This is a genomic window from Peteryoungia algae, assembly GCF_030369675.1.
Taxonomy (GTDB): domain Bacteria; phylum Pseudomonadota; class Alphaproteobacteria; order Rhizobiales; family Rhizobiaceae; genus Allorhizobium; species Allorhizobium algae.
Map to the genome: position 1 here is coordinate 667,998 of NZ_CP128477.1, position 112,921 is coordinate 780,918.

At 61.6% G+C, this 112,921-nt stretch carries 110 protein-coding genes, 3 tRNA genes and 2 riboswitches (2 of these 115 only partly in view); of the genes, 76 read left to right on the forward strand and 37 right to left on the reverse strand.

The window, feature by feature from the left end; all coding sequences use genetic code 11:
- A protein-coding gene (locus tag QTL56_RS03425) for a bifunctional 2',3'-cyclic-nucleotide 2'-phosphodiesterase/3'-nucleotidase (protein ID WP_245137016.1) crosses the window boundary here: on the reverse strand, positions 1-1,486 show its 5' portion. The gene continues 503 nt to the left of window position 1, outside the view; only the first 1,486 of its 1,989 coding nucleotides appear in the window; it begins with the start codon at positions 1,484-1,486; its stop codon lies off the left edge, out of view.
- 200 nt (positions 1,487-1,686) lie between these two features.
- On the opposite strand from QTL56_RS03425, the gene QTL56_RS03430 reads away from it, so the two are divergent.
- A complete protein-coding gene (locus tag QTL56_RS03430; RefSeq protein WP_245137015.1) occupies positions 1,687-2,484 on the forward strand; it encodes a hypothetical protein in 798 nt (265 codons plus the stop codon).
- A gap of 14 nt (positions 2,485-2,498) precedes the next feature.
- Here QTL56_RS03430 and QTL56_RS03435 read toward each other — a convergent pair whose 3' ends face one another.
- The 3 genes from QTL56_RS03435 to QTL56_RS03445 all read right to left on the reverse strand — a co-directional run bounded on the left by QTL56_RS03435 (position 2,499) and on the right by QTL56_RS03445 (position 3,887).
- Positions 2,499-2,828: a PilZ domain-containing protein gene (locus tag QTL56_RS03435; RefSeq protein WP_245137014.1), complete on the reverse strand. Its 330-nt coding sequence runs from the start codon at positions 2,826-2,828 to the stop codon at positions 2,499-2,501.
- Positions 2,829-2,998: 170 nt separating this feature from the next.
- Positions 2,999-3,334: a PilZ domain-containing protein gene (locus tag QTL56_RS03440; RefSeq protein WP_229576404.1), complete on the reverse strand. Its 336-nt coding sequence runs from the start codon at positions 3,332-3,334 to the stop codon at positions 2,999-3,001.
- A 91-nt stretch (positions 3,335-3,425) separates the two neighbouring features.
- Positions 3,426-3,887 (reverse strand): Lrp/AsnC family transcriptional regulator, encoded by a 462-nt coding sequence (locus tag QTL56_RS03445; protein ID WP_229576403.1) that lies wholly within the window; start codon positions 3,885-3,887, stop codon positions 3,426-3,428.
- 159 nt (positions 3,888-4,046) lie between these two features.
- On the opposite strand from QTL56_RS03445, the gene ald reads away from it, so the two are divergent.
- On the forward strand, positions 4,047-5,165 hold the full coding sequence (gene ald / locus QTL56_RS03450; protein ID WP_229576402.1) for an alanine dehydrogenase: 1,119 nt from the start codon (positions 4,047-4,049) through the stop codon (positions 5,163-5,165).
- 118 nt (positions 5,166-5,283) lie between these two features.
- Here the strand turns inward: ald and QTL56_RS03455 are convergent, their stop codons facing one another.
- Together QTL56_RS03455 and QTL56_RS03460 are read right to left on the reverse strand one after the other, a co-directional pair.
- Positions 5,284-6,222, reverse strand: coding sequence for a DMT family transporter (locus QTL56_RS03455; RefSeq protein ID WP_245137013.1), 939 nt, complete (start codon positions 6,220-6,222; stop codon positions 5,284-5,286).
- Positions 6,219-6,725: a DUF1203 domain-containing protein gene (locus QTL56_RS03460; RefSeq protein ID WP_245137012.1), complete on the reverse strand. Its 507-nt coding sequence runs from the start codon at positions 6,723-6,725 to the stop codon at positions 6,219-6,221. Before QTL56_RS03460 ends, QTL56_RS03455 begins: the two co-directional genes overlap by 4 nt.
- Positions 6,726-6,886: 161 nt before the next feature.
- Between QTL56_RS03460 and QTL56_RS03465 the strand changes: the two genes are divergently transcribed.
- Positions 6,887-7,795, forward strand: coding sequence for a DUF4344 domain-containing metallopeptidase (locus QTL56_RS03465; RefSeq protein ID WP_245137011.1), 909 nt, complete (start codon positions 6,887-6,889; stop codon positions 7,793-7,795).
- 9 nt (positions 7,796-7,804) lie between these two features.
- Here QTL56_RS03465 and sseA read toward each other — a convergent pair whose 3' ends face one another.
- From sseA to QTL56_RS03480, 3 genes are read right to left on the reverse strand one after another with little or no spacing between them, the layout of a single operon-like run.
- Positions 7,805-9,229, reverse strand: coding sequence for a 3-mercaptopyruvate sulfurtransferase (gene sseA / locus QTL56_RS03470; RefSeq protein WP_245137010.1), 1,425 nt, complete (start codon positions 9,227-9,229; stop codon positions 7,805-7,807).
- Positions 9,230-9,256: 27 nt separating this feature from the next.
- A complete protein-coding gene (locus tag QTL56_RS03475; RefSeq protein WP_245137009.1) occupies positions 9,257-9,988 on the reverse strand; it encodes an alanyl-tRNA editing protein in 732 nt (243 codons plus the stop codon).
- A gap of 27 nt (positions 9,989-10,015) precedes the next feature.
- Complete coding sequence (locus QTL56_RS03480) at positions 10,016-11,053, reverse strand: cysteine synthase A (protein WP_245137008.1); 1,038 nt, start codon at positions 11,051-11,053, stop codon at positions 10,016-10,018.
- 458 nt (positions 11,054-11,511) lie between these two features.
- Between QTL56_RS03480 and QTL56_RS03485 the strand changes: the two genes are divergently transcribed.
- Positions 11,512-12,726 (forward strand): hypothetical protein, encoded by a 1,215-nt coding sequence (locus tag QTL56_RS03485; RefSeq protein WP_245137007.1) that lies wholly within the window; start codon positions 11,512-11,514, stop codon positions 12,724-12,726.
- Between the two features lie 103 nt (positions 12,727-12,829).
- Here QTL56_RS03485 and QTL56_RS03490 read toward each other — a convergent pair whose 3' ends face one another.
- The 3 genes from QTL56_RS03490 to QTL56_RS03500 form a co-directional block, all read right to left on the reverse strand.
- Positions 12,830-14,278: a cryptochrome/photolyase family protein gene (locus tag QTL56_RS03490; protein ID WP_245137006.1), complete on the reverse strand. Its 1,449-nt coding sequence runs from the start codon at positions 14,276-14,278 to the stop codon at positions 12,830-12,832.
- Between the two features lie 101 nt (positions 14,279-14,379).
- Positions 14,380-14,607: a hypothetical protein gene (locus tag QTL56_RS03495; RefSeq protein ID WP_229576392.1), complete on the reverse strand. Its 228-nt coding sequence runs from the start codon at positions 14,605-14,607 to the stop codon at positions 14,380-14,382.
- Between the two features lie 192 nt (positions 14,608-14,799).
- A tRNA-Asn gene (locus QTL56_RS03500) sits at positions 14,800-14,874 on the reverse strand.
- Positions 14,875-15,038: 164 nt separating this feature from the next.
- Between QTL56_RS03500 and QTL56_RS03505 the strand changes: the two genes are divergently transcribed.
- The 9 genes from QTL56_RS03505 to exoR all read left to right on the forward strand — a co-directional run bounded on the left by QTL56_RS03505 (position 15,039) and on the right by exoR (position 24,010).
- Positions 15,039-15,320 carry a hypothetical protein gene (locus tag QTL56_RS03505; protein ID WP_229576391.1) on the forward strand — a complete coding sequence of 94 codons (282 nt, stop codon included), beginning with the start codon at positions 15,039-15,041 and terminating at the stop codon, positions 15,318-15,320.
- 151 nt (positions 15,321-15,471) lie between these two features.
- On the forward strand, positions 15,472-15,726 hold the full coding sequence (locus QTL56_RS03510; RefSeq protein WP_245137005.1) for a hypothetical protein: 255 nt from the start codon (positions 15,472-15,474) through the stop codon (positions 15,724-15,726).
- Positions 15,727-15,848: 122 nt separating this feature from the next.
- A tRNA-Cys gene (locus QTL56_RS03515) sits at positions 15,849-15,922 on the forward strand.
- Positions 15,923-16,150: 228 nt separating this feature from the next.
- Positions 16,151-16,822 carry a protein-L-isoaspartate O-methyltransferase family protein gene (locus QTL56_RS03520; protein ID WP_229576389.1) on the forward strand — a complete coding sequence of 224 codons (672 nt, stop codon included), beginning with the start codon at positions 16,151-16,153 and terminating at the stop codon, positions 16,820-16,822.
- 195 nt (positions 16,823-17,017) lie between these two features.
- The gene (locus QTL56_RS03525; protein WP_245137004.1) at positions 17,018-17,971 is read left to right on the forward strand and encodes a DUF2497 domain-containing protein; all 954 of its coding nucleotides are present in this window, start codon (positions 17,018-17,020) and stop codon (positions 17,969-17,971) included.
- A gap of 114 nt (positions 17,972-18,085) precedes the next feature.
- On the forward strand, positions 18,086-21,016 hold the full coding sequence (locus QTL56_RS03530; RefSeq protein WP_245137003.1) for a valine--tRNA ligase: 2,931 nt from the start codon (positions 18,086-18,088) through the stop codon (positions 21,014-21,016).
- 435 nt (positions 21,017-21,451) lie between these two features.
- On the forward strand, positions 21,452-22,672 hold the full coding sequence (locus QTL56_RS03535) for an OmpP1/FadL family transporter (RefSeq protein ID WP_370660320.1): 1,221 nt from the start codon (positions 21,452-21,454) through the stop codon (positions 22,670-22,672).
- Between the two features lie 232 nt (positions 22,673-22,904).
- Positions 22,905-23,186, forward strand: coding sequence for a hypothetical protein (locus QTL56_RS03540; protein ID WP_229576386.1), 282 nt, complete (start codon positions 22,905-22,907; stop codon positions 23,184-23,186).
- Between the two features lie 32 nt (positions 23,187-23,218).
- Positions 23,219-24,010 carry an exopolysaccharide production regulator ExoR gene (exoR, locus tag QTL56_RS03545; protein ID WP_280640731.1) on the forward strand — a complete coding sequence of 264 codons (792 nt, stop codon included), beginning with the start codon at positions 23,219-23,221 and terminating at the stop codon, positions 24,008-24,010.
- An 87-nt stretch (positions 24,011-24,097) separates the two neighbouring features.
- On the opposite strand, the gene xth is transcribed toward exoR, so the two are convergent.
- Together xth and erpA are read right to left on the reverse strand one after the other, a co-directional pair.
- The gene (xth, locus tag QTL56_RS03550; RefSeq protein ID WP_229576385.1) at positions 24,098-24,883 is read right to left on the reverse strand and encodes an exodeoxyribonuclease III; all 786 of its coding nucleotides are present in this window, start codon (positions 24,881-24,883) and stop codon (positions 24,098-24,100) included.
- A gap of 7 nt (positions 24,884-24,890) precedes the next feature.
- Entirely contained in the window at positions 24,891-25,223 is a 333-nt protein-coding gene (gene erpA / locus QTL56_RS03555; protein ID WP_229576384.1) for an iron-sulfur cluster insertion protein ErpA, read from the reverse strand.
- Between the two features lie 197 nt (positions 25,224-25,420).
- Here erpA and QTL56_RS03560 point away from each other — a divergent pair, with 197 nt between their 5' ends.
- The 14 genes from QTL56_RS03560 (at position 25,421) to QTL56_RS03625 (ending at position 42,010) form a co-directional block, all read left to right on the forward strand.
- Entirely contained in the window at positions 25,421-26,638 is a 1,218-nt protein-coding gene (locus tag QTL56_RS03560; protein WP_229576383.1) for a deoxyguanosinetriphosphate triphosphohydrolase, read from the forward strand.
- Positions 26,639-26,697: 59 nt separating this feature from the next.
- Positions 26,698-28,458: an arginine--tRNA ligase gene (gene argS, locus QTL56_RS03565; protein WP_245137002.1), complete on the forward strand. Its 1,761-nt coding sequence runs from the start codon at positions 26,698-26,700 to the stop codon at positions 28,456-28,458.
- 65 nt (positions 28,459-28,523) lie between these two features.
- Positions 28,524-31,556: an SPOR domain-containing protein gene (locus QTL56_RS03570; protein ID WP_245137001.1), complete on the forward strand. Its 3,033-nt coding sequence runs from the start codon at positions 28,524-28,526 to the stop codon at positions 31,554-31,556.
- A 128-nt stretch (positions 31,557-31,684) separates the two neighbouring features.
- Entirely contained in the window at positions 31,685-32,713 is a 1,029-nt protein-coding gene (gene nagZ / locus QTL56_RS03575) for a beta-N-acetylhexosaminidase (protein ID WP_245137000.1), read from the forward strand.
- 71 nt (positions 32,714-32,784) lie between these two features.
- Positions 32,785-33,582 (forward strand): segregation and condensation protein A, encoded by a 798-nt coding sequence (locus tag QTL56_RS03580; protein WP_229576476.1) that lies wholly within the window; start codon positions 32,785-32,787, stop codon positions 33,580-33,582.
- Positions 33,583-33,589: 7 nt separating this feature from the next.
- Complete coding sequence (scpB, locus tag QTL56_RS03585) at positions 33,590-34,324, forward strand: SMC-Scp complex subunit ScpB (protein ID WP_245136999.1); 735 nt, start codon at positions 33,590-33,592, stop codon at positions 34,322-34,324.
- A 90-nt stretch (positions 34,325-34,414) separates the two neighbouring features.
- Positions 34,415-35,542, forward strand: coding sequence for an ABC transporter ATP-binding protein (locus tag QTL56_RS03590; RefSeq protein ID WP_245136998.1), 1,128 nt, complete (start codon positions 34,415-34,417; stop codon positions 35,540-35,542).
- A 12-nt stretch (positions 35,543-35,554) separates the two neighbouring features.
- The gene (locus QTL56_RS03595) at positions 35,555-35,782 is read left to right on the forward strand and encodes a twin-arginine translocase TatA/TatE family subunit (RefSeq protein ID WP_245136997.1); all 228 of its coding nucleotides are present in this window, start codon (positions 35,555-35,557) and stop codon (positions 35,780-35,782) included.
- A 113-nt stretch (positions 35,783-35,895) separates the two neighbouring features.
- Positions 35,896-36,639 carry a Sec-independent protein translocase protein TatB gene (gene tatB, locus QTL56_RS03600; protein WP_245136996.1) on the forward strand — a complete coding sequence of 248 codons (744 nt, stop codon included), beginning with the start codon at positions 35,896-35,898 and terminating at the stop codon, positions 36,637-36,639.
- Entirely contained in the window at positions 36,636-37,457 is an 822-nt protein-coding gene (gene tatC, locus QTL56_RS03605) for a twin-arginine translocase subunit TatC (protein ID WP_229576375.1), read from the forward strand. Before tatB ends, tatC begins: the two co-directional genes overlap by 4 nt.
- A 107-nt stretch (positions 37,458-37,564) precedes the next feature.
- Positions 37,565-38,848: a serine--tRNA ligase gene (serS, locus tag QTL56_RS03610; RefSeq protein WP_229576374.1), complete on the forward strand. Its 1,284-nt coding sequence runs from the start codon at positions 37,565-37,567 to the stop codon at positions 38,846-38,848.
- 22 nt (positions 38,849-38,870) lie between these two features.
- Positions 38,871-39,641 (forward strand): 5'/3'-nucleotidase SurE, encoded by a 771-nt coding sequence (surE, locus tag QTL56_RS03615; protein ID WP_245136995.1) that lies wholly within the window; start codon positions 38,871-38,873, stop codon positions 39,639-39,641.
- Positions 39,638-40,291, forward strand: coding sequence for a protein-L-isoaspartate(D-aspartate) O-methyltransferase (locus tag QTL56_RS03620; RefSeq protein ID WP_229576372.1), 654 nt, complete (start codon positions 39,638-39,640; stop codon positions 40,289-40,291). The genes surE and QTL56_RS03620 overlap by 4 nt, the downstream gene beginning before the upstream one ends.
- 177 nt (positions 40,292-40,468) lie before the next feature.
- Positions 40,469-42,010, forward strand: a complete 1,542-nt coding sequence (locus QTL56_RS03625; protein WP_245136994.1) for a peptidoglycan DD-metalloendopeptidase family protein — start codon at positions 40,469-40,471, stop codon at positions 42,008-42,010.
- Between the two features lie 74 nt (positions 42,011-42,084).
- Here the strand turns inward: QTL56_RS03625 and QTL56_RS03630 are convergent, their stop codons facing one another.
- Positions 42,085-42,957, reverse strand: a complete 873-nt coding sequence (locus QTL56_RS03630; RefSeq protein WP_245136993.1) for an ATP-binding protein — start codon at positions 42,955-42,957, stop codon at positions 42,085-42,087.
- Positions 42,958-43,164: 207 nt separating this feature from the next.
- On the opposite strand from QTL56_RS03630, the gene yajC reads away from it, so the two are divergent.
- From yajC to QTL56_RS03655, 5 genes are all read left to right on the forward strand, one after another.
- The gene (yajC, locus tag QTL56_RS03635) at positions 43,165-43,512 is read left to right on the forward strand and encodes a preprotein translocase subunit YajC (RefSeq protein WP_245136992.1); all 348 of its coding nucleotides are present in this window, start codon (positions 43,165-43,167) and stop codon (positions 43,510-43,512) included.
- A 62-nt stretch (positions 43,513-43,574) separates the two neighbouring features.
- The gene (gene secDF, locus QTL56_RS03640; RefSeq protein WP_229576368.1) at positions 43,575-46,127 is read left to right on the forward strand and encodes a protein translocase subunit SecDF; all 2,553 of its coding nucleotides are present in this window, start codon (positions 43,575-43,577) and stop codon (positions 46,125-46,127) included.
- Between the two features lie 4 nt (positions 46,128-46,131).
- Positions 46,132-46,530, forward strand: coding sequence for an Mth938-like domain-containing protein (locus tag QTL56_RS03645; RefSeq protein ID WP_245136991.1), 399 nt, complete (start codon positions 46,132-46,134; stop codon positions 46,528-46,530).
- A gap of 23 nt (positions 46,531-46,553) precedes the next feature.
- A complete protein-coding gene (locus QTL56_RS03650) occupies positions 46,554-47,408 on the forward strand; it encodes a phytoene/squalene synthase family protein (protein WP_245136990.1) in 855 nt (284 codons plus the stop codon).
- A 91-nt stretch (positions 47,409-47,499) separates the two neighbouring features.
- Positions 47,500-47,949, forward strand: coding sequence for a hypothetical protein (locus QTL56_RS03655; RefSeq protein ID WP_229576365.1), 450 nt, complete (start codon positions 47,500-47,502; stop codon positions 47,947-47,949).
- An 11-nt stretch (positions 47,950-47,960) separates the two neighbouring features.
- Here the strand turns inward: QTL56_RS03655 and trmFO are convergent, their stop codons facing one another.
- The 3 genes from trmFO to tyrS form a co-directional block, all read right to left on the reverse strand.
- Entirely contained in the window at positions 47,961-49,370 is a 1,410-nt protein-coding gene (gene trmFO, locus QTL56_RS03660; protein ID WP_245136989.1) for a methylenetetrahydrofolate--tRNA-(uracil(54)-C(5))-methyltransferase (FADH(2)-oxidizing) TrmFO, read from the reverse strand.
- 142 nt (positions 49,371-49,512) lie between these two features.
- Positions 49,513-49,656, reverse strand: a complete 144-nt coding sequence (locus QTL56_RS03665) for a DUF1127 domain-containing protein (protein WP_112247840.1) — start codon at positions 49,654-49,656, stop codon at positions 49,513-49,515.
- 261 nt (positions 49,657-49,917) lie between these two features.
- Entirely contained in the window at positions 49,918-51,174 is a 1,257-nt protein-coding gene (gene tyrS, locus QTL56_RS03670; RefSeq protein WP_245136988.1) for a tyrosine--tRNA ligase, read from the reverse strand.
- Between the two features lie 138 nt (positions 51,175-51,312).
- Here tyrS and QTL56_RS03675 point away from each other — a divergent pair, with 138 nt between their 5' ends.
- Entirely contained in the window at positions 51,313-52,449 is a 1,137-nt protein-coding gene (locus QTL56_RS03675; RefSeq protein WP_245136987.1) for an anhydro-N-acetylmuramic acid kinase, read from the forward strand.
- A gap of 3 nt (positions 52,450-52,452) precedes the next feature.
- Here the strand turns inward: QTL56_RS03675 and QTL56_RS03680 are convergent, their stop codons facing one another.
- A complete protein-coding gene (locus QTL56_RS03680; RefSeq protein ID WP_245136986.1) occupies positions 52,453-53,319 on the reverse strand; it encodes a patatin-like phospholipase family protein in 867 nt (288 codons plus the stop codon).
- A 122-nt stretch (positions 53,320-53,441) separates the two neighbouring features.
- The gene (locus QTL56_RS03685) at positions 53,442-54,119 is read right to left on the reverse strand and encodes an alpha/beta hydrolase (RefSeq protein ID WP_229576360.1); all 678 of its coding nucleotides are present in this window, start codon (positions 54,117-54,119) and stop codon (positions 53,442-53,444) included.
- A 205-nt stretch (positions 54,120-54,324) separates the two neighbouring features.
- On the opposite strand from QTL56_RS03685, the gene QTL56_RS03690 reads away from it, so the two are divergent.
- The 13 genes from QTL56_RS03690 (at position 54,325) to QTL56_RS03750 (ending at position 64,928) form a co-directional block, all read left to right on the forward strand.
- The gene (locus tag QTL56_RS03690; protein WP_245136985.1) at positions 54,325-55,491 is read left to right on the forward strand and encodes a cysteine desulfurase family protein; all 1,167 of its coding nucleotides are present in this window, start codon (positions 54,325-54,327) and stop codon (positions 55,489-55,491) included.
- 141 nt (positions 55,492-55,632) lie between these two features.
- On the forward strand, positions 55,633-57,102 hold the full coding sequence (sufB, locus tag QTL56_RS03695) for a Fe-S cluster assembly protein SufB (protein WP_229576358.1): 1,470 nt from the start codon (positions 55,633-55,635) through the stop codon (positions 57,100-57,102).
- Positions 57,103-57,171: 69 nt separating this feature from the next.
- A complete protein-coding gene (sufC, locus tag QTL56_RS03700; RefSeq protein ID WP_245136984.1) occupies positions 57,172-57,927 on the forward strand; it encodes a Fe-S cluster assembly ATPase SufC in 756 nt (251 codons plus the stop codon).
- 30 nt (positions 57,928-57,957) lie between these two features.
- Positions 57,958-59,235 (forward strand): Fe-S cluster assembly protein SufD, encoded by a 1,278-nt coding sequence (gene sufD / locus QTL56_RS03705; protein WP_245136983.1) that lies wholly within the window; start codon positions 57,958-57,960, stop codon positions 59,233-59,235.
- Complete coding sequence (locus QTL56_RS03710; protein WP_229576355.1) at positions 59,228-60,472, forward strand: cysteine desulfurase; 1,245 nt, start codon at positions 59,228-59,230, stop codon at positions 60,470-60,472. Before sufD ends, QTL56_RS03710 begins: the two co-directional genes overlap by 8 nt.
- Before the next feature lie 11 nt (positions 60,473-60,483).
- On the forward strand, positions 60,484-60,858 hold the full coding sequence (locus QTL56_RS03715) for an SUF system Fe-S cluster assembly protein (RefSeq protein ID WP_229576354.1): 375 nt from the start codon (positions 60,484-60,486) through the stop codon (positions 60,856-60,858).
- Positions 60,859-61,085: 227 nt separating this feature from the next.
- Positions 61,086-61,472 (forward strand): Fe-S cluster assembly scaffold SufA, encoded by a 387-nt coding sequence (sufA, locus tag QTL56_RS03720; RefSeq protein WP_229576353.1) that lies wholly within the window; start codon positions 61,086-61,088, stop codon positions 61,470-61,472.
- 134 nt (positions 61,473-61,606) lie between these two features.
- Positions 61,607-62,056 carry an Lrp/AsnC family transcriptional regulator gene (locus QTL56_RS03725; protein WP_229576352.1) on the forward strand — a complete coding sequence of 150 codons (450 nt, stop codon included), beginning with the start codon at positions 61,607-61,609 and terminating at the stop codon, positions 62,054-62,056.
- A gap of 1 nt (position 62,057) precedes the next feature.
- On the forward strand, positions 62,058-62,681 hold the full coding sequence (locus QTL56_RS03730) for a LysE family translocator (protein ID WP_245136982.1): 624 nt from the start codon (positions 62,058-62,060) through the stop codon (positions 62,679-62,681).
- Between the two features lie 141 nt (positions 62,682-62,822).
- Entirely contained in the window at positions 62,823-63,563 is a 741-nt protein-coding gene (locus QTL56_RS03735) for a helix-turn-helix transcriptional regulator (protein WP_229576350.1), read from the forward strand.
- A gap of 74 nt (positions 63,564-63,637) precedes the next feature.
- Positions 63,638-64,339, forward strand: coding sequence for an acyl-homoserine-lactone synthase (locus QTL56_RS03740; RefSeq protein WP_245136981.1), 702 nt, complete (start codon positions 63,638-63,640; stop codon positions 64,337-64,339).
- Between the two features lies 1 nt (position 64,340).
- Entirely contained in the window at positions 64,341-64,643 is a 303-nt protein-coding gene (locus QTL56_RS03745) for a hypothetical protein (protein WP_245136980.1), read from the forward strand.
- A gap of 27 nt (positions 64,644-64,670) precedes the next feature.
- On the forward strand, positions 64,671-64,928 hold the full coding sequence (locus QTL56_RS03750; RefSeq protein WP_245136979.1) for a hypothetical protein: 258 nt from the start codon (positions 64,671-64,673) through the stop codon (positions 64,926-64,928).
- Positions 64,929-65,105: 177 nt separating this feature from the next.
- On the opposite strand, the gene QTL56_RS03755 is transcribed toward QTL56_RS03750, so the two are convergent.
- The 6 genes from QTL56_RS03755 to gcvT form a co-directional block, all read right to left on the reverse strand.
- Positions 65,106-65,483 carry a tudor domain-containing protein gene (locus tag QTL56_RS03755; protein WP_229576346.1) on the reverse strand — a complete coding sequence of 126 codons (378 nt, stop codon included), beginning with the start codon at positions 65,481-65,483 and terminating at the stop codon, positions 65,106-65,108.
- Between the two features lie 157 nt (positions 65,484-65,640).
- Positions 65,641-65,967: a flagellar basal body rod C-terminal domain-containing protein gene (locus QTL56_RS03760; RefSeq protein WP_245136978.1), complete on the reverse strand. Its 327-nt coding sequence runs from the start codon at positions 65,965-65,967 to the stop codon at positions 65,641-65,643.
- 193 nt (positions 65,968-66,160) lie between these two features.
- On the reverse strand, positions 66,161-66,487 hold the full coding sequence (locus QTL56_RS03765; protein WP_229576344.1) for a DUF1236 domain-containing protein: 327 nt from the start codon (positions 66,485-66,487) through the stop codon (positions 66,161-66,163).
- A 134-nt stretch (positions 66,488-66,621) separates the two neighbouring features.
- Positions 66,622-69,480, reverse strand: coding sequence for an aminomethyl-transferring glycine dehydrogenase (gcvP, locus tag QTL56_RS03770; RefSeq protein ID WP_245136977.1), 2,859 nt, complete (start codon positions 69,478-69,480; stop codon positions 66,622-66,624).
- Entirely contained in the window at positions 69,480-69,842 is a 363-nt protein-coding gene (gene gcvH, locus QTL56_RS03775) for a glycine cleavage system protein GcvH (protein WP_229576342.1), read from the reverse strand. Before gcvH ends, gcvP begins: the two co-directional genes overlap by 1 nt.
- Positions 69,843-69,863: 21 nt before the next feature.
- Positions 69,864-71,003: a glycine cleavage system aminomethyltransferase GcvT gene (gcvT, locus tag QTL56_RS03780; RefSeq protein ID WP_245136976.1), complete on the reverse strand. Its 1,140-nt coding sequence runs from the start codon at positions 71,001-71,003 to the stop codon at positions 69,864-69,866.
- Between the two features lie 150 nt (positions 71,004-71,153).
- A riboswitch (glycine riboswitch) is annotated at positions 71,154-71,241 on the reverse strand.
- A 186-nt stretch (positions 71,242-71,427) separates the two neighbouring features.
- Between gcvT and QTL56_RS03785 the strand changes: the two genes are divergently transcribed.
- Together QTL56_RS03785 and QTL56_RS03790 are read left to right on the forward strand one after the other, a co-directional pair.
- A complete protein-coding gene (locus tag QTL56_RS03785; RefSeq protein WP_245136975.1) occupies positions 71,428-71,799 on the forward strand; it encodes a hypothetical protein in 372 nt (123 codons plus the stop codon).
- A gap of 71 nt (positions 71,800-71,870) precedes the next feature.
- Positions 71,871-72,926 carry a copper chaperone PCu(A)C domain-containing protein gene (locus tag QTL56_RS03790; RefSeq protein WP_245136974.1) on the forward strand — a complete coding sequence of 352 codons (1,056 nt, stop codon included), beginning with the start codon at positions 71,871-71,873 and terminating at the stop codon, positions 72,924-72,926.
- A gap of 81 nt (positions 72,927-73,007) precedes the next feature.
- Here the strand turns inward: QTL56_RS03790 and QTL56_RS03795 are convergent, their stop codons facing one another.
- Positions 73,008-73,283: a hypothetical protein gene (locus QTL56_RS03795; protein ID WP_245136973.1), complete on the reverse strand. Its 276-nt coding sequence runs from the start codon at positions 73,281-73,283 to the stop codon at positions 73,008-73,010.
- 195 nt (positions 73,284-73,478) lie between these two features.
- On the opposite strand from QTL56_RS03795, the gene QTL56_RS03800 reads away from it, so the two are divergent.
- From QTL56_RS03800 to cobO, 12 genes are all read left to right on the forward strand, one after another.
- A complete protein-coding gene (locus QTL56_RS03800; RefSeq protein WP_245136972.1) occupies positions 73,479-74,015 on the forward strand; it encodes a flavodoxin domain-containing protein in 537 nt (178 codons plus the stop codon).
- 60 nt (positions 74,016-74,075) lie between these two features.
- The gene (gene crcB / locus QTL56_RS03805; protein WP_245136971.1) at positions 74,076-74,453 is read left to right on the forward strand and encodes a fluoride efflux transporter CrcB; all 378 of its coding nucleotides are present in this window, start codon (positions 74,076-74,078) and stop codon (positions 74,451-74,453) included.
- Between the two features lie 96 nt (positions 74,454-74,549).
- Positions 74,550-75,539 (forward strand): RluA family pseudouridine synthase, encoded by a 990-nt coding sequence (locus tag QTL56_RS03810; protein WP_229576335.1) that lies wholly within the window; start codon positions 74,550-74,552, stop codon positions 75,537-75,539.
- Entirely contained in the window at positions 75,536-76,189 is a 654-nt protein-coding gene (locus tag QTL56_RS03815) for an HAD-IA family hydrolase (RefSeq protein ID WP_245136970.1), read from the forward strand. The genes QTL56_RS03810 and QTL56_RS03815 overlap by 4 nt, the downstream gene beginning before the upstream one ends.
- Positions 76,190-76,198: 9 nt before the next feature.
- On the forward strand, positions 76,199-77,005 hold the full coding sequence (locus QTL56_RS03820) for an ATP12 family chaperone protein (protein ID WP_245136969.1): 807 nt from the start codon (positions 76,199-76,201) through the stop codon (positions 77,003-77,005).
- A 63-nt stretch (positions 77,006-77,068) separates the two neighbouring features.
- Positions 77,069-77,890: a hypothetical protein gene (locus QTL56_RS03825; protein ID WP_245136968.1), complete on the forward strand. Its 822-nt coding sequence runs from the start codon at positions 77,069-77,071 to the stop codon at positions 77,888-77,890.
- A gap of 66 nt (positions 77,891-77,956) precedes the next feature.
- Positions 77,957-78,328, forward strand: a riboswitch (cobalamin riboswitch).
- Positions 78,329-78,513: 185 nt separating this feature from the next.
- Complete coding sequence (gene cobU, locus QTL56_RS03830) at positions 78,514-79,044, forward strand: bifunctional adenosylcobinamide kinase/adenosylcobinamide-phosphate guanylyltransferase (RefSeq protein ID WP_245136967.1); 531 nt, start codon at positions 78,514-78,516, stop codon at positions 79,042-79,044.
- A gap of 3 nt (positions 79,045-79,047) precedes the next feature.
- Entirely contained in the window at positions 79,048-80,124 is a 1,077-nt protein-coding gene (cobW, locus tag QTL56_RS03835; protein ID WP_229576330.1) for a cobalamin biosynthesis protein CobW, read from the forward strand.
- A 3-nt stretch (positions 80,125-80,127) separates the two neighbouring features.
- Positions 80,128-83,889 carry a cobaltochelatase subunit CobN gene (gene cobN / locus QTL56_RS03840; RefSeq protein WP_245136966.1) on the forward strand — a complete coding sequence of 1,254 codons (3,762 nt, stop codon included), beginning with the start codon at positions 80,128-80,130 and terminating at the stop codon, positions 83,887-83,889.
- A complete protein-coding gene (locus QTL56_RS03845) occupies positions 83,882-84,301 on the forward strand; it encodes a GFA family protein (protein WP_245136965.1) in 420 nt (139 codons plus the stop codon). Before cobN ends, QTL56_RS03845 begins: the two co-directional genes overlap by 8 nt.
- 89 nt (positions 84,302-84,390) lie before the next feature.
- Positions 84,391-84,744 carry a GNAT family N-acetyltransferase gene (locus tag QTL56_RS03850; RefSeq protein WP_245136964.1) on the forward strand — a complete coding sequence of 118 codons (354 nt, stop codon included), beginning with the start codon at positions 84,391-84,393 and terminating at the stop codon, positions 84,742-84,744.
- Entirely contained in the window at positions 84,741-85,373 is a 633-nt protein-coding gene (gene cobO, locus QTL56_RS03855; RefSeq protein ID WP_229576326.1) for a cob(I)yrinic acid a,c-diamide adenosyltransferase, read from the forward strand. The genes QTL56_RS03850 and cobO overlap by 4 nt, the downstream gene beginning before the upstream one ends.
- Before the next feature lie 38 nt (positions 85,374-85,411).
- Here cobO and QTL56_RS03860 read toward each other — a convergent pair whose 3' ends face one another.
- From QTL56_RS03860 to QTL56_RS03870, 3 genes are all read right to left on the reverse strand, one after another.
- Positions 85,412-86,230 carry a helix-turn-helix domain-containing protein gene (locus tag QTL56_RS03860; protein WP_245136963.1) on the reverse strand — a complete coding sequence of 273 codons (819 nt, stop codon included), beginning with the start codon at positions 86,228-86,230 and terminating at the stop codon, positions 85,412-85,414.
- The gene (locus tag QTL56_RS03865) at positions 86,227-86,592 is read right to left on the reverse strand and encodes a nuclear transport factor 2 family protein (protein ID WP_245136962.1); all 366 of its coding nucleotides are present in this window, start codon (positions 86,590-86,592) and stop codon (positions 86,227-86,229) included. The genes QTL56_RS03860 and QTL56_RS03865 overlap by 4 nt, the downstream gene beginning before the upstream one ends.
- 103 nt (positions 86,593-86,695) lie before the next feature.
- Positions 86,696-87,481: a TSUP family transporter gene (locus QTL56_RS03870; RefSeq protein ID WP_245136961.1), complete on the reverse strand. Its 786-nt coding sequence runs from the start codon at positions 87,479-87,481 to the stop codon at positions 86,696-86,698.
- A 347-nt stretch (positions 87,482-87,828) separates the two neighbouring features.
- Here QTL56_RS03870 and QTL56_RS03875 point away from each other — a divergent pair, with 347 nt between their 5' ends.
- The 8 genes from QTL56_RS03875 to QTL56_RS03910 all read left to right on the forward strand — a co-directional run bounded on the left by QTL56_RS03875 (position 87,829) and on the right by QTL56_RS03910 (position 96,836).
- Positions 87,829-89,163: a sirohydrochlorin chelatase gene (locus tag QTL56_RS03875; protein WP_245136960.1), complete on the forward strand. Its 1,335-nt coding sequence runs from the start codon at positions 87,829-87,831 to the stop codon at positions 89,161-89,163.
- Between the two features lie 926 nt (positions 89,164-90,089).
- Entirely contained in the window at positions 90,090-90,731 is a 642-nt protein-coding gene (locus QTL56_RS03880; RefSeq protein ID WP_245137195.1) for a precorrin-8X methylmutase, read from the forward strand.
- Positions 90,724-91,965 (forward strand): precorrin-6y C5,15-methyltransferase (decarboxylating) subunit CbiE, encoded by a 1,242-nt coding sequence (gene cbiE / locus QTL56_RS03885; RefSeq protein WP_245136959.1) that lies wholly within the window; start codon positions 90,724-90,726, stop codon positions 91,963-91,965. Before QTL56_RS03880 ends, cbiE begins: the two co-directional genes overlap by 8 nt.
- Positions 91,962-92,699 (forward strand): precorrin-2 C(20)-methyltransferase, encoded by a 738-nt coding sequence (gene cobI, locus QTL56_RS03890; RefSeq protein ID WP_245136958.1) that lies wholly within the window; start codon positions 91,962-91,964, stop codon positions 92,697-92,699. The genes cbiE and cobI overlap by 4 nt, the downstream gene beginning before the upstream one ends.
- Entirely contained in the window at positions 92,699-94,537 is a 1,839-nt protein-coding gene (gene cobJ / locus QTL56_RS03895; protein WP_245136957.1) for a precorrin-3B C(17)-methyltransferase, read from the forward strand. Before cobI ends, cobJ begins: the two co-directional genes overlap by 1 nt.
- Positions 94,534-95,319 carry a precorrin-4 C(11)-methyltransferase gene (gene cobM / locus QTL56_RS03900; RefSeq protein WP_229576318.1) on the forward strand — a complete coding sequence of 262 codons (786 nt, stop codon included), beginning with the start codon at positions 94,534-94,536 and terminating at the stop codon, positions 95,317-95,319. Before cobJ ends, cobM begins: the two co-directional genes overlap by 4 nt.
- Before the next feature lie 34 nt (positions 95,320-95,353).
- Positions 95,354-95,806: a GFA family protein gene (locus QTL56_RS03905; protein ID WP_245136956.1), complete on the forward strand. Its 453-nt coding sequence runs from the start codon at positions 95,354-95,356 to the stop codon at positions 95,804-95,806.
- 64 nt (positions 95,807-95,870) lie between these two features.
- A complete protein-coding gene (locus QTL56_RS03910) occupies positions 95,871-96,836 on the forward strand; it encodes a nucleoside hydrolase (protein WP_229576316.1) in 966 nt (321 codons plus the stop codon).
- 88 nt (positions 96,837-96,924) lie between these two features.
- Here QTL56_RS03910 and QTL56_RS03915 read toward each other — a convergent pair whose 3' ends face one another.
- The gene (locus QTL56_RS03915; RefSeq protein WP_229576315.1) at positions 96,925-97,071 is read right to left on the reverse strand and encodes a DUF1127 domain-containing protein; all 147 of its coding nucleotides are present in this window, start codon (positions 97,069-97,071) and stop codon (positions 96,925-96,927) included.
- A 571-nt stretch (positions 97,072-97,642) separates the two neighbouring features.
- On the opposite strand from QTL56_RS03915, the gene QTL56_RS03920 reads away from it, so the two are divergent.
- The 4 genes from QTL56_RS03920 (at position 97,643) to tig (ending at position 101,219) form a co-directional block, all read left to right on the forward strand.
- Positions 97,643-98,752 carry a DUF2157 domain-containing protein gene (locus QTL56_RS03920; protein WP_245136955.1) on the forward strand — a complete coding sequence of 370 codons (1,110 nt, stop codon included), beginning with the start codon at positions 97,643-97,645 and terminating at the stop codon, positions 98,750-98,752.
- Entirely contained in the window at positions 98,749-99,324 is a 576-nt protein-coding gene (locus QTL56_RS03925) for a GDYXXLXY domain-containing protein (protein ID WP_245136954.1), read from the forward strand. The genes QTL56_RS03920 and QTL56_RS03925 overlap by 4 nt, the downstream gene beginning before the upstream one ends.
- 147 nt (positions 99,325-99,471) lie before the next feature.
- Positions 99,472-99,556, forward strand: a tRNA-Leu gene (locus QTL56_RS03930).
- 184 nt (positions 99,557-99,740) lie between these two features.
- Positions 99,741-101,219: a trigger factor gene (tig, locus tag QTL56_RS03935; protein WP_229576312.1), complete on the forward strand. Its 1,479-nt coding sequence runs from the start codon at positions 99,741-99,743 to the stop codon at positions 101,217-101,219.
- 221 nt (positions 101,220-101,440) lie between these two features.
- Here the strand turns inward: tig and QTL56_RS03940 are convergent, their stop codons facing one another.
- Together QTL56_RS03940 and sthA are read right to left on the reverse strand one after the other, a co-directional pair.
- Complete coding sequence (locus QTL56_RS03940) at positions 101,441-102,652, reverse strand: MFS transporter (protein ID WP_245136953.1); 1,212 nt, start codon at positions 102,650-102,652, stop codon at positions 101,441-101,443.
- Between the two features lie 94 nt (positions 102,653-102,746).
- The gene (sthA, locus tag QTL56_RS03945) at positions 102,747-104,171 is read right to left on the reverse strand and encodes a Si-specific NAD(P)(+) transhydrogenase (protein ID WP_245136952.1); all 1,425 of its coding nucleotides are present in this window, start codon (positions 104,169-104,171) and stop codon (positions 102,747-102,749) included.
- Positions 104,172-104,561: 390 nt separating this feature from the next.
- On the opposite strand from sthA, the gene QTL56_RS03950 reads away from it, so the two are divergent.
- Positions 104,562-105,629 (forward strand): acyltransferase family protein, encoded by a 1,068-nt coding sequence (locus QTL56_RS03950; RefSeq protein WP_245137194.1) that lies wholly within the window; start codon positions 104,562-104,564, stop codon positions 105,627-105,629.
- A gap of 51 nt (positions 105,630-105,680) precedes the next feature.
- Here QTL56_RS03950 and radC read toward each other — a convergent pair whose 3' ends face one another.
- The 4 genes from radC to QTL56_RS03970 form a co-directional block, all read right to left on the reverse strand.
- A complete protein-coding gene (radC, locus tag QTL56_RS03955) occupies positions 105,681-106,454 on the reverse strand; it encodes a RadC family protein (RefSeq protein ID WP_229576474.1) in 774 nt (257 codons plus the stop codon).
- 209 nt (positions 106,455-106,663) lie between these two features.
- The gene (map, locus tag QTL56_RS03960) at positions 106,664-107,488 is read right to left on the reverse strand and encodes a type I methionyl aminopeptidase (RefSeq protein ID WP_229576308.1); all 825 of its coding nucleotides are present in this window, start codon (positions 107,486-107,488) and stop codon (positions 106,664-106,666) included.
- Positions 107,489-107,528: 40 nt separating this feature from the next.
- On the reverse strand, positions 107,529-108,248 hold the full coding sequence (gene sfsA, locus QTL56_RS03965; protein ID WP_245136950.1) for a DNA/RNA nuclease SfsA: 720 nt from the start codon (positions 108,246-108,248) through the stop codon (positions 107,529-107,531).
- Positions 108,249-108,268: 20 nt separating this feature from the next.
- Complete coding sequence (locus tag QTL56_RS03970) at positions 108,269-110,101, reverse strand: PHA/PHB synthase family protein (RefSeq protein ID WP_245136949.1); 1,833 nt, start codon at positions 110,099-110,101, stop codon at positions 108,269-108,271.
- 160 nt (positions 110,102-110,261) lie between these two features.
- Here QTL56_RS03970 and QTL56_RS03975 point away from each other — a divergent pair, with 160 nt between their 5' ends.
- The 3 genes from QTL56_RS03975 to QTL56_RS03985 all read left to right on the forward strand — a co-directional run.
- Complete coding sequence (locus QTL56_RS03975; protein ID WP_229576305.1) at positions 110,262-110,672, forward strand: SHOCT domain-containing protein; 411 nt, start codon at positions 110,262-110,264, stop codon at positions 110,670-110,672.
- Positions 110,673-110,901: 229 nt separating this feature from the next.
- Positions 110,902-112,119, forward strand: a complete 1,218-nt coding sequence (locus QTL56_RS03980) for an LL-diaminopimelate aminotransferase (protein ID WP_229576304.1) — start codon at positions 110,902-110,904, stop codon at positions 112,117-112,119.
- A gap of 60 nt (positions 112,120-112,179) precedes the next feature.
- A protein-coding gene (locus QTL56_RS03985) for a homoserine dehydrogenase (protein ID WP_245136948.1) crosses the window boundary here: on the forward strand, positions 112,180-112,921 show its 5' portion. It continues 578 nt past the right edge of the window; only the first 742 of its 1,320 coding nucleotides appear in the window; it begins with the start codon at positions 112,180-112,182; its stop codon lies off the right edge, out of view.

Genomic DNA, 112,921 nt, shown 5'->3' on the forward strand with positions numbered 1-112,921 from the left:
CGATCTGGTTGAAGATGCCGGCCGACATTTCGAGCCAGTTCTTCACCTGTTCGCCAGTGATTGCGACCGCTTGGATCGTGTTCGGATAGAGATAGAGATCGGCGACATTCTTGATCGCGATGTCGCCGGCCGGCACGTCGGTGAAGTAATCCGCACCGCCGCGACCGCCCGCCTTGAACGGGGCGGCAGCCGACAGGACGGGAAGGTCCTTGTGCGGGCCGTCCTTCAGCATGGTCTTGATGTACCAGGACTGTGCGATCGAGACGATCTGGATCGAGGGATCGTCTGCGACCAGCGCGAAATAGGAATAGAGTGGCGCGGAGGTCTTGCCGACCGGCGTGCGGACATAGTCGAGCGTTGCCTGATGTTCGGCCGCGACCGAGGCGATCACTTCGGGCTTGTCCTTGGTATCGGCGACGACCTTGCGGTTCTCGTCGCGGTGGTAGATCGGCCGTGCTTCGCAGGTGAAGTCGACGATCTTCCAGCTCGCGCCGTCCTTTTCCAAGAGCAGATCGATCAGGCCCATATGCGAGCCCCAGAAGCCCGCCATGACGGCCGGCTTGCCCAGCAGCGTGCCCTTGACCGCATCGGCCCCCGGAACCTCTTCGAAATCCTTCGGTCCGGGGAAAACGAGATGCTGGTGGCCGGTGAAGATCGCATCGATGCCTTCGACGCCGGCGAGATAGAGCGAGGCATTTTCCATGCCCTCGCTCTCGCCATGGCCATCGATGCCCGAATGGGAGAGCGCGATGACGATGTCGGCGCCTTCCTCACGCATTTGCGGCACCCAGGCGCGTGCCGCCTGCAGGATGTCGCGCGTCTGCGCGCTGCCTTCGAGGTTCTTCGCATCCCACAGCATGATCTGCGGCGGCACGAAGCCGATGAAGCCCACCTTGATCGGGCTCGTGGCGCCCGAGCCGTCGCGGATCTGTTTCTCGAGGATCACGTAAGGCTTGAAGTAGAGCGCATCCTGCTTCGGATCGGCAGAGAGCTCGCCCTTGGTCAGGTTGGCGCAGACAAAGGGAAACTGCGCGCCGGCCAGCGTGTTGAACATGAAGTCCAGGCCATAGTTGAACTCGTGGTTGCCGAGCGTGCCACAGTCATAGCCCAGTACGTTCATCGCCTTGATCACCGGATGCACGTCCCCAGGCTTCATGCCCTTCTGATAGGCCATGTAATCGCCCATCGGATTGCCCTGCAGGAAGTCGCCATTGTCAATCAGCATGGAGTTGCCGGCTTCCGCGCGGATGGAATCAATCAGGCTTGCGGTGCGCGCCAGTCCCATCGTGTCGTTCGGCTTGTCGGCGTAATAGTCATAAGGCATCACGTTGACATGGATGTCGGTTGTTTCCATCAGCCGCAGATGCGCCTGATTGGCGGAAGCGCGCGCGGCAAACGGATGAAGCGTGACGAGGGCTGCCGAGGCGGCGATGCCGCTGAGGAAAGAGCGGCGGGAAATCGGGTGGAGATCGAGGATAGACGACATGGGGGCCTCACGAAGAACTGGTTCTGAAAGCGAAGGAGGTTAAGTCGCTTTCCAGAGGCTTGCACCTGGAAAATGACAGGGGTGAGACATGGACGGATCCAATGCAACCCATGCTAGATGGTGGTTGAATAGTAGCGCAAAGATTGATTTTGCCCGGCCTGCGAGGTATTATTCTCTTGTCATCGATGGGGGATCGACTCATGCCATGGCTCAACACGGCATTTTTTGCAGGTGCAATCGGCGGAATGTCGCCTGAACTGGCGCGGATCCTGGTTCGTGCCCAGGGAGGGCAGATCGCGGACTGGTTTGAGAAACTTGCGCAAGAGCCCTGGCTCTCGATCCTGGCACCGATAGCCGGTTCGATCGCCATCCTGGTTTTGTTGGGCCTCATCGGCGGGATCGTGGCCCATTACGGCAATGAGCCGAACATCAGCAAGGCATTCGTGCTCGGCGTTGGCGCGCCCGCCTTTCTGCTTTCGACTGCCGGTGCGATTGCCCCGGTCAAGGACGTTGTCAAAGACACCGAGGTCAAGGCCGTCAGCGTGGAGATCGATCCAAAGCCAACGGAGCTCTTGAACTACCTGGGCGAAATACTGGTCACGACGGGGCATGCTCAGGATCTCCCGTCAGAGGCTGCCCTCGCACCTCAGCTGATCTTCGACACGAAGGCGATTGCCGGAGCTTGCCCGGCATGCCGCGTGGAATTCCAGGATTCGTCCGGCAGCGTATTGTCGTCCGAAACGGTTGGAGGCGACAAGGCAACTGTCGTGACGGTACCCGATACCGCAACCTCGGCCATCCTCTCCGGCGTGCCCGATTCCAACAGCGCAAAGTTTTCACTGGAGTCTTTGGCGCCGCCCAGTGCGCAAGAAGGCGATCGCCCGATCTCGGTGGAGGTCACCAAAAGCCGAAACTATCTCAATGACGTCCTGTATATCCTGGGCAACAGCGCAATCGAACCGTTCGATCTCGAATTGAAGGCTGCCGAGGCCGAATGACGGGCGCCCACCTGTCAGGTGTGGCCCAGGGATTGATGGAAGTTCCGGAAATAGGCCGTGATCTGAGCGACCGCATTGGTGCTCTGATCGAATTCCAGCCCCATCTTTCCTGCCCTGTACCAGCGCACGGTGCAGTCGATCCGACCGAGTTCGGCACACCGCACGCAGACCATCGCGCCGCGCTTGGCCTCTATCCACCCTTCGAGTTGCAGCGCCATGCCGCTATGTGAAATGTCGAGAATACGCACGTCCAGCCTCTGGCCGATACATTCCAGCGTGCCTCTGATATGACAGCGTAGGCGTTGGCTTCGACGACCGTCCGGATTGAGTTTGCCAGCAAGCATCTGACTGCGCTCCATCAAAACTGATTGGAAGAAACGCAGGAAATCTCGGTCAGGCGCCTTAACGGCATCTGGCCGAGGTCATTAGAATGCGAGCAGTCACCCTGGCAGATTTAGGGTATTTGACCTGTATTTGCGGGTGTTTACCGTTAATTGCGCTATGGAGGCAGACCTTAGCGCGTGAGAACCGGGCGAACTTCCTGGTGGAAGTTGCGGAAATAGGCGGCGACCTTGGCAATCGAATTGCTGTTGGGCCTGAACATGATGCCGATCCGCCCGCCATAATTCCAGCGAACCACACCTTCGAGCAGGCCGATATCGGCGTTCTCGATGATGACGGGGCTCCCGGCGGCAGCCGGGAACTTGGACGAGAGTTCAAGCGCCAGGCCATTGCGCGAGATGTTGACTACGCGTCCATCGGCTTCCTGCTTGAAGTAACGAACCTTGCTGTCGATCCTGCAGCGACTGCGAGGAGATTTGCGAACATCCATTCCGAGATTATTGCTCATGATGCCGTCCTGATGAGAAGAATGGCGGGAGCTTACGAACAATCCGTAAGAACGGTCTAAATCGGATCATTAGGATTTTCAGGACCTCTGCTCAAAGCCCCACATTGGGACGCTCGATGACCTCGCGCAGCGCAAAGCTCGAATTGATCTTCACCACATGCGGGAGCGCGGACAGCCAGTCGCGGTGGATGCGCTCGTAGTCTTCGAGATCCTTGGCGGCCACTCTGAGTATGTAATCATACTCCCCCGACATCAGGTAGCAGACCAGCACGTTCGGACAGCGTCTCACGGCCGCCTCGAACTCGGTCAGTGTCTTGGCGAACTGGCCCGACAGCGAGATATGCACGATAACCATCATCTTGTAGTCGATCGCCTTGTGCGACAGCCGCGCATGATAGCCGCTGATGACGCCAGACTTTTCCAGCATGTCGTGCCGCCGCGAGCAGGCGGAGGGTGACAAGCCCACCGTCTCGGCGAGCTCGGCATTGGTCATCCGACCATTCTCCTGAAGCGCCTTCAGAATGGCACGATCGATGGCATCCAGTTCCGCCATTCGTAGAATTCCCCGTTATTGGCATGCGTCACGCAAGAAGCTGCGAATTCTGTCGCGCTCCATGCCTCATTTTGCAAGGACATTTTACGGGATCGATGGTTGAATTTTAGCATCTGAAACAAAGCGGCTTCGGCTGCAGATAAAAGAGAGGAACGCTTCATGCGTGTCGGTTGCCCGAAGGAAATCAAAAACCATGAATACCGTGTCGGCCTGACCCCGGGTGCCGTCAGAGAATATGTGGCGCATGGCCATGAGGTCCTGATGGAAACGGGTGCGGGCGCCGGGATCGGTGCCGATGACCACGCCTACATCGCCGCTGGCGCGAAGATCGCAGCCTCGGCCAAGGACGTGTTCGAAAAGTCCGACATGATCGTCAAGGTCAAGGAACCGCAGCCCTCGGAATGGGTGCAGCTGCGTGACGGTCAGATCCTTTACACTTATCTCCATCTCGCGCCGGATCCGGATCAGACCAAGGGTCTGCTCGACTCTGGCGTGACCGCCATTGCCTACGAGACCGTGACCGATGAACGCGGCGGCCTGCCGCTGCTGGCTCCGATGTCGGAGGTCGCCGGGCGTCTCGCGATTCAGGCCGGTGCCACGGCGCTGCAGAAGGCCTATGGCGGCCGCGGCATCCTGCTCGGCGGCGTTCCGGGCGTTCTGCCGGCCAAGGTTACCGTCATCGGTGGCGGCGTCGTTGGTCTGCATGCAGCCAAGATGGCGGTGGGCCTCGGCGCCGACGTGACCATTCTCGACCGTTCGCTGCCCCGCCTGCGTCAGCTCGATGATATCTTCGGTGGCCGCGTGCACACGGTCTATTCGACGATCGATGCACTGGAGCAGGAATGCTTCTCGGCCGACCTCGTCATCGGCGCCGTCCTCATTCCCGGAGCAGCTGCCCCGAAGCTGGTCACCCGCGAAATGCTCTCGGGCATGAAGAAGGGCTCTGTCGTCGTGGATGTCGCCATCGACCAGGGCGGCTGTTTCGAGACATCCCATGCCACGACCCATTCCGACCCGACCTATGTCGTCGACGGCATCGTGCATTACTGCGTTGCCAACATGCCGGGTGCTGTGCCGATTACCTCTGCCCATGCGCTGAACAATGCGACCCTGGTGCATGGCCTGGCGCTTGCCGATCGCGGTTTGCGCGCCATTGCCGAGGATCGGCACCTGCGCAATGGTTTGAACGTGCACAAGGGGCGCATTACCAACAAGCCGGTTGCCGAAGCCCTGGGTTATCCGGCCCATGCGCCGGAAGCCGTGCTGAACGTCGCGTAAGGGCTGCCTCTCCGGTCGCCTGACGTTGCGTCACGTCCGCGCATGTCTCGCGTAAACGCGGCCATCTGGGCCGGCCATCCCATGGCCGGCCCATTTTTATTGGGGGGTGATGCCAGATTCAGTTCGACAGCGTATCGCGGCCTCGCGGACCGAACAGCCGCCGCGGCAGTCGACCGTCGATCAGGGCGAGGCCGGCCACGATCGTCGCCATGCCGATGAAGTGCTGCGGCGCGAGTACCTCGTCCAGGAAGAGCCAGCCAAGCAGGATCGCGCTCACCGGAATGAGGAAAGTCACCAGCATGAGGTTGGTCGCGCCGGCCGAGGCGAGGATGCGGAAGAAGAGAATATAGGCAAGCGCCGTCGAGATCAGCGCGATCGCGACGAGAGCAGCCATCGTCGGCAGTCCCGGTGCCGCGAGGGTCCAGGGCTGTTCGATGACGAGCGCGAGCGGGATCATCAGCATGGCAGACGCGGAGATCTGACCGGTGGCGGTGACGATCGGGTTAATGCCCATTGCCTTGAATCGTCGGCCATAGACGCCGGCGAAGGCGTAGGAGAGTGCGGCTCCGAGAATGGCAAGTTCCGCCATGAAATGCGAGCCGATGCCGGACAGTGCAGACGGCCCGATCATCAGGGCCACGCCGGCAAAGCCGACGATCGTTCCGGCGAGGCGCCCGCCGGTCATCTTCTCGTCGCGCGTCAGCAGATGGGCGACCACGACCCCGAACAGGGGCGTCGTCGCATTGAGGATCGAGGCAAGGCCGCTGGCGATAGTTCCCTGACCCCACACGATCAGCGAGAAGGGGATCATGTTGTTCAGCAGACCCATGCCGAAGAAGGCAAGCCAGATCTTCGGCGCACGCGGCATCGAGATCCCGGCGAGCCTGAGACCGAGGAGAAGTGCCAGAGCGGCAAGGCCGACCCGCGCCGCAACGATGGTGAAGGGCGGCAGTTCCTTGACGGCGACCCCGGTGAAGAAGAAGGACCCGCCCCAGATCACCGAGAGCAGCAGCAGGAGGCTCCATTCTGTCGGGTTCATGCTTCTGTGCTGTGTCATCTGGATGTTCCGGATTGGGCTGGCGGAGCGGGCGGCGCGAGCCGCTCGATTCGACATTGATAGCAGTTGTTGCGGGCCGAGCGGACATGAACATAGGCGATGTCGGGATCGCCGAAGAGTGCCTCCGCCCGCACCATGATCGCCTCGGTCGGCACAACGCTGCCACTGCCATAGACGATGCGATCGTCCGGGCCATATCCGCGCATGATGTAGTCGGGGCTCGCAAGCGCTGGCGGCAGAACCTCCGTCGTCTCGTAGCGCGGACAGGCCACTGCATGCAGAAAGATCGGTCCGGTCTCGGCATAGGGCTGCAGCTTGGGGAAGGGGCGATAGGCCAGCGTCAGATAGGCTTCGCCGGCAGCGATCTCGGCGAGGCAATGGCGGCAGGGATAGCCTCCAGGCGAAATGCGGCGTTCGGGCGCAAGACCGTAGGCGTCGACTGCCCCGGCCCGGTAGGAAGCGGCCTCGGTGGAGGACATTGAAACAAAGCGGACAGCGGTCATGAAAGCCTCTCGGATGGTTTGAAGGCCGCATTCTCACCCCGGCAGCACCTGCGCCGCCACCCGATTCCTGCGCAGATTGTTCATGTCAAAAATGGCGTTTTTCTCTCGCTTAACCTCTGCGCTACATAGTGCGGTGATCCAATTTCGGGTGAGGGGCTCCCATGATTTCCTATCAGTCCGCCGCGGCGGCCGTGCTGGCGCTGTCTGCCGCATGTCTCTTCCAGCCATCCTCGAATCTTCGGGCAGCCGAATTGACCGAGGAACAGGTGCAGGAAGGCCAGAGATTCGTCGTCAACAACGCGATCTTCATCCTGTTTCACGAGGCGGGCCACATGCTGGTTTCGGAGCTTGGCCTGCCGGTGCTCGGGCGCGAGGAGGATGCCGTCGACGCGCTCTCTTCCGTGCTGCTGCTCGGCGCCGAGGACGAGGAGCTCTACACCACCATGCAGGACAGCGCCGATGGCTGGTTCCTGCTGGACGAGGCGAATGAAGGCGGTCCGCAGGAGGACGACTTCATGGGGACCCACGGTCTCGACCGGCAGCGGGCCTATGCAATCGTCTGCATGATGACCGGGGCGAACGGCGAGTTCTTCAAGGAATTTGCTGATTCGCTCGAATTTCCTGCAGAGCGACGGGAAGAATGCGTGCTCGAATACCAGAAGGCGCGCGACAGCTGGATGGGCCTGCTCGCCGCCAACATGAAGGATGGCGTGAAGACGAAATTCGAGGTCTCTTACGAGCCGGCCGGCAATGAGGACCTGCAGGGCTTTGCCGATCTCTTGAAGAGCGCCGGTGCGCTGGAGGCCGTCGCCACGGTTTTCGAAGATGGCTACGCCCTGAAGGACGGGATCAAGATCACCGGCAAGACCTGTGGCACCGAAAACGCCTTCTGGTATGCAGGCGATCGCGAGATCACCTATTGCTACGAAATGGCGTCTTTCCACGCCGGTCTGATCGCCAACTGGTTCGAGAACCAGGAGGTGGACGAGACCACCGGCGATGGCGTTGCCGAAGACGAGAGCGCCACGCAGGTCGACCTTGGCACCGTGAAGCTGAAGAAGAAGGAATGAGCGACGGCGTCACCCGTCGCGCTTGATCAGCGCAAGCAGCTCCTGATCGGTCATCGGATCGACCAGTGCGTCATAGGTCCCGACCGGCGAGAAACCGAACTGCTGATAGAGCTGCAGCGCACGGGGATGGTCGAGCGTGTTGGTGGTAACAGTCACCTTCTTCGGGTCGGTTGCCCAGGCCGCATAGAGACATTGCAGCAGGAACCACTTGCCGATGCCAAGGCCGAGCGCGTGTTCGAAGAGGCCGAAATAGGAGAGTTCGACGAGATCGTCGTTTTCCTGCGACAATTCGTAGAAGCCGGCCGGGGCGCCATTCACGTAGAGAACCGAGATCGAAACCTTCGGCTGGTGGATGATCGCCTTCAGCTGGTCGTCGGGCATGCGCAGCCGCTCGTACCAGTGCCAGCGGGCGCCGACCTGGCGATGCAGGAAGCGGTAGAAGGACAGCGGAATTTCATGCGTGCGCATGATCGCCGTCTGGATGTTGACCGGCACCGGCAGGCTGGACTTCGGCGGTGCCGTCATCTCGAGCTGCGTCACATGCGCCGTCAGCGGGCCTGACGTCTTCGAGCCAAGCGGCTCCGCCTTGCCGGTTGCAACAGGCGTATCGGTCTTCGAGCCCCATTCCGACCAGGAGCCGTCATAGAGCGAATTGTCGGTATGCCCGAGGCTTTCGAGCGCGAGTGTCACGACCGCAGCCGTGATCCCCGAGCCGCAGCTCGTGACGACGGGATTGTTGAGGTCGATACCGGCATCGGTGAAGATCGAGCGCAGTGTGGCGAGATCCTTGAGGCGGCCATTCTCGGAGAGCGAGGCTGCAGGCACGCTGCGGGCTCCCGGCATATGGCCGGAGCGCATGCCCTCGCGGGGTTCGGGTTCCTCGCCCGTGAAACGACCGGCGGGGCGGGCATCGGCGATCTGTTTGTCGCCCTCGTCGGCAATCCCGGACATCTGGTCAAAGGAGGTGAGCTTCGCGCGGTCGAAATGCGCCTCGAAGGTAACCGGTGCCGGTTCGGGCAGGTCAGTCTCGAGCCTGCGCCCTTCCGCCTTCCAGCCGTCGATGCCGCCTTCGAGCACGTAGACGCGGCGTGCACCCATGACACGGAACATCCACCAGACGCGCGGAGCCGAGAAGAAGCCGGGGCCGTCATAGACGACGATCGTGTCTTCGGCCGAAATGCCGAGCTGGCCGACGGCTTGAGCAAAGAAGGACGGCGAGGGCAGGGAATGGGGAAGGTCGGTCGTGGTATCGGCAATCACGTCCTGATCGAAGAAGACGGCACCCGGAATGTGGCCGGAGGCATATTCGACGGCGCCGTTACGCCCTTGTGCGGGCAGATACCAGGAGGCATCGACGAGTTTGAATCCGGGGGCTCCGAGGTTCTTTTCGACCCAATCCGCCGAAACGACGAAACGGCTTCTTTCACCGGACATGCACTTCTCCCGTAACGTTCCTAGAGCTCAGGCGTCCGGGGCTCCGAAGCGAATGCGGAACCGGCGGTTCTCCTTGCCCTTCTTTTCAATCTTGGCGATATGAATCGCACCGACCTCCTGGGTCTCGGAAACATGTGTGCCCCCGCAGGGCTGACTGTCAACGCCGGAGTTCTCGCCGATGCAAACGAGGGAGACACGGCCGAGGCCGACAGGTGGGCGGACATTCTTCGACTTGACGATGCCGGGATTGGTGGCCAGCTCGTCGTCGGTGATCCACTGAAGAGTGATCGGATGGTTTTCCCCGACGAGTTTCATCAGATCCGCCGTCACCTGATCCTTGTCGATCGTTTCGCCCATGTCGAAATCCACCCGGCTTTCCTCTTCGCCGACGGCAGCTCCGGTGATCGGATAGGGGCAGACGACGGAGAGCAGGTGGCAGGCTGTGTGCATGCGCATCAGCTTGTAACGGCGCGTCCAGTCGACATGCAGCACAAGTTTCTCGCCAACCGAGGGCAGCGGCTCGCCTTCCAGAGGGCGGTGCAGGATGACATGCTTGGTGGTGCCGTGGCGGGTCTCTGACAGCTGGATGCGGCTGCCGTCTGCGCGCTCAACGAAGCCGGTATCGCCGGGCTGGCCGCCGGATGCGGCATAGAAGCAGGTCTGGTCGAGTTCGACGGCGCCGTCTTCATGCACTGCGGTCACCACCGCCTCCGCCGTCGAGAGATAGAAATCGTCGCGGTAGAGGGCGATGGTGGTCATGATGATGCTTTCGGATGGATGCGGAGATCAGACGGTCTCGAAGGGCAGGTCGAAATCGGCGCGCTTTTCGAGCCAGGCCGGGATCGGCAGGTTCTTCGAGCGCAGGAAATCCGGGTTGAACAGTTTGGACTGGTAGCGGTTGCCGTAGTCGCAGAGGATCGTCACGATCGTGTGGCCGGGGCCGAGTTCCCTCGCAAGCCGGATGGCACCCGCAATGTTGATGCCCGAGGAGCCGCCGAGGCAGAGGCCCTCGTTTTCGACGAGATCGAAGACGATGTCGAGCGCTTCGGCATCGGGGATCTGATAGGCGAAATCGGGCTTGAAGCCTTCAAGGTTTGCCGTGATGCGGCCCTGGCCGATGCCCTCGGTGATCGAGGAGCCCGAGGACTTCAATTCACCATTCTTGTAATATTCGAAGAGGGCGGCGCCTTCCGGATCGGCAATGCCGATCTTGACGCCGGGCTTCCGGTTGCGAAGTCCGGTCCCGGTGCCGGCAAGCGTGCCGCCCGAGCCGACGGCGCAGATGAAGCCATCGACGGCGCCGCCGGTCTGCTCGAAGATTTCCTTCGCCGTCGTTTCGATATGCGCGTCACGATTTACCGTATTGTCGAACTGGTTCGCCCAGATCGCGCCGTTCGGCTCAGTCTTGGCGAGCTGGGCCGCCAGACGGCCGGAGATCTTCACATAATTGTTCGGGTTCTTGTAAGGCACTGCCGGGACTTCGACGAGTTCGGCACCGAGCAGTTTGAGCGCGTCCTTCTTCTCCTGGCTCTGGGTTTCCGGGATGACGATCACGGTGCGATAGCCGAGCGCCTTGGCGACCAGCGTCAGTCCGATGCCGGTATTGCCGGCCGTGCCCTCGACGATCACGCCGCCGGGGCGCAGAAGCCCGCGCCGCTCGGCGTCACGGATGATGAAGAGGGCGGCGCGATCCTTGACCGACTGGCCCGGATTGAGGAATTCGGCCTTGCCGAGAATGGTGCAGCCGGTCGCCTGGGAGGCGCCTTTCAGCCGGATGAGCGGCGTATTGCCGATCGCCTCGAGCACGGAGGGATGAAATGCCATGATGTCTGCCTTTTTTGTCTGACGCGGACACTAGAACCAAATGCGCGGAGAAGAAAACCTCCCCCGTGAGAGATTTTGTCCTTCTGGACAAGATTGTGCGGGCGGCGGTCCGCGCGGGAATGAACCGGTCTTTTCGGCTTGGAGCCAGCAATTGGCAAGGAATGGCTTTTCGCGGTGGGCCGAGGGGAGGGAAAATGCGTTCGGGGAGGGGGATAGCCTTCAGGAAGCTCGCCCGGAGCTCTAGCGATGAATGGTAGCTTGATGAGGTTTCAATAAGTGGAGGTTGTCGCAACTTCATCAAGATACAAGTGCTTATGAGTATTGGGCGCTGGTGCTGTACTTGCTAAATAAGTAGAAAACACTAATATTTTAAGAGGATTTCAGCCCCCATTTATTGAATTGCTGATGTTTGCGCTTTATGGTTGTCTTGTTTGTAAAGGTGTTGACGGGAGAGTTTTGTGCATGCGCTTTATCATTGCTGGGAGTTAGGGCAGAAAAGCTGGGCAAGTTTTCAGCGAATGCTGCTGGTTGCGGACCAAGTCACTGTTTGGAGCCCAAGTCACGATCAGATAGCCGAGGCTTGTCAGAATCGGGGGCTGGCATACACGCCAGAAGAATTCTTGGAGCTAGTTGATCTGGGGGTTGTGAATGTCGCGACCCGAGAGACTTGGCTAAGTGGGCCGGAGTATCGGAACGATTTAACCCAGCGCGGCTTCAAAATGGCAGGGTGGAATGACAGCTTTGATGGCCGCTTGAGTAAAGCTAGTCGAGATTTGATAAGTGTATTACCAAAGCCTGATGTGTCTGAGTGGGTTGAAGAGCAGTGCCGAATCCGAAGTAAGCAATTCATAGCCGCTGAGGATTTAGTAAAAAAAAGCAAGCTTGACCCCGAATGGCTTCGGGTAGCATCTATCAAAAACAAGCTGATGAACGACGATGCGGTAATACGGCAGGCACTAGATACTGCAAGACACCATTTTCTAGCGATGTCTCAATTAAATTGTACTACGGGCGTGGAATCGTGGGCAGCTCCATCGTTTTTTGATACGGTTGGTCGTAAAGAGGACGAACCAATACCAGCCGGTCTCAATTCGGTAGCGCCACCTCCGGCCACTCTGGACTTGTTGATCTTCGAAATGAACCGGGCTCGCTATTTAGGTGGTGACCGAAGGGACTTTAACAAGCACATAGACACTCTGATTCGTTTTAAGGAACTGGGGTATCATAAGCTGCTTCAATCCGACGCACCTGAACTACCAACTGAGGCAAAGCTCTTAAAGGATCTAAAGAAAAAAATTCAGATTTCGCTCAATAAACATGACTCTCGTTTCGGGATGGCTGAGTACACCAAGGCAGCAGTTCCCGTACTGGCCACGGGAGCGGCCACAGTCATTGCGTTGGCGGACACAGCCGCAAGAATGCCCTCGATAAACCGACGGAATTTCATAACATTGTTGGCGTCAGCTATTGTTACCACAGCGACTGGGTATCACACGGTTACTGGTGCCATCGAGGCGTCTAACTCGCTAGAGCCATCTATTGATTTGGCGCCAATTGAGCAGGCATTATATCTTATGGTAAATGGAGAGCACACTAGTTCCTTACAGGTGGATCTCGCTGAATTGCTTGTTTCAGAAGTTGAAGCTTTTTCGAAGTTGTATAACGCAACTTGAGTGTCAGTACGGTGCTCGTTATCGCGCTGGTGGCAACCTCAAGGGGCGTATTGGCGCCAGACGTAATTTGTTTCCAAGTGTAGCATGGACAACGTAAAACTCCTTATTCCCCCCTCAACCCCTGAAACGCCGCCATCGCCGTATCCCGGGCCTTGCCGTGATCGACGATCGGCTTGGGATAGGTCTTGCCGAGGCTGACGCCCGCGTCCCTCAGCACCGTCAGCGGCGCCTCGGATGGTTTGTGGATGAACTTGTCCGGCATGGCCTTCAGCTCCGGCACGAAGCGGCGGACATATGTGCCTTCGGGGTCGAATTTCTCGCCCTGGGTGATCGGGTTGAAGATGCGGAAGAAGGGGGCGGCATCGGCACCGGAGCCGGCGACCCATTGCCAGCTGGCGGCATTCGATGCCGGGTCGGCATCCACAAGCGTGTCGCGGAACCAGCGCTCGCCTTCGCGCCAATCGATGAGCAGATCCTTGATCAGGAAGGAAGCGGTGATCATGCGCACGCGGTTGTGCATGAAACCGGTCTGCCAGAGCTGGCGCATGCCGGCATCGACGATCGGATAGCCCGTCTGGCCCTTCTGCCATTTTTCGAGAAGCTCCGGCGCGTCGCGCCAGGGAAAGGCGTCAAACTTGTCGTTCCAGTTCTTCACCGCCAGATCGGGGAAATGGAAGAGCAGATGGTAGGAGAAGTCGCGCCAGACGACCTCCTTGCGGAAATGGATGTAATCTTCGCTGGAATAGTCATCGCCAAGCCCGCGCGTTGCGTGCCAGACGGATGCAGGCGAGATTTCGCCGAGCGCCAAGTGCGGCGACAGCATCGAGACATGCGCCTCGCCGGGAAAGTCGCGGCGGGTGCGATAGCCCTTAAGCCCTGTCTCGACGAAGTCCGCGAGGCGTTCCTGTGCGCCGGCTTCGCCCGGCTGCCATTCGGATTCGAAGCCTTTGGCCCAGTTCGGTTTCGTTGGCAGCAGGCTCCAATCCTCAAGCGAGTCGCTTGTCGGCCAGTGCTCGGGCGCGGGCAGGGACTTGGGGGATGGGATCGGCTCGGCTGGTTCGCCGGAGCCGTCCAGCGCCTTCCAGAACGGCGTGTAGACGCGGAAATGGCCGCCGGCCCCGGTCTTCAGCTTGGTTGGCTCGTGCAGGATCTGGCCGGCAAAGGTGCGCACCTCGATGCCGTTATCGATCAGCTTTGCCTTCAGGGCCTTGTCGATGGCGATGCCGGGCGGATCGTAGCGCCGGTTCCAGAAGACGGCGGAGGCATCTGTCTCGGAAATCAGGTCGGTCAGCACACGCTCGGCCGGACCGCTGCGCAGGATGAGGCGCGATCCGAGCGCGTCGATCGCCTGGCCAAGCGCCGTCAGCGAATGGTGCAGCCACCAGCCTTGTGCTGCGCCGAGCGGCCCGGTTCCAGCCTCCTCGGGCTCGCGGATATAGAGAGGAAGGACGCGGAAACCTTCATCCGCGGCCGTCGCTAGGGCTGCATGATCAGAAAGCCTGAGATCCTTGCGGAACCAGAGAATGAGCGTCTTGGCGGAAGTATGGGGCATGCAATGTCTTCTTTGTTGGCTTTGTCTGCCATACGAAGACCAGCGGCGAAGGGATCATGCCGCAATCACGAATCTGTTGTGAATTCGGGTGAGCGCTCGCGTCAGGCGGCAGGGCGCCCGGCGGCCGTGCGGCGTGCCTGTTCTGCCCGGATCATGGCGAGGATCTGCTGGGCATTCTCGCGGACATAGAGACGATGCAGCTTTTCGGCGACCGGGGCGGTTGTCAGCAGGCATGTGTAGCCTTCCCGCTCGTACCAGCGGAAATCCACCACATTGTCCATGTTGACGTGGAAGGGAAAGCCGTCCCCGTCGTGAAGCTCGAGCCACATCGGCCGTCCTCCTTGCATGCCATTTCGATAGGGCAGGCAAATAGCAGCCAAAGGTGAAGAGGAAGTTTCCCCGGTGTTGAACAATTCAGGGTGGTGAGATCAGGCCCGCGAAATGACGGGCGCCAATGCCGGGCTTCTGGCCAGAAAGCAAAAGGCCCGCCGCCTTGTTGAGGCGCGGGCCTTTGAAAGAAATGGCTCCCCGGGCCGGATTCGAACCGGCGACCTGTCGATTAACAGTCGAATGCTCTACCGCTGAGCTACCAGGGAACAGCCGCTTGGCGCGGTGTGAGCGGGGTAATACTGATGCTCGCCTCGTTTGCCAAGCGGTTTTTCAAAAAAAATGTCATGCGCTTGTTTTTATTTGTGGGTTCACCATCTCTTTAAGGGTCGAAACAGGGCCGGAAAGCCCGAAAAACCGGGAGTTTCAACCTTTGCCGCAAAGACGCTATCGTCTCGACCAGGCGCGGGGCCGGCTTGTCCTTGGCCGTTTGGAGATCCCCGTGCCACGCTCCCGGGGCGGCAGGATCGCGACCGGAACGGCGCTCGTGGGCGGCGGTTTCCTCGGTTTTTTGCCGATCCTCGGTTTCTGGATGGTGCCGGTCGGCCTCGTGGTCCTGTCGCATGACCTGTCTTTCGTGCGACGCAGGCGCAGGCGTGTGGCCATCTGGTGGCATCGGCGCAACAAGGGGTCGCGCAGCGATCTTGACGCCTGACGTCACAGGCCGGTCCGGCTTTTACCCCTGGGCACATGTCTTAGTGAAATGACCCCGCATCTTGCGTCCGCCTATTATGGGCGGACTGAGCCGGGAGACCGAACTGCGATTGCCGTGGTCGGTTCCGGCGCTGAGCCAAGGACTGGTCGAGATGTGTAACCCACCCGAACGCATGATGATCCTGACGCCCGCGGATTTCCACATCATCGAGGGCGCGATGCGGGCGATGGCTCCGAAGCCGGATCGAATCATGATCGACGACGGTCACCGTGAGGCCGTCGGCCGGGCGGTCATCCGTCTCTACACCGCCGGTGTGACCGATCCGGTGCGTCTTGCAGATGCGGCGACCGTCATGGCGGCGACACGGCTTCTCGATCGTCGCCGGTGGTCGACGCAGGACGCCTGAAGCCTTCATGAGGTGGGCAAGGGCGGTCCGCCGGGAGGCATCAAAATTCGCAGAAATTCCCCTTGCGCTCTTTCTCGATCCGTTCTAAATGCCGCCCACCACACGCACTTTTATACCCGGATGGCCTCGTGGCGGAGTGGTGACGCAGAGGACTGCAAATCCTTGTACCCCGGTTCAATTCCGGGCGAGGCCTCCATCCGAACCTTCAACATCTTTCAGGTTTTCCGGCATTTCAGGCGGTCGCGCGCTGTGGCGCCTTCGCGCATGCACCTGCGTTTCGCTCTCAAGGTGAGGGCGCGCAACATGCTGCAACCGCGATATTCTCGTGTGCGAGGGGAAGAGCGGCTTGAAAGCGTCCCGGCCTGCAATTAAAGACACGGGGGCAAGTAGCCGCTATGGCCGGTCGACACGGGGCGCGAATAAGATGATGGATTACGCAGCAGCACGCACCAAGATGGTGGACAATCAGATCAGGACCACGGATGTCACATCCCATTCCGTCCTGAACGCCTTCCTCACGGTGCCGCGCGAAGCCTTCGTTCCGGCCGAGCTGAAGCCGCTCGCTTATATCGATGAGGACACGCAGGTCTGTCCGGCCCGGGATGGCAGCCCGGCCCGCTACATCATGGAGGCGTCGCCGCTCGCCAAGCTCCTGCAACTCGCCGCCATCACCAAAGATGACCTTGTGCTGGAGATCGGTTGTGGTGCGGGTTATGCCGCTGCCATCCTGTCGCTTCTGGCTGGCTCGGTCGTTGCGACCGAAAGCGACGAGGCGCTGGTCACCAAGGCGACCGAAAAGCTCTCCGAACTCGGCTACGACAATATCGCCGTCGTTTCGGGCAGGCTCGAAGACGGTTATGCCGCAGAAGCCCCATACGATGTGATCTTCGTCAACGGTGCCGTTGAGGAACTGCCGGAAGCGATCCTGTCGCAGTTGCGTGAAGGCGGCCGTCTGGTTGCCGTCGTTGGCTATGGCAATGCGGCCCGCGCCCGCCTCTATGTCAAGAATGGCGGCATGACCTCCTACACCGAATATTTCAATGCCGCCGTGAAGCCGCTGCCCGGCTTCCGCAAGGCTGCCGAATTCGTCTTCTGAGACGTGATCCGGACGACCCTATTCAAAGGCCCGCCGCGTGCGGGCCTTTTCGTGATGGCCAAACAAAACTGTGCATCACGACAATTCCTGCAGCAGGCGTGATTTTTTTCGGCAAGTGCGTATCCTAGGGTGAGCGCGAATCGGCTCGGCAGCAATCTGCCCGGTCGACAGTTTCTGAGGACAACGGGGATTAGTATGGCTCAGCCAAGCGTAGCGCGTGAACCGTCCATGGAAGAGATCCTGGCATCCATCCGCCGGATTATCGAAAGCAATGATCCGGTGAATGGCGGAAGCCTGTCGCAGGATGCGTCTGATCTCACAGACGAGGACGGTGCCGACGACGCCGACATGGGTTATGATGGCGGCGAATTCGTTGCGGCCAATGATGCCGGTCCGTCTTTTTCGATGTTTGACCGGGAAATCCCGCGTGTCGAAGTCGAGCCACGCCGTGAAGCGCCGCAGGCCGAAGGCGACGACATGCCCAAGAGCGTGTCGCTTGCCGATCTCGCGGCCCGTGTGCGCTCGGCCTCCGAACGCATTGAGCGGCCCGTTCAGGCCCCGAGCCGTTCGGAAATGCCTGGCATGCCGGAAGCCTTGCGTCGTGAGCCGGCTGCAGAAGCCCGTGATGCCCGTCCTGTCGAGACACCTTCGATGACGGCGCGGCTCGCCGAAATCCGTCAGCCCGATCTGCGCGCATCTTTCGCCGCCGAGCCTGTGGCGCCTGCCGCGCAGCGCGCGCTGCCAGAGGGGGAACACACGTCTTTTGCAGCGCCGGAAGCGTCGATGGCCCGCATTGCATCGGTCGAGGTGCGCGTCGAGCGTGCTGCACCTGCCGCGGAGCAGCCGGTGTCCGAAGCACAGGAGGAGATGTCGATGGATGCGCCGGAACTTGAGCCCCGCGCCGAACCCGAAAGCGAAGCCCGCGACCTGACTGCGCTGGTTTCGGCCGCAACGGTCGAGCAGGTCTCACGTTCCTTCTCTGAACTGGCTGCTGCCTTCGACGGCACCGAGCGTCGCTCGCTCGATGAAATGGCGGAAGAAATGCTGCGTCCCATGCTGAAGGACTGGCTGGACGACAACCTGCCGACGCTGGTGGAGCGCCTCGTGCGCGAAGAGATCGAACGCGTCGCCCGCGGCCCGCGACGCTGACCGTAGCCCCTTCAGGGATCATGGGCCGCTCGCAAGAGCGGCCTTTTTTATTGACTTGGTTTTGCCAGTCCTGTTTACCAACCCACATCCAGAACTCGAATATCCGGTCGGAAAATGCTCGAAAAGACCTATGATTCAGCCGCCGTCGAACCGAAGATCGCGAAAGCCTGGGAGGAGGCGGACGCCTTCCGTGCCGGCGCCAACGCGAAGCCGGGCGAGGACACCTTCACCATCGTGATCCCGCCGCCGAACGTGACCGGTTCGCTGCACATGGGGCATGCGCTGAACAACACGCTGCAGGACATCATGGTCCGCTTCGAGCGCATGCGCGGCAAGGACGTTCTGTGGCAGCCGGGCATGGACCATGCCGGCATCGCGACCCAGATGGTGGTCGAGCGCAAGCTTGCTGAAAACGGCCAGAACCTCTCGCGCCGTGACATGGGGCGCGACGCCTTCATCGAGAAGGTCTGGGAGTGGAAGGAAGAATCGGGCGGCCTGATCTTCAACCAGCTGAAACGTCTTGGCGCCTCCTGCGACTGGTCGCGCGAACGCTTCACCATGGATGAGGGCCTCTCGGCCGCCGTGCTCGAGGTTTTTGTCACGCTCTACAAGGAAGGGCTGATCTATCGCGGCAAACGGCTGGTCAACTGGGATCCCAAGTTCGAAACCGCGATTTCCGATCTCGAGGTCGAGAACAAGGAAGTTGAAGGCCATATGTGGCACTTCAAGTACCCGCTCGCCGGTGGTGAAACCTATACCTATGTTGAGAAGGACGAGGACGGCAACGTCACCTTCCAGGAGGAGCGCAACTATATCGCGATCGCGACCACGCGCCCCGAAACCATGCTTGGGGACGGCGCGGTGGCTGTCCACCCCTCGGACGAGCGTTATGCCGATATCGTCGGCAAGCTCTGCGAGATCCCCGTGGGCCCGAAGGAACATCGCCGCCTGATCCCGATCATCACCGACGAATATCCGGATCCGAAGTTCGGCTCGGGCGCCGTCAAGATCACCGGCGCACACGACTTCAACGACTATCAGGTCGCGCGCCGCAACAAGATCCCGCTCTATCGCCTGATGGATACCCAGGCGAAGATGCGTGAAGACGGCGAGAACTACGCCGACTACGCCGCTCGTGCCCTGGAGATCGCAAGGTCCGGCCTGCTGCCGAACGAGGCTGAGGTCGATGACATCAATCTGGTGCCGGAGGAATATCGCGGTCTCGACCGCTACGAGGCCCGCAAGCGCATCGTCGATGCGATCAATGCAGAAGGTCTCGCCGTCACCGTCAAGGACGGGGAGGGCAATGATATTCCCTTCGTCGAGAGCAAGAAGATCATGCAGCCCTTCGGCGACCGCTCCGGCGTCGTCATCGAGCCGATGCTGACCGACCAGTGGTTTGCCGACGCAAAGACGCTCGCCGAGCCGGCAATCGCTTCCGTTCGCGAGGGCCGCACCAACTTTGTCCCGAAGAACTGGGAAAAGACCTATTTCGAGTGGATGGAAAACATCGAGCCCTGGTGCATTTCGCGCCAGCTCTGGTGGGGCCACCAGATTCCGGCTTGGTACGGTCCGGATGGTCAGGTCTTCGTCGAGAAGACCGAGGAAGAGGCGCTGCATTCGGCGATCCAGCACTACATCGCCCATGAGGGTCCGTGGAAGGCCTGGGTTGAGGAGAAGCTCGAGAATTTCCAGCCCGGCGAGATCCTGACCCGCGACGAGGATGTGCTCGACACCTGGTTCTCATCGGCGCTCTGGCCCTTCTCGACGCTCGGCTGGCCCGAGAACACGCCGGCACTGGCGAAATATTACCAGACCGACGTGCTGGTCACGGGCTTCGACATCATCTTCTTCTGGGTTGCCCGAATGATGATGATGGGCCTGCACTTCATGAAGGACGAGGACGGCAATCCGGTCGAGCCCTTCCACACGGTCTATGTCCACGCGCTCGTCCGCGACAAGGCCGGCCAGAAGATGTCGAAGTCGAAGGGCAATGTCATCGACCCGCTCGACCTGATCGATGAATATGGTGCGGACGCCCTGCGTTTCACGCTGGCGATCATGGCCGCCCAGGGCCGCGACGTGAAGCTCGACCCGGCCCGCATCGCCGGCTACCGAAACTTCGGCACAAAGCTGTGGAATGCCACCCGCTTCGCCGAGATGAACGGTGTGAAGGCCGATCCGACCTTCCTGCCGGAAACGACATCGCTGGCGATCAACCGCTGGATCCTGACGGAACTGGCGCGCACCGAGAGCGAAGTGACGGAAGCAATCGAAAGCTACCGCTTCAACGATGCGGCCAGCAGCCTCTACCGCTTTGTCTGGAACCAGTTCTGCGACTGGTATCTGGAACTGCTGAAACCCATCTTCATGGGCGAGGACGAGACGGCGAAGAAGGAAGCGCAGGCTTGCGCTGCCTATGTGCTGGAACAGATCTACAAGCTCCTGCATCCCTTCATGCCTTTCATGACCGAAGAACTCTGGGCGCATACGGCAGGCGAAGGCGCATCTCGTGACCTGCTGCTTTGCCATGCTGACTGGCCGGCGCCGGAATTTTCCGACGAGAATTCGGCAGCCGACATCAACTGGCTGATCGACCTCGTGACCGGCATTCGCTCGGCGCGCTCCGAGATGAACGTGCCCCCGGGTGCGACAGCACCGCTCGTCGTGGTCGGCGCCAATGGCGTCACCCAGGAGCGGCTGCTCCGGCACGAGGCATCGATCAAGCGTCTCGCCCGCGTCGAGGCGATCACCGTGGCTGATCTTGCCCCGAAGGGGGCCGCCCAGATCGTTGTCGGCGAGGCGACCGCCTGCCTGCCGCTCGGCGCGCTGATCGATCTCGGCGCGGAAAAGGCCCGCATCGAAAAGGCGATTGCCAAGGTCGACCAGGAAATGGCCCGTATCGCCGGCAAGCTGAACAATGAAAAGTTCGTCGCCAATGCCAATCCCGATGTCGTCGCCGCGGAGCGCGAGCGTCACCAGGAGCTGGAGGTGCAAAAGGCAAGCCTGGAGACGGCCCTGAAGCGGGTTGTCGAGGCCGGGTAAGCCGCTACGCATCGGGAATGAAATTCTAAAGGCCGGGTCTGCGATCCGGCCTTTAGCTTTTGCAGACGAAGGGCGAGTTCGGGCAGAAGAATGCTGCACTGCATAACGATTCTGGCCGATATCAGGGTCATCTGGGGACCGCTTCAGATTATTGCGAATGCAACTGCCTGAAATTTGCGCTTTGCGATCATCGGCCAGCCTGTTGCGTTCCGGCAACGCCACTGCGCTTGCTTGGAATAATGTTCTTTCCAAGATCAAATTTTCCCGGCCTGACGAAAAAAATATCCAAGCGGTGGCATGTTTTACGTGCGCGTCAAAAACGTTACGTAAAAATTTCGATGATGGAACAATGGTGTGACGGCGATCACCGGATTGTCATTCTGTCGCACATGTCTACTATCGCAAATCACAGTTTTGCCGGAATTGGGGAGAGACATGGCGAACCACTTGATGAAGACAACCGCCCTCGGGCTGATCGCAGCATGCGCATTCGTGGGAGGCGCGCAGGCAGGCGGTCTTGAACGTGGCGGCTACAACATCGATCTTCTGTTCGATCCTGGCCAGTACACGTTCGAAAGCGGCGTGGTCTATGTTGCGCCAGATAGAACTCTGAAGAACGTAAGAGACACGGATGCAACCTCTCAACCCGGTGGCCTTAGCTTAAACGCTCGACCAAACTCCGTCGATGAAACTGAGAGCTATTTCGTTCCTCGCGTTGGTCTGAAGGCCACTCTTACTGAGGGCGTGGAGTGCTTGGCGGACTACTCGCAACCCTGGGGAGCGCACACGAAGCCCGGTTCAAATTGGGCTGGCGCTAACCAAAACATTGAGACTAAGGTTAATAGTCACAATTATGGGTTGACCTGTTCCTACAGATTCGATCTCGGACCTGGTCAGGTGCGCATAATTGGCGGCGGATTTTATCAGCAGGTCGATGGCTTTAAAGAGCGGCTGGTGATCGATCCGGTTGCCGCCGGTTTGGGTAGTCTAACGGGTGTTGGCCGACTGGACCTTGAGGGCGATGGTTACGGTTTTCGGGTGGGTGCGGCCTACGAGATTCCGGAATACGCACTGCGCGCAAGTCTCGTTTACAATAGCCAAGTTAAGCTGGATGACATAACTGGTACACTTGACCTGCGCCAAGTTGGCCAGACGGTCGAGAATGTGTATGGCTCTGCCGAGATGCCAGATTCGCTTGAGCTGAAACTACAGTCTGGTATCGCTCCGGACTGGCTCGCATTTGGTTCCGTGAAGTGGACAGACTGGAGCCAGTTGCAGAAGGTGCGTTTCTACCGTGTTGGCACTACGACGGAGCGCACGTCACTCGATCTCGGCTATCGCGACGGCTGGACGGTCAGCGGTGGTATCGGTCACAAGCTGAATGACCAGTGGAGTGTCGCGGGCTCGGTAACTTGGGATCGTGGCACCTCTCAGGGCTTCGGCGCTCAGAGCGACACATGGACCTTCGGCACCGGCGTATCGTACACGCCGACCGATAACGTAGAGTTCCGCTTGGCCGGTGCATTAAGTATTCTGACGTCTGGCAGCTCTGGAGCCGTTACCATCGATGGCGAATCCTATGGAAGCGACGTGTCCTACGACTACGGCACGGACTTGGCGGCCGCAGTTTCCACCTCCCTCAAGGTCCGCTTCTGAGCATCGCTGAGGAAAATGTGTCAGAAGCCCGGCTCGTCCGGGCTTCTTTCGTTTCAAGCCGTCGACCGCTATTTCAGCTTTCCGGAATGTGATGATTCTGCAACAGCGCATCTATCCTTCTTCGGCTGCCGCGCTCGTGCCGAATTTGTCCATTTCCCGCCACAAACAAAGAGCACCGGTGTTGCGAGAGACGGCGGGGGCTGTTTCCGGTGGGTGGCGTTAAGAGTTCAACATGAGCCTCTGGGGCAAAAATTCGGTGCTGATAGCAATGACTTCGACTGTTCTTGGGGAGCGGTCGGCCTGTCTGGAAAAGGAAATGGAGGGGGCGTTTGCGATCGCCCCGGTCTTGCCGGAAATCCGGTCTAGTCTCCAGACCATGCAGAAGAGAATAATATTGAGCCTGGGCGGCAAGGCCATCGACAAGGTCGGGCATGAACCGTCTGTTCATCGCTGTGGTGCAATCTCGAAGTCCGGCGCAGTTGAACCGGCCGCAAATGCGGGGCGGTGTATCTGATGTCCATTATGTCTTGGAAATTGTGCGGACCCATGCGGCTACGTGACTGGAAATCTTCGGTAGTGCTTGTGACGGCAGCTTTGTTGCTGTCCAGCGGGCCCTCTGCGCTTGCCTTCGATATGAACGCCGGTGTCAGCAAGGAATCCGGCCCGTTCGACCTCTTCAAGTTCGGCTTCAACGCCTACAAGAAGGGCCAGAAGGAAGAAGCGGTCGAGGCTTATCGCTATGCCGCCGAAAAGGGCCATACCGGCTCGCGCTGGGCGCTCGCCAACATGTATGAGGCCGGCGACGGTGTCGTCGAAAACGACTTCGAAGCCTTCAAGATTTATGCCGAGATCGCAAACCAGGGCGTCGAGCCCGGTTCTGCGGACACCGGCTTCTTCGTCAATGCGCTTCTGTCGCTTGCCCGGTATTATCGCCAGGGTATTCCCGACAGCCCCGTGAGGGCGGACCTCGCCCAGGCGCGGCAGATCTATTTCCAGGTCGCATCCACCTTTGGAGTGCCGGAAGCCCAGTTCCAGCTGGCCCGCATGATCCTGGCCGGCGAGGGCGGTCGTGTGAACGTGCAGCAGGCGAAGAAGTGGCTGAACATGGCACGCAAGGGCGGCCATGCCGGCGCCATGTCGATCTTCGGCAACGTCTTGTTCGAAGAAGGTCAGACAGTGCGCGGTCTCGCATTCCTGACGGCCGCACTGGAGCGCTGCAGCCAGAAGGATTGTCCATGGATGCAGGATCTGCAGGAACGGGCTTTTTCGCTCGCGACCGAAGACGACCGCCGGGTGGCCGTGGCGCTGGCGCCTGAGGTCTTCACGCAGGGCGACTGAGCGCAGGTCTCGCGACGACATTAGCAGGAACTTCAAAAATGGGCGCCTCAGCGCCCATTTTCTTGTCTGCGATTGGATTTTCTGAGGTCAGAAAGCGAAGTGACCGACAACAGGCACATGGTCCGAGGGTTTCTCCCAGGCCCGGACATGTTTTTCGATCGCCGTCGAGCGAAGCCGGTCGGAGGCCTCAGGCGACAGCATCAGGTGGTCGATGCGGATGCCGTTGTTTTTCTGCCAGGCACCGGCCTGATAGTCCCAGAATGAGAAGAGCGGCGTCTCGTCGGTGGTTGCGCGCACCGCATCGACGAAGCCGAGATTCTCCAGCCGCCGGAAAGCCGCCCGCGTTTGGGGCAGGAAGAGCGCGTCGGTCACCCACTGGCTGGCATCCTTCGCATCATGCGGCTCGGCAATGACATTGTAGTCGCCGGCAAGGATGAGTGGTTCCTCAAGCGCCATGCGGTCACGCGCGAAGGCCTCGAGTCTCGCCATCCAGGCGAGCTTGTAGGGGTATTTGACCGGATCGTCCGACGGATTGCCGTTCGGCAGATAGAGCGAGCAGACACGCAGGACGCCGCCGTCGACCGAAAACACGCCCTCGATGAAGCGCGCCTGTTCGTCGGTGTCGTCACCCGGCAGGCCGCGATTGACTTCGTCCGGCTTGATCTTGGAGAGCAGGGCAACGCCGTTGAAACCCTTCTGGCCGTGCGTCTCGACGTGATAGCCGAGCGCCTCGATCTCGCCGCGGGGAAAACCTTCATCGACCGACTTGATCTCCTGCAGGCAGGCAATGTCGGGATCGCTGTCCTTCAGCCACTGGCACAGATTCTCGATGCGTGCCTTGACGCCGTTGATGTTCCAGGTGGCAATTTTCATCATGCACTCACACGGAGAAACTGGTGCCGCAGCCGCAGCTCGCCACGGCATTGGGATTCTTGATCTGGAACGACTGGCCGAGCAGGTTGTCGACGAAGTCGATCTCGGAGCCGGCCATGTAGATCAGAGACATCGGATCGATCAGGACAGTGGCGCCGTCGCGGCTGATCACGATGTCGTCGCCTGCCGGTTGGCCGTCGAGGTCGAATTTGTAGGAGAAGCCGGAACAGCCGCCGCCTTCGACAGACACGCGCAGCGCCTGTTTCTCGGCATCGGCAGCGACGATCGCCGCGATTCGCTTCGCTGCGGCTTCGGAAAGGGTAACTGTTTCGGTGCTCATTCTGCCTCCTGCCGGGTTCAAGGCCCGGTGAAAACGGTTCACTTCGGTGCAAATCACCGCATTGTCACGCAAATGCGCGATTTTTGATAAGGCGGCGCGGGCTGAAGGCGCTTCAGAACCCGCATCGCCTTGCGGCTTTGTCCGCTATAGGTATGAAGGCACAAGAGTTGCGTCAATGGGGAGCAAGCGGCACAGGCATGACGATTGATCAATCAGCACTGGGTTTCGGCACGGGCGAACGGGCGATTTACGCCACCAATCCGCTGCAAAGCCGTGGCCGGCTCTTTGCCGAGGGCGGCAGCCTCACCCGGTCCGATTTCCAGCGCGACCGCGACCGCATCGTCCACACGACCGCTTTTCGCCGCCTCAAGCACAAGACGCAGGTCTTCATTGGGCCGGACGGCGATCATTATCGCACCCGTCTGACGCACACGATCGAAGTTGCCCAGATTGCCCGAGCATTGGCTCGTGCGCTGAAGCTCGATGAAGATCTGGCAGAAGGCGTGGCGCTCGTGCACGATTTTGGCCACACACCCTTCGGCCACACCGGCGAGGATGCCTTGCACGAGGTGCTGGAACCCTATGGCGGCTTCGACCACAATGCGCAGTCGCTGCGCATCGTTACCAAGCTGGAGCGGCGTTATGCCGATTTTGACGGGCTCAATCTCACCTGGGAAGCGCTCGAAGGCCTGGTCAAGCACAATGGGCCATTGAAGACCAAGGACGGGCAGGGGACGCGCGGACCTGTACCCCAGCCGATCCTGGACTATTGCGAAATCCATGATCTGGAACTGGAAAGCTTTGCCGGGCTCGAAGCCCAGGTTGCGGCCATCGCCGACGACATTGCTTACAACACCCATGATATCGATGACGGTCTGCGCTCCGGTTACCTCACATTCGACATGCTGGAGGACGTGCCCTTTCTCGCCGGTCTGATGAAGGAGGTGCGCGACCGCTATCCGCATCTCGACCCTGACAGGTTTACCCACGAGATCATGCGCCGGCAGATCACGCGAATGGTCGAGGATGTGATCGGAGTGGCGCAGGAGCGGCTGAAGCTGGTGGCGCCCCAGAATGTCGAGGATGTCAGGGCGGCCTCGATGACGATCGCCACATTCTCCGACCAGATGGCCGAGACCGACAAGGCGATCAAGAAGCTCCTGTTCAGCCGCATCTATCGTCACCCCGACATCATGCGCATTCGGGCCGCCGCCGCCGAGATCGTCACCGATCTCTTCAACGCCTACATGGCCGACCCGACGCTGATGAAGAGCCACTTCTGGGTGAACCATATTTCCGGCCTCAATGACGGGCAGAAGGCCCGGCATGTCGGCGACTATCTGGCCGGCATGACGGATACCTATGCGGTGCGCACGCATCGGGAGTTGTTTGACCGGACTCCCGAATTGCGATAGGCACCCGACGAAATTCTAAGGAAACGCCGGTGCGAAGCGCCGGCGCGCAGGGACACGTCATGAATCTTTTCGCCGATTTCGAAATCCGGATCAAAGCAGCGCTCGACGAGATCGAGGCGGTGCGCGAGAAGCGGGACAGCCTCGACTTCAGCCGCATCGTCGTCGAGCCGCCGCGCGATCCGAGCCATGGCGATGCCGCGACCAATGCCGCGATGGTGCTCGCCAAGGGCATGGGCATGAACCCGCGCGCGCTGGCCGACCTGATCGGCGAAAAGCTGAAGCAGGATCCGGATATCGCCGAAGTCGGCGTCGCTGGCCCCGGTTTCATCAATATCCGGCTCTCGGTTGCCTATTGGCAGCGGCTGCTGGCGGTCATGATCCGTGAGGGCACGGATTTCGGTCGTGCCTCCGTCGGTGCCGGCCACAAGGTCAATGTCGAATATGTCTCGGCCAATCCGACGGGCCCGATGCATGTCGGCCATTGCCGTGGCGCCGTTGTCGGCGACACGCTGGCCAACCTGCTCGGTTTTGCGGGTTACGAGGTCACCAAGGAATACTACATCAACGATGCCGGCGCTCAGATCGAGGTCCTCGCCCGTTCCGCCTTCCTGCGCTATCGGGAGGCTCTGGGCGAGACCATCGGCGAGATCCCCGCAGGTCTCTACCCGGGTGACTATCTGGTTCCGGTTGGCAAGGTCCTGGCCGACGAGTATGGCACCAAGCTCCTCACCATGCCGGAAGAGGAGATGCTCGATATCGTCAAGGACAAGGCCATCGCTGCAATGATGGTCATGATCCGCGAGGATCTTGCCACGCTCAACGTGCATCACGACGTCTTCTTCTCCGAGCGCACCCTGCACGCCGGCAACGGCGGCCGCATCCTCTCGGCCATCAATGACCTGACCTTCAAGGGCCATGTCTACAAGGGCAAGCTGCCGCCGCCGAAGGGGCAGTTGCCGGAAGATTGGGAAGACCGCGAGCAGACGCTGTTCCGCTCGACCGAAGTCGGTGACGACATCGACCGCCCGCTGATGAAGTCGGATGGTAGCTTTACCTATTTCGCTGCCGACGTTGCCTATTTCAAGGACAAGTTCGATCGCGGCTTCACCGAGATGATCTATGTGCTGGGTGCCGACCATGGCGGCTATGTGAAGCGGCTGGAGGCGGTCAACCGCGCCGTGTCGGAAGGCAAGTCGAAGCTCACCGTCCTGCTTTGCCAGCTGGTCAAGCTTTACCGCGACGGCGAGCCGGTGAAGATGTCGAAGCGTTCAGGCGATTTCGTCACGCTGCGCGAAGTGGTCGAGGAAGTTGGCCGCGATTCGGTGCGTTTCATGATGCTCTACCGGAAGAATTCCGAGCCGCTCGACTTCGACTTTGCCAAGGTGACGGAGCAGTCGAAGGACAATCCGGTCTTCTATGTGCAGTATGCCCATGCGCGTTGCATGTCGATCATGCGCCAGGCAAAGGAAGCCTTGCCCGATCTCGATATCGAGAAACTCGACCTTGCCAGTGCCGTAATGGGACAGATCCAGGACCCAACGGAACTGTCACTGGTTGCAAAGCTTGCCGAATATCCGAGAATCATCGAGGCAGCAGCATTGTCCCAGGAGCCGCATCGACTTGCATTTTACCTGCATGATCTGGCAAGCTCGCTCCATGCTCACTGGAACAAGGGCAAGGATTCGCCCGAATTACGCTTTGTTAACGATAAACATAGAGAATTAACCATCGCCAGGCTTGGGCTGGTGCATGCTGTCGCCTCCGTGTTGAAGTCGGGACTCGCCATTACTGGCACCGAAGCTCCGGTCGAAATGCGATAGTATCGTCACCAATTCCCCACATTACGCTGGCAGGCGTTGAGTCGCGTGAGTGAGTGGAACAGGGTATGGTACAGAAGCAGGCTGCAAACAGCATTCGATCGCAGGGCGATGGTTTCGCGGATGATGATCCGCTGGCGGAGCTCGCCCGCATCGTTGGGTTCGATCAGCCTCTGAAGCGCGAAACTGTCGTTGCGCTGCCGCAGGCGCCGGATATGTCTTCGGCTGACTTCAATCTGGAAGACGAGTTGATGCGCGAGTTCGAGGGCTACGAAGCTTCTCCCGCGCCGTCTTCCTATGCGCCTGAGCTCGAAGCGCCCGAGCCTGTGCTGCCCCGCCCTTCCGCGGTTGAAGTCTACGAAACACCACGCCATCGCGAAGAGCCGAGTTTCGAGCCGCAGGCCGTTGCCTATGCAGAGCCAGATTCTGGTCTGGTGCCGGAGCATGTCGAGGTCGAGGCTCCGCACTTTGCGCAAGCTGACGCCTATGCGCCGGATGCCGATCGCTACGTCGCGGATCCGGCTCCCGCATATGGTCACGACGAAATGCGATCCGAGCAGTTGGTCGAGCCTGATCTTTCCTTTGATCTGGCCGATGAGCTGGAGTTCGCGGTCGCAGATGCCGACATTCGCCCGGAGCCGTTTGTCGCGCCAGCGCGTCCGGTTCAGCCCGAGCCGCCGCGCCTGCGCCTGCCGCTTGCCAATTTCGCCGCGCAGCCGGTTCGTCGGGCCGAGCCGCCGGTCGCCGTGCAGCCGGCCGCGACTGTGCCGGCATTCGAAGCTTCTAGCTTCGAGGCACCGAACGCACCCGCCGTTGAGGCGTCACGGCCGCTTGGCGATCTCGACTTTGGCAAGGCGAGCTTCGATTGGGCCTCCGGTCCGGTCGAACCCATTCCGGCCATATTGTCTTCCGCTCCCGAATTGGCCGAGGCGCCGACACCTGCGCCGCAATTCGACCCATTTGCAATCGAGATGGAGCGGCCAGTTGCGCCGGTTTCGACGGATGCTGTCGCGGGCGTCCAGCATGACGAGCTGGACTTCGGCTTCGACTTTCTCGATGAACTCGCCTTCGAAGAGGATGCGCATCTCGCTGCCAAGGTAAGGGAGCCGGTCGAGCAGCCCGCAGCGCCCGCCGTATCCGAGGAGGATTTCGATCCCTTCGCCGACCAGGAGTTCGAGCTGCAGCTGGATGAGATCGAGCTGGACTTGTCCGATCTCGAAGTGGCGCCCGAATTGCCTGCGGTTGAGCCCGCGTCTGCGACCGTCGCAGCCGTCGCAACGGCGGCGCCCGCTTTCGCCGCTGCTCCTGCACCTCTGGCGGCAGTCCGTCCAGAGCCAATGGTTGCCTCGTCTTTCGCAGCTGCCCCCCCGGCGGCGGCTCTCGCCGTTCCTCCGACACCTTCAGTCTCGGCGTCATACGCAGCGCCGGTGACCCGCCCTGCGGCTGAAACCTATGCGCCGGCGTCCGCTCCGACATCGTCGCCGTTTCGTCCTGCTGCGCCGACCGAGGACAGCTTCGGCTTCGACCCTTCCGAGATTTCGGAGCAGGATGACCTGCTCGAAACCCTGAGCGGCATGGATGTGCCGGATGTGCCGGTGGCGGAGGCACGCGCGACCCAACCGGCTCAGCCGGACTATGACATCGACATCGATGCCGAGCTTGCGACACTCTTCGAGGAGCCCGCAGCGCCGCAGCCGAAGCCGGTCTCGGCAGGCCGCGTGAGCGCTGCGCCGATTACAACGGCTCCGCAGGCAACGGCACAGCCACCGCTCGAGGATTTCGAAGCCTTCGAAAAGGCGCTGGAAGAAGATCTCATCAGCACCATGTCGGCCTCTGGCCACTTCGAGCCTGAAAGCCGTGGCCACATCACCATCGCCGGTGAAGGCCAGGGATTCCGCTTCCGCCGCGTCAAGCCCTATCTGATGGCGGGAACTGCGGTCGTGATGCTGCTTGCCGGTGCGGGGGGGCTCTATGCCTGGCTCGGCAGCGGTGCCGTTGGCACGCTGTCCGGTGGAGAGCCGGTCGTGATCGCCGCTGACAAGACGCCGGTCAAAATGGTGCCGGAGAATCCGGGCGGCAAGTCCGTTCCGAACCAGGACAAGGCGGTCTATGATCGTGTGGCGGGAAGTGGCGTCGAAGACCCCAAGCAGCCGAGCCTGATTTCCTCGGAAGAAGAGCCCGTCGACGTGGTTCAGCGCACGCTGATCCCCGAATCGCTGCCGCTGGAAGGCGAGAACGATGCCATGGCGACGCCGGTCGGCGAGACCGAGGATCCGCGCCTGCTGCCCGACGGCCAGCCTCCGCAGGCAAGCGCCGAAGATCCGGCGACGATCACCCCGCGCAGGGTCCGCACGATGATCGTGCGTCCGGATGGCACGCTGGTCGCACAGGAAGTGCCGGCGGAGCCGACAGCCGCCGCAACGCCATCGCAGTCAACGGCGGATACGCCGGTGCTCGCACCGCCAAGCGTGCCCTCTTCCAATGGCGGTGATACCGTCAGGACCGTCGATACGCGCGTCGTGACCCCGGGTGGCCCGACCGAGACCGCTGCGTCGCAAACCGTGCCTGCCGCAACGGCGCAAGCAGCCACCGAACTGGCGGCCGTGACGCCTGAGACGGTGGAGACATTGGCGGCCACGGATGTTGCCGCGGCACCGACTGCCAACGATTCGGGCGCACCGCGCGCCCCGATCCCGACAAGTCGCCCGGCTGACCAGCCGGTCAATGTCGTGGGAACCGTCACCGATCAGGGCAATGTACGTTCGGCCCAACCGGCTGCGCCAGCACCTGCTGAAGCGCCCGCCGAAGTGGCTGCGGCATCCCCGGCGGCCACAGCGCCGGCCGCTGCTGCACCCGCTGGCAGTTTCGGCATCCAGATCGCCTCGCTGCCGTCGGAAGCGGACGCGCAGAAGAGCTATCGCAACCTGTCGTCCAAGTTCGGCAACATCCTGGGCGGCAAGCCCTGGGAAATCCGCCAGGCGGACATCCCCGGCAAGGGCACCTTTTACCGGGTGCGCGTGGGGGCCGGTTCCAAGGATGAAGCCGTGGCGCTGTGCGAACAATATCGTGCCGCTGGCGGCAGCTGCCTCGTCTCCCGCTGAGAACAGCACTGATTATCTGAGCATTCGAGAGGCGGAACCGCGTGTTCCGCCTCTTTTCTTGTGTATGAGCGCCTGAGGTCACCTTCCGGTCCCTTCGGCTTTTTCTTCCCCCTCGATATGGTCTTCCCATGACAGCACAATCCCGTTCCGCCAAAGCCATGATCCTCGGTTGCCTCGGCCAGCGTCTCACCGCTGACGAGAAGGCCTTTTATCGCGATGAGCAGCCCTGGGGATTCATCCTCTTCGGTCGCAATATCGGCGAGGCCGAACAGGTGAAGGATCTGGTTGCGGAGATGCGGGATACGGTTGGCGGTGGACACCACGTGCCCGTCCTGGTCGACCAGGAGGGCGGTCGCGTGCAGCGCATCCGCGAGCCGATTGCGCCGCGTTATCCCTCGGGCGCCGATTTGGGCGCGCTTTACGGCCAGGACAAAGCGAAGGGCCTGCGGGCGGCCTGGCTGATGTCACGCCTGCATGCCTTCGATCTCTATCGCCTCGGCATCAATGTCGACTGCTTGCCCGTACTCGACGTGCCCATTGAAGGGGCCAGCAATGTCATCGGCAACCGCGCCTATTCCAACGATCCAGATGTGGTCGCGAAGATGGGACAGGCTGCAGCGGACGGGCTGAAGGCCGGCGGCGTGCTGCCGGTCCTGAAGCATATCCCGGGCCATGGTCGCGGCATGGCCGACAGCCATCATGAACTGCCCGTCGTCACCGTACCGCGCGCCGAGCTCGAGGCGCATGACTTCGTGCCCTTCAAGGCGCTGGCACAGGAGCTGATGGGCATGAGCTGCCATGTCGTCTATACCGATATCGACCCAGATCATCCGGCCTCGACCTCGCGCATCGTCACCGAGGAGATCGTGCGCAAGGCGATCGGCTTCGAGGGCTTGCTGATGTCCGACGATATCTCGATGAATGCGCTTGAGGGCACGATCGGCGAACGCGCAGTGCGGATCGCGGCGACGCTCGATGTCGTGCTGCACTGCCACGGCCATATGGACGAGATGAAGGCTGTTGCCGCCGCCGTGTCCGAACTTTCGGGCCAGGCCCGCGGACGGGCGGATGCGGTGGAAGCGGCTTTCGTTGCGCCCGATGATGCTGACGAGCAGACCTTGCGTGAAGAATTCGCCAACCTGATGGCGGTCGCCTGATGGTGCGCGGTCCTGTCCAGCCGACGATCCTCAACCGGCCCTCCCAGGGAGAGACACCGGTGCCGACGCCGATGGACAGCCTCTGGCAGGACAATGCCGAGGAGCGGGCCGCAAGCGACCCGGCACTCCTGATCGATGTCGCGGGTTTCGAAGGCCCGCTCGATCTCCTGCTTTTCCTTGCCCGCAATCAGAAGGTCGATCTCGCCCGCATTTCGGTGCTGGCCCTGGCCGAGCAATATTTGCTCTTCATCGAAACCGCCCGGCGCATTCGCATCGAGCTGGCTGCCGACTATCTGGTGATGGCGGCCTGGCTCGCCTATCTGAAATCGCGTCTCCTGATCCCGCAGCAGCCGAAAGACGACGGCCCCTCGGGCGAGGAGATGGCCCAGACGCTTGCCTTCCGCCTGAAACGGCTGGAGGCCATGCGCGAGGCCGCAAGCCGGCTCGTCAACCGCAACCGTCTCGGCCGTGATGTCCACCCGCGCGGTGCGCCGGAACATGTGCCCTCGCGCGCGACGAGCGCCTATGAGGCTTCGCTCTATGATCTGCTGACGGCCTACGCTTCACTGCGCCAGCGCCAGGCAATCACCCAGGTGACGATCGAGCGGCGGCGGGTCTGGTCGCTGTCGGATGCGCGCGGGATCCTGACCCGCATGATCGGCGAGATCACCGACTGGACGGCGCTCGACCATTTCCTTTTGCGCTACCTGCCGAGCCCCGAGGACCGGGTGACCGCGATTGCGAGTTCCTTTGCAGCCTCCCTCGAACTCGTGCGTGAAGGCCGACTTGAGATCCGACAGGATGGGGCCTTCCAGCCGATCTACATGCGCAGCGGTCCCAGGGCCGAAGCTTTGAAATCGGTGGAGTGAAGCTGACATGATCGACGTCGACGAGAGGGAGCCGGATGACGGCGAGGAAGCCGAGGAGGGGGGGCATTCTGCATCGCTCCGCGCCGAGCTCGACCGTCGCGAGGCGTTGCGCATTGCCGAGGCCCTGGTTTTCGCGTCTGCCCAGCCGGTTTCGACCTCCTTTGTCGAAGAGCGTCTGCCACACGGCATCGCGGCGACGGATATCCTGCATCAGCTGAAGGAGGATTACGCTGCGCGCGGGGTGAACCTCGTCCAGGTGGACGACCACTGGGCGTTTCGCACGGCGGCCGATCTCTCATTTGCCATCCGCAACGACGAGGCCGAGGTCAAGAAGCTCTCGCGTGCTGCTCTCGAAGTGCTCGCGATCATCGCCTATCACCAGCCGGTCACGCGTGCCGAGATCGAGGACATCAGAGGCGTGCAGACCTCCAAGGGCACGCTCGACGTGTTGATGGAGGCGGGCTGGGTGCGTTTTCGCGGGCGCCGGCGTTCGCCCGGACGCCCTGTGACCCTTGGGACGACCCGTGATTTCCTCGATCATTTCGGGCTGGAGGAACTGCGCGATCTGCCGGGTCTCGAAGAGTTGAAGGGGGCAGGGCTGCTCTCTGGCCGTATTCCGGCGAACTTCAACATCCCGCTTCCCATGGGCCATGACGAGCTTAGCGAGGAGGAGGATCCGATTACCCAGCTGGACCTCGAAGAGCTCGGCCTCTTGACACCGGGCGGTGAAGCAGAGGAATAGGGTCAGCTTTTTCAACGATGACCGGTAAAGCCGGCTCGTCTGCGGTCCCTGTGTCTGCAACGATCCGGTCTGAACCGCGCGGACGGCAGAATGAATCCAGCGAAGACCCAGCACGGAAACGGCCAGCGCACGGCGGGCGTGACCTTTGCCGCACGTCTGACCTTCGAGGAGATTCATCACTGCTATCACGGCAAGGAGACGATCGGCGGTCTTTCGCTGACGGCGGAACCCGGCGAAGTCCTCTGCCTGCTCGGTCCCTCCGGGTCTGGCAAGACGACGCTGCTCAGGATTGCCGCTGGCATCGAGGCGCAGACGTCAGGTCGCGTGGTGATCAACGACCGTGAAGTCGCTGGACCCCGGACCTTCCTGCCGCCGGAGAAGCGTGGCATCGGGCTGATGTTCCAGGACTTCGCTCTTTTCCCTCACATGTGCGTGCTCGACAATGTCCGCTTCGGCCTGACGGCGCTGCCGCGCAAGGACGCGGTGGCGGAAGCCATGGCCGCTCTGGAGCGCGTCGGGCTTGCCCATTATGCCGACAAGTTTCCGCATGCCTTGTCCGGCGGTGAGCAGCAGCGCGTGGCGCTGGCGAGAGCGCTCGCTCCCCGTCCCAGCGTGCTCCTGATGGACGAACCTTTTTCCGGTCTCGATTCGCGGCTCAAGGACACGGTGCGGGCCGATACGCTCGCAATTCTCCGTGAGACCCGTGCGACTGCCGTCGTCGTCACCCACGACGCCGAAGAGGCCATGCGCATGGCAGATCGCATTGCGCTTCTCCGGAACGGGCGTCTCGTGCAGGTCGGGACATCGGACGATCTCTATCGCCGACCGAACGACATCTTTGCGGCCGCGTTCTTTTCTGAAATCAATGAATTCGCCGGCCGCGTGCGGGGCGGACAGGTGGAAACGCCGCTGGGTGCGGCCGAAGCCGGCCATCTCGCCGAGGGTACCGAGGTCGAGATTGCGGTTCGCCTGTCCGATCTTGCCGTGCGCGACAGTGGCGGCAGCATTCCGGCCCGCATCATTGCTCGACGTTTTCTCGGCGTTGTCGAACTGCTCGACCTTGCAGTCCCCGGCACCGAGAGGCCCGTCCGCGCTCGAATCCGGGCCGATGTCCTGTCGGCCGGTGTGCGTGACGTCACGATTGCGGTTGAGCCGAAAGACATTTTGGTGTTTGAAAAGACACCGGAAAGCCCCTACATCGGGGAAACAAAAATCTAAGGAGTGGCAGGCATGGGTTCGTTTAGCATTTGGCACTGGATCATCGTTCTGGCGATCGTCCTGCTTCTCTTCGGCCGCGGCAAGATCCCGGAACTGATGGGTGACGTGGCCAAGGGCATCAAGAGCTTCAAGAAGGGCATCAGCGAAGAGGACGAGAGCGAAAAGCCGACCGCTTCGACCCCTCCGGCCCAGTCGACCGCGACGAAGACGGTCGATCACAAGGCCGACGAGGTAAAGTGATCGGCATCCGCCGTTTGGACGGGCGGCTCTTCGGGCTGCCCGCTCTTCGTTGAAGTGTTGGAAGTCCGGCGCCCGTTCCGAGGCGCCCTTGGTGGCATCAGGAGCCCGTTTACATGCTGGATATAGGCTGGACCGAGCTTTTGGTGGTCGCCGTGATCCTGATCGTGGTTGTGGGTCCCAAGGACCTGCCCCCGATGATCCGGGCCTTCGGCAAGATGACGAAGCGTCTGCGACAGACGGCGGGCGAGTTTCGATCCCAGTTCGATGAGGCCCTCCGGGAGGCCGAGCTCGATGACCTGAAGAATTCGGTCAACGACATCCGGTCGCTCAATCCTGCCAATACGATCCGGGAGACATTGAACCCGCTGCGCCAGATGGGGCAGGAGATCAAGTCGGATCTGGAGCGTTCCACGCGCCCCCAGAGCAAGACTGCGCCGCAGGATGACGGTTACGAAGAAAATTCCATTTTGCCCGACGTGCCGCTCGGCCTCGGCGAAGTGCCGGACGCGCTGAAACCGGCCGCAGTCCCGCCAGCCGCGCAAGCTGCTGCTCCCGCTGCGACCACGCCAGTCACCGGCCCGGCGACCTCGGCGCCCGCCGCGGCGGCCCCGGTCACCACAAAGAAGCCGGCTGGTCGCAAGGCTGCCGCCAAGGCCGATGCTCCGGCGAAGGCGGCCTCCAGGACCGTGAAAGCCGCGCCCGTGGCAGCCGCTGTCCCGGTCGCCTCTCAGCCGAAGGCGACGAAGGCGAAGGCCGCTCCCGTCAAACCGGCAGCGACGAAGCCCGCCCCGGCCGAAAAGGCTCTTGCCAAATCGGCACCCAAGGCACGCAAGCCCAAGAGTGAGGACCGCGCATGAGCGGCGAGACCGACGACAAGCCCCAGCCGCTGATCGAGCATCTGATTGAACTGCGGTCGCGCCTCATCTGGGCGCTCGGCGCATTCTTCCTCGCCTTCATCGTCTGCTTCTACTTCGCCAAGCCGCTCTTCAACATGCTGGTCGTTCCCTATAAATGGGCCGTGTCCTGGGCTGGCATGGATTTGAGCAAGGCGGAGCTGATCTATACGGCGCCCCAGGAATTCTTCTTCACCCAGGTGAAGGTGGCGGCCTTCGGCGCCATGGTCATCGCCTTTCCGGTGATCGCCTCGCAGATCTACAAATTCGTGGCGCCCGGTCTCTACAAGAACGAGCGCGCCGCCTTCCTGCCGTTCCTGATTGCCTCGCCGCTGCTCTTTCTGCTCGGCGCCTCGCTCGTCTATTTCTTCTTCACGCCCATGGTGATGTGGTTCTTCCTCGCCATGCAGCAAAGCCCCGGCGAGGGGGAGGTGGCGATTTCGCTGCTGCCCAAGGTTTCCGAATATCTCAGCCTGATCATGACGCTGGTCTTTTCCTTCGGTCTTGTGTTCCAGCTGCCCGTCATCACCACGCTTCTGGCGCGGGTCGGCATCCTGGACAGCCGGTGGCTGGCGGACAAGCGCAAGTACTTCATCGTCGTCGCCTTCGTCGTCGCCGCCGTCCTGACACCGCCGGATCCGCTCTCCCAGATCGGTCTTGCACTGCCGACAATCCTTCTCTACGAGGTGGCTATCTACGCGGCGCGACTCGTCGAGAAGAACCGTGCTCGGTCTGCAGAAGCCGCCGACCTTGCCGAGGCTTCCTCGTCAGAGGAAACCTGAATCGGCGCCGACGCCGTTTCGACGACGCCAAAACCCATCACGACATGGGGCCGGACATGGCCGCCGGCCACTCCGCTCCCGGTCGAAGCACAAGACCTGGAACGACGATGCTCGATATCAAGTGGATCCGTGAAAACCCCGAGGCCCTCGATGCCGCACTCGCCAAGCGCAGTGCCGAGCCGCTGTCTGCCTCACTGATCGCGCTCGACCAGAAGCGCCGCGCCGTCGCCCAGGCGATGCAGGACATGCAGTCGCGCCGCAACAGCGCCTCCAAGGAGATTGGCGCCGCCATGGCGCAGAAGAACATGGAGCTGGCCGAAAAGCTGAAGGCGGAAGTCGCCTCGCTCAAGGACACGTTGCCGGCCGCCGAAGAGGAAGAGCGTCAGCTTACTGCCGAGCTGACCGACGCCCTGTCGCGCATTCCGAACATTCCGCATGACGACGTCCCTGTCGGCAAGGACGAGCACGACAATGTCGTCGCCCGGGTCGTCGGCGAAAAGCCGATGTGGAACCACAAGGCGTTCGAACACTACGAAATCGGCGAAAACCTCGGCTACATGGACTTCGAGCGCGCCGCCAAGCTGTCCGGCGCCCGCTTCACCGTGCTGACCAGCCAGCTTGCCCGGCTCGAGCGCGCCCTTGGCCAGTTCATGCTCGACCTGCACACCTCGGAACACGGTTATACGGAAGTGTCGTCGCCCCTGATGGTGCGTGATGACGCCATGTACGGCACGGGGCAGCTTCCGAAATTCGCCGAAGACCTGTTCAGGACGACGGATGGCCGCTGGCTGATCCCGACGGCGGAGGTGACACTGACCAATCTGGTCGCTGGCGAAATCCTCGACCAGGAAAAGCTGCCGCTGCGCTTTACCGCCCTGACGCCGTCCTTCCGCTCGGAAGCAGGCTCGGCCGGCCGCGACACGCGCGGCATGCTGCGCCAGCACCAGTTCTGGAAATGCGAGCTCGTCTCGATCACCGACGCCGAAAGCTCCATGGCCGAGCACGAGCGCATGACGGCCTGCGCCGAAGAAGTGTTGAAGCGCCTCGGCCTGCACTTCCGGACCATGACGCTTTGCACCGGCGACATGGGCTTCGGCGCCCGCAAGACCTATGACCTTGAAGTCTGGCTGCCGGGGCAGAACGCCTACCGCGAAATCTCGTCCTGCTCCGTCTGCGGCGATTTCCAGGGGCGTCGGATGAATGCCCGCTATCGCAACAAGGACGGCAAGGGCACGACCTTCGTGCACACGCTGAACGGTTCCGGCACGGCCGTCGGCCGCTGCCTCATCGCTGTCATGGAGAACTACCTCAACGAGGACGGCTCGATCACCGTTCCCGACGTGCTCCTGCCCTATATGGGCGGCATCAAGAAAATCGAGAAGGCGGCCTGATCACGCCGCGCCCGGAGTGACCATGCGCATCTTGCTGACGAATGACGACGGTATCCATGCTCCGGGGCTCGGCGCCCTGGAGCGCATCGCCCGCAACCTCTCCGACGATGTCTGGATCGTGGCACCAGAGACGGATCAGAGCGGCCTTGCCCATTCGCTGACGCTGTCGGAACCCTTGCGTCTGCGCGAACTCGGAGACCAGAAATTCGCATTGCGCGGCACGCCGACGGATTGCGTCATCATGGCGATCCGCAAGGTGCTCGACCGCAAGCCCGATCTGGTTCTTTCGGGTGTCAATGCGGGCGCCAACCTCGCGGACGACGTGACTTATTCGGGAACGGTTGCCGGTGCGATTGAGGGAACGGTGCATGGCATCCGCTCCTTCGCTCTGAGCCAGGCCTACAGCTACGAGGCGGGTTCACCGATCCCATGGCATGTGGCCGAAGCTCTGGCGCCGGACCTGCTGAGGAAGCTCTCGACGGTCGATCTGCCACCCGGCACTTTTCTCAATCTCAATTTCCCGAATTGTGAACCGGCGGACGTGCAGGGCATCGATGTCACGTCGCAGGGCAAGCTCGATTTCGGCCTCTCGGTCGAAGAGCGTCAGGATGGGCGCGGGCTTCCCTATTTCTGGCTCCGCTTCGGCGACCGCAAGGGCAATTTCCGCGCAGGAACGGATATCAACGCGCTGAGAGAGAACAAGATTTCGGTCACGCCGCTGAAACTCGACATGACGGATTACACGGTGCAGGACATCGTCGCGGACGCCCTTGCGAGGGGAGGCGCGGCTTGAGGTCGGCGCTTGTCGAGCGCGAAGGTTTCGCCGCTCTGGTTCTCCGTCTGCGCGCTGAGGGCATTACCAATCTGGATCTTCTGACGGCGGTCGAACAAACGCCGCGCTCGATCTTCGTGCCGCCGGAATTCGCGCAAAGCGCCTATTCAACCCGTTCCATTCCCATCGAATGCGGGCAGTTCATGGAAGGGGCCGACCTTTCGGTCCGGCTGTTGTCGCATCTGCAGGTGAAGCCCGGCCATCGTGTCTTGGAAATCGGCACGGGAAGCGGGTTTCTGACGGCAGTAATCGGTCGGCTCGCCGAGCGGGTCATCTCCATCGAGCGTTACAAGACGCTGCTTGCGGCGGCACAGCGTCGACTTGAGCAGCTTTCGATCCGCAATGTCATTCTGCGTCAGGTGGACGGGATGAACGGCCTGCCGGGAGAAGGGACCTTCGACCGGATCGTCTCGACCGCTGCCTATCCGGCCATGCCACGCTTCTACGCCGAACAACTGGTTTCGGGGGGCATGCTTCTCGTGCCCCTGATGGTGGACGAGCAGCGATGCATCATGGTGCGTCTGACCAAGACAGGCAGCCGTTTCGAGCGGGAGGATCTCTTCGAGGTTCCCTTCCTGCCGCTGCAGCCGAAGATCGCCCAGCACCTCTGAGGCCGTTTTTTGTATTTTTCTCGGGCCGCTGGAGGGCCTGCGCAGACGCCGCTCCGGTGTCTCCTTATATGCGCTTGGACGAATTCGTTCACGGCGAATCCCCGGGGGTTAACTGACCGGTAATACTAACGCGCTTTAATGAACCCACATCAAGTTGTGTCATTTGTGGGTCGAGTCATGCGTAAAAGTGTATCGCCGAAAGCTGGATTGTCCTTTGCTCGTTTGTGCGGCGCGCTTCTCCTGGCTGGCACGGCAGCCGGTTGCAGTTCGGATGCCTCGCGGTTCGGCTCGGTCTTCTCGACTGACAGTTTGACCACAGCGTCCATTCCCCGCCAGTCCGCCATGCGCGGTCAGCCGCCCGTTCCTGCCGAAAACATCGGCAACGGTGGTGGGATGTACGCCCAGAACCAGGCCATGGCTCAGCCGATGCCGGCAAGCCCAGGCTATGAGCAGCCGGCTTCAGCCCGGGCTGCAAGCACCCCTGCATCCGTCCAGCGATCCGAACTTGCCGCACCATCGGGCATGGCCCAGGCGCCGGTGTCCGGCAACAATTCCGAACGCGCTGCAGCGCTCTCGCAGCCCTTCCCCTCGGCACCCCAGCAGGGCGCTCAGGTGGCAATGGCAAACGCGAACCAGGTGCTCGCAGAGCCTCGCAGCACCGGCACCACGCCGAAACAGGGCGGCTGGTCAACGGCGGGTGCTGCCCGCGTGACGCTGCGCCCCGGCGAAACCATTGCGACGCTCGCCGATCGTTATGGCGTCCCGCAGAAGGAACTGCTCAAAGCCAATGGTCTGACCCAGCCGACAGACGCGGCTCCGGGACAACTCGTCATCATCCCGACCTTTGGCGGTCCGAATGCAGCACGCGCTGCTGCCGACGCCTCCGGTCTGCCAGCCGACGGTCGCAAGCCGATCCTGCCGGGCGACCAGCAGCAGAATGTTGCAGTTCTGCCGAATGCGCCGAATTCTCGCGAAAAGCAGCAGGTTCAGGCGTCTGCAGCCACCGGCAAGGTGGCGACGGGGGCAGGCGAGGGTGCTGGCTCCTATGTGGTGAAGCCCGGCGATTCTCTCGTGCGGATCGCGAAGGCGAATGGCGTCTCGGTTGATGAACTCAAGAAGGCGAATGGCCTGACAACCGGCAATATCCGCATCGGGCAGGCGCTCGCCGTCCCGGCGAAGGGTAACAAGTCGACAGCGACTGCGCAGGTTGCCGCCGACCCGGTCAAGACCGCGTCTGTTCAGGCCAATGGTCAGCCCGCCGGCTACACGGCGCCTGCCGCGATCAAGTCGGTCACCGAAGTCGCCGCCGTCAAGTCTGATACGACAGCCCCTGAAATGACGGGGATCGGCAAATATCGCTGGCCCGCCCGCGGCGCGGTCATCGCCAACTTCGGCTCCAATATCGACGGCAAGCGCAGTGACGGGATCGCGATCTCCGTACCGCAGGGCACGCCGATCAAGGCTGCTGAGAATGGTGTGGTCATCTATGCCGGCAATGGTCTGAAAGAGCTCGGCAACACGGTCCTCGTCCGTCATGACGACGGCAAGGTCACCGTCTACGGCCATGCCGACAGCCTGTCGGTCCAGCGTGGCCAGAAGGTCCAGCGTGGCCAGACGATCGCAACCTCCGGCATGACCGGCAACGTCAAGCGACCGATGCTGCACTTCGAAGTCCGCAAGGACGCGGCCCCGGTCAACCCCATCACTTTCCTGGAATAGTATTGCGTACCAGGTGAGTGAAAAGGCCCGGAGCTCGCGCTCCGGGCCTTTTTGCGTACTTTCAGGCTCTTGGTTCAGCGCCGGTCGGTCGATATGCGCAGCCGGCCGGCGAGGTCCTGAATATATTGCCAGGCGACACGGCCAGATCGCCCGCCTCGCGTGGTGGCCCATTCAAGCGCCTCGTGTTGCAATTGCTCGCGCGGCAGCGGCAGGTCGAAGTGATCGGCATAGCCGTCGATCATTGTCAGGTAGTCGTCCTGGCTGCATTTGTGGAAGCCGAGCCACAGGCCAAAGCGATCCGAAAGCGAAACTTTCTCTTCCACGGCCTCGGATGGATTGATGGCCGTCGACTGTTCGTTTTCCATCATGTGGCGGGGCAGCAGATGGCGGCGGTTTGAGGTCGCGTAGAAAAGGACATTGTCCGGTCGTCCCTCGACACCGCCATCGAGCGCGGCCTTCAGCGACTTGTAGGCCGTGTCGTCATGGTCGAAGGATAGGTCGTCGCAAAAGACGACGATGCGGTGCGGGGCGTCCTTGATGATGTCGAGCAGGGCCGGCAGGCTGGAGATGTCCTCCCGGTGAACCTCGACCAGTTTGAGCGAGGCGCCTGTGGTCTTCACGATGTCGGCATGCACGGCCTTGACCAGAGAGGATTTGCCCATGCCGCGCGCACCCCACAGCAGGACGTTGTTGGCCGGAAATCCCTCGGCGAAACGCAAGGTGTTCTCGTGCAGGATGTCGCGGACATGGTCCACGCCCCGGATCAGCCCGATCTCGACGCGATTGGGGCGCTTGACCGGCTGAAGGTGCAATCGGTGCGGGGCCCAGACGAAACAGTCTGCCGCCTGCCAGTCGTTGGCGGCAGGTGCGGGCCCGGCAATCCGCTCCACGGCATCGGCGAGACGCTTCACTTCGGCCAGAAGTGCAGCCACGGTCTGATCGGCCATTCGTCATCCTCCTTGTCGTCTGGTCCGGCTCTTTGAGCCTGTGGCCGGGCGGTATCACGCAGAATTGCGGGCAGAAAGGGTAGGCGGCTGGAAAATGGTACGCCGCGGTGCTGTTTCTGTTGCATTCATGGGGCCTCTCACTATATTCCGGCGACCTGACGAGGGGGCCGCGTGGCTCCTCCAACTGGATTCAATGGGAGTTTTTTCATGTTTATCACACAGGCCTTTGCCCAGGACGGCGGCGCTGCTACGGGCGCCATGGGTTCCGGATTGGAGATGCTGCTGCTCTTCGCACCTCTGATGGTGGTCTGGTATTTCTTCCTCATTCGTCCGCAGCGCAAGCAGATGAAGAAGCGTGAGGAAACCCTCTCGTCCATCCGTCGCGGCGATCAGGTCGTGATGGGTGGCGGCATTGTCGCCAAGGTGACCAAGGTCATCGACGACAAAGAGCTCGAAGTCGAGATCGCCGATGGCGTGAAGGTTCGGGCCATGCGCCAGTATGTTGCGGAAGTCCGCGTCAAGGGTGAGCCGGTCAAGGCCGAGACTGCCGCCTGATCCCGCAGGGCCGGCCTCGTGCCGGCCTTTGCCATTTTCCGCTGCCTTAATTCGAGAGTTCCATGCTTTACATTTCTCGCTGGAAGACATTGTTCATCTGGTTGGTCGTCGCGCTCGGCGTCCTGGTTGCCCTGCCCAATGCCTTCACGGACGAGGAACTGGAAACATTTCCTTCCTGGTTCCCGACCCAGAAGATAACGCTGGGCCTCGACCTTCAGGGCGGCTCGCATATCATGCTGAAGCTGGAGCGCCAGGATATCGTCAAGGAACGCCTGGAGACGATCGTCGGTGACGTTCGATCGCAGCTGCGTGACGCCGGCATCCGCTACACGGGTCTGTCCGGCGTCGGCCAGCAGATCCAGGTGCGCATCACCGATGCCGACAAGATCCCGGCAGCCATCGAGGCGCTGCGTTCCCTGACCGATCCGGTCAGCGTCGGTGGCCTCACCGGCGGCACGGTGAACGAAGTGGCCGTCGAACAGGCCGAAGATGGTCTGTTGCGTCTTTCTCTGACCGACGAGGGCATCGATTACCGCGTTTCGTCCGCGCTGACCCAATCGATGGAAGTCGTTCGGCGCCGCGTCGATGAACTCGGGACCACCGAGCCGTTGATCCAGCGCCAGGGCGATGACCGAATTATCGTGCAGGTCCCGGGCCTGACCGATCCGCAGCGCCTTAAAGCGCTTCTGAACCAGACCGCCAAGCTTTCCTTCCATATGGTCGATACCAGCATGCCGGCGACGGAGGCGATCAACAATCGGCCGCCGGCGCAGTCGGAAGTTCTCTATTCGACGGATGATCCGGTCGTTCCCTACCTGATCGAGCGCCGCGCGCTGATTTCCGGCGAGAACCTGGTTGATGCGCAGGCCTCTTTCGACCAGCGCACCAATGAACCCGTCGTCAGCTTCCGCTTCGACAGCCGAGGCGCACAGCGTTTCGCCCAGGCGACACAGGAAAACGTGGGGCGCCCCTTTGCCATCGTCCTCGATCAGCAGGTGATTTCGGCGCCGGTCATTCGCGAACCCATTCTGGGCGGTTCGGGCCAGATTTCCGGCAACTTTTCTGTCGAAGGCGCAAACGATCTCGCGGTCCTTCTTCGCGCGGGTGCCCTTCCGGCGACATTGACCGTGGTCGAGGAACGAACCGTCGGTCCCGGTCTCGGCCAGGATTCGATCAATGCCGGCGTCACAGCCAGCATCATCGGTGGCGTGGCCGTCATCTTCTTCATGATCGCCTTCTACGGTACCTTCGGCATCATGGCGAACATCGCGCTCGCCGCAAACATCGCCATGATCCTTGCGGCTCTGTCGCTGATCGGTTCGACACTGACGCTGCCCGGTATCGCCGGCATCGTGCTCACCATGGGCATGGCGGTCGACTCCAACGTTCTCATCTACGAGCGCATCCGCGAGGAAGCGCGCAATGGTCGACCACTGATCCAGGCAATCGATGTCGGCTTCAAAAAGGCCTTCGCGACCATCGTTGACGCCAACCTGACGACGCTGATCGCAGCCGTGGTTCTGTTCTTCCTCGGGTCCGGCCCGGTACGCGGCTTCGCCGTGACGCTGTCGATTGGTATCGTCACCACCGTTTTCACCGCCTTCACCCTGACCTTCTGGCTGATGGCCTTCTGGTATCGCTGGAAGCGCCCGAAGCATATGCCGAAGAGCGTTCGCACCGGTTTCTTCGACAACCGCAACATTCGCTTCATGGCGGCGCGCAAGTTCAACTTCGGGCTCGCCATGGTGATTTCGGTGGCATCGCTCGTCGGCTTCGCGACCGTGGGCATGAATCTCGGCATCGATTTCAAGGGCGGCTCCATCATCGAGGTCCAGGCCCGAGACGGTGCAGCGGATCTCTCTGACATCCGCGAGCGTCTCAGCCAGCTGAACCTCGGTGAGGTCCAGGCCCAGGGCTTCGGTGACGATACGAGTGCGCTGATCCGCCTGCAGGCGCAGGACGGCGGTGAGAATGCCGAACAGTCGGCCCTGACCAAGGTCCGAGGCGAGCTCGAGGCCGAATACGACTTCCGCCGCGTCGAGGTGGTAGGCCCGTCCGTGTCGAGCGACCTCACCTATTCTGCGACGATCGGCGTTGCTGCAGCGCTCTTCGGCATCCTGATCTACATCTGGTTCCGGTTCGAGTGGCAATTCGCTCTGGGTGCGATCATCGCGACCTTGCACGATGTGGTGTTCACGATCGGCCTGTTCGTGGTGACGGGGATCGAATTCAACCTCACCAGTATCGCCGCGATCCTGACGATCATCGGTTATTCGTTGAACGACACGGTCGTTGTCTATGACCGCATGCGCGAAAACCTCAGGCGTTACAAGAAGATGCCGCTTGAGGTTCTCATCGATGAATCGATCAATCAGACACTGTCGCGAACGGTCCTGACGGCCGGCAGTACGATCCTTGCTCTCGGCGCGCTCTATCTCTTCGGCGGCGAGGTCATCGCCTCCTTCACCTTCGCCATGCTGGCAGGCGTGCTGATCGGCACCTTCTCGTCGATCTACATCGCCGGCCCGATCCTGATTGCCTTCAAGCTGCGTCCGGAGAACTTCCAGCGGGACGAGACAGAAGGCGAAAAGGTACCGGCCAAGGCCGGGGCCTGAGCCGATGGTGTTTGGCTTCGGAGACAAGGGCGTCACCATACGTGACGCCCATTTCCCCGGGCGACCCGGCATTGACAGTTACGGCAATGGCGGGTTCCGCTTTGCCGACATGTCGCATCGCGGTTCGCTTCTGCTCCTGCCCTCCGGTGTCTATGGCTGGGAGCAGACCGAGGAGGAGCCGCTGACCGTGGAGTCGCTCTCCCGTGTCTTCGCCGAAGCGGGGATCGAATTCCTGATCCTCGGGACCGGCCGTCAGCTGCGTCTCATCGATCCGGATCTCCGCGCGACCCTGAAGGCAAAGGGCATTGCCGCAGATCCGATGGGAACAGGTGCTGCCATCCGCACGTATAACATCATGCTGGCCGAGCAGCGGCCGGTCGCAGCCGCCCTCATTGCGGTCTGACCCCGTCCCCGGAGAGGTGCATCGTGAACGATATACCGTCGGCCAATGAGGCACTCTGCCTGCAGACGCTGCGCGAGACGGACCGGGACCGCTATCTCGCCGCCTTGCTGACGCCCGCAGACCGACGCGCGGCCATCGTCGCGCTCTACGCCTACAATGCCGAGCTTGCCCGTGTTCGCGACCTCGTGCGCGAGCCATTGCCGGGCGAGGTGCGCCTTCAATACTGGCGCGATCTTCTGGAAGGCGCCGCCCATGGCGAGACTGCGGCCAATCCGGTCGCAGCCGAATTGATACGTGCCGTACAGGCCTGGCGTCTGCCGGTCGCACCACTCATTGCCATGGCGGACGCCCGGATCTTCGATCTCTATGACGATCCCATGGAAACCACCAACATGTTCGAGGGTTATGCCGGCGAAACGGCGTCCGCGCTGATCCAGCTCGCAAGCCTTGTGCTGGACCCTGAAGCTGCGGAGGGCGCCGCCGACATGGTCGGCCATGCCGGCGTGGCGCTGGCTGTCGCCGGTGCCATTCTACTCTTGCCGATCCACAGGGCACGCGGACAGGTCTATCTGCCGGCGCAGATCCTTGCCTCCGTCGGTCTGGATCGCCACGCATTCTTGACTGCAGGTAAGGACGATCGCGTCGACGCGGCCATCCAGGCCTTTGCCGGTTTCGGCCTCGATCACCTGCGCAAGGCACGTTCTGCCGGGCGCCTGCCGAAAAGCCTGGTTCCGGCCTTCCTGCCTGTGACCTTGGCCGAGCCAGTTCTGAAGAGAGCCGCAAAGGCGGGAGCCGCTTCCCTCACGGCAGATATCCGGCCGCCGCAATGGCGGCGCCAGTTCGCCATGATGCGCTTGCTGCTCTCCGGGCGGCTCTGACGCTTCCACGTTGCGACGCCACGTTCACGCAAGGCTCGTCTGCTAGCTGCCGTTGCGATAGAGTATGTGTCGAAGGAGGCGAGAGCGGATCATGGTGACTTGGGGTATCGTCTTTGCGCTGATCCTGGCACTTGCCTATTTTTCCTCGCGCATGGTGCGGCAGGAGGACGAGGGGTTTCAGGACGCCGGGCTTGCCATCCTCGAATTTGGCCGTGCCTTCCCGCAGGAAGCGATCCGCAGTCTTCATGCCACGTCCGACGGCAAGGCCGTTTTCGTGCGTCTGCACGACAACAAGGCAGGCTTCATGCGCAGCATGCGCAACCACTTCGCCTGCCATCTGATTGAACCGGGCACCGTGCGCGTGCAGCCTCTGCCGACCGGCAAGGGGTTTGCGGTCGAGTTTCTCGACGCACCCTTTCACAACGGCGAATTCACCTTCGTCAATCCCGCTGTCGCTGCCGAAGTTTCTCTCTGGCTGCTCGGAAACTATGTCGGCCATGCCGACATGGCGCCGGAAACGGTATCCGGCGCCGGAGGCTGATAACTCTGCCGTCAGGCGGCGCCGAGCCAGGTCTTGCAGTCGGCGAGCGCGCGCGCCGAGACCAGTTGACGCTTCATGATCGTCTTGTCCTTGCCGCGGAAGCGCTTCACGCCCTCCGGCTTGACGATCGAGCCCGGTTCCAGTTCCGGGAATAGCCCGAAATTGATGTTCATCGGCTGGAACGAACGTTTGCCAGGCTCCTCGTCCGAGACGATGTGGCCACCGGTGATGTGGTTCAGCAGCGAACCCAGGGCGGTCGTCGCAGGAGGCATGCTGATAGTCTCGCCTTTGCGCTGTGCAGCAGCGAAACGGCCTGCGAGCAGCCCGATCGAGGCGCTTTCGACATAACCCTCGCAGCCGGTGATCTGGCCGGCGAAACGCAGGCCGGGTCGCGCCTTCAGCTGAAGGCTCTGGTCGAGCAGGGTCGGTGAGTGGATATAGGTGTTGCGGTGCAATCCGCCGAGGCGGGCAAACTCCGCATTTTCGAGGCCCGGTATCATCCTGAAAATCTCGGCCTGGGCGCCATAGCGCAGCTTTGTCTGGAAGCCGACCATGTTGTAGAGCGTGCCGAGTGCATTGTCCTGGCGAAGCTGTACCACGGCATAGGGTTTGACGGTCGGATTATGCGCATTGGTGAGGCCCATGGGCTTCATCGGGCCGTGACGCAGTGTCTCGCGGCCACGTTCGGCCATGACCTCGATCGGCAGGCAGCCGTCAAAATACGGTGTGCCTTCCCATTCCTTGAAGCCGACGGCGTCCCCTTCGATCAGCGCATCGATGAAGGCATTATACTGGCTCTCGTCGAGCGGGCAGTTGATGTAGTCCTTGCCCGTGCCACCCGGTCCGACCTTGTCGTAGCGCGACTGGAACCAGCAGACGTCCATGTTGATGCTGTCGGTGTGCACGATCGGCGCGATGGCATCGAAGAATGCGAGTGCATCCTTGCCGGTCTTTTCGCGGATGGCTTCAGCCAGCGCCGGCGAGGTGAGGGGTCCGGTCGCGATGATCGCGAGGTCCCATTCCTCGGGCGGAAGGCCGGTGACCTCCTCGCGCGTCACGGTGATGAGCGGGTGTTGCTGGATCGCGGCCGTCACGGCTTCGGAGAAACCATCGCGGTCGACGGCGAGTGCGCCACCGGCCGGGACCTGGTGTTTGTCGGCGCAGGCCATGATCAGAGACCCGGCCAGCCGCATCTCGGCATGAATGACGCCGACGGCATTCGCCGTTGCGTCGTCGGAGCGGAAGGAGTTGGAACAGACCAGTTCGGCAAGGCCGTCGGTCTTGTGTGCATCCGTGCCGCGTACGCCGCGCATTTCGTGCAGAATCACCGGGACACCGGCCTCGGCCGCCTGCCAGGCAGCCTCGGAGCCAGCAAGGCCACCGCCGATGATGTGAATGGGAGAGAGTGTGCTGTTCGTCATGGGCGGCTCCATATCACGGCTGGTGGCGCAAGGTCCATCGACGGAGGAGCGGCTTGCCGCGGCAGGCGTTCACATTGTTAACGCCGGAATCAAAAACGGCACCATGCGGTGCCGTTTGACAGGCTGCTGTAGGCAGTTCCGATTAACGGAAGGAGCGTGCAGCGATGTTGCGGATTTCGTAGCGGGTTACGCCGATGTCGTTCAGGGTCTGGGAGGACAGGTTGCCCAGTTCGGCCATCGTGCGACGGTAGCTCATCCAGTTCTTGGCAATGCGGATCGGGTTCATGGTGGTTTCCTCGGTGAAGGTCTTGGCTGATCCTGCGGTTGTTCCCGCATCAGCGATTGATCTTCTTATACGCCCGTAAAACAAGATTGTGCAGTGCAATTAATGTGCGACTGCTATGCGTTTGTGCAGGAGGTTGCTGCGTTTATCGGCAATGCCGGCACACTGGTTAAAAATGCGCCAAGAGTTAAGCCCTATTTACGAATGCAGAAAAGCCCGCAATCGCGGGCTTTTCCGAAGGTTTCGAATGGTAATTTCCGACAGTCAGACCGGCTTGACGAGAACGTGCTTCTTCTTGCCGAGCGAAAGCTTGATCACGCCATCGGCAGTGACCTCCGCGCTGCCGATGGACGAGCGCTCGTCGGAGACGGCGGCGTCGTTGATTTTCACAGCACCACCCTGGACATGGCGACGCGCTTCACCGTTTGAGGCGGCAAGACCGGCCTTGACGATCAAGGCGAGCAGACCGATCCCGGATTCGAGTTCGCTCGCGGCCACTTCGACGGTTGGAAGGTTGGTAGAAACAGCGCCTTCCTCAAAGGTCTTGCGCGCGGTTTCCGCCGCTTCCTCGGCCGCAGCTCGACCGTGAAGGATCGCAGTGATCTCGGTGGCGAGGATCTTTTTCGCTTCGTTGATCTCGGAACCGCCAAGTGACGCAAGCTTCTTCACTTCGTCCATCGACATGGTCGTGTAAAGCTTCAGGAAACGCTCGACATCGGCGTCTTCGGTGTTGCGCCAGTATTGCCAGAAGTCATAGGCCGAAAGCAGGTCTGCGTTGAGCCAGACGGCGCCGTTGGCCGACTTGCCCATCTTGGCGCCAGACGAGGTGGTCAGCAGCGGCGAGGTTAGTGCATAGAGCTGCGGCGTGCCCATGCGATGGCCGAGATCGATGCCGTTGATGATATTGCCCCACTGGTCCGATCCGCCCATTTGCAGCCGGCAGCCGTAACGCTGGTTGAGCTCGACGAAGTCGTAGGCCTGCAGGATCATGTAGTTGAATTCGAGGAAGGACAGCGACTGCTCGCGATCGAGGCGCGTCTTGACGCTGTCGAAGGAGAGCATGCGGTTGACCGAAAAGTGACGGCCAACGTCGCGCAGGAACTCGAGGTAGTTCAACCCACGCAGCCATTCGGCATTGTTGATCATCAGGGCGCCGCCCTTGGGGCCCTTGTCGTAATCGAGGTAATTGGCAAAGCAGCGCTTGATCGAGGCAATGTTGTCCTCGATCTTGTCGATCGTCATCAACTGCCGGGCTTCCTCCTTGAAGGAGGGGTCGCCGACCATGCCCGTGCCGCCGCCCATCAGCGAGATTGGCTGGTGGCCGGTTTCCTGGAACCAGTGCAGCATCATGATCTGGATCAGGCTGCCGGCATGCAGTGAAGGCGCTGTCGGGTCATAGCCGATATAGGCAGTCACGCTTTCCTTGGCGAGCAGGTCGTCGAGGCCGGTTTCATCGGAGATCTGATGAATGAAGCCGCGCTCATGCATGGTGCGGAGGAAATCGGACTTGAACTTCGTCATGACGCTGTTGCTTTCGGTTTCTCTGGTCTTTCGGTGGCAATCGGTAAAATCCGCGCGGGCTTTAGCATTGTTTTTTGAATTGTGCACCCGTCTCGGTCATGAATGTCCGGCGTGAACGGCAGTCGAATCGGGTGGCAAATGGCGGAAATCAGGACGGCGATCGGGTTGATGAGCGGCACCTCAATGGATGGCATCGATGTGGCGCTTCTGCGCACCGATGGCGAGACGATGGTCGAACAAGGCGCCTTTCTCTCGGTGCCCTACGATCCACCCTTCCGCGACCGCCTGAAGCAGGCGCTCGAAGAGGCCAAGGCAATCACCCGGCGCGACGAGCGACCGGGCGACCTCTCACGTATGGAGAGGGACCTGACTCTACGTCATGCGGAAGCGGTTGAACTTTTTCTGAGGCGCGAAAACCTCAACAGCCATGCCATCGATTTCATCGGCTTCCACGGCCAGACCGTATTGCATCGGCCAATCGAGGCGCTCACCGTGCAGCTTGGCGACGGGCCGCTTTTGGCAAGCGAGACCGGCATCGACGTCGTCTACGACATGCGCGCCAATGACATGGTCCATGGCGGGCAGGGCGCGCCGCTGGTGCCGATTTATCATCAGGCGCTGGCGCACAAGATCCCGACAGATCAATGGCCCGTCTGTTTCGTCAATATCGGCGGTATCTCCAACCTGACCTTCCTCGACCGTGACGGGACGATCATCGGCTTCGACAGCGGCCCTGGCAATACGTTGATCGACCAGTGGGTCGAGGCGCATGCCGGCATTCCCTATGATGATGGCGGGCGCATCGCCTCCGAAGGGTCTGTTGTCATGGCGCTGGCCGAGCGATACCTCGACAATACCTTCTTCACGGCCAAGACCCGGCGCGCGCTCGACCGCAATGATTTTCGTCCGCCGCAGGGCCACGAGGCCGAGCTTTCAGATGGCGCCCGCACGCTCGCCTATGTCTCGGCAGCCGCGATCCTCAAATCTGCAGGCCATCTGCCGGGTTTTCCGAAGACCTTCGTGATCTGCGGCGGCGGCAGGCTCAATCGCACCATCATGGGTGATCTGCTGCGTCTCGCCGGCGAACGAGGAGCGATGGTGCTGTCCGCCGAGCAGGCGGGGTTCGACGGTGACGCCATGGAGGCGGAGGCCTGGGCCTATCTCGCCGTGCGTTCCGCAAAGGGGCTCCCGCTCACCTTTCCCGGGACGACGGGCGTGAAGTCGCCCGTGGGCGGCGGGGTGCTCGCCCGCGCAGCCGGGACGCAGAAGGTCTGATCGTCAGGAGACGGGTGGGGAGGCGAGCCCTTGCTTTGCAAAGACCAGCCCGTCCCGCAGCCCCACCTCATAGGCGTGCCGGATACCGGCGGCGTCGCCCACGGCAAACTTGCTCACCGGAATGTCCTCGCACGGGCCAACAACGATCCGGTTGGGGGCCGATGGCGGTTTGCGGCCGTAGCGGGTGGTGAGCAGGAGCGTGTGCCAGCCCTTGTCCTCGACCTCGCGGAGTTTCATCAGCGGCGGATTGTCCACCAGTCCGCCGTCGAGATAGGCGCGGCCCCTGACGCGGCCGACCGGCATGAAGGGCGGCACGGAAGACGTGGCCATCAACGCGTCGACGAGTTCGGCGGGATAGTCGATGTTGTGCGTCGACACCCAGACGGGGCGCAGTCCCATGCGAGCGCCGGCCCGCGAATGTGCGCCGTCGGTCAGGAGTTTCTCGACCTGGTAGGCGCCGATCGACCCGATTGCGCCCAGCGCGCCCGGCATCCAGTCGGGCACACCGGACAACTGGATCAACATGGGCGGTGCGGCCTTCAGCGTTTTCAGTTCCTCGTCGCCGAATTCGCTCGCGAGCAACTGGCGAAAGAGCGATCCGACGACCAGCGGCGATTCCCGCCGTCTGATGGCACGCCAATCCAGGCCGCGAAGTCCCTTTTCGGCAAAGGCGAAGGCCGATGCACGGATACGGTCCCCGACGCCGGCGAGAAACATGGCGCCGTGATAGGCTCCAGCCGAGACGGAGACGTAGAAGCGCGGGCTGAGGTTCTGGTGCTCGCTATAGGCCTTCAGAAAGCCGCTCTGCCAGTAGCAGCGGTTTCCACCGCCCGCGAGGCCCACGGCATCAAAGTTGGGGGGTGAGGTCACGGTCGGCAGCACTCCATGAACGCCGCATGCGATACATCGCCAGACAAATTGACCGAGACCGCACGTGTTGAAAACCAAATGGCGCGGAAGTGATCCGCGCCATTCGTTTGAGGCTCTTGAATTTACCGGATCCGCTTGGCGGCCGGCTCGGGGACCAGTTCACCGTCGAGGCGGCGGTCAAGATAGTCCTCGCATTCGGCCATCAGCGTTTCCACCTGGCCGTTGAAGAAGTGGTTGGCACTCGGTACCGTTTTATGGGTGATCAGAATGCCCTTCTGCGTCTTGAGCTTGTCGACGAGTCCGAGCACATCCTTTTCCGGCGCAACCTTGTCGCCGTCGCCGTTGATGATCAGGCCGGATGACGGGCAGGGGGCGAGGAAGGAGAAGTCGTAGATATTGGGCTGCGGCGCGATCGACATGAAGCCTTCGATCTCGGGGCGGCGCATCAGAAGCTGCATGCCGATCCAGGAGCCGAAGGAATAGCCGGCGACCCAGCAGCTTTTCGAATCCGGATGCAGGCTCTGCACCCAGTCGAGAGCGGAGGCGGCGTCGGAGAGCTCGCCCGCACCATGGTCGAACTCGCCCTGACTGCGGCCGATGCCGCGGAAGTTGAAGCGAAGCGTCGTGAAGCCCCGCTTCTGGAACATGTAGAACAGCTGGTAGACGATCTGGTTGTTCATCGTTCCGCCGAATTGCGGATGCGGATGAAGGATGATCGCGATCGGTGCGCTCTTTTCCTTGGAGGGTTGATAACGGCCTTCGAGACGACCCGCGGGGCCGTTGAAAATCACTTCGGGCATAAGGTTCCGGTCCCTGACATTTTTGCGGTTCGTCAACACCAAATCAGAAAGCTGACTTGACGAAGTCAGTCAGCTTTTCTAGAACGAAGTTTAGAACCGTTCGAAACTGGATGGCATCGCATCCGGGGTGAAGGTGTCATAAGGCAAGCCCGGCGGAAATTTCAAGGAAAATGCGCCGCCGAACGCAGGGGAGACCAAAGCCAGGATGGCTGTTGAGCGCATCTATCTCGACTGGAACGCCACCGCACCCCTTCTGGGCGCAGCGCGCGAGGCCATGCTCGATGCGCTCGCCATGCCCGGCAACCCCTCTTCCGTGCACGCCGAAGGGCGTGCGGCCCGTGCTGTCATCGAGAAGGCGCGCCGCGATGTGGCCGGCCTTGTGGGTGCCGAGCCGGCCCATGTGACCTTCACGGCCAGCGCCACCGAAGCCGCAAACCATGTCCTGTCTCCCTTTTACCGCATGGGTAAGTCCCGGGTAGCGGTCGGCCGGCTCTTTGTCTCGGCGATCGAGCATCCTGCCATTCGCGCCGGCGGGCGTTTCCCGGCGGACCATGTGAGCGAAATTCCAGTCATGCGCTCGGGTGTGATCGATCTCGAGGCGCTTGCTGCGTCGCTGGCCGTTCATGATCCGGCGGACGGGCTGCCGCTGGTGGCGGTCATGCTGGTCAACAACGAAACCGGCATCGTCCAGCCGATCCAGGACGCGGCGGCCATCGTAAAGAAGTTCGGTGGGCTGCTGGTGGTCGATGCCGTACAGGCGGCAGGCCGTATTCCGCTGTCGATATCCGAACTCGGCGCCGACTTCCTGATTCTGTCGGCCCACAAGCTCGGCGGTCCCAAAGGCGTTGGTGCGCTGGTGTCGCGAGGCGAGACCTTGATGCCGGAACCGCTGGTTCGCGGCGGTGGTCAGGAAAAGGGGCACCGGGCCGGGACGGAAAATCTGGCCGCGATCGCCGGCTTCGGTGCTGCGGCACGGGAGATGACGGCGGATCTGGTGGAGCGCAATGTAATGATCACCGCGTTGCGTGACCGCGCCGAAACGGGACTGCGTGCGGCCGCTCCGGACGCTGTCATCTATGGTGACGGCAGCAAGCGGGTCGGCAATACCAGCTTCTTCCATCTGCCGGGGCTCAAGGCGGAAACCGGACAGATTGCCTTCGACCTTGAAGGTGTTGCTCTGTCGGCCGGAGCTGCATGCTCGTCCGGTAAGGTCGGCGCGAGCCATGTGCTGACCGCAATGGGCGAAGATGCCGCGACAGGTGCACTGCGCCTGTCGATCGGGCCGTCGACGACGGAGGCGGAAATCGACCGCTTCGTCTTGACCTTTGCCAAGATCGCGGCACGACGAAAATTGGCGGGAAAGGCCGCCTGAGGCGGTAAAAATACGCGCCGACCATCGTTTTTCCCTTGCCAAGAGGGGTGAAAAGATGGCTCGGGAACCTTAAGTATGGCGGATCACCGCCCAACGTTAACAAGCTGCCGGAATTTGGCCCGGCAAGATTGGAGAACGACCATGGCTGCTGTGCAGGAAACGATCGATCAGGTCCGCCTTATCGACGTCGACCAGTACAAGTACGGTTTTGAAACCACGATCGAAGTCGACAAGGCCCCGAAGGGCCTGTCGGAAGACATCGTTCGCTTCATTTCGGCAAAAAAGAACGAGCCCGAATGGATGCTCGAATGGCGCCTCGACGCCTACAGGCGCTGGCTGACAATGGTCGAGCCCACCTGGGCTCGCGTCGACTATCCGAAGATCGACTTCAACGACATCTATTACTATGCGGCACCGAAGACGGCTGCCGGTCCGAAGTCGATCGACGACGTCGATCCGGAACTTCTGAAGGTCTATGAGAAGCTCGGAATTCCCCTGCGCGAGCAGGAAATGCTGGCTGGCGTCCAGACCTCGAAGATCGCCGTCGATGCCGTCTTCGATTCCGTCTCGGTCGTGACGACCTTCAAGGCCGAATTGATGAAGGCTGGCGTGATCTTCATGTCGATTTCGGAAGCGATCCGCGAATACCCGGATCTGGTGAAGAAATATCTCGGCTCGGTCGTCCCTGTCACCGACAACTATTATGCGACGCTGAACTGCGCGGTCTTCACGGACGGATCCTTCGTCTACATCCCGAAGGGCGTTCGCTGCCCGATGGAACTGTCGACCTATTTCCGCATCAACGAGAAGAACACCGGCCAGTTCGAGCGTACGCTGATCGTCGCCGAAGAAGGGGCCTATGTCTCCTATCTCGAAGGCTGCACAGCACCCCAGCGCGACGAGAACCAGCTGCATGCAGCCGTGGTCGAACTCGTTGCCATGGACGACGCCGAGATCAAGTATTCGACCGTTCAGAACTGGTATCCGGGCGACAAGGACGGCAAGGGCGGCATCTATAACTTCGTTACCAAGCGTGGCGATTGCCGTGGCGACCGCTCCAAGATCTCCTGGACCCAGGTCGAGACCGGCTCTGCGATCACCTGGAAATACCCGTCCTGCATCCTGCGCGGCGACGACAGCCAGGGCGAGTTCTACTCGATCGCCGTCTCCAACGGCCACCAGCAGGTCGATAGCGGCACCAAGATGATCCATCTCGGCAAGAACACCAAGAGCCGGATCATCTCTAAGGGCATCTCGGCCGGCGTGTCGCAGAACACCTATCGTGGCCAGGTCTCGATGCACCGCAAGGCGGAAAATGCCCGCAATTTCACCAATTGCGATTCGCTCCTGATCGGTGACACCTGCGGCGCGCATACCGTGCCCTACATCGAGGTGAAGAACTCGACGGCCAAGGTGGAGCACGAGGCGACGACCTCGAAGATCTCCGAGGACCAGAAGTTTTACGCCATGCAGCGCGGCATCCCGGAAGAAGAGGCAATCGCGCTCATCGTCAACGGCTTCGTCCGCGACGTCATCCAGCAGCTGCCGATGGAATTTGCGGTTGAAGCACAGAAGCTGATCAACATCTCGCTCGAGGGTTCGGTCGGCTGAGGTCGACCACCCGCTCACTTATTTCGCTGCGCCTGGCGCGTGACCCCATTCGTCCGAAAGGATTTGTCCATGCTTGAAATTCGCAATCTCCATGCCCGCATCGCCGAAGACGGCACCGAAATCATCAAGGGCCTTAATCTCACCGTGAAGGCCGGCGAAGTCGCTGCCATCATGGGCCCGAACGGCTCCGGCAAGTCGACGCTGTCCTACATCCTCGCAGGCCGCGAAGACTATGAAGTCACCGAAGGCGATATCCTTTACAACGGCGAGAGCATTCTGGAACTTGACCCGGCCGAGCGCGCCGCCAAGGGCATTTTCCTTGCCTTCCAGTATCCGGTAGAAATCCCGGGCGTTGCCACCATGCAGTTCCTGAAGGTCGCGATGAATTCGCAGCGCAAGGCGCGTGGCGAGGACGAATTGACGACGCCGGAGTTCATCCGTCGCGTCAAGGAAGCCGCTGGCGAACTGAAGATCAACCCTGACATGCTGAAGCGTCCGCTCAATGTCGGCTTCTCCGGTGGCGAGAAGAAGCGCGCCGAAATCCTGCAGATGGCGCTGCTCGAGCCGAAGCTGTGCATCCTCGACGAAACCGATTCCGGCCTCGACATCGACGCCCTGAAGATTGTTGCCGATGGCGTCAACGCGCTGAAGCGTCCCGATCGTGCGACCGTCGTCATCACCCACTACCAGCGCCTGCTCGATTACATCGTGCCCGATAGCGTGCATGTTCTCTACCAGGGCCAGATCATCAAGTCGGGCGACAAGAGCCTGGCGCTGGAACTCGAAGCCAACGGCTATGCCGACATCACCGGTCAGGCAGCCTAAGCGGTTTCAAGTTTTAAAGGAGTTGCAACGATGACATTGCAAGCGGCCAACCGGCTCACCGTAGCCGAGACCCAGATCATCGACGCCTATAACAACCAGATCGGCAGCCTCCCCGGGGATGGCGCCGTTGTTCTGAAGCGCGACGGTCTGTTCGACGCGCTGAAGCGTCAAGGTCTGCCGACGCGCCGCGTCGAGACCTTCCACTACACGGATCTGAAGGCGCTTCTGCGTGCGCTTCCGGCCGAAGAGCTGCAGAGCATTGCCAAGGCGGTCAAACCGCTGGTGGCGGGCGCAACCGTGCTCAACATCCTGCAGGGCGTTGCCCAGACGCCGGCATCCTTGCCGGAGGGGGTGAGCGTTTCGCTTTATCGCGACGCTCTGTCGAATGGTGCTGCGGCCGCGGGTCTGACCGCCTTCAACAGCGACGACACGATCGGTCGCCTCAACGGCGCCTTCGTGCGTGACGGTTTCACGCTCGATGTGGCCGACAACGCCGACGTCGAAGGCCCGATCGAGCTGCAATCGGTGCATGCCGCCGGCCAGTTGCACCTGCGCTTCCCGGCGACCTTCGGCAAGGGTTCGAAGGCAACCGTCATCGAGCGGCATGTCGGCCAGAGCGGTTCGGCAGCACTTGCCTCCGTTGTCGCGGATCTGAAGCTTGGCGAAGGTGCCGAGATCACCTGGATCATCCTCCAGGGTGAGGGCGATGCCGATACCCATCTTGGTCAGATCCGCGTCGAACTGGGCACCGATGCCAGGTTCCGCCTCTTCGTCATCAATGCCGGTGGCAAGCTGGTGCGCCAGGAAATTCACGTGAAGACGGTTGGCGAAGGCTGTGACTTCATGCTACGCGGCGTCAACCTGCTCGGCGGCGACACGCATACGGACGTCACCATGACTCTCGGCCACGACGTGCCGAACACGACATCGACGGAAATCATCCGCAATGTGGTGTTCGACCGGGCCAAGGGTGTCTTCCAGGGCATGATCAGGGTCGCCCCGGATGCCCAGAAGACCGATGCCCGCATGGCCTGCAACACATTGCTCATGTCGGATGATTGCGAATTCTCGGTCAAGCCGGAGCTCGAAATCTTTGCCGACGACGTCCAGTGTGCGCATGGCGCGACGGTCGCCGACATCCACAAGAGCCATCTTTATTACCTGATGTCGCGCGGCATTCCGGAAAAGAAGGCGCGGGCGCTGCTGATCAACGGCTTCGTCGCCGAAATCGTCGAGGAGCTCGAAAACGAGCCGCTCGTCGAAGCGCTGGAAGAGATCATCACCGACTGGCTGGAGCATCATGGCTGACACGATCGCGGCACGCACAGGTTACGACGTTGAAGCCGTCAGGCGGGATTTCCCGATCCTGTCGCGCGAGGTCTATGGCAAGCCGCTGGTCTACCTCGACAATGCGGCTTCTTCGCAAAAGCCGCAGAGTGTGATCGACGCGGTGTCGCATGCCTATTCTCACGAATATGCGAATGTGCATCGTGGCCTGCATTTCCTGTCCAATGCCGCGACCGATGCCTATGAAGCGGCACGCGAAAAGGTGCGCCGATTCCTGAATGCTCCGTCGATCGACGAGGTGATCTTCACCAAGTCCTCGACGGAAGCGATCAACACGGTCGCCTATGGCTGGGGCATGAAACATATCGGCGAGGGCGACGAGATCGTCCTGTCGATCATGGAGCACCACTCCAACATCGTGCCCTGGCATTTTCTGAGGGAACGCAAGGGTGCCAAGCTCGTCTGGGCACCGGTGACCGATGACGGCGCTTTCGACATGGAAGCTTTCGAAAACTGCCTCACCGAGCGCACCAAGCTGATCGCCATCACCCACATGTCGAACGCGCTCGGCACCGTCGTGCCGATCAGGGAAGTCTGCCGCATTGCCCGCGAGCGTGGTATCGCCGTGCTGGTCGATGGCTCGCAGGGCGCCGTCCACATGCCGGTCGACGTCCAGGATCTCGGCTGTGACTGGTATGCCGTCACGGGCCACAAGCTCTATGGCCCCTCGGGCATCGGCGTGCTCTGGGGCAGGATGGACCGTTTGAAGGATATGGACCCCTTCATGGGCGGCGGCGAGATGATCATCGAGGTTGCCGAGGACTATGTCACCTATAACGAGCCGCCGCATCGCTTCGAGGCCGGCACGCCGCCGATCGTCCAGGCGATCGGTTTGGGTTATGCGCTCGACTACATGGAGAGCCTCGGTCGCGAGGCGATCGCCGCCCACGAGGAGAGCCTGCGCGCCTATGCGCATGAACGGCTGTCGGCGATCAATTCGCTGAGGATCATTGGAAATGCGCCGGGCAAGGGAGCGATCTTCTCCTTCGAACTTGGCGGCATTCACGCCCATGACGTGTCCACCATGATCGACCGTCGCGGTGTCGCGGTCCGTGCGGGCACGCATTGTGCCCAGCCGCTGCTTGCTCGCTTCGGCGTGACGTCCACTTGCCGCGCTTCGTTCGGCCTTTACAATACCCGCGAAGAAGTCGATGCGCTGGCCGACGCGCTCGATTATGCGCGCAGCTTCTTTGCCTGAGGAAAGATGCCATGACAGAGATTGAAACCAAGCCGGATGTCCGCGAAGGCATTATTCACACCGCCATTCCGCCGGAAGAAGTGGCGCGCCTGTCGGACGACATCGTTGCGGCGCTGAAGACGGTCTATGACCCGGAAATTCCCTCCGATATCTTCGAACTCGGTCTGATCTACAAGATCGACATCGAGGACGACCGCACGGTGAAGATCGTGATGACGCTGACGGCACCGGGTTGCCCAGTCGCCGGCGAGATGCCGGGCTGGGTCGAAAATGCGGTTGGGGCGGTCGAGGGCGTTGCAGGCGTCGAGGTGGAGATGAGCTTCGATCCGCCGTGGACCCCGGACCGCATGTCCGAAGAGGCGCAGGTCGCCGTCGGCTGGTACTGAGAGAATTCGGCAATGAACGAACGGCCCGCCTCGCGTGGGCCGTTTCGCGTTCGGCTTGCCTGATGGTCAAACGGTGTGACAGGTATGCAAGCATCGCAATGGCCTCGAGCAGAGCGGTTTGATCGGCTCGCAAAGCGCTGGCGCTATTGAACGACCGGGGCGTGTCCCTTACATTGAGTGACAGAAACGCCGGACCTTGAACCCGGTCGTTGTTGGAGACTGTGCCGATGGGCTTTGAGGTAATGACCATGAGCGATGCGGCTGCCGCACGTGTCAGGGCAATCGTCGAGAATTCCGCTCCCGGGACCAAGGGCATCAGGGTCGGGATAAAGAAGGGTGGCTGCGCCGGGATGGAATACACCATTGACCTGGTGACCGAGCCTAATCCCCGGGATGATCGCGTCGAAAAGGATGGCGCGGCCGTCTGGATCGATCCGGCTGCTGTCCTCTATCTCCTCGGGACGGAGATGGGCTTCGAGACGACGACACTGCGTTCCGGCTTCACCTTCCACAATCCGAACCAGACCTCGGCCTGCGGTTGCGGCGAATCGGTCGAACTGAAAGCTGCCGATCTGGCTGAACTCGCCCGACAACGCGAGAGTGCTACTGCCTGAGTGATGTGCGGGGGCCGCCAATCCGACCGTACAGCATGATGGCACATCCGCTCGGCGAGCCGATTCGTTGTTTTCTTGCTATTGCTCGAAAAAATATCTTGCGGAGTGCAGGTTTCGGCAAATAAGCTGCGGCCATGGACACAAGTGACCGCAAAATAATCGATCTTCTCGCCGAAGACGCCCGTCGCTCCCTCGCAAGCATTGGGGATGTGGTAGGGCTTTCGCCCTCTGCCGTCAACGAACGCATCAGGCGTCTGGTGGCGTCGGGCGCCATCAGGCGCTTCACGCTGGAGGTGGATCCGGCAGCGATCGGACTGCCGATCACCGCCTTCATACTGGTGACGCTGCCGCAGGATACCGAACAGGCTGCCTTCCGGGACTATGTGGAGAACCATCCGGCGGCGCTCGAGTGTCACCACGTGACCGGCAGTTGGTCCTACATGGTGAAGATCCGGACGGCCGATCTGACCGGGATCGAGGCCTTCCTGGCCGACCTCAAGGGCGAACGATTGATTGCCCGCAGCGAGACAATGATTGCGCTGTCGACCACGAGCGAACGCAGCTATGTGATCGGGTCCGAGTGAGATGGACACCGTCGTCTTCGGCAAGGGGCTCGTACTGGGCATTGCCATTGCGGCGCCCCTTGGGCCGATCGGCGCGCTCTGCATCAACCGCACCCTGGAGCGCGGCTTCTGGGCCGGCGTCGCAGGTGGCCTTGGAACCGCGATCGCCGACGGCGTCTATGCGCTCATGGCTGCGGCCGGATTTACGGCTCTCGGGGCCGTTCTCGGCTGGATCGAACTGCCGCTGCAGGTCTTCGGCGGCTTCTTCCTGATCTATCTTGGTATCAAGGGATTGAAGCCTCGTCCGCAGGTCTCGGCCGCATCGGTCGACGCGCGCGGATTGCTGTCGACCACGGCGGCGACCTTTCTCCTGACCATCGCCAATCCCGCAACCATCCTGTCTTTTGCAGCGATCTTCGCCGGATTGGGGCTGGCGGCCGGGCAAGGCAGCGCAACCGCGGCCCTGCTTGTTGCGGGTGTCTTTCTGGGGTCGCTGGGGTGGTGGTTCTTTCTGAGCGGCCTTGTGAGCCTCTTGCGTACGCGATTGCCGGACGGTTTTTCTGCGGTGGTCGGCCGGGTGTCTGCGATCATTCTGATCGCCTTTGGGCTGACTGCACTCCTGCATAGCTTGTTTGCCGTGCTCTGACGGATCGAGACTGCGTGTGCTCCTGGCTCGCCCGTGTCATGCGAGACACTTTTCATTGGAAATCCAATGTTGATCAGGCCGCAGCGCCGCTCCTCATGCTAGATGTGACCCATGTCACAGCGGGGATGATGCGGGGTATCGATGTCAGACAGGCAGGCCACATCCAATGCGATGTTCGATTTCATCACGGAGTCGTCGCGGGCCCGCGACAACAATGAGGTCCTTGCCTGCCTGGATACGGCGGCCAAGGCCTTTGGCATGGACTGTTATGCGATCTCCGGCATACCGCTGCCCAGCGAGCGCATCGACCCCTATTTCATGCTGAATGCCTGGCCGGATGGTTGGTTCGAACGCTATGTGCAGGAGAACTATGTCCATGTGGATCCTGTCATCTACCGCACGAAAATGTCGGATGAGGCTTTCGTCTGGTCGGAGGCACTCGCCGACAAACCTGTCACCCGGGCCGCGAAGCGAGTGATGAACGAGGCCACGGAATTCGGGATGTATGACGGCTACAGCGTTCCGCTGCATTCCGTCGGAGGATTTCAGGCGATCGTGACCTTTGGCGCCCGAAAGGTGGATCTGTCCCAGGAACAGCGCGGAGCGCTGCACATCATTTCAATCTATGCGCACAACCGGTTGCGTGCCTTCCTGTCGGAGGGCCGGGAGAAGGCTGTCCCGGATGTCGCAAAGGTCACGCCACGTGAGCGTGAGGTCATCCTGTGGTGTGCTGCCGGAAAGACCAACTGGGAGATTGGCCAGATCCTTGGAATCTCTGAGAAAACCGTTCAGCATGAGATTGCCTCCGCCAGCCGCAAGTTGAATTCCGTCAATCGCGCGCAACTGATTGCCGAATCGATTCGGCTTGGCATCATCAGATAAATAGGCAGAACGGCCTATATTGAATTCGTCCCCCATGCCCCACTGTTCACCCGGGCTTATTTAGGGGGGGCAGCATGCTTGCGGCGATCCTGGGCGCAGCAACGCATGACTGCTTCGACATCATGGAACGGGTCTGGCGTTTCCGCCATCGCCAGTTTGTCGAAAGACTCGGCTGGGAAGCGTGCCGCCGGGCTGACGGTCGCGAGATTGACCAGTTCGACGGAGAAGAGGCGATCCACCTGCCACTGCTCGTCGCCAGCGACGTCGTCGGATACAGCCGGCTCCTCCCGACACTGAAGCCGCATCTGTTGTCGGACGTTTATCCCCATCTCATGGATGGAACCGACTGGCCGCGCGGCGAACGGATTTTCGAATGGACGCGTTGCATCGCCGAGGTCTCCGACCAGACCATCGCGGGCGTGCCGATCTCTCACATCCTGATGACCGGGGTGATGGAGTATTGCCTCGTCTCGGGGATCGAAATGCTGCTCGTCGAAACCCATTCGAAGCTGGTCAACCTCTTGATGACCACCGGGTGGGAGGTAATGCCTCTTGCCGCCCCGAGTGTCCTGGAGGGTTCGCTGATCCTACCGATCACGGCCAGGCCATCCATGGCTGGCCTTTTGAAACACCACGAACTCTACGGCATTACTGGAAGCGTCCTCGACCTCGAACTTGCGCCGGGCAACCCTTTTGGCCCGTCGCCACTCTCGCGTCTCGCCTTCGCCGACGAGCCGCATGGAACACACCAATATTCAAGAATGGCAGGAGAATGACATGACGGATGGCCAATTCCCATCCTCCGATATCTACGTGCGCTCGATCGTGGAGGAGCAGGTGCGTAGCCTGAGAGAAATCATCAAGGGCGTTTCGCAGAAGGAGCCGCTCAGTAACGACGCGCTCTTCCTGGACCATCTTCTGCAGATGGTTTCGCTGGCCGCGGCAGACGGACTGGAGCGTCGCAGGAGCAGCGGTGGTCGCAAGCGGACATTGTCAGTAGCCGACGGCAGTCTGGCGGACATTCATCTCGACATGGCAAAGATGGAGTTCGTCCCGGAGCGCTTCGATCGCGCCCAGTAGGTAAGTCCGGATTTCGAGGCTCTCACCATGGCTTTCGCAGAGCCGTTCGAGAGCCTCGTCGATCTGGAAGAGACAGTCCTCGATGTAATCATTGCTCCCGACGAAGCTGACTGCCGTCTTGAGATGCTGCCGGAAATGGGTCTTCAAGCGGTCGCAATCACGGATGTCGGCGGGGAAAATCTGAGATTTCAGGTGGTTCAGTGTGTCGTTATACATGGAATCCCTGATGCAACCGTTTACAACTTGGGAATGTGGCCAGAAGTTTCCGCCAATTGCAATCGTTGAATGACCCTGCGACAACGCATTCGCCTGTTTTCGTTGAACAAGCCCAAAATTTGCCCAAGCCGCACGCATGGCCCGGGTCGTGCGTTCGGCTTGTACCCATGTCGCGCCGAAGCTGGGCGACCATGCTTCCTTCTCAGCCGACGAGACTGTCCCGCCGGCCAGAAGTGAGCGAGCTGATCAGTTCGAACGGCAGCGACCGGTCTTTGTCGTTTCCTTGTCGCCGTCGTCATAGGCGATGCCGATCTTTTCGCCTGACAGCGATGCGATCGTGCCGGGATACCAGTCGCCCTTGCCCTTGAAATTGCATTCGACCTTCATGCCGATCATCCAGTCATAGGGACGAACGTTGCGGGTCGAAACGGTCTCGCGCTCTCCGTCGTCATAGCGGATGGTGACCTTGCCACCAGCGACCTTCTCGGCGATGCCGGGGAACCAGTAGCCGGCACCCTTGTAGTTGCCAAGAACCCAGTCACCCTGGGTCTGAGCCTGGGCAGCGCTGGCGCCAGCCAGCATCGGCAAACTTGCGGCAAGTGCGATGATCAGTTTGAAGCGCATAACGAATCCTCTCGATACGACAAAGAGACCCGATCGGTAGCAACCGGGCCTGCGCAGTGATGACTGGCGTCTGATCCCTAGATGAGTCGTAGGTTCGGTCAGGTACTATTATAGGTGAGGCTGAGGGCGCCCGTTGACGGCAGGAGAAGGGACTGCCTCAGTCGCGCTTGATGCTCATCAGCACGTCCCACATGTCGGCTCCGGTTTCCCAGACGCTCGCATTGGCCTTGAAGCCGAGTTCGCTCTGAACCAGCGATATCATTTCCGAAGCGAGATCCACATTCGAACCGTCGCCGAAGGTCGCAGCGCCGGATGGGCTGACGGAGACGGCCACACCGCCTTGGGCCGAACTGGAGTATCTGGTTTCGAGCCGATCATAGGCTGGCGTCATGGCATTGGCGACATTATCAGCCGATGCGGCAAGACGCGTCTGCTGTGCTTTCATGCCCGAAAGCGAAATGCTCATGACGGCCGAAATACTCATGGCGTGATCCTGCGTTCAAACCCAACTTCAGAACATCAGAATAGGCGGTGGGAGTTAGCAATGTCCGAACGTGCATGGTTTCGGCTTGAGGAAGAGGTATTCTGCCACTGCCCTGATTTGAGACACCAGCGCCGCTGGAACGAAAGAACCCGGCGCTCGGCACCGGGTTCTTCAGCTTCTCTGTCCGTCAGGCTTATTCAATGATCTGAATAATCTGCCGTGTCTGCGGATCGACGATCACGCGCCGCTCGTTGACCACTGTATAGGAATAGCCGTCATAGCCATCGACCGGATAGAGTTCGACGGGGTCTTCGATAACGCGGCCGATCATCACGTCGCCTTCGTAGGGCACCGAGCGCACTTCGCGCTGCATGACATAAGTTTCGACCGGGGCTGGCACGACGATCGTCGACTGTGTCGCGACCGGGGCCTGCTGGATGATGACAGTTTCCTGCGCATTGGCCGACGCCGAGAGCGTCATGAGGGCCGCTGCACCGGCGAGGATGAGAGTGTTGCGCATGTCTGTTCTCCTGTGTTGAGCAGCAGAAGAACGGACATTGCCGCATTCCGTTCCATCACAGGCTTTTTCGATCTGTCACCACAAATGAAGAACGCCGCCTCAAGGGCGGCGTTCCTGTGTCGATACTGAGGCCGTTACTCGGCGGCTTCTGCATAGGCTTCCATGGGCGGGCAGGTGCACACCAGGTTGCGATCGCCGTAGACATTGTCGACGCGGTTGACCGAAGACCAGTACTTGTCGACCCGGAAGGCGCCCGGCGGATAGCAGGCCTGTTCGCGGCTGTAGGGCCGGGTCCATTCGCCGACCAGGTCTTCCACCGTATGCGGGGCGTTCTTCAGCGGGTTGTTGGTCTTGTCCATCCGGCCGTCCTCGATGTCGCGGGCTTCCTCGCGGATCGCCAGCATCGCTTCGCAGAAACGGTCGATCTCGGCCTTGGTCTCCGACTCGGTCGGCTCGATCATCAGCGTACCTGCCACCGGCCAGCTCATGGTCGGCGCATGGAAGCCGCAATCGATCAGGCGCTTGGCAACGTCGTCGACGGTCACGCCGGCAGACGCCTGCAGCGGACGGGTGTCGATGATGCATTCATGCGCCACGCGGCCCGAGGCCGACGTGTAGAGCACGTCATAGGCACCCTTGAGGCGCGCCGCGATGTAGTTGGCGTTGAGAATCGCCACTTTCGTCGCCTGCGTCAGGCCTTCGCCACCCATCATCAGGCAGTAGGACCAGCTGATCGGCAGGATCGAGGGCGAACCGTAAGGACCGGCCGAGACCGCACCCGGACGACCGTCGGTCGAGACGTGCCCGGGCAGGAAGGGCGCAAGATGCGCCTTGACGCCGATCGGGCCCATGCCCGGACCGCCGCCGCCATGCGGAATGCAGAAGGTCTTGTGCAGGTTGAGGTGGGAAACATCCGAGCCGATGTCGCCGGGACGGGACACACCGACCATGGCGTTCATGTTCGCCCCGTCGAGATAGACCTGGCCACCGAACTGGTGGGTGATCTCGCAGATCTCCCGCACCGTCTCCTCGAACACGCCATGCGTGGAAGGATAGGTGATCATGCAGCAGGCGAGATTGTCTGCATGCGCTTCCGCTTTCGCGCGGAAATCATCGAGATCGACGTCGCCGTTTTCCTTCGACTTTACCGGCACGACGGTCATGCCGACCATCTGGGCGGAGGCCGGGTTGGTGCCATGGGCCGAGGTCGGGATCAGGCAGACGGTGCGGTGGGTGTCGCCGCGCCCTATGTGATAGGCGCGGATTGTCAGGAGGCCCGCATATTCGCCCTGAGCTCCCGAATTCGGCTGCATCGAGATCGCATCGTAACCGGTGACCGCGCAGAGCTTCTCCGAGAGGTCGTCGATCATCTCCTTGTAGCCCAGCGCCTGATCTTGAGGGGCAAAGGGATGGATATCCGAGAATTCCGGCCAGGTGATCGGCAGCATTTCGGCCGTCGCGTTCAGCTTCATCGTGCAGGACCCGAGCGGGATCATCGCCCGGTCGAGGGCCAGGTCCCGGTCCGACAGCCGGCGGATGTAGCGGGTCATCTCGCTTTCCGCACGGTTCATGTGGAAGATCGGATGCGTCAGGTATTCGCTGGTGCGCAGCAGTTCCTTGGGCAGCCGGTAATCGGCTTCAAACTCCGAGACATTGAACTTGCCACCGAAGGCACGCCAGACGGCCTCGAGCGTGGCCGGACGTGTGCGTTCGTCGAGGGCAATGCCGACCTTGGTCTCACCGACCTTGCGCAGGTTGACCCCTTCCGCAACGGCGGCCCGCATGACGAGCCCCTGCATGTGGCCGACCTCGACGGTGATCGTGTCGAAGAAGGTCTCCGGCTCGATCGTATAGCCGAGCTTTTCCAGCCCCTTGGCGAGCAGCACGGTCTTGCGGTGCACCTGCTGGGCAATCGCCTTCAGGCCTTGCGGCCCATGGAAGACCGCATACATCGACGCCATGACGGCGAGCAGCACCTGGGCGGTGCAGATGTTCGACGTCGCCTTTTCGCGGCGGATATGCTGTTCGCGGGTCTGCAGCGACAAGCGATAGGCGCGGTTGCCGCGTGCATCGACGGACACACCGACGAGGCGGCCGGGCATGGAGCGCTTGATCGCATCCTTGACCGCCATATAGGCCGCATGCGGACCACCATAACCGACAGGTACGCCGAAACGCTGGGTCGATCCGATGGCGATATCGGCGCCCATTTCACCGGGCGACTTCAGAAGCAGCAGCGCGAGAATGTCGGCGGCCACTGCAGCAAGAGCGCCGGTCTGGTGAAGGCGGGCGATCAGGCCGGAAAAGTCACGGACATGTCCGTGCGTACCCGGATACTGGAAGATCGCGCCAAACACGTCGCTCGGGTCGAGATCGGTGAAGGGGTCTCCGACGGTGACGGTCCAGCCGAGCGGCTCGGCGCGGGTCTGGATGACCGCGATGGTCTGCGGATGGCAGTCCTTGTCGACGAAGAAGCCGGTCGCCTTGGTCTTGGCGCTGCGCTGGCACAGTGCCATGGCTTCGGCAGCGGCCGTTGCTTCGTCGAGCAGCGAAGCATTGGCCACGTCGAGACCGGTGAGGTCTGTCACCATGGTCTGGTAGTTGAGGAGCGCCTCCAGGCGGCCCTGGCTGATTTCCGGCTGGTAGGGCGTATAGGCGGTGTACCAGGCCGGGTTTTCCAGGATGTTGCGCTGGATGACCGGCGGCGTGATCGTGCCGTAATAGCCCTGGCCGATCAGCGAGGTCAGGACCTTGTTCTTGTTGGCCGTCTCGCGCAGCTTGTCGAGCGCCTCGCGCTCGGTCATCGCACCACCCCAGGTGAGCGGCACCTTCTGGCGGATCGAGCCGGGAACGGTGTCGTCGATCATCTCGTCCAGCGAGTGATAGCCGATCACCTTCAGCATCTCCGTCATTTCGGCCGGCGAGGGGCCGATATGGCGCCGATTGGCGAAGTCGTACGGATCGTAGTCCGTGAACTGGAATTCCGTCGTCATCAGGCAATCAGCTCCTTATAGGCGGCCTCGTCGAGCAGCGCGTCTGCGTCGGAAGGGTTGGCGAGCTTCAGCTTGAAGAACCAGGCGGCACCTTCCGGATCGGAATTGACCAGCGACGGATCGTCGACGATGGCCTGGTTGATCTCGACGATCTCACCATCCAGCGGGCAGTAGACGTCCGAGGCCGCCTTGACGCTCTCGACGGTCGCAGCGGTGCCATCCTTCTTGAATTCCGTGCCTTCGTCCGGCAGTTCGACGAAGACGAGATCGCCGAGCTGGCCGGCGGCATGGGCCGTGATGCCGACGGTGGCAACGCCGTCTTCGATCTTCAGCCATTCGTGTTCAGCGGTGAATTTCAACATGGTTCTCTCCGGAGATTTTTTTCAGCGTTTATAGGTGGTGGTGACGAAGGGAAGGGCGGTGACGGTGAGGGACAGGAACCTGCCGCGCACCTCTGCGAAAACCTGGGTGCCGGGGACGGCCATCTCGGTCGGCACATAGCCCATCGCGACGGGGCCTTCGACAGAAGGGCCGAAGCCACCCGAGGAGACATGGCCAATTTCGGTCTTGCCCTCGGCATCGGCAAACAGCTTTGCCGGCGGACGCACGGGCGCCTTGCCCTCGGGCTTCAGGCCGACGCGGCGGCGGGAAACACCATTCTCGAGTTCACCAAGAATGCGTGTCGCACCGGGGAAGCCGCCTGCGCGCGCGCCACCCGTGCGGCGGACCTTCTGGATCCCCCATTCGATGGAGGCTTCGATCGGAGACGTCGTGGTGTCGATGTCGTTGCCGTAGAGGCACAGGCCCGCTTCGAGCCGGAGCGAATCACGGGCGCCGAGACCGATCGGGGCACAGTCCGTCTGATCGAGGAGCGCCTTTGCGAGGTCGGTGGCGCGGTCGGCGGGCACAGAGATCTCGAACCCGTCTTCGCCGGAATAGCCGGTGCGCGAGACGATGGCGGAAATGTCGCCAAGCGAGACTTCGCGGACATCCATGAACTTCATCGATGCGACATCGGAGGACAATGCCGCCAGAACGTCCTCTGCCTTCGGCCCTTGCAAGGCGAGAAGCGCGCGGTCGTCATGCACGAAAACCTGCACGCCATCCGGAAGCTTGGCCCGCATATGCGCAATGTCGGAATCCTTGCAGCCGGCATTGATGACAACCAGCAGGCGTTCGCCGAGGCGGGTGATCATCAGGTCGTCGAGAATTCCGCCCTTGTCGTCGGTGAAGAAGCCATAGCGCTGACGGCCGTCTTTAAGCTCGAGGATGTCGACCGGGACCAGGGTTTCGAGTGCGCGTGCCGCGTCTTCGTACGTGCGGGAAGCCGCGATCAGTTCGACCTGTCCCATGTGCGAAACGTCGAACAGGCCCGCAGCGGCACGGGTGTGAACATGTTCCTTCAGCACGCCGGCTGGATATTGCACCGGCATGTCGTAGCCGGCAAAGGGCACCATTCTGGCGCCGAGCGACACATGAAGATCGTAAAGGGGGGTGCGTTTGAGTTGGGTCTGGTCGTTCAAGACGTCGCCTCCGGGTTTTGAGCGCTCGCGCGCTTGCTCAAGTCTGGGCACGGGTGTGCCGCTTCATGAGCCCCCTCTGTCCTTGTGCCTGAGATTGTTATCCCTTCGGCTTGGCCCGCTTTGGAAACAGGCCTCTCTCCAGAGTGCAGTCGACGCCTTGTGGTCCTTTTGCCTGAGAGTTTCCGGGGCGGTTGCTCCTTCGGCTCCGGATTGAACCGGTTTCTCCCAACAAGGTCTTAAACGCATTATCCGGCAGTGTGGCGGCTTGGCAAGAGGCCGCGTCGCTCCGAAGCAAATAATTGTCGCGCAGGCGTGGTGATTGCGCTGGCGCAAGCTTTCGCATGGTTGCCCGGTCCCTGTGGCATCTCGCCCCTTGGCTTGATCGCGGCATCGCGATAAGGGATCGGGTGCAAAGGGGGACAGGATGAAGCCGAAGGTCAAGACAGCGACGATGATCCTGCGCATGTTCTGCGCCATGGTCTTCCTGTCTGTCGGATTCGGCCATCGCATGCCGGTCGCAATGGCAAGCCAAGTGCAGTCTTTTGCCTATGCGCTGCCTGACGGCACCTTTGCCGATCTCTGCATCGGCGATCAGGGACGCAAGCATGTGAAGCCTGCGAGCGGTTGCGAGGCCTGCCGCCTTGCTGGCGCTGCTCTGTTGCCTGAGCCTGCAGACCAGTCCTGGCTCCTCGGTCAGTTTGGGAACCTGGGTGAGATTGTCCCGGCCGAACCGGTAGTCCGCTCTGGCCATCTCCTCCACCGCCCGCGTCTCCGCGGCCCGCCGCGCTTCGCCTGATTGTATTTATCATCCGACGAAGACTGACGACAGCCGACGGCCAAGAAGGACCGCGGCAAGGAGAGATAGCCATGAAGACCCAATTGCTTGTCGCAACCGCGATCACCACGCTTGCCTCGACTTCATCCGTATTCGCCCATGCGACTTTTGCGAATCAGCCCGCCAAGATCGGCTCCTACGTCGCCGCCACACTGCAGGTACCGCATGGTTGCGACGGCAAGGCGACCAATGAGGTGCAGATCAGGCTGCCTGAAGGCTTTATTTCTGCCAAGCCCATGCTGAAACCGGGCTGGGAGATCGAAGTGATCACCGGCGACTACCAGAAGGGCTATGACAATCACGGCAAGGAAGTGAAGTCCGGGCCGGTCGAGATCCGTTTCAAGAACGGCGATCTGCCGGACAGTTTCTACGACACCTTTACAGTTTACGGTAAGATCGCTGCGGGCGACCCGGCAACTGGCCTCGCATTCCCGACGATTCAGCTTTGCGGCGCGGATGCCAAGGTCGCCTGGGATCAGGTGGCAGCACCCGGTCAGGACCCGCATGATCTGGATGGTCCGGCGCCAGTCCTCAAGCTGGTGGCGGCTGAGGAAAATCCGCATGCTGGCCATGGTGCCCACGGTACCCATGCCGGTCAGGGAGCTCCCGCCGACCAGGCTGCTGCCGGTGGTCATGGCGCGCATGCCGGCCATGCGGCCCACGGCGATCATATGGCCGCGATGGAGCCGGGCGGCTTTATGCCGGTGACGGCAGGAGACCTCGAGCTTACGGCAGGATTTGCCAGGGCCATGCTGCCCGGTCAGCCGGTCGGCGGCGGGTTCGTCACCATCACGAACAAGGGCGGCGACGAGGATCGCCTCGTGTCTGTCACGTCTTCTGGGGCCGGCGAGGTCCAGATGCACGAAATGGCGATGGAAGGCGACGTCATGAAGATGCGCCAACTGAACGACGGCATCGTTATCCCCGCCGGCGAAACGGTTGAACTGAAGCCGGGTGGCCTGCACCTGATGTTCTACAAGGTTTCCGAGCCCTTCAAGGAAGGTGCGACGGTCAATGTCACGCTGACATTCGAAAAGGCCGGTGCCGTGGACATGGTTCTGCCGATCGGTCCGGCCCGAGGCAACTGAACAAGGCACCTCCGTTGAAACGAAAGAAGCCGCGACCGTTCATCGGTCGCGGCTTTCTTCATGTGCCTCGTGAGGCCAGTCTCACGTGACGGAGTTCTTGTAAGCCTCGATCGTTTCCTGGAGCGTTGCCTGCTCGAACTGTTGTTGCGTCGAGGTGAGGAAGTAGAGTGACAGCGCCGGCGGCTGAACGATGGCAACCAGTGCCCGCAGCTGCAAGTCTTCGCTTTGTGCCGCCTGCTGTGCCAGCATGCGGGTGTGCTCTTCCACATAGGAGGCACGCGACGCGCGCTGCGGCGGTTTCACCGATTCCATCGCATAAGCTGCGGTTTGGGCTGAGACTGTGACAACCTGTGTCATGAGCGCTTTTCCAGATATTCCATAACGACATTAGCATAAACTACGGTTATCTATACATCTTTAAGTAGAATGAGTGTATTTGAATAAAACTCAATGGATCCCGGGTTTGTCCGAGAGGCCTTCTCTTGCGCCAGATCAATGCGCGGCCCGGCTGCCTCCCTCATGATGGCGGCAGATTGGAAGAGGAGCACAGACATGATCATTCTCGTCGGGTATGCGACGGTTGAAGGACAGACGCGCAAGATCGCGGACGCGGTGGCCACCGCCATCGAGGCACGAGGGGACCGGGCCTTGCTGTTCGACATCACTTCGGGTGGCGAATATGCGGTTGCCCATCCGGAAGCGGCGATCCTGTGTGCCCCCGTGCACGCGGCCCGTTACCCGGCAGCTTTCTCAGGTTTCGTGCGACAGGAGGCATCATGGCTGAACAGCGTGCCCTCGGCGTTTGTCTCCGTGTCGCTTCTGATCCGCAGCGAATTCGAGGAGGAGCGAGAGGAGGCCATGCACTTCCCGGACGCTCTGATCAGCGAGAGCGGCTGGCGACCGGCCATGATTCATCATGCCGCCGGCGCCTTGCGCTATACGGAATATGATTTCTTCAAGCGCTGGATCATCCGCCGCATGGCGGAGGTCGAGAATGCTCCGACCGATGTCAGCCGTGACCACGAATTCACCGACTGGTCGCTGCTCACGCGCTTCGTTGGAGATTTCCTTGCGGCGGCCAAGGCTTGACGGGCTTGTTCCAACCGGCTTGAACGACAGTGACAAGAGCCGTTTGAGCCGGAGGCATCCATGTTCCATATACTGCTGGTCGCAATCGGTGGCGCGACCGGGTCGGTGGCCCGCTACCTGACCGGTGTTGCCATGACGCGATTTCTCGGGACAGGCTTTCCCTGGGGCACCATCACCGTCAACATCGTCGGCTCGTTTGCGATCGGCCTCCTGACGGAGTTCGTGGCGCGCAAGCTGTCCGCCCCGATGGAGGTGCGCCTATTGCTCGTCGTCGGTTTTCTCGGCGGGTTCACCACGTTTTCGTCCTTCTCTCTCGACACCATGGCGCTGGCCGAGCGGGGTGCGATCTTAGCAGCCTTCGGATATGTCGCGGCCAGCGTGACGCTGTCGCTCGCGGCCGCATTTGGCGGCCTGGCACTGGGGCGCAGCCTGTTCTGAGCCCGGTCCCTGCATTTCCGCTTTCCCTTTCGGGCCGAAATCTACTAAAGGCACGGGATAAGTGGGTGGAGAACCCGAGCACGAAAGAATTCCCTGATGGCAGGCATCGAACATATCACCGTGGAAGCCGACGAGGCGGGCATGCGGCTCGACCGTTGGTTCAAGATCCACTACCCGGGTCTCGGCTTCGGCGCCCTGCAGAAACTGCTGCGCTCCGGGCAGGTGCGTGTGGACGGCGGCCGCGTCAAGACCGATGCCCGCGTACAGCCCGGCCAGGTCGTGCGTGTGCCCCCCATGGACGTCGACGCCAAGAAGACCGGCCCGATTGCAAGCCATGACCTCAAGCATGGCGACGACCACGAGCTTCTGTCGCGCATGCTGCTGCACGAAGACGAGAAGGTCTTCGTGCTCAACAAGCCGGCCGGGCTTGCCGTGCAGGGTGGATCCGGCCTCAACAGGCATATCGACAAGATGCTCGAGGCGTGGACCAGCAGGAAGGGCGAAAAGCCGCGTCTGGTGCACCGCCTCGACCGCGACACCTCGGGCGTGCTCGTTGTGGCCCGGACGCGTGGCGCTGCCCAGAAACTGACGGCCGCCTTCCGCGAGCGCGATACCAAGAAGATCTACTGGTCCCTGGTGAAGGGCGTGCCGCGCAAGCACGAGGACAAGATTTCGACCTGGCTGACCAAGGACCAGACCGATGAGGGCGACCGCATGCGGGTCTGCAAGCACGGCGAGGACGGCGCAGACCACGCCATCACCTATTACCGTGTAATCGACACCGCAGCCCAGAACCTCGCCTGGCTGGAGATGGAGCCTTATACGGGACGCACGCACCAGCTGCGCGTTCATGCGCTGCATATCGGCCATCCGATCATCGGCGATCCCAAGTATTTCGTCGATGATCACAACTGGGATTTCCCCGGTGGCGTCCAGAAGCGGCTGCATCTGCATGCCCGTCAGATCGACCTTCCGCATCCCAATGGTGGTCGCCTGAAGGTGACGGCACCGCTGCCGCCGCACATGGTCCAGACCTGGAACCTGCTTGGTCTCGACCAGCGCGACGGTGACAGGGACGGCGAATGAAGCTTGTTCTTTTCGATTGCGACGGCACGCTGGTCGACAGCGCGGGCCTGATCCATGAGGTCATGCGCCACACCTTCATCGCCTTCGGCAAGCCCGAGCCTGCCCTCGAGACGACCAAATCGATCATTGGCCTGACGCTCGATATCGCGATCGCCCGCATGGACGGCAAGCCGCATGCCGATGACGAGGCGGTCGCAATGGCGGCGCACTACAAGTCGATCTTTGCCGATGTGCGGCAGACCTCAGGCTTCGGCGAGACCATGTTCGACGGCATCCGTGAAGTGCTCGACGCGCTGATTGCCCGCGACGATATCTGGCTCGGCGCCGTCACAGGCAAGTCGCGGCGCGGATTGGAATTGATCCTTGAAGGCCAAGGCCTGACGCCCCATTTTCTCTTCTGCCGGACGGCGGATGACTGCCCCTCCAAGCCGCATCCGGCCATGGTCAACGAATGCTGCGACGAATCGGGCATCGCGGCACGCGAGACCATCGTGATCGGGGATGCGATCTACGACATGCAGATGGCGAAGGCCGCCGGCGCGACCGCGATCGGTGTCGCCTGGGGGTATGCCACGCCGGACGAGCTCTGGAAGGCCGGCGCCGATGCCGTGGTCGAACGACCCGCCGACCTTCTGGCCTATATCCACTAGGAGCCTAAGATGCGCGACGAACTCAATCAGGACATTTTCGGGACCTTTGTTCCGGAGCACAGCCACGAGGATCCCGTGCGCCGGGCGCAGATCCAGATGAAGCGTCCGCTTCCGAAGCGCTTCTACGAGAGCGTCGGTATTGATGAGCGCGACGGAGGATTCTCGATCACGCTCGATGGCAAACCGGTCAAGACGCCGGCCAAGAACCTGCTGCAGCTGCCGACCCGCGAGGCGGCCGAACTCGTGGCAGCGGAATGGGCAGGGCAGGGCGAACACATCGACCCCGCGACCATGCCGGTCACCAAGCTCGCCAACACGGCGATCGATGCCGTCTCCAATAGCCTCGCCGAAGTTTTCGACGAGATCGTCCGCTTCGCCGGTACGGACATGCTGTGTTACCGCGCAGATGGCCCGAAAGAATTGATTGACCGCCAGGCGGCCCGCTGGGATCCGGTTCTCTCCTGGGCGACGACGGCTCATGGCACCCGCTTCTTCCTGGTGGAAGGCGTCATGCATCAGGAACAGCCGGCAGAAGCGATTTCCGCCTATACAAGGGCACTTGAGCGTTATCGAGACGCTTTCCTGATTTCATGTCTCAACGTGGTCACGACGCTGACCGGCTCGGCGGTTCTGGCGCTTGCCTATGCCGACGGCGCCTGTGACCTTGATGAAGTCTGGTCGCTCGCGCATATCGACGAGGACTGGGCAGTCGAGCACTGGGGCACCGATGCCGAAGCCGAGGCGCGTCGCGACGCCCGATACGCCGAATATGCGTCGGCAGCCGCCCTCTTCCAGGCGCTTCAGCCGCAAAGTTAACCCTCCACTAACCATAAATGACGAATTGTCGGATTGGTCCAGAATCACCAGTCCGGGGTTGTCATGATCGCTCGCAGTCTCCGTTTCGCCGCAGCCATCGGGCTCCTTTTGGTGCTGGCATCGTGTACACTGCTGCATGGACGCAGCATCGACCGGCCACTGGTCTATTACGTTCGCAATGTCACCGTCATGGCCGATGCGCGGATCCCGCTCGACCTGATCGGCGGCATTGACCGCCGTGTGTCGGCAGCAATCGCAGCAACCCGGGCGCCTCAGGGTGCGGAACGTGTCGTGCTGCTGGTCAAGATCGACCGACTCGGCTTCGGCGAGGGGGCACGACGCCACCTGGCTCAAGCGAAGTTGACGGTGACGGCGACATCCGTCGAAACGGGTGAGCCGGTGGCGCAAGGGTCCTTCACAGTCAATAGCCCGACCGACGACTCGCGCTGGGTCCGCCAGGCGCTGGCCGAGGAAATCGCAGCCCGAATCCGTTTCGCCTTTTCGCTGACAACGCCCCGTATTCGCAGGGCCGCACCACCCGCCCGAACCATTTCGACGCGCCTCAAGACCGATCCGGCATCGTTGGTCGTGCCAAATACGTCTCCGGTTCCGCCGCGGGCCGCAGCCGCGCCGAAGGCTGCGCCGCAGAAGCCTGTCATTGCCGCGGCGCCGGTTGCTGCGACGCCACCTCCGCCAAAGGAAATGGCCGTCCCCCCGGTGGCTGCCACCACCCAGCCGACGTCTCCGAGAGCCCCGGCGCAACCCGCTCGGCGCGCGGCCGATATCGGCTCTGGAACGCCGGTGGAGCAGGGGGCAAGCGGTACGATCCGGCTTCGCGCCGAGTGCGATCCGGCTGTGACGTCCAACTGCACGGCAGCGCCGTGATCATCCCCGCGGCGCAAAGGCGCATCGCCGCGCCGCAGCCGTGATTGACTCGACACCGACCTCGGCCTAATCCTCGTCATGGATGGTTTCCGGACGGCAGAGATGCGGTCCGGAGAGCAAAAGGGAATGCGAAGGCGTGGACCCAGACCGGGCATGCCGAACGCAGCCGACCCCGCGACTGTATTGCAGCGAGGGTTCTCCATCCGCTCTGCCGTTTCAGGTGGTGACGGGTCGCAGGTGCGACCGGCTTCTCGAAAACGGCAGGACGGAAAAGCCACTGGGGTGGCAGCACGATCAGCCGGGGCAGGACGCCTCTTTCTCTACGAATCGTCCGCTCTTTCGTGTTGCCGGAACACCCTGGGAAGGTGAGGAGAATCCGACGGCTTTCAAAAGCCACGACCTGCGAGCCAGGAGACCTGCCATCCACGGGCATGGTGCCCACACTGGGGAGGTTTCCCCGTTGCCAGCACGGAGGTTGTCGTGGCGACGTATTGCATCAGCGGGTCCTTGAGGCCCCGCCGGTGCCGGGCCGTATTGTCGGTCCAGGCATCGATCCCTGTTTCGTGCATTCTGCATCCGTGTGGTGCTGCAGATCTGCATACGGTTGGAGGCGTCGGCACTCCATGACCGAATTCCATCCACGATCCATTCTGGTTCTCGGCGGCGCCCGTTCGGGAAAGTCGCGTTTTGCCGAAGGATTGGCCCGCGACACCGGCCTCGAGAAGATCTATCTTGCGACGGGCCGCGCCTGGGACGACGAGATGCGCGCCCGCATTGCTGCCCACAAAGCTGACCGCGCGGATGACGGCTGGACCACCCATGAGGCACCGCTGGACCTGATCGGCGCGCTGAAGACGCTCGATCAGCCGGACCGGGTCATTCTCGTCGATTGCCTGACACTCTGGGTCACCAATCTGATGATGGAAGAAGGCCGTGACGTCGACGCAGACGGCGGGGCACTCGCCGCCAGTCTCAGCGAACGCCAGGCCACCGTCATCTTCGTCTCTAATGAAGTCGGGCTCGGGATTGTCCCTGAGAACAGGATGGCTCGCGCCTTCCGCGACCATGCCGGTCGCCTCCACCAATCGATCGCCGCAAACGCGGCTGAAGTCTATTTCGTTGCGGCCGGATTGCCGCTGAAAATGAAGGGTTGAACCATGTTGCAGCAAAAGATCCCCGCCACCGTCATCACCGGCTTCCTCGGCGCGGGCAAGACCACCATCATTCGCAACATGCTGATGAATGCCGGCGGCAAGAAGATCGCGCTGATCATCAACGAATTTGGCGACCTCGGGGTCGATGGCGACGTGCTGAAGGGCTGCGGCGCAGACAACTGCACCGAAGACGACATCATCGAGCTCACCAATGGCTGTATCTGCTGCACCGTCGCCGATGATTTCGTGCCGACCATGCTGAAGCTGCTCGACCGAGACGTGAAGCCTGATCACATCGTCATCGAGACGTCTGGGCTTGCCTTGCCGCAGCCGCTGGTCGCCGCCTTCAACTGGCCGGATATCCGTACCCGCGTGACGGTCGATGGTGTCGTGACCGTGGTGGACAGCGCCGCAGTCGCCGCAGGCCGTTTTGCCGATGACCATGACGCCGTCGCCGCCCAGCGCGCCGAGGACGATAGCCTCGACCACGAGAGCCCGATCGAGGAACTCTTCGAGGACCAACTGACCTGCGCCGACCTCATCGTCCTCAACAAGGCGGATCTGCTGGATGCTGCCGGTATTGCCGCCGTGCGCGCCGAGGTGAGCGGTCGCACCAGCCGCAAGCCATCGATGATCGAGGCGAAGAACGGCGAGGTGTCGTCGCTCGTGCTGCTCGGGATCGGCGCCAGCACCGAAGACGACATCGCAAACCGCAAGTCGCACCACGAACTGGAGCACGAGGCATTGCATGCCTCGGGCGAGGACCACGACCATCATCACGACCACGACGAATTCGAAAGCTTCGTCCTGAAGCTCGGCGCGATCAAGGATCCGGCAGACTTCATCGACAGCCTGAAGCCGGTCATTGAGAAACACGACATCCTGCGCCTCAAGGGTTTCATCGACGTGCCCGGCAAGCCGATGCGCCTCGTCGTCCAGGCGGTCGGCACCCGCATCGACACCTATTTCGACCGCCCCTGGGCATCGGGCGAAAAGCGCGAGACCCGCATTGTCGTCATCGGCCTGCACGATTGGGATTTCGGCGCAGTGGTCGCCGACGTCCAGGCGGCGGCTGGCTGAGCCATGCATCTGCTTCTCGCCCAGAAGGGATCGATCAGCGACGGCGACGAGGCGATCGATCTCGGCCAGACGCCGGGAGACATCCTGTTCCTGTCGGCGGCCGACACGGAGCTGGCTGCCATCGCAGCCGCCGTGGAGGCGAGGGGCGAGCATAGGCTGAACTGGCGGCTCGCCAGCCTGATGACCCTGAAACACCCCATGTCGGTTGACACCTATATCGAACGCACGGCAAGGCATGCGCGGCTGATCGTGGTCCGGGCGCTGGGTGGCGCAAGTTACTTCCACTATGTCCTGGAAGCGCTCCATGCCGCTGCATGCCGCAATGGCGGGGCACTTGTCGTTCTGCCGGGTGACGACAAGCCGGATGAGGGTCTCACGCCTTTCCAGAGCTGTGCCGTCGACGACCGGCAAGCGCTCTGGACCTATCTGACGGAAGGCGGGGCCGACAATGCCGAAGCCTTCGTCTCCTATGCCGAGGCTGTGCTGGGCGAGGGCGACCGTCCGGAACCGGCGCGTCCATTGCTGAAAGCCGGCATCTGGTGGCCCGGCAGGGGCGTGATCGGGGTCGAGGAGTGGGAGAGGCTGGCGCTTGAAGCGCCCCTCTCTGGCCCGCAAGCCATCGTCCCCCTCTGCTTCTACCGCGCCCTCGTCCAGAGTGGGGAGACCGCACCCGTCGAAGCCATGGTCGACGCTTTGCAGGCGCAGGATCTGGTTCCCCTGCCGGTCTTTGTCTCGAGCCTCAAGGATCAGGTTTCGGTCGATACGCTGCGCGCCATCTTTTCCCGTTTCCCGCCGGCTGTGGTCATCAACACGACCGGCTTTGCCGTCTCCACTCCGGGCGCGGAGAAGCCGTCGACCGTACTCGATGAGACGGGTGCGGTGGTGCTGCAGGCGATCTTTTCCTCCTCGCCGCGCGCCACCTGGGAGAGCTCAACGCAAGGTCTCAGCGCACGCGATCTCGCGATGAGCGTCGCGCTGCCGGAGGTCGATGGCCGGGTGATGACCCGCGCCGTCTCCTTCAAGTCCAAGGCACGCTTCGACGAGCGGGTCGAGGCCAATCTGGTTAGCCACGAGCCTGATGCTGGTCGCATGCGCTTCGTCGCGGAACTGGCGGCCAACTGGGCGAAACTCCGGTCGACCGAGCCCGTCGATCGCCGGGTTGCGCTGATCATGGCCAATTATCCGAACCGCGACGGGCGCCTCGGAAATGGTGTTGGACTGGATACGCCAGCCGGCACAATCGAGGTCATGCGCGCCATGCGGGATGCGGGTTATGATATCGCTGGTCTGCCCGCCGACGGCGACGGGCTCATGCAGGCGCTGATGGTCGGGCCAACCAACGCGGCCCATGACGGACGTGTTGTTCGGGAAGTGCTTTCCATAAGCGATTACAAATGTTTCTTTGGCCTTCTTCCCAAAGAGGTTCAGGATCGCATCACCGCCCGTTGGGGCGCGCCGGAGAGCGATCCCTTCCATCTCGACGGGGCTTTCGCGCTGCCCCTGATGCGCTTTGGAAAACTCATGATCGGTATCCAGCCGGCCCGCGGCTACAACATCGATCCCAAGGAAAGCTATCACTCGCCCGATCTCGTGCCGCCGCATGGCTATCTCGCCTTCTATGCGTTCCTCAGACGGGAATTCGGCGCTCAGGCCGTGATCCACATGGGCAAACACGGCAATCTCGAATGGTTGCCAGGCAAGGCGCTGGCGCTGTCGGAGACCTGTTTTCCGGAGGCAGTGTTCGGCCCGCTTCCGCATCTCTATCCCTTCATCGTGAATGATCCCGGCGAGGGCACGCAGGCCAAGCGCCGCAGCTCCGCTGTCATCATCGACCACCTGACCCCGCCGCTGACGCGGGCTGAAAGCTATGGCCCGCTGAAGGACCTGGAGGCGCTGGTCGACGAATACTACGAGGCCTCGGGCGGGGATCCGCGCCGGCTGGTGCTCTTGAAAAAGCAGATCCTCGAGCTGATCGCCGATATCGGCCTCGATCAGGATGCCGGCATTGCCAAGGGCGAAGCCGAGGACCAGGCGCTGGAAAAGCTTGATGCCTATCTCTGTGACCTGAAGGAAATGCAGATCCGCGACGGCTTGCACATCTTCGGGCTCGCTCCGGAGGGACGGTTGTTGACCGATCTTGTCGTCGCGCTCGCGCGCGTGCCGCGCGGTCAGGGCGAGGGCGGTGATGCGAGTTTGCAGCGGGCGATTGCGGCCGACCTTCTCAAGACGGCAGGCTTCGATCCTCTCGACTGCGTCATGTCTGATCTGTGGACCGGTCCGAAGCCGGATCTCCTCGCCGACCTCACCGATGCCCCGTGGCGCACGGCGGGCGATACAGTCGAACGCATCGAGCTTCTTTCCGCCAAACTCGTCTCCGGCGATGTCGGCTGTGAAGACGGTTGGACCCGCACGCGCGCAGTCCTCGCTGAAATCGAGACGCGCCTCAAACCGGCCATCGTCTCCTCCGGTCCCGCCGAAATCCACGGTCTGCTGAAGGGTTTGGCCGGCGGTTTCGTGCCCCCGGGACCCTCCGGCGCCCCGACGCGCGGTCGACCGGACGTGCTGCCCACGGGCCGCAATTTCTACTCCATCGACAGCCGCGCCGTGCCAACACCGGCGGCTTACGAACTCGGCAAGAAATCCGCCGAGCTGCTGATCCAGCGGTATGTCCAGGACCACGGCGAATGGCCAACCTCCTTCGGCATCACAGCCTGGGGCACATCCAACATGCGCACCGGCGGCGATGATATCGCGCAAGGCCTGGCGCTTATCGGGGTCAAACCACTCTGGGACATGGCCTCCCGCCGTGTGACCGGCTTCGAAGTGGTTCCGATGGCGATCCTCGGACGCCCGCGTGTCGATGTGACACTGCGCATCTCAGGTTTCTTCCGCGATGCCTTTCCGGAACAGATCGCGCTCTTCGACAAGGCGGTGCGCGCCGTGGCAGGCCTCGACGAGGACGAGGGTGACAATCCGATCGCGGCGCGCGTGCAAGCCGAGATCGAGAAGCTGAAAGGCGAAGGGCTGGACGAGAAGCAGGCCGCACGGCGGGCCGGCTACCGTGTCTTCGGCTCAAAGCCGGGCGCCTATGGTGCCGGCCTCCAGGCCTTGATCGATGAGAAAGGCTGGCGCGACCGGGCGGATCTTGCCGAAGCCTATCTTGTCTGGGGCGGCTACGCCTATGGTGCCGGCGAGGAGGGCAAGGCGGAACGAGGCCTGTTCGAGGAGCGGTTGCGCTCGGTCCAGGCGGTGGTGCAAAATCAGGACAATCGCGAGCACGACCTGCTCGACAGCGACGACTACTACCAGTTCGAGGGCGGCATGACGGCGGCAATCGAGCACGTGGCGGGGGCTCGCCCGAAAGTCTACCACAACGACCATTCCCGGCCGGAAAAACCGGTCATCCGGAGCCTTGAGGAAGAGATCGGCCGCGTTGTGCGGGCCCGTGTCGTCAACCCGAAATGGATCGAAGGCATCATGCGCCATGGCTACAAGGGCGCTTTCGAGATCACGGCGACGGTTGACTACATGTTTGCCTTCGCCGCGACGACCGGGGCCGTGCGCGACCACCATTTCGAGGCCGTCTACCAGGCCTTCATCCTCGACGAGCGCGTGCGTGACTTCATGGCCGAGAAGAATGCACCAGCGCAAAAGGAGCTGGCGGACCGTTTGATCGAGGCAATCGACCGGGGCTTGTGGACGCCGAAGAGCAATTCGGCCAAGTTCACCCTCGTGGAGATGACGCAGGGAGAGCAGCATGCCTGACATTCAAACCGGAAAGTCGATGGCTCTGAGCGGCCATTGCCTGTGTGGCGGTGTTCGCTTCAGCACGCCAGGTCCTGTCCGCAGTTCCGGCCATTGCCATTGCGAAAGCTGCCGACGCGCGGCCTCTTCCCCTGTGACAACGTTTCTGACCGTTTCGCGCGACAGCGCCACGCTGGAAGGCGATAGCCTGCGCTTCTATGCCTCTTCGCCAGGTGTGCGACGCGGCTTCTGCGGCAATTGCGGATCACCCATGTCGTTTGAGACGGAGCGGCGGCCTCAAGACATCGATTTTTATGTCGCGAGCCTCGATGACGGGCTCTCCGTCCCCATTCGCGAGCACTGGCATTGGGACGAACGCGTGGACTGGTTGCGTGTCGCCGACGATTTGCCAAAAAGCGAGGGCGGCGTGTGACGAGCGGGATACGGATCGAGCTTGACGAGACCGAGGGAGAGGCCCTGACAGGGGCAGTCGACGCCATTCTGGACGAGGCGGCGGTCGCGATGGGTCATGCCTTCGAAAAGCGGAAGGTGCATCTGCGCGCCGTTGATGGCGAAGGAAACATCATTGGCGGCCTGGTCGGCGCGCATCTCCAGGGCTGGTTTTACGTCAAGCTGCTGGCGGTAGCGCCCGAGGCACGAGGCAGCGGTATCGGAGCGCGGCTTCTCGCCCGCGCGGAAGTGATTGCGCGCGATGAAGGCTCGGCCGGCATCTATCTCGATACGTTCGAGTTTCAGGCGCCAAGGTTTTACAAGCGCGAGGGCTACCGCGAAATCGGCCGCTTGCCGAAGATTGGCGCCGCGCCACAGCGGATCTGGTTTGCAAAAGAATTCAACGACACCGGGAGTATGACATGACCGAGGAAACCACTGCCACCGGCGAGGCAGATCTCGCCCGCCACGCGGAGAAGATGGCCAAGAAGAAGGCTGCCCGCGACAAGATCATGGCCACCAAGACCGGTGAAAAGGGTTTGATCATCGTCCATACCGGCAAGGGCAAGGGCAAGTCCTCGGCCGCCTTCGGGATGATCTTCCGCCACATCGCCCATGGCAAGAAGTGCGCCGTTGTGCAGTTCATCAAAGGCGCCATGTCGACGGGCGAGCGGGATATGATCCTCAAGCATTTCTCCGACTTGTGCGAATTCCATACCATGGGCGAGGGCTTTACCTGGGAAACGCAGGACAAGGCGCGCGACATCGCCATGGCAAAAGCCGCCTGGGAAAAGGCGAAGGAACTGATCCGGGATCCGGCAAATTCCATGGTGCTGCTCGACGAGGTGAACATCGCCATACGCTACGACTACATCGATCTCGCTGAGGTGCTCGAATTCCTGGCCACCGAAAAGCCTGACATGACCCATGTCGTCTTGACCGGCCGAAACGCCAAGGACGAGCTGATCGAGCTCGCCGATCTGGTGACCGAGATGGAGCTGGTGAAGCATCCCTTCCGCTCTGGCATCAAGGCGCAGATCGGGGTGGAATACTGAGAGCATCGCGTTATTGGCACGATCACGGACGTGGTTCTTCAGCGTGACGCTTTCATTGCCATCAGGCATTTGAGGCGTTCTGCCGTTGGGGGATCAGCCGGGAAGAAGGATTCGATCGCCAGTTCCGACAGGGTGATATCAACCGGCGATCCGAACACGGTTGTGGTCGACAAAAACGAAAGAACACCGACTTTCGTCCTCAACTGCAGAGGGACGGCGAAGTCGGCTTTATCGCCGATGGGCGAGCTGCCTCCAGCGACTTGTGCCTCGGGATGCGGCAGGTCCTGCAATTCATGCCGCAGCGCTCTCAGCACCGGATCTCCGCTGGCTGCAATCTGCTGTTGAAGGCGATCAAGCAGGTGGTGCCGCCATTGCCCGAAATTGACGATGTCAGGCGCCAGGCCAGACGGATGCAGGCTGAGACGCAGGACGTTGACGGGCGGCTTCAGCAATTCGGGGTCTCGAACGGCGGTCAGCAAGAGCTCCACCGCGCCATTCGCTGCGACAAGCGTCCAGTGTCGATCGACGGCCAATGCCGGGTGTGGTTCATGACCTTTCAGGATCAAGTCCACCGTCTGTCGCGCAACGGCCAGTGCCGGTTCATCCAGAGATCGCTGCAAGTAGATCGGGGCGAAGCCGGCGGCCACGAGTATGGGATTGCGCTCACGCAGCGGAACGGCAAGCCTCTCGGTCAGTCGCAGCAGCATATCCCTGCTGGGCGAGGCCCTGCCGCTTTCGATGAAACTCAGGTGCCGCTGGGAGATATCTGCATCAAGCGCCAGGTCCAACTGGCTCAAGTGGCGGCGTTGCCGCCACTCTCGCAAGAAGTCACCCAGACTCTGGCTTGCCCCGATCATGCCGTTGCCGGTACCCGATCAAGAAAGCCGTCGACGCTGCGCAGACGCCCGTCTTCGACCACCGCGAAATCGGTGCCCTTGATCATGTCGTCGTTGTCGGCAGGCCCGAGCTTCCACGAAAATCGCAATCGGCTGCCATATCCATCTGGCTTGCCTACCAACGCGAAGCGAAAGCCAGGGAACCTCTGATGGACTGCGCCGACCAGCGCATGAAGTTCGCTTGGCCCGTCGGCGGCCATCAAAGGGTCGATATAGGTTGTGTCATCGGTGAAGGTTTCGGCAATGAGCTTGGATCGTTCGTCGGCGTCAGTCTCGTTCCAGACGGCGATGTAGTGCTCTGCGATCCTCTGTGCATTGTCCATTGTCATACTCCTTTGATCGTGTGCCGTGAACAGGCAACGCGATCATCGCGGGCTGGCATCAGACTATCAATTACGCCGGAGGTAATCAAAACGTGGCGGGAGCCTAAAACCCTAGCCACATCCGGATCGGATTGGTGGGGTCGGCGAGCAGCTTGATGGCGAGCGCCACACAGGTGACGACCAGCAAGGGCTTGATGATCCTGGCTCCCTGGCGCATGGCAAAACGCGAGCCGGTCTGGGCGCCGAGGAACTGACCGACGCCCATCAAAAGGCCGACCTTCCACAAGACCACACCGCTTGCAACGAAGACGAGGAAGGCGCCGAGATTTGAGCCGAGGTTCAAAAGCTTGGTATGCGCGGTCGCCTTCAGCATGCCGAAACCGGCGAGCGAGACGAAGGCCAGCATGAAGAAGGAGCCGGTGCCGGGGCCAAAGACGCCATCATAGAGGCCGATCAGCGGCACAAGCGTGACGCCGAAGACGAAGGGCGTCATGCGTTGATGGCGGTCTTCGTCGGAAATATTCGGCTTCAGGGCGAAGTAGAGCGCAATGGCAACGAGCAGGAAAGGCATCAGCACCCGCAGAATGTCCCCGGGAACGACGGTCGCGATCAGGGCACCGACAGCACCGCCGAGAACGGCCATGGCTGCCATTGGCAACTGCTTCTTCAGGTCGACATGGCCCTTGCGCGCATAGGCGAGGGTCGCAGAACCCGCGCCGAACATTGACTGCAGCTTGTTCGTGCCCAGGGTTTCGAGCGGTGGGATACCGGCGATGAGCATGGCCGGAATGGTGATCAGCCCGCCGCCGCCGGCAATCGAATCGATGAAACCGGCAATGAAGGCAGCGACGAACAAAAGCAGCAGGGCTTGGAAGGCGAGATCGACCACGGGGAGACTCGTGAGGAGGGGGTGAAATGTGCCGCCCTTGTGGACCAATCATGGCGGCTCCGCAACTGGCCAGGACCGTCGCGCGTGTCGCGGGCGGGACATTCTGTGAACTGCCGCATCCGTCATACAAAGCGCCGCAATCCGGTTTGACCGCTGGGTGAGGCTTCGATAAAGCTCACAGTAATGTGCGACGGCGCCTGTTCGACAGGCTGGAAATAGTCCGGTGCGGCCAACCCAATCAGGGGGCCAATTCCGGAGCTGTCCCAAAGGCCATGGACCACGCCAGAAATGGCAGAAGGTTCGGCGCTTCGTACAGAAAAAGAAGCGAAGCAGGGAGGCCTTTGTCTATGGCGGAAAAACTCGGAATCATGGTTTGCGGACACGGCAGCCGCAATCAGAATGCGGCCAAGGAATTCGCCGTGATCGCGGAAGCGCTGCGCGCCCGCAACCCGGACCTGCCCGTTGAATACGGCTATCTCGAATTCTGCAATCCGGTGATTTCTGCCGGTCTCGACAGCCTGCGCGAGCAGGGTGTGACCCGGGTGCTGGCCGTTCCCGGCATGCTCTTTGCGGCAGGACATGCCAAGAACGACATTCCCTCTGTGCTCAACACCTACCAGGCACAGAATCCGGGCATGGTCATCAATTACGGTCGCGAACTCGGCATCGACCTGAAGATGATCCGAGCTGCCGGCGACCGGATCCAGGCAGCTGTCGACGAAGCCAATGACACGCTCGGGTTCATCGAAAAGCACGAGACGCTGCTGATGGTGGTCGGCCGAGGCTCGTCCGACCCGGACGCCAATTCCAACGCCACCAAGGTCATGCGCATGCTCTGGGAAGGCATGGGCTTCGGTTGGGGCGAAACCTGCTATTCGGGCGTGACCTTCCCGCTGGTCGAGCCGGGGCTGACCCATGCCGCCAAGCTCGGCTACAAGCGCATCATCGTCTTCCCGTATTTCCTGTTCACCGGCGTGCTGGTGAAGCGCATCTACAGCTATACCGACGAAGTGGCGGCGCGGTTCCCGGAGATCCAGTTCGTCAAGGCGAGCTATCTCAACGATCACCCGCTGGTGCTCGATGCCTTCCAGGATCGCGTCAAGGAGATCCTTGAGGGGGCAGCCGTGATGAACTGCCAGATGTGCAAGTATCGCGAACAGGTCCTGGGCTTCGAGGCCGATGTCGGCCAGCCGCAGGAAAGCCATCACCATCACGTCGAGGGCATTGGCGGGGGACTGGAAGACTGTCCCTGCAAGGGCGACTGCGATGCATCCTGCCGCGATCCGGATTACTGTCGTGAGCACGGTCTTCCCTGGACGCCTGTGCACAGCCACGCCGAACCGGCACCGCTGCAGGCCGTCGCGCTCGAGCCCGCATTCGATTATGCGGCGTCCTTCACGCTCGGCGGCAAATATGCTGCCTTGAAGGACAAGACGCCGGACGCCGACTTGCAAGCCGTGATGGATGCGCCGTCCTCGGGCAAGTCCGCGCAGCACGAGCATGGACCGGACTGCGGCTGCGGTCATCATGATCACCACGACCACGACCACGATCATCACCATGGTCACACCCACGGGCATGATCATGGCCACAGCCACGATCATGGTCACGATCACCACCACGCGCCCTATCCCCATGCCGATCATCCGCTGGGGCCGAAGTCGATGCAGAAGAAAAACTGATGCCGCTCTTCGATCGCATCCTGATCGTCGACTGGTCCGGTGCCGGGCAACCGGTGACGGGCAAGAACTCGCTCTGGGCCTGCCTCGCCCGGCGCGAGGGCGATCGGCCCGTGATCGACTGGATCGAGAACTTTCCGACCCGGCATGCCTTCATGTCGCGCCTCGACGCAGAGGTGGGGTCTGCCTTGGCCGCCGGTGAACGTCTCCTCTGCGGCTTCGATTTCGCCTTCGGTTATCCCGCAGGCACAGCCGTGCGTCTGACGGGCCGGCCAGACTGGCGCTCGCTCTGGCGCCTGATCGCATCCGAAATCGAAGATGGCGATGACAACCGGAACAACCGCTTTGACCTTGCTTCGCTTTGGAACGCGGCACATTTTCCAGGCGAGCCCCGCTTCTGGGGGCGGCCACATCAGCACACCTATCCCGACCTCTCCGACAAGAAGCCTGCAGCGCCACAATCGGCGCCCTTTGCCTTCCGTCATTCGGAACAGTTTGCCAAGGGGGCGAAATCTGTCTGGCAGCTCACCTACAATGGCTCGGTCGGCAGCCAGACCCTCCTCGGCATCGCGCGCTTGTCGCGCTTTCTCGACGAAAGCGGTCACCGCGAAAAGGTTGCCGTTTGGCCCTTCGAGACTGGTTTTGCCAGCGCTTTCGAAAAGCCGGTCATCTTTGCCGAAATCTACCCCTCGCTCTTCACTGTGGCCGCTGGTGACGACGTGAAGGATCAGGCGCAGGTCCGCACCGTCGCCGAAGCCTTCGCCCGGTATGATGCCGAGGGCAGTCTGGCTCAACTGCTTGAACGTCCGCCGATGCTGGCTGAGGACAAGGTGGCAACGTCGATCACCGAGGAGGGCTGGGTGCTCGGCATCGGTCATCGCGATCTCACAAGTGCTGTATCGCCTGCTGCAAGTGCGTCTGCTGGCCAGATGGCACCCCTCGACTACATCCGCGACCCCGCTGAAATCTATCGCCAGTCCTTCGCCACCATTCGCGAGGAGGCGGCTCTCGACCGCTTCCCAACCGTCCTGCAGCCGCTGGTCATCCGCCTCATTCATGCCTGTGGCATGGTCGATCTCGCCGACGATATCCGCTGGTCGGACGGCGCTTTCGAGGCCGGGGCCGCGGCCCTTGAAAGAGGCGCATCCGTGCTTGTCGATGTCGAGATGGTGCGCCATGGCGTGATCCGCCGCCTGCTGCCGGCTGACAACGAGATCCTTTGCTTGTTGAACGACGATCGCGTGCGCCCGAAGGCGGCCGAGATCGGCAACACACGCTCGGCCGCCCAGGTCGACCTCTGGGACGAACATCTCGGCGGCGCGGTCGTCGCGATCGGCAATGCGCCGACAGCACTCTTCCGGCTGCTCGAGCGCATCGACGCAGGGGCACCGAAGCCCGCGATCATCCTGGGCTTCCCGGTCGGCTTCGTCGGTGCCGCCGAAAGCAAGGATGCCTTGATCGCTGATAGCCGCGGCATCCCCTACATTGCCGTCCGTGGCCGACGGGGTGGCTCCGCGATGGCCTCGGCCGCGGTGAATGCGCTTGCGGGAGGCCTCGGTACCAATGTCTGACCACGCGCATGGCCCCTGGCTGACCATCATCGGGATCGGAGACAATGGGCTCGAAAGCCTCACTCCCGAGGCTCAGGCTGTCGTCTGGCAGGCGGAGACGCTCGTCATTGGCGAGAGGTTGGATGCCGTGATCGACGGATCGAACCTGCCCGAGCTGAAGCGCATCCTCACCTGGGGTGCCGGGTTTCGCGAGACACTTGCCGAGATCCTGAAATTGCGCGGTACCCCCGTTACGATCCTGGCCACCGGCGACCCTATGCATTTCGGCATCGGGGCGACGCTGCGACGCTATGTGGCGGCGGAAGAAATGGACGTCCTGCCCAGCCCGTCCGCCTTTTCGCTCGCTGCCGCCCGGCTGGGATGGCCGCTGCAGTCGGTCACCCAGATCTCTCTGCATGGTCGTCCGCTCGCCTTCCTCAACCGCCATGTCCTGCCGCGCGCGCGCATCCTGGCGCTGACATCGGACGCCTCGACGGTGCAGGCCGCCTCTGTTCTGCTGGCCGAACGCGGCTTTGGCGCCTCCGTGCTGCATGTGCTGGAACACATGGGCGGGCAGCATGAGCGCATCCTGCGTTTGTCAGCGTTGGAAATGGCTGAAACCTGCCCCCCCATGTCGGACTTCAACACGCTGGCGATCGACTGCGCCTGGGACGGACCGATCCTGGCGCCGGTGCCCGGCCTGCCCGACGAGGCCTTCCGTCATGACGGCCAGTTGACCAAGCGCGAGATCCGCGCGGCAACGCTTGCCCAACTGGCACCCTTTCCGAATGCCCGTCTCTGGGATGTCGGTGCCGGCTGCGGCTCGATCGCCATTGAGTGGATGCGCGCAGGCATGGGGTCCAGGGCGATTGCGATCGAGGCGAAGCCCGAGCGGCTGGCAATGATCCGCGAGAATGCCGAGACCCTCGGCGTGCCCGATCTTGACATTGTCGCAGGCGAGGCGCCGGCGGTGCTCGCGGGCCTCAAGACGCCCGATGTCATCTTCATTGGCGGCGGCATCAGCGGCGAGGGGCTTTTCGACGCCTGCTGGGCCGCCCTTCCGCCCGGCGGAAGGCTGGTGGCCAATGCGGTGACCATAGAGGGCGAGGCCAGGCTCGTCGATCTGCGCGGTCGCCATGGTGGGGATCTGACCCGCATCCAGGTGGCACGCGCTGCCCCGGTCGGGCGCTATTGCGGCTGGAAGTCACTGATGCCGGTCACGATGTGGACCGTTGTGAAGGGAGAGGTCGAATGACCGGTACACTCTATGGTCTCGGCCTTGGTCCAGGCGATCCTGAGCTCTTGACGCTGAAGGCGCATCGCATTCTGACGCAATGCCCCGTCATTGCCTATCCGGCACCCGATACCGGTCCGAGCTTCGCCCGCCAGATCGCGGCCCCCTATCTGACCGCTGCCCAGCTGGAGGTCCCGATTGTCGTGCCGATGCGCGTCGAGCGCTTCCCAGCGCAGGACATCTACACGAAGGCGGCGGAGACGCTGTCGCATCATCTCGATGCCGGGTCCGATGTTGCCGTGCTCTGCGAGGGAGACCCCTTCTTTTACGGCTCGTTCATGTATCTCTTCGAGCGGCTTGCTGATCGATACCCGACGCAGGTCGTTCCGGGCGTTTCCTCAATGATGGCGGCCGCCGCCGGTCTCGGACGTCCGCTTGCTGCCCGCAATGACGTCCTGACCGTTTTGCCCGGTCCGCTGCCGGATGACCAGCTGAAGGCCCGCATCGACGCCTCCGGTGCTGTTGCCATCATCAAGCTCGGCCGGCATTTCGCCCGCATCCGCACGCTGATCGAAAGCCTGGGGCTGACGGCGCAAGCAGGTTATGCCGAGCGTGTCAGCCTTGCCGAAGAAAAGCTCACGCCGCTCTCCGAGGTCGCAGGCGACACAGCCCCCTATTTCTCGATGATCCTGATCTACAAGGGAGAGGAGCGCTGGCATCCGGCGCTCGCCAAGACCCTTGGAAGTGGGGCCTGATGGGTATCGAGGCCTCTCCCGGAATTCCGGTCGTTGTCGTTCTGACCGAGACCGCCGCACGGATCGGTCGTCGTGTCGCCTCGGAGATCTCAGGCGAACTGCATGGCGCAGCCTCGCGCGTCACGTCGGCCGATCTGCACTTCGGCTCCGCGAAGGAGCATGTGCAAGCACTGTTCTCGGCCGGCCGGCCGATCGTTGCCGTCATGGCTTCGGGCGCTCTCATCCGACTTCTCGCACCGCTCCTCTCCGACAAGCAGACAGAACCGCCGGTGCTGGCCGTTGCGGAAGACGGTTCCTGCGTTGTGCCCTTGCTTGGCGGCCACCACGGCGCCAATGATCTCGCGCGCAGCATCGCTGCAGCATTCGGCGCGCATGCTGCGATCACCACAGCGGGCGACCTCAAATTCGGCGTAGCGCTCGATCAGCCGCCGGAGGGTTACGTGCTCGCCAATCCAGATGCCGCAAAGGCGGTGATGGCAGAGCTCGTGGCAGGCACCGGCGTCAGACTCGACGCATCATCCGCCACTTGGCTCACCCAATCCAGACTTTCATTTGAACAAGAGGCCCGCGTGACGCTCACCGTGACCGACCAACAGAAGACCGCCGGCGAGCTGGAGCTCGTCTATCATCCCAAGACGCTCGTGCTCGGTATGGGCTGCGAACGGCATGCCAAGCCCGAGGAAGCGATTGCGCTTGCCGAGGAAGCGCTGGCGAAGGGTGGCTTTGCGCGGGAAAGCCTAGCCGCAATCTGCTCGATCGACCTGAAGGCGGACGAAACGGCGCTTCATGCCGTCGCCGCCCATTTCGGCGTGCCGGCGCGGTTTTTCACGGCCGCCACACTCGAAGCTGAGGCGCCCCGTCTCGCGAACCCTTCCGAGGTGGTCTTCGCCGAAGTCGGTTGCCATGGCGTTGCTGAAGGCGCGGCTTTGGCTGCCGTCGGACAGGCCGGGGCACTGGCGGTCGAAAAGATCAAGTCGAGGGGTGCCACAGCTGCGATCGCCCAGGCGCCTGATGTCGTCGATCCCAGGACGCTAGGGCGCGCACGTGGCACGCTCTTCGTGGTCGGGATCGGTCCCGGTTCGGATGACTGGCGGTCGCCGGAAGTGTCGCGCATGGTGTCATCCTCCACGGATCTCGTTGGCTATTCGCTGTATCTCGATCTGCTCGGGCCCTTGGGCGACGGCAAGGTCCGCCACGATTTCGACCTGGGCAAGGAAGAGGCGCGCGTCGTCCATGCGATGGAACTGGCGGGGCAGGGCAGGACGGTGGCACTCGTCTGCTCTGGCGACGCCGGCATCTATGCGATGGCGACGCTCGTTTTCGAACTCTTCGACAAGGGCGGCATCACGGATGGCGCGAACCGCATCGAAGTGCAGGTTTCGCCGGGAATCTCCGCACTTCAGGCCGCGGCCGCCCGCATCGGCGCGCCTCTTGGCCACGACTTCTGCACAATCTCGCTCTCGGACCTGCTGACCCCTTGGGAGCATATCCAGCGTCGGGTGAAGGCCGCAGGCGAGGGCGATTTCGTCATTGCCTTCTACAATCCCGTTTCGATGAAGCGCCGCACCCAGCTGGCCTATGCCCGCGACGAACTGTTGAAGTACCGCCCGGCCACGACGCCAGTCATCCTGGCCACCAATCTCGGCCGCGAGGGCGAACATGTGCGCACCGTCCCGCTTGGTGAATTGAATGTCGACGATGTCGACATGCTGACGGTCGTGGTCGTCGGATCCTCGGAAAGCCGGACGGTGACGACCGGTGACGGAAAGACCTGGGTCTACACACCGCGCGGCTATTCGGGCAAGGCAGACACTGGCATGAAGGGAAGTGAAGCATGACCGTCTATTTCATCGGTGCCGGGCCGGGTGCCCCCGATCTCATCACTGTGCGCGGCCTTCGCCTCATCGAGCGCTGCCCGGTCTGCCTCTATGCCGGTTCGCTGGTGCCGGAAGAGATCGTTGAGGCAGCACCGGAAGGCGCCATCGTCAAGGATACGGCCCCCATGCATCTCGACGAGATCGTCGCGGAAATGGTGGCCGCCCATGCGCGGGGCGAGGATGTGGCGCGCGTGCATTCCGGCGACCCGTCGATCTACGGCGCAATCGCCGAACAGATGCGCCGCCTTGATGCGGCAGGCATTCCCTATGACGTCGTACCCGGAGTACCGGCCTTTGCCGCGACAGCCGCGCGTCTCAAGACCGAGCTCACCCTGCCGGAGATCGCCCAGACCGTCATCGTCACGCGCACCGAAATGAAGGCATCCTCCATGCCGGAATTCGAGACGCTGGAGATTCTCGGAAAATCGCGGGCGACGCTGGCCATCCACCTGTCGATACGCAATCTCGGTCACATCCGCGACACGCTGACGCCCTACTACGGCGAGGACTGCCCCGTGGTGATCGCCTATCGCTCGACCTGGCCGGATGAGCTCTTCATTCGCACGACGCTGAAGGACATGGCCGAGGAGGTGCGCAAGGCCAAGATCACCCGGACAGCCCTGATCATGGTTGGCAAGGTCTTTGGTCATGTGGAGTTCCGCGACAGCGATCTCTACAACTCCGACTTCAGCCACGTGCTTCGCAATGTCGGGAAAAAGAAGAAGGTCGCCAAGGCAGGTTGAGCGGAAGATCGCCTGACAACGAGAGGAAACGGTCGTGGAAAGTGGAGACGAGGATCACGGCAGCTGCCGTTGCGGGCAGGTGTCGCTGAAGGTGAAGGGCCGCCCGCTGATGACCATGGCGTGCCACTGCAAGGGATGCCAGCGGATGACGGCAAGCGCCTTTTCGCTCAGCGCTCTCTTTCCGCAGGACTGCGTCGAGATCAGTGGCCTTGAGCCGGTCATCGGCGGCATGCATGGCGAGCTGCACCATTACTTTTGCCCCCACTGCCTGAGCTGGATCTTCACCCGCGCGGAGATGCTCGGCCCGCTCGTCAATGTAAGGGCGACCATGCTCGACAGCACGGCCAATCTGCCGCCCTTTATCGAGACCTGCGTCTCGGAGAAACTTGCCTGGGCCTCGGTCCCGGCGAGGCACAGCTACGAGACGTTTCCGGCGATGGACGACTTCCCGAAGCTTCTCGGCGAGTTCGCCGAAGTCGCGCCCTGAATGCTTCCTTGTTCCATAGGTTTGCGATATGGAACCCGCTTCCTCAGACAGGACGACCAAGTTCATGCATAAAGTCATTTTCGATACGGATCCCGGCGTCGACGACGCCATGGCGCTGCTCTTCCTGCACCACCATCCCGAGATCGACCTCCTCGGCATCACAACCGTCTTCGGCAATGCGGAGATCGACATCACGACTCGCAATGCGCTGTACCTCAAGCGCGAGTGGAAGATCGATTCGCCAGTGGCCCGTGGTGCCGGCGAAACCTTCATCCCGCATCGTGTGAGCCACGAGCCGCCAAAATTCATCCATGGCGATGACGGTCTTGGCAATATCGGCGTGCCCGAAGTGACGGACGTCCATCCCGATCCGCGTCCGGCTCATCGCTTCATCGTCGATACGGTCCGCGCCAATCCGGGCGAAGTCACCATTGTCGCCGTCGGCCGCATGACCAATCTGGCCAATGCGCTGAAGGAAGATCCCGCGATTGTCGACCTCGTCAAGGAGATCGTCATCATGGGCGGCGCCTTCGACGTGAACGGCAATGTCACGCCGGCGGCAGAAGCCAATATCCACGGGGATCCGGAAGCGGCCGACGTGGTGATGACGGCAAGGTGGCCGGTTGTCGTCGTCGGTCTCGACGTGACGATGCAGACGGTGATGACGCGTTCGCAGCTCGCCGATATCAGGGACGCTGCCGGCACCAGCCGGGCCCGTCTGCTCTTTGATCTCTCACAGTTCTATATCGATTTCTATGAGGGCCTGGTCGACGACGGCATGGTCGTGCACGACAGCTGCGCCTGCGTCTATGTCGTGGCGCCGGAGCTATTCAAGACCCGCAGCGGCGTCATTCGCGTTGTCTGCGGTGGCATCGCCGATGGCCAGACCATCCAGAAGCCTGACGGTCGTGGTTTTGGCCCTTCCGACTGGGATGGCGAGCTGCCAAGCCAGAAGATCTGCACCGAGATCGACGCGCCTGCCGTGCTCAAACTGATCCATGACGTGATCATAGCAGTCCGCGAAGACTGATCAGCGCCTTTCGGCGAACAAAGAAAAACCCCGGATCTGGGAGGAGATCCGGGGTTTTTCTGTTTGATCCGACCGTGGTCGGGACCGATCAGCCGTTGACGGCGTGACGGGCAACGCGACGGATGTCTTCGCGGCCGATGCCGAGGTCATGCAGTTCGCGGTCCGACATGCGGCCGAGTTCCGTGATGGTCTGACGGTACTTGCGCCAGTTGGTGAGCGAGCGAGCAATGTTCATTGGGTCTACCTCTTTGGTGGTTTGGACCCATCCGTGGGCCCCTTCGAATTTCTTGAGGTGAATATATGCTGCGTTGCGAAATGTTTGAAGACATAATGCGGCAGATCACCTATGCGCCGCGCGCATAACGCTCGATTTAACCCGTTGTTAACTGGCGATTTTTTGTGCGTTTGCCTCAGGCTGCGTCGTGCACTGCATTTGGGCAGCTCAAGGCGCCTGGGTGCGGGATCTATTCGGCGGGGAGGATCAGGTCAAAAAAATAACGCTCACCGGGGGAGGAGGTCCGGTGAGCGTCATTTGTGCAGACCAACGACTGGGAGGAGGAGTGTCGTTGGTCAATCGAGCCCGCATTGGGAGGAGGTAACGCGGGTCGAAGAAGAAGCGCCAGAAGTTCTGTCGCTCTGTTGAGAATGAATATAGGCGAGACCTGTCGGTTTGTGCAGTGCAATATTGACATGGAAGGCATGCGTTTCTGCATGGGCGCAGAAGCCATCGGTCCGGGTGATTTCCACCGCTTGTCTTTCCGTGGTGCTCGTTCCAGATTGCAGGCGGGATCAAAGGGGAGCAGCCCATGTACAGAGGCAGGTTGAAACGCGATTTGGACGACTGGGTCGCGCGCGGACTGATCGATAAAGCGACGGCAGCAAGGCTGCTGGCAGATGTCGATCGCCGCCGCGCTGGCTTCAGCATAGGCGGCATCCTGTCGATGTTTGCGGCTGTCCTGATCGCCGCATCGCTCCTCATGCTGATAGCCGCCAACTGGGAGGCGATACCGAGAATAACCAAGGTTGTCGGGATCATCGCCCTGATCTGGATTTTTCATGGGGCGGCGCTGCTTGCACGATCCAGGGGCGCAGATCGGTTGGCTGCCGCAGCGCTCGTTCTCGGCTCCGCAGCCTTCGGCGGCGCGATTGCGCTCATCGGACAACTCTATCATCTCTCGGGCGACACCTTCTCGGCGATGCTGCTCTGGTTCACGGTAACGGTCGGCTCCGCGCTGGTCTTTCGCTCCGGCGCACTGACTGTCGTTTCCGGCGCCCTTTTACTGGTTGCCTTCGGGAGCGGCTTTGAAAATTTGGGCTGGGAGGCCGATGGCCATGGCCTATGGGCCTATTGGCCACCTTTCGGCGCAGCAGCCGTCCTTGCCCTGTCCCGCTTGAACGGCACCGATCGGGCAAAGCATTTTGCCTATATCCTGCTCGTCGGCTGGATCTGGTGGATCCTCATTCTCGACCGGGACGAAGCCTATGCCTTCACTGTGGCAGTCGTCGCAACGATCTTGTTTCTCGCGCTTGTCGCGCCGCGCTCGCCGCTCGAGGCGATCCATCGGAAGCTGGGCACCTCCGCCAGCTTCTATAGTCTGGTGATGGCGCTCACGGGTTTCGCCTATGTGCAAGGCAATGCGCTCGACGTCCTGTCGACGGCGGCTCTCGGGATCGCGATCCTCGCCTTGTCGATTGCTGCGATCGCGCTTGAAGGTCGCGACAATGGGGCTGTGCGTTATCTCGCCTATGGGGCCTTCGCTGCGGAGGTCCTCTACCTGTCCTATGAGACGATTGACAGCATTCTCGGAACCTCGGCCTTCTTCCTGCTCTCGGGCCTGGTTGTTGCCGTGCTGGCCTTCATCGTGGTCCGTCTTGAAAAACGCTTCTCCCGCTCGACCGTGGAGGTGATGTCATGATCGGCACCAAAGCATTTGCCGCAGCAGCCCTGCTGGTGTCGCTCGGCCAGACGGCAATCCTCGGCTACATGATCGAGGGGCGCGCTTCCATTTTGAGGTCGGGAACCGAAGTGCTCCTGAAGACGGCGCCTGTCGATCCGCGCGACCTATTGCGCGGTGATTACGTCATTCTCACCTACGATATCTCAACGATCCCGACGACGTCTATTGCCGGCGCACGGCCGGAAGCCGGTTCGCCGGCGCAAATCAATGTGCGCCTGAAACCGGGTCCGGATGGCTATTGGATCGTATCGGAAGCCTCGTTCGATCGCCTGTCTGTGGAAGCCGGCAGCGTCGTGCTGGTCTCCCAGCCCATGGCGATCAACGACTGGGAGTGGTCGAACGCCGGAAATCTCACGGTCGCCTACGGTATCGAAAACTTCTACGTGCCAGAAGGCGAGGGCAAGCCAATCGAAGACGGGCGCAACCAGGGTCGGGTGTCGGTGGCAGCACGGGTATCCGATGACGGCCAGGCGCAGATTCGCGCCCTGATGCTGGATGGCGAAGCGCTCTATGAAGAACCGCTGTACTGAGCGGCGTCTGTTGCCCGCTGCAAAGCCTGTGCGGTGGGCTGCGGGTGCCCTGCAATGGTGTCATTTTTCCTTTGCGTGGGGGAAAACGGGTGTTATAGAGACGCGCGCTCCGGAGGGGCCATGCGCGAGCAGCATGCGCTTTTGGACGCGGGTATGGTGAAATTGGTAGACACGCCAGATTTAGGTTCTGGTGCCGCAAGGCGTGGGAGTTCAAGTCTCTCTACCCGCACCAGCTGAGCCGCGCGGGATCGATGAGAGAACACCGAGGTGTGGCTCCCGTCAGTCCGGCGCCGTTTTGCTTGGCAGATTGTTGACGAATTGCGACGCAGCCACGTCCGGGAAAATCAATTCCGGCGTCGTGCTCAGGGAAAACACCGGCTGTCCGAGCACGGCCGCCACGACATGAAGGTAAGAACATGCAGGTTATCGAAACGCTCGCTGAAGGGCTGAAGCGCGAAATCAAGGTCGTCATTCCGGCCAAGGACATGGAACAGCGCATGAACGAGCGTCTGGCCGATGTGAAGGACAAGGTCCGCATCAACGGCTTCCGCCCGGGCAAGGTGCCGGTCTCTCATGTCAAGAAGATGTACGGCAAGTCGATCATGGCTGAACTCGTCAACGAGATCATCCGCGACCAGCCCACGGCCATCCTGTCCGAGCGCGGCGAAAAGTCGGCGACCCAGCCGGAAATCGTGATGACCGAAGACGAGAAGGAAGCGGAAAAGATCCTGTCGGCTCAGGCCGATCTTGAGTTCACGCTCTCCTACGAAATCATCCCGGCGATCGAACTGAAGTCGGTTGATGGCATCAAGGTCACCCGCGAAGTTGTCGACGTCTCGGAAGAAGAAATCACCGAGCAGATCGAAAAGATCGCTGAAAGCGCCCGCACTTTCGAAGCCAAGAAGGGCAAGGCCGCTGACGGCGACCGCGTCACCATGGATTATCTCGGCAAGGTCGATGGCGAAGCCTTTGACGGCGGCAAGGACGAAGACGCAGAACTGGTCATCGGTTCGAACCGCTTCATCCCGGGCTTTGAAGAGCAGCTCGTCGGCCTCAAGGCCGGTGACGAAAAGGTCATCACCGTGAACTTCCCGGCCGACTATCCGGCCGCCAACCTCGCCGGCAAGGAAGCCACCTTCGACATCACCGTCAAGGAAGTGGCAGCACCTGCAGCAACCGAAATCAACGACGAACTGGCCACCAAGCTTGGCGTCGAATCGGTCGAGAAGCTGAAGGAAATCGTCCGCGGCCAGATCGAGAGCCAGTACGGCAACGTGACCCGCCAGAAGGTCAAGCGTCAGATCCTCGACCAGCTGGACGCTCTCTACAAGTTTGAGTCGCCTTCCAAGCTCGTCGATGCCGAGTTCGAAAACATCTGGCGCCAGATCAACACTGATCTTGCACAGTCGGGCAAGACCTTTGCTGACGAGGACACGACAGAAGAAGCAGCCCGCGAAGAATACCGCGCGCTTGCCGAGCGTCGCGTCCGCCTCGGCCTCGTTCTCTCCGAAATCGGCGAAAAGGCCGGCATCGAAGTGACCGAAGAAGAGATGCAGCGTTCGCTCTTCGCCCAGCTTCAGCAGTTCCCGGGCCAGGAAAAGCAGATCCTCGACTTCTTCCGCAACACGCCGGGTGCTGCCGCTTCGCTGCGCGCGCCGATCTTCGAAGAGAAGGTCATCGACAAGCTGCTGGCTGAAGTTGCCGTCACCGACAAGAAGGTGAGCAAGGAAGAACTTCTCGCCGACGACGCCGAAGACGGCGACAAGCCGGCCAAGAAGGCTGCTCCGAAGAAAAAGGCTGCTGCCAAGGCTGACGACGCTGCCGAAGGGGAAGAAGCCGCTCCGAAGAAGAAGGCAGCTCCGAAGAAGAAGGCCGCCGAAGGCGACGCCGAGTAAGCTTCGTGCCTGATTGAACCTTAGAGAAAGCCGTCCCTCGGGGCGGCTTTTTCATGTTCGGGGAAAGGCCATGCTTGTCCCTGCACTCCGGCTTGCCGATCCGGACCGATGCGTCCTGACCGCCTCTCGATGCGGTTGACCACGCGGCAGTCTTGCGCCGATTTCCGTTCCGCCGCGTGAGAATGATTGTGAGGCGATCGTCTGTCGCCCCTTCCGTCCCGTCAGGCGCGCTTCTGATGAGTGGCGCCTTCGACCAAGAGAAGTCCGGCCACGCCGCTGAGAGCCAGCGCCAGACCCAGCCAGGCGGTTCCGGAATATCCGAAATAATGTGAACCGATCGCGAATGTACCGGCACTGACAGCATTGCCGAGGAATGAATTGATCGGCATGAAGGCTGTTCCGAGACCTGGTCGGCTCGGAAAGAGATCCTGGAAATAGGTGATTGGTAGTGAAAGCAGACCCGCCGCGGTCGCAGCGCCCGGGACTGCCAGCGCATAGAAGTGCCATGGCGCCGTCGCGAAGGCGAAGCCCACCATATGCAGGCCATAGAGAAGCGCAGAGACGATGATGAGCGCAACCAGGCTGAAGCGCTTCAACAGCGTTGCCGCGAGCAGCATGAAGGGGATCTCGATGAGGGCAATGAGGGCCGCGATGAAGCCGACATTCCGTGTTGAACCGCCGAGCTCCAGCGTGAGGATCAGCGGCCAGATCATCATGGCAAGCCGCGTCGTGCCCGTCACGGCAGCCATCGCGACCATTCGCACGAGCATCTCGGCACGTACGAGCTCGCGCAGCGCCTCGAGGAAGGCGGTTCCACTGGTGCCGGCCGATAGCCCCTTTTGCTTCGCAGGTGCCAGCAGAAGCAGAGAGGCGATTGCAACGAGTAGCGTGCAGCCTGCCGCAGCACCCCATGCCCCGATCATGTTTGCGGACTGCGCAAGAAGCAGCCCGAGGACCGCCGGCATCACCACCCAGGACGCCGACATGAAGGAGCGCACGATCGTGTTTACGGCGGCCGCATCCCGCGGGGACAGGGCGCTGGTCTCGATCCGCGCCGATGCGAAGAGCAGCGAATGCACTGCCTGGCCAAACGGTATGATCAGTGCCGTGGCAAGGATGAAGACGGGGATGCTGGGCAAGAGAAAGATCGCGCCGTAGCCGATTGTGCCGGCGAGCGCCAGCAGCGCGATCATCCGACGCCGGTCACCCATGCCGTCGGAGAGAATGCCGAGTGAAACGCTGATCGCCACCGTCATGACCGAGGCGACGACCGTCAGTGCCGAATAGGCCTCGTCGCTCATCCCCAGCGCGCCGATGGCCGTGACGCCGAGATAGGGCAGGGTAGCACCATAGGCGCAGCCCTGCACGAAGATCATCATGGAGAGGATGACCAGTTGCGGACGCGCCGCGATCTGGCTGAAGGACGACGACATGGGCGACTCGGGAAGCGGCGGGGACAGAACCTGCTTAACAGGTGATCTGCACCCCGTCTCCAGTGTGAATCGGCAGGTCTCTTTTAAAGCCCAATCATTCGGCTGCCCGACGCTCGACCTTTTCGACCTTCAGCTCACCCATCCGGTTCCACGCATCGAGACCGGCAATCTTGTAGGCCTCGGCAAGCGTCGGATAGTTGAAGGTGTTCTCGACGAAGTATTCGACCGTACCTTTGAGATTGAGAACCGCCTGGCCGATATGCACGAGTTCGGTGGCACCTTCGCCGACGATATGCACGCCGAGAAGGCGGCGGGTCTTGAGCGAGAAGATCATCTTGAGCATGCCGCTGTCGAGGCCCATGATATGGCCGCGCGAGGTCTCGCGGAAATGCGCGATCCCGGTCTCGTAGGGTATGGCCCGTTGAATGACCTCTTCCTCGGTAAGCCCGCAGGTCGAGATCTCGGGCACGGCATAAATGCCATAGGGGAAGAATTGCGGCGGCTCGTGCGCCGGCGCCCCGACGGCATGGCGAGCAGCGATTCGCCCCTGTTCCATCGAGGTTGAGGCGAGGGAAGGAAAACCGACGACGTCGCCGGCGGCGTAGATATTCGGCACGGAGGTCTGGAACGTGTCGGGGTTTACCTTCAGGCGACCGCGATTGTCCGCCTCAAGACCTGCGGCTTCCAGGTTGAGCGTGTCGGTCGCACCGACGCGGCCGGCGGCAAAGAGCACCATTTCGGCCGTCAGCACCCGTCCGTTCTTCAGCGTCACACGGCACTTGCCGTCGACCTTCTCAACGCCCTCGACCGTCTGGCCGAAGATGAGTTTCATGTTGCGGTCGCGCAACTGGTAGGTGAAGTCCTCGACGATTTCCTTGTCGATGAAGTCGAGCATCGTGTCACGCGGTTCGACCACGGTGACGACGGTATCGAGCGCCGAGAAGATCGTCGCATATTCGATACCGATGACGCCGGCGCCGATGACGATCATCGAGCGCGGCAGTTCCTTGATCTCAAGGATTTCGTCGCTGTCGATGATGCTCGAACCGTCGAAGGGAATATGCGAGGGCTTGAAGGGGCGCGTACCAACGGCGAGAAGAACAGACTTGGCCTGCACCTGCAGCACCTCGCCATCCTCCTTCGAGACTTCGATCGTATGCGCATCGAGGAAACGCGCGGTGCCACGCATCTGCTGCACGCGGTTGCGGGAGAACTGGTGTTCGAGCACTTCGACCTCGTGGTCGAGTGTGATGAGCAAGCGGCGACGCAGGTCGTCGGCGTTGATTTCCTGCTTCACGCGATAGCTGCGACCGTAGAATCCGCGCTCGCGCCAGCCGGTCAGGTTTAGCGCCGTCTCGCGCAACGTCTTCGATGGGATCGTCCCTGTGTGAACCGAGACGCCGCCGACGCGGGTGCCCTTCTCGATGACGAGAACCTTCTTTTCCAGCTTGGCAGCCTGGATCGCCGCACGGCGTCCTGCCGGCCCGCTGCCAACCACGACGAAGTCATACTGGTTCATGAGGTGCCTCTGTTTTGCCTGCCGCCATGCTGCAGTGCACATTTATTCACATGCAGTATGACAGTTCAACGTCACCGTTTCGTTATCACCGACGGTCAGGTGGGCGACTCTCGCCGCCCACAATGCCCCCGGCTGCCCTTGCGATCGCGCAGGTCGACAGCCGCCCCAGGCGGTGGTGGGTAGCCTTGAGCTGCTTTCTGGCGGAAATTGAATGGCTTACCTCAAATGAATGAAGTCGATGGGCCGGTTTGACTATTTTGGTTGGCATGCATTGCTTGGTAAACTTCGCTTTTGGTAGTGGAATTTGCTGTGCATGAAAACGTTAGAAATTCTGTCTCGGCTGGTGTGCGGAACTATCGTTCGGACATAGATGGTTTACGTGCGCTCGCCGTGGTTGCGGTCATCGTCTTTCATTATTTTCCTACCTGGTTACCGGGTGGTCTGGTGGGGGTCGACATCTTCTTTGTGATCTCCGGCTATCTGATCAGCGGCCATATCGTGCAGCAGATGCGGGCGGATCGATTTTCCCTTCTCGACTTCTATAGCCGCCGCGTACGCCGTATCTTCCCCGCGCTGATCGTTGTCCTCGTCGCCAGTCTTTGTTTTGGCTGGATGGTCATGTCCGTCGATGCCTTCGGCTTGCTCGGCAAACACGTAGCAGGCGGGGCGGACTTCGTTGCCAACCTCGTGTTCTGGACTGAGCGTGACGTGAGGGTGGACGAGAGCAACTTCAATCCCATGCTGCATCTCTGGTCACTTGGCGTCGAGGAGCAGTTTTACATCGTCTGGCCGCTCATGGCCTGGTTAGTCTGGCGAAGGGGCCTGAATGTCCTGGCCACGATCGCGACGGTTGCACTGGTGTCGATGATTGCCAATCTGGTAATCGTCAACATCGACCGTGTTTCCGCGTTTTATCTGCCGGTCAGCCGCTTCTGGGAGCTTCTGGCGGGTGCGGCCCTGGTCGAGATAGAGCGGCAGTATGGCAACATGCCGAGTTCACTGGCGCCGTACGCAGCGGGAACGGGCATGATCCTGCTCGGATTGAGTTTCGCTCTGGTCCGGGTCGAACAGATGTTCCCCGGCGTGATCGCCCTCTTGCCCGTCATTGGAGCGGTCCTGGTCATTGCCTCCGGACGGGACATAGGCCTGAAGAAACTGGTGTTCGGCAACCGGCTCGCCATTGCCATCGGCTTGATCAGTTATCCGCTCTATCTCTGGCACTGGCCGCTTGTGTCGTTCGGCTATGTTCTCGAAGGTGGCACGCCCGGAAAAGCGGTTCGCATCGCGTTGATCGCGCTGTCCTTTCTACTGGCCACATTGACCTACTTCCTGATCGAGAAGCCGATCCGCTTCGGGGCCTTCAAGCGGTCGCAGGTGGCGCTGCCGCTCTGTGCTGCCTTGGCGATCATCGGCCTGTGCGGCATTGGCATCTATGTCTGGGCGGGTTTCCCTGCCTAGCCCGCGTCCCCGCTCCGATCCAAGGCATTTCTCGCGCACGAAATGATGGCTTCAGATCAAGCGCAGGCCCTTGAGGCTTGCATGGCCGTCCTTGCCGATGATGATGTGGTCGTGGACCGTGATGCCGAGCGGTTTGGCCGTCTCGACGATCGTCCGTGTCATGTCGATGTCTGCACGCGAGGGGGTTGGGTCGCCACTCGGATGATTGTGCACGAGGATGATCGCAGTGGCCGACAGTTCGAGCGCACGCTTGACCACCTCGCGCGGATAGACGGGTGTGTGATCGACTGTACCGCGCCCCTGTATCTCGTCGGCGATCAGGACATTGCGCTTGTCGAGGAAGAGGATGCGGAACTGTTCCGTCGTTTCATAGGCCATCGCGGCATGGCAATAATCGATGACGTGTGACCAGGACGACAAGACCTGCTTCTCGCGCAACTCGCTTTTCAGCATGCGCTGAGCGACGCTCGAAATCAGCTTGAGATCGAGTGCCACCGTCTCGCCGACACCCTTCACTTCCTGCAACAGCGCTGGTGGCGCTCCGAGCACGCTGGCCAGAGTCTGGAACCGGGAGAGCAGAGCCTTCGCGATCGGTTTCGTGTCGCGTCGCGGGATGAGGCGAAAGAGCAGAAGTTCAAGGATTTCGTAATCGGCCAGCGCCGATTCTCCTCCGTCGCGGAAGCGGCTGCGCAACCGGTCACGATGACCGAGATAATGGGCCTCTGGCTGCAATGCGGCCCGGGTGGAGGCGGCCTTGGCGAGGTTTGTTTCCCGAGTCGGCTGGTCGGCGAAAAAACATCTTTCGTCGACGCCAGCATCCGACATGGAGTCCGCAGGACCGAATAGATCAGTGCTGTCGGAACTTGCCGGACCATCGCGCCGCGGCGGTTCGTCGGAGTACGGAAGCTTGTTCGTCATGCCACCCCAATCCTGACCATCATGGTCGAGCGGCTCTGCGGCCGCCCGGATATAGTGACACGACTGCCGCAGCACGCAAGTTGAAGTTGCGGGAAGATGTGCTGGTGCGCTCCTTGTCAGCCGAGGCCGGGGCGATCCAGGCCCTCAGGCGACAGTGTGAAGATCTCGCAGCCTTCGGAGGTGACCCCGACCGTATGTTCGTACTGCGCCGTCAGCGAGCGGTCGCGGGTCACGGCGGTCCATCCGTCGGAGAGCACCTTCACATGCGGCTTTCCGAGATTGATCATCGGCTCGATGGTGAAGATCATGCCTTCGCGCAGTTCCGGACCTTCGTTGGCCTTCCCGTAATGCAGGATGTTCGGAGCGTCGTGGAAGAGGCGACCGACGCCATGGCCGCAGAAATCGCGGACCACCGTGCAGCGCTCCGCTTCCGCATGGTTCTGGATAGCCTCACCAATGGCGCCGGTCCGAGCACCCGGACGCACTGCGCCGATGCCACGCATCAGGCATTCATAGGTGACTTCCATCAGTCGCTCGGCGGCCCGCTTGATATTGCCCACCGGATACATGCGGCTCGAATCCCCGTGCCAGCCATCGAGCAGGAAGGTGACATCGATGTTGACGATATCGCCGTCCCGGAGCGGTTTGTCGTCGGGCATGCCATGACAGACGACGTGATTGATCGAGGTGCAGACGGAATATTTGTAGCCGCGGTAGTTCAAGGTCGCGGGCACAGCGCCGTGGTCGGCACCGAATTCGAAGACGAATCGGTCGATGGCAGCCGTCGTGACGCCGGGCTTCACCATCGGCACGAGGGCATCCAGGCAACGGGCAGTCAACTGGCAGGCGCGGCGCATGCCTTCAAAGTCGTCTGCGCCGTAAAGCCGGATTGCACCAGTGTTTTTGAGCGGCGCCGACGCCGCGTCGATATAGGTGACCATAGGGTGACTTTCGGAACTTCTAATCCAGGATCTTGGCCGTTCATAACCGACCGAGACCGTCTTCGTCTATCCGGATGAGGCTTTCGGGCACGATTTTGACCGGGTCGAGGTGACAACGGACCGCGTAGGCCTCGACCCCGCGGGAAATGGCGCGAGCAAAGGCCCGGCCATAAGCGGCATCGAGATCGGCACAGATCTTCATGCGGTTGCAGTCGGCGCGCTGAACGATGAAAAGCATCGCCGCCCGTTTTCCGGTTTCGACAAGATCGCCCATTTCGTCGAGATGCTTGGCGCCACGGGCCGTGATGCTGTCCGGAAACTCGGCCATGCCGGCTTCCCGGATGAAATGCACGTTCTTGACCTCGACATGCACGCTGCCCTGCAGGTCGTCCTCCAACAGGATGTCGATCCGCGAATTGCGCCCGTAGCGCTGCTCCCGTTTCAGCGTGCGGAAGCCCGCAAGGGGGGGAACCAGGCCAGCGACGATCGCCTCCTCGGCAAGGCGGTTGGGTAGCGCAGTGTTCACACCAACAACGGTACCGCCCGCTTCGACCAGTTCCAGCGCATGGGCATATTTGCGCGTTGCAGCGTCATGGCGCGACAGCCAGATGCGCGAGCCGGGTTCGGTCAGGCCGCGCATGGAGCCGGTATTGGGACAAAACCCGGTGATTTCAGAGCCATCCTCCAGCAGCGCGTCGAAGAGGAAGCGCTTGTAGCGGCGCACGAGTCGCGCCGGGATGAGGGGCGGGGAGAAGAGCATGGCGGCCGGTCTCAGTCTGCTCAGACACGTGCCAGCACATACCGACCCGGCGCATCGCCAATCGCGTTGAGCGCATCGCCGCCGGGTTTGCGTGCCGGAACACGTTCGCCGGCGAGGTTTTCGATCCACATCTGCCAGTGCGGCCACCAGGAGCCGGGCGTCTCCTTGGCATTGGCCATCCAGTCCTCGTAAGTGCCGGCAACCTTGCCATTGGTCCAGAACTGGTACTTGTGCTTGTCTGGCGGATTGACCACGCCGGCGATATGGCCCGAGCCGGACACCACGAAGTCGACGGGCCCGCCGAACAGGTTGCTACCGACGAAGACCGATTTCGCCGGAGCGATGTGATCTTCCTTGGTCGCGAGATTATAGATCGGGATTTTCACGTCCTTCAGCGACAGCGTCTTGCCGGCGAGCTGCATCTTGCCTTGGCTCAGCGTGTTGTTGAGGTAGCAGTTGCGCAGGTAGAAGGAATGGTTCGCCGCTGCCATGCGGGTCGAATCGGAATTCCAGTAGAGCAGGTCGAAGGGCATGGGATCCTGGCCCTTCAGGTAGCTATTGACGAAATAGGGCCAGATCAGCTCCGAGGCGCGCAGCATGTTGAAAGCGGCCGCCATCTTCGAGCCGTCGAGATAACCGCTTTCCTGCATCCGCTCTTCAAGATTCGTCAACTGTGCCTCGTCGACGAAGACCTTGAGGTCGCCGGCATGGGTGAAATCCACCTGTGTGGTGAACAGCGTGGCGCTGGCGATCCGCTTGTTCTTCTCCTGCGCATGCAGGGCAAGTGCCGCCGCGAGCAGCGTTCCCCCGACACAGTAGCCGATCGCGTTCACCTCTTTTTCGCCGGTCGCCTTTTCCACGGTGTCGAGCGCGAAATCGACACCCTCGCGGATATAGGCCTCCCACCCTTTGTCCGCATGGCGCTCATCGGGGTTGACCCAGGAGATCACGAAGACCGTGTGGCCCTGATCGACACACCATTTGATGAAGCTTTTCTGCGGGTTGAGATCGAGAATGTAGAATTTGTTGATCCAGGGCGGACATATGAGGAGAGGGCGCTTCAGCACCGTCTCGGTCGTAGCCTCGTACTGGATCACTTCGCAGACATCGCTCTGGGCGATGACCTTGCCCGGCGTCACCGCCATGTTTTCCCCGACGGCAAACTTGCTGGTATCGGTCTGGCGGATGCGCAGATCCCCGCCTCCGGCGGCGATGTCTTCGGCCAGCATCTGCATGCCCTTGACGAGATTCGCCCCGCTGCTCTGCACGGTCTCACGATAGAGTTGCGGATTGGTCGCGACGAAGTTGGCGGGCGAAAGTGCCGCCGTGAGCTGCCGCATGTAGAAGTTCGCCTTGTGACGCGTGTGTTCATCGAGACCGCCGGCGTCGTTGACCATCTTCTCGGCCCATTGGGACAGCACGAGATAGGTCTGGCGGAGGAAGTCGAAGAAGGGATTGCGCTCCCAGTCCTCGTCGGAGAAGCGCTTGTCCTTGGGTAAGGGATCGGCAAACGGTTGTTCCGGGGTGGCGAATCGCGCCAGCGACCGGCTCCAGACCCCGAAGACCGCATTGAGCAGATGTGTCTGCGCTTCGAGCGTGCGTTTGGGATCGGACATCCAGTATTCCGCGACCTTGCCCAAGATCTTCACGAGTTCGGCGACAGGCTCGGGGACAGGATCGACGACTTCCCCTGTCTCCCGCGGCTTCAGCCAGACGGAAGCGGCCTTGCCGAGGTTTTCCAGCGCCTTGGCGGCGTTGACAGCAAGCGCCTGCGGATCCTTGATGATATAGGGCTCGATCAGTTTCGGATCGAACGCAGCACCCGCTTCGGCTTCTTCCCGCGTTCTGTCCATGCCGTCCTCCCCAGGATTGTTCTGGCGTCTTTTGTGTTTGCCTATCCTGCATGAAAACGACTACAAGTTCCAGCGATTGGCGCATAGTCTTTCGATGAGGATCGACGGCTGCGCCCTTGAGGAATGTCAGTTTTCCGCGTCAGCGCGGGCGGTCGGGGCCATGGTGCACAGCAAGTTCAGTTTCTCGGGTCTTTCGGGCCAGGCGGTTATCGCAGCATTTCTCGCGCTGATGGCAGGCACAGGCTGCCAGTCGACGCAGGCGACGACACCGGCGCCTGCCACGGTGCCGGCCGCGCTCGAGGTCAATGTCGAGGATCCCGACAATCCGGAAGCCGCAGCGGCCCGTCCGACCTATCCTGACGGCTACCCGAACTTTGCCGGTTCGCTGAGTGCCGCGAGTGTCCAGATGAGCAACGAGGAGGCCTCGGCGCTCCAGGCTCAGCTGACATCACTCGGTGCAGCCCGCAAATCGGGAGCGATTACCGAAGCCGAATATCAGTCGCGGCTTGCCGAACTGCGCCGTCTCGCGGCCCGGCACGGGGCGGAAACGCAGGCGCTGATCGCCAATTAGGGCTTGCGCTTCCCGCGTTTTTTTCGCAAAGCAACCAGGGCGTTTTCGACATAAAATTTCGTCGGCGATTCAGGTTTCACGCCGGATTTGCGACAAAATTTCCTGCGAGCGCTCTGTTTGGGATATCATCACGCGCATTCGGTTCTGCGGTTCGTTGCGGAGCGTGTGGTCACTGGGAAAACGAGCGCGCCTGCCGCGGTTATGATCCGCGCGGTTTCAGGGGTTGAAGATGGAAGAGTTTCACAAAGTCCGGCGCTTGCCGCCTTACGTGTTCGAACAGGTCAACCGTCTGAAGGCGAGCGCGCGAGCCGGTGGGGCCGACATCATCGACCTTGGCATGGGCAATCCGGATCTTCCGACCCCGCAGGCGATCGTCGACAAGCTTTGCGAAGTGGTTCAGGACCCGCGCACCCATCGCTATTCCTCGTCCAAGGGCATTCCGGGCCTGCGTCGCGCGCAAGCTGCCTATTATGCCCGTCGCTTCAACGTGAAGCTCAATCCGGATACGCAGGTCGTCGCCACCCTGGGCTCCAAGGAAGGCTTCGCCAACATGGCCCAGGCGATCACGGCGCCCGGCGACGTCATCCTCTGCCCGAACCCGACCTATCCGATCCACGCCTTCGGCTTCCTGATGACCGGCGGTGTCATTCGCTCGATTACGGTCGAGCCGGATGAAACCTTCTTTCCGCCACTCGAGCGCGCCGTGCGCCACTCGATCCCGAAGCCGATTGCACTGATCCTCAACTATCCGTCCAACCCGACGGCCATGGTTGCGACGCTCGATTTCTACAAGGACGTGATTGCGTTTGCGAAGAAGCACGACATCATCGTCCTCTCCGACCTTGCCTATTCGGAGATCTATTTCGACGGCAATCCGCCCCCGTCGGTGCTGGAAGTGCCAGGTGCCATGGACTGCACCGTCGAGTTCACCTCGATGTCGAAAACCTTCTCCATGCCTGGCTGGCGCATGGGCTTTGCCGTCGGCAACGAGCGGCTGATTTCGGCTCTGACACGCGTCAAATCCTACCTCGACTATGGCGCCTTCACGCCGATCCAGGTGGCGGCGACCCATGCGTTGAATGGCGACGGTACCGATATCGCGGAAGTCCGCAGCGTCTACCATCGCCGCCGCGACGTGATGGTCGAAAGCTTCGGCAAGGCCGGCTTTGAAGTGCCGCCGCCGGCCGCCACCATGTTCGCCTGGGCGAAGATCCCGGAAAAATTCCGCCATCTCGGCTCGCTGGAATTCTCCAAGCTGCTGGTTGAAAAGGCGGACGTCGCCGTGGCGCCGGGCATCGGCTTCGGCGAAATGGGCGACGAATATGTCCGTCTCGCCCTCGTGGAGAACGAACATCGCATCCGTCAGGCCGCTCGCAACATCAAGAAGTTCTTCTCGACGGCCGACGAGACCATGCACAACGTGATTTCGCTCAACGCCCACCGTTGAGCCACAGGCGGTCCCGTCAGGACCGCCTCAATTCCCCTTTGATGACGTCAGGATTGCCTCATGGCGAATGCCCTTAAAATCGGCGTGGCGGGTCTTGGTACCGTCGGTGCCTCGCTCGTCCGTATCCTCCAGACCCGCGCTAATGCGCTGACCGTCGCTTGCGGTCGCCCGATCTCGGTTGCAGCTGTGTCGGCGCGTGATGCCTCAAAGGACCGTGGCATCCTGATGGATGATATCGCCTGGTATGCCGATCCGGTTGAGATGGCGAAGCATGCCGACATCGATGTCTTTGTCGAGCTTGTCGGCGGTGCCGAAGGGGCAGCGGAACAGTCGGTCCGTGCGGCCCTGACGCGCGGCCTGCATGTCGTCACCGCCAACAAGGCGCTGCTGTCGCGCCACGGCGTGGAGTTCGCCAGGCTCGCCGAGGAAAAGGGCCGTCTCCTGAACTACGAAGCGGCGGTCGCTGGCGGTATTCCTGTCATCAAGACGCTGCGCGAGTCCCTGACGGGCAACAATTTCTCCCGCATCTACGGGATCATGAACGGCACCTGCAATTACATCCTGACCCGCATGGAGCGGGAGGGTCTGTCCTTTGCCGATTGCCTGAAGGAAGCCCAGCGCCTCGGTTATGCCGAAGCTGATCCGAGCTTCGACATCGAAGGCAATGATACCGCCCACAAGCTGTCGATCCTGACGACGCTTGCCTTCGGCTGCGAGATTTCGGCTGACAAGATCTATCTCGAAGGCATCACCAATATCTCGATCGAGGACATCCATGCGGCGGCCGATCTCGGCTATCGCA

Bases quoted from the DNA above. Each gene is read 5' to 3' on its own strand.
- QTL56_RS03430 (WP_245137015.1), top strand. From the start codon at position 1,687: ATGCCATGGCTCAACACGGCATTTTTTGCAGGTGCAATCGGCGGAATG.
- QTL56_RS03435 (WP_245137014.1), bottom strand. From the start codon at position 2,828: ATGCTTGCTGGCAAACTCAATCCGGACGGTCGTCGAAGCCAACGCCTA.
- QTL56_RS03440 (WP_229576404.1), bottom strand. From the start codon at position 3,334: ATGAGCAATAATCTCGGAATGGATGTTCGCAAATCTCCTCGCAGTCGC.
- QTL56_RS03445 (WP_229576403.1), bottom strand. From the start codon at position 3,887: ATGGCGGAACTGGATGCCATCGATCGTGCCATTCTGAAGGCGCTTCAG.
- ald (WP_229576402.1), top strand. From the start codon at position 4,047: ATGCGTGTCGGTTGCCCGAAGGAAATCAAAAACCATGAATACCGTGTC.
- QTL56_RS03455 (WP_245137013.1), bottom strand. From the start codon at position 6,222: ATGACACAGCACAGAAGCATGAACCCGACAGAATGGAGCCTCCTGCTG.
- QTL56_RS03460 (WP_245137012.1), bottom strand. From the start codon at position 6,725: ATGACCGCTGTCCGCTTTGTTTCAATGTCCTCCACCGAGGCCGCTTCC.
- QTL56_RS03465 (WP_245137011.1), top strand. From the start codon at position 6,887: ATGATTTCCTATCAGTCCGCCGCGGCGGCCGTGCTGGCGCTGTCTGCC.
- sseA (WP_245137010.1), bottom strand. From the start codon at position 9,229: ATGTCCGGTGAAAGAAGCCGTTTCGTCGTTTCGGCGGATTGGGTCGAA.
- QTL56_RS03475 (WP_245137009.1), bottom strand. From the start codon at position 9,988: ATGACCACCATCGCCCTCTACCGCGACGATTTCTATCTCTCGACGGCG.
- QTL56_RS03480 (WP_245137008.1), bottom strand. From the start codon at position 11,053: ATGGCATTTCATCCCTCCGTGCTCGAGGCGATCGGCAATACGCCGCTC.
- QTL56_RS03490 (WP_245137006.1), bottom strand. From the start codon at position 14,278: ATGCCCCATACTTCCGCCAAGACGCTCATTCTCTGGTTCCGCAAGGAT.
- QTL56_RS03495 (WP_229576392.1), bottom strand. From the start codon at position 14,607: ATGTGGCTCGAGCTTCACGACGGGGACGGCTTTCCCTTCCACGTCAAC.
- QTL56_RS03510 (WP_245137005.1), top strand. From the start codon at position 15,472: ATGTGTAACCCACCCGAACGCATGATGATCCTGACGCCCGCGGATTTC.
- QTL56_RS03520 (WP_229576389.1), top strand. From the start codon at position 16,151: ATGATGGATTACGCAGCAGCACGCACCAAGATGGTGGACAATCAGATC.
- QTL56_RS03525 (WP_245137004.1), top strand. From the start codon at position 17,018: ATGGCTCAGCCAAGCGTAGCGCGTGAACCGTCCATGGAAGAGATCCTG.
- QTL56_RS03530 (WP_245137003.1), top strand. From the start codon at position 18,086: ATGCTCGAAAAGACCTATGATTCAGCCGCCGTCGAACCGAAGATCGCG.
- QTL56_RS03535 (WP_370660320.1), top strand. From the start codon at position 21,452: ATGGCGAACCACTTGATGAAGACAACCGCCCTCGGGCTGATCGCAGCA.
- QTL56_RS03540 (WP_229576386.1), top strand. From the start codon at position 22,905: ATGAGCCTCTGGGGCAAAAATTCGGTGCTGATAGCAATGACTTCGACT.
- exoR (WP_280640731.1), top strand. From the start codon at position 23,219: ATGCGGCTACGTGACTGGAAATCTTCGGTAGTGCTTGTGACGGCAGCT.
- xth (WP_229576385.1), bottom strand. From the start codon at position 24,883: ATGAAAATTGCCACCTGGAACATCAACGGCGTCAAGGCACGCATCGAG.
- erpA (WP_229576384.1), bottom strand. From the start codon at position 25,223: ATGAGCACCGAAACAGTTACCCTTTCCGAAGCCGCAGCGAAGCGAATC.
- QTL56_RS03560 (WP_229576383.1), top strand. From the start codon at position 25,421: ATGACGATTGATCAATCAGCACTGGGTTTCGGCACGGGCGAACGGGCG.
- argS (WP_245137002.1), top strand. From the start codon at position 26,698: ATGAATCTTTTCGCCGATTTCGAAATCCGGATCAAAGCAGCGCTCGAC.
- QTL56_RS03570 (WP_245137001.1), top strand. From the start codon at position 28,524: ATGGTACAGAAGCAGGCTGCAAACAGCATTCGATCGCAGGGCGATGGT.
- nagZ (WP_245137000.1), top strand. From the start codon at position 31,685: ATGACAGCACAATCCCGTTCCGCCAAAGCCATGATCCTCGGTTGCCTC.
- QTL56_RS03580 (WP_229576476.1), top strand. From the start codon at position 32,785: ATGGACAGCCTCTGGCAGGACAATGCCGAGGAGCGGGCCGCAAGCGAC.
- scpB (WP_245136999.1), top strand. From the start codon at position 33,590: ATGATCGACGTCGACGAGAGGGAGCCGGATGACGGCGAGGAAGCCGAG.
- QTL56_RS03590 (WP_245136998.1), top strand. From the start codon at position 34,415: ATGAATCCAGCGAAGACCCAGCACGGAAACGGCCAGCGCACGGCGGGC.
- QTL56_RS03595 (WP_245136997.1), top strand. From the start codon at position 35,555: ATGGGTTCGTTTAGCATTTGGCACTGGATCATCGTTCTGGCGATCGTC.
- tatB (WP_245136996.1), top strand. From the start codon at position 35,896: ATGCTGGATATAGGCTGGACCGAGCTTTTGGTGGTCGCCGTGATCCTG.
- tatC (WP_229576375.1), top strand. From the start codon at position 36,636: ATGAGCGGCGAGACCGACGACAAGCCCCAGCCGCTGATCGAGCATCTG.
- serS (WP_229576374.1), top strand. From the start codon at position 37,565: ATGCTCGATATCAAGTGGATCCGTGAAAACCCCGAGGCCCTCGATGCC.
- surE (WP_245136995.1), top strand. From the start codon at position 38,871: ATGCGCATCTTGCTGACGAATGACGACGGTATCCATGCTCCGGGGCTC.
- QTL56_RS03625 (WP_245136994.1), top strand. From the start codon at position 40,469: ATGCGTAAAAGTGTATCGCCGAAAGCTGGATTGTCCTTTGCTCGTTTG.
- QTL56_RS03630 (WP_245136993.1), bottom strand. From the start codon at position 42,957: ATGGCCGATCAGACCGTGGCTGCACTTCTGGCCGAAGTGAAGCGTCTC.
- yajC (WP_245136992.1), top strand. From the start codon at position 43,165: ATGTTTATCACACAGGCCTTTGCCCAGGACGGCGGCGCTGCTACGGGC.
- secDF (WP_229576368.1), top strand. From the start codon at position 43,575: ATGCTTTACATTTCTCGCTGGAAGACATTGTTCATCTGGTTGGTCGTC.
- QTL56_RS03645 (WP_245136991.1), top strand. From the start codon at position 46,132: ATGGTGTTTGGCTTCGGAGACAAGGGCGTCACCATACGTGACGCCCAT.
- QTL56_RS03655 (WP_229576365.1), top strand. From the start codon at position 47,500: ATGGTGACTTGGGGTATCGTCTTTGCGCTGATCCTGGCACTTGCCTAT.
- trmFO (WP_245136989.1), bottom strand. From the start codon at position 49,370: ATGACGAACAGCACACTCTCTCCCATTCACATCATCGGCGGTGGCCTT.
- QTL56_RS03665 (WP_112247840.1), bottom strand. From the start codon at position 49,656: ATGAACCCGATCCGCATTGCCAAGAACTGGATGAGCTACCGTCGCACG.
- tyrS (WP_245136988.1), bottom strand. From the start codon at position 51,174: ATGACGAAGTTCAAGTCCGATTTCCTCCGCACCATGCATGAGCGCGGC.
- QTL56_RS03675 (WP_245136987.1), top strand. From the start codon at position 51,313: ATGGCGGAAATCAGGACGGCGATCGGGTTGATGAGCGGCACCTCAATG.
- QTL56_RS03685 (WP_229576360.1), bottom strand. From the start codon at position 54,119: ATGCCCGAAGTGATTTTCAACGGCCCCGCGGGTCGTCTCGAAGGCCGT.
- QTL56_RS03690 (WP_245136985.1), top strand. From the start codon at position 54,325: ATGGCTGTTGAGCGCATCTATCTCGACTGGAACGCCACCGCACCCCTT.
- sufB (WP_229576358.1), top strand. From the start codon at position 55,633: ATGGCTGCTGTGCAGGAAACGATCGATCAGGTCCGCCTTATCGACGTC.
- sufC (WP_245136984.1), top strand. From the start codon at position 57,172: ATGCTTGAAATTCGCAATCTCCATGCCCGCATCGCCGAAGACGGCACC.
- sufD (WP_245136983.1), top strand. From the start codon at position 57,958: ATGACATTGCAAGCGGCCAACCGGCTCACCGTAGCCGAGACCCAGATC.
- QTL56_RS03710 (WP_229576355.1), top strand. From the start codon at position 59,228: ATGGCTGACACGATCGCGGCACGCACAGGTTACGACGTTGAAGCCGTC.
- QTL56_RS03715 (WP_229576354.1), top strand. From the start codon at position 60,484: ATGACAGAGATTGAAACCAAGCCGGATGTCCGCGAAGGCATTATTCAC.
- sufA (WP_229576353.1), top strand. From the start codon at position 61,086: ATGGGCTTTGAGGTAATGACCATGAGCGATGCGGCTGCCGCACGTGTC.
- QTL56_RS03725 (WP_229576352.1), top strand. From the start codon at position 61,607: ATGGACACAAGTGACCGCAAAATAATCGATCTTCTCGCCGAAGACGCC.
- QTL56_RS03730 (WP_245136982.1), top strand. From the start codon at position 62,058: ATGGACACCGTCGTCTTCGGCAAGGGGCTCGTACTGGGCATTGCCATT.
- QTL56_RS03735 (WP_229576350.1), top strand. From the start codon at position 62,823: ATGTCAGACAGGCAGGCCACATCCAATGCGATGTTCGATTTCATCACG.
- QTL56_RS03740 (WP_245136981.1), top strand. From the start codon at position 63,638: ATGCTTGCGGCGATCCTGGGCGCAGCAACGCATGACTGCTTCGACATC.
- QTL56_RS03745 (WP_245136980.1), top strand. From the start codon at position 64,341: ATGACGGATGGCCAATTCCCATCCTCCGATATCTACGTGCGCTCGATC.
- QTL56_RS03750 (WP_245136979.1), top strand. From the start codon at position 64,671: ATGGCTTTCGCAGAGCCGTTCGAGAGCCTCGTCGATCTGGAAGAGACA.
- QTL56_RS03755 (WP_229576346.1), bottom strand. From the start codon at position 65,483: ATGCGCTTCAAACTGATCATCGCACTTGCCGCAAGTTTGCCGATGCTG.
- QTL56_RS03760 (WP_245136978.1), bottom strand. From the start codon at position 65,967: ATGAGTATTTCGGCCGTCATGAGCATTTCGCTTTCGGGCATGAAAGCA.
- QTL56_RS03765 (WP_229576344.1), bottom strand. From the start codon at position 66,487: ATGCGCAACACTCTCATCCTCGCCGGTGCAGCGGCCCTCATGACGCTC.
- gcvP (WP_245136977.1), bottom strand. From the start codon at position 69,480: ATGACGACGGAATTCCAGTTCACGGACTACGATCCGTACGACTTCGCC.
- gcvH (WP_229576342.1), bottom strand. From the start codon at position 69,842: ATGTTGAAATTCACCGCTGAACACGAATGGCTGAAGATCGAAGACGGC.
- QTL56_RS03785 (WP_245136975.1), top strand. From the start codon at position 71,428: ATGAAGCCGAAGGTCAAGACAGCGACGATGATCCTGCGCATGTTCTGC.
- QTL56_RS03790 (WP_245136974.1), top strand. From the start codon at position 71,871: ATGAAGACCCAATTGCTTGTCGCAACCGCGATCACCACGCTTGCCTCG.
- QTL56_RS03795 (WP_245136973.1), bottom strand. From the start codon at position 73,283: ATGACACAGGTTGTCACAGTCTCAGCCCAAACCGCAGCTTATGCGATG.
- QTL56_RS03800 (WP_245136972.1), top strand. From the start codon at position 73,479: ATGATCATTCTCGTCGGGTATGCGACGGTTGAAGGACAGACGCGCAAG.
- crcB (WP_245136971.1), top strand. From the start codon at position 74,076: ATGTTCCATATACTGCTGGTCGCAATCGGTGGCGCGACCGGGTCGGTG.
- QTL56_RS03810 (WP_229576335.1), top strand. From the start codon at position 74,550: ATGGCAGGCATCGAACATATCACCGTGGAAGCCGACGAGGCGGGCATG.
- QTL56_RS03815 (WP_245136970.1), top strand. From the start codon at position 75,536: ATGAAGCTTGTTCTTTTCGATTGCGACGGCACGCTGGTCGACAGCGCG.
- QTL56_RS03820 (WP_245136969.1), top strand. From the start codon at position 76,199: ATGCGCGACGAACTCAATCAGGACATTTTCGGGACCTTTGTTCCGGAG.
- QTL56_RS03825 (WP_245136968.1), top strand. From the start codon at position 77,069: ATGATCGCTCGCAGTCTCCGTTTCGCCGCAGCCATCGGGCTCCTTTTG.
- cobU (WP_245136967.1), top strand. From the start codon at position 78,514: ATGACCGAATTCCATCCACGATCCATTCTGGTTCTCGGCGGCGCCCGT.
- cobW (WP_229576330.1), top strand. From the start codon at position 79,048: ATGTTGCAGCAAAAGATCCCCGCCACCGTCATCACCGGCTTCCTCGGC.
- cobN (WP_245136966.1), top strand. From the start codon at position 80,128: ATGCATCTGCTTCTCGCCCAGAAGGGATCGATCAGCGACGGCGACGAG.
- QTL56_RS03845 (WP_245136965.1), top strand. From the start codon at position 83,882: ATGCCTGACATTCAAACCGGAAAGTCGATGGCTCTGAGCGGCCATTGC.
- QTL56_RS03850 (WP_245136964.1), top strand. From the start codon at position 84,391: ATGGGTCATGCCTTCGAAAAGCGGAAGGTGCATCTGCGCGCCGTTGAT.
- cobO (WP_229576326.1), top strand. From the start codon at position 84,741: ATGACCGAGGAAACCACTGCCACCGGCGAGGCAGATCTCGCCCGCCAC.
- QTL56_RS03860 (WP_245136963.1), bottom strand. From the start codon at position 86,230: ATGATCGGGGCAAGCCAGAGTCTGGGTGACTTCTTGCGAGAGTGGCGG.
- QTL56_RS03865 (WP_245136962.1), bottom strand. From the start codon at position 86,592: ATGGACAATGCACAGAGGATCGCAGAGCACTACATCGCCGTCTGGAAC.
- QTL56_RS03875 (WP_245136960.1), top strand. From the start codon at position 87,829: ATGGCGGAAAAACTCGGAATCATGGTTTGCGGACACGGCAGCCGCAAT.
- QTL56_RS03880 (WP_245137195.1), top strand. From the start codon at position 90,090: ATGGCACCCCTCGACTACATCCGCGACCCCGCTGAAATCTATCGCCAG.
- cbiE (WP_245136959.1), top strand. From the start codon at position 90,724: ATGTCTGACCACGCGCATGGCCCCTGGCTGACCATCATCGGGATCGGA.
- cobI (WP_245136958.1), top strand. From the start codon at position 91,962: ATGACCGGTACACTCTATGGTCTCGGCCTTGGTCCAGGCGATCCTGAG.
- cobJ (WP_245136957.1), top strand. From the start codon at position 92,699: ATGGGTATCGAGGCCTCTCCCGGAATTCCGGTCGTTGTCGTTCTGACC.
- cobM (WP_229576318.1), top strand. From the start codon at position 94,534: ATGACCGTCTATTTCATCGGTGCCGGGCCGGGTGCCCCCGATCTCATC.
- QTL56_RS03910 (WP_229576316.1), top strand. From the start codon at position 95,871: ATGCATAAAGTCATTTTCGATACGGATCCCGGCGTCGACGACGCCATG.
- QTL56_RS03915 (WP_229576315.1), bottom strand. From the start codon at position 97,071: ATGAACATTGCTCGCTCGCTCACCAACTGGCGCAAGTACCGTCAGACC.
- QTL56_RS03920 (WP_245136955.1), top strand. From the start codon at position 97,643: ATGTACAGAGGCAGGTTGAAACGCGATTTGGACGACTGGGTCGCGCGC.
- QTL56_RS03925 (WP_245136954.1), top strand. From the start codon at position 98,749: ATGATCGGCACCAAAGCATTTGCCGCAGCAGCCCTGCTGGTGTCGCTC.
- tig (WP_229576312.1), top strand. From the start codon at position 99,741: ATGCAGGTTATCGAAACGCTCGCTGAAGGGCTGAAGCGCGAAATCAAG.
- QTL56_RS03940 (WP_245136953.1), bottom strand. From the start codon at position 102,652: ATGTCGTCGTCCTTCAGCCAGATCGCGGCGCGTCCGCAACTGGTCATC.
- sthA (WP_245136952.1), bottom strand. From the start codon at position 104,171: ATGAACCAGTATGACTTCGTCGTGGTTGGCAGCGGGCCGGCAGGACGC.
- radC (WP_229576474.1), bottom strand. From the start codon at position 106,454: ATGTCGGATGCTGGCGTCGACGAAAGATGTTTTTTCGCCGACCAGCCG.
- map (WP_229576308.1), bottom strand. From the start codon at position 107,488: ATGGTCACCTATATCGACGCGGCGTCGGCGCCGCTCAAAAACACTGGT.
- sfsA (WP_245136950.1), bottom strand. From the start codon at position 108,248: ATGCTCTTCTCCCCGCCCCTCATCCCGGCGCGACTCGTGCGCCGCTAC.
- QTL56_RS03970 (WP_245136949.1), bottom strand. From the start codon at position 110,101: ATGGACAGAACGCGGGAAGAAGCCGAAGCGGGTGCTGCGTTCGATCCG.
- QTL56_RS03975 (WP_229576305.1), top strand. From the start codon at position 110,262: ATGGTGCACAGCAAGTTCAGTTTCTCGGGTCTTTCGGGCCAGGCGGTT.
- QTL56_RS03980 (WP_229576304.1), top strand. From the start codon at position 110,902: ATGGAAGAGTTTCACAAAGTCCGGCGCTTGCCGCCTTACGTGTTCGAA.